Here is a 113614-nt window from a genome sequence, read left to right as displayed (position 1 = left end):
GAGTAGGAGAGCATGGCCACGAACGGGTCGATGCCGAAGAGCCGGGCGGTCTCCGCCGAGCTGAGGGCGATCTCCGCCAGTTGCCGGGCGTTGGGCTTGGGGTTGACCGCGCAGTCGCCGAAGCAGACCACGCGGTCTCCCATGCACATGAGGAACACGGAGGACACGATGGAGGCCTCCGGTTTGGTCTTGATGAATTCGAAGGCGGGCCGGATGGTCTGGGCCGTGGTGGTGACGGACCCGGAAACCATGCCGTCCGCATCCCCGGCGTGGACCATCATGGTCCCGAAATAGGTGGGGTCGAGCATCCGGTCGCGGGCGTCCTCCATGCGGATGCCCTTGTGTTTGCGGGCCTCGAAGTACCGCTCTGCGTAGGCCTCGAATAGGCCGGATTTGGCCGGGTCCACGCACTGGGCCCCGTTGAGCTGGACGCCGAGGCTGGAGGCCTGCGCCCGGATGGCCTCCGGGTCGCCGAGCAGGGTGACGTCCACGACCTTGCGGCGCTGGAGGATTTCCGTGGCCTGGATGATGCGGTCGCTGGTGCCCTCGGGCAGGACGATGTGCTGGGTCCGGCTCTTGGCCTTTTCGATCAGGTTGTATTCGAACATGACCGGGGTGGTCTTCTTGGACTCGGTGGTCACCAGCCGCTTGCGCAGCTCTTCCAGGTCCACGCAGGACTCGAACAATCCGATGGCCGTGGCGATCTTGGTCGGGTGATCGGGGTCGATGGTGCCGTGCAGGGACTGGAGCGCCTGGGTGGTCTTGAAGGTGTGGTCCCTGACGCTCAGGATGGGCAGGGGCACGCCCGTCCACCCCTCGATCAGGCGGTGGACCGATTCCGACGGCTGCAATCCGCCCGTGAGGACCATGCCCGCGATGTTGCCGTAGGAGGAAGACTGGCGCGAGGTGATGCTGGCCAGGATGATGTCCGATCGGTCCCCGGGGGTGATGATCAGGCTTCCTTCACGGATGTAGTTGAGAAAATTGGAGATGTGCATTGCGGCGGTGACGAAGTTGTCCACCTGGGTGTCCAGGCCGCCATGGCCGTAGAGCACGGTTGCGTCCAGCGCCCGGATCACGTCGTGCATGGTCGGGTCCCCCAGCCGCTTGTCGTCCGGGATGGCGTGGGTCAGCAGCGGGTAGCTCGACCGGGTGTTGGCCTTCAGGGTTTCAAGCGCGTCCGGGGACAGGTCGTCCTTGGCCCGGTTGACGATGAGCCCCATGACTTCGAGGCCCTTTTCCTCAAAGGTCTCGATGGTCCGCTGGGCCGAGTCGCAGATCTCTTCCTCGGCCCGGTCCTGGCCGTTGACCACCACCATGACGGGGCAGCCCAGGTTGGAGACGATGGAAACGTTGATCTCGTATTCCAGGGCCGCGTTGCCGCCGATATAGTCGGTGCCCTCGCAGAGCACGAAGTCGTATTCTTTTTCCAATTCCTTGAATTTGTTCAAGGTGTTTTCAAGGAGCAGGGCCTGTTGCCCGTTGTTGAGTATCCGCTGGGCTTCGCTCAGGGTGTACCCGTAGGTCTGCTCGTATTCCATGTCCAGGGCGAAGTGGCGCAGCATGAGGTCGATGTCGTGGTCGCGCTGCCCTTGCACATGGTCGTTGATGATGGGCCGGAAGATCGCCACCCGCTGCAGGTTGGCCCGCAACAGGTTCATGACGCCGAGCACGATGGCCGATTTGCCACTGCGCGCTTCCGTGGCCGCTATGTATAAACTCTTGGACATACCTTTCTCCTCGCTGCCTGGGGAGGATAGGGAGAAAGCGCGTGGGTTGCGCTTCCTCCCTTCGCATGCGTGCCGGTGATGTCTCATCAAGGGGTGAGGAGGGTCGGCTGCATGCATTCCTCCAGGGCAGGGTATGGTGTTCTTATGTGTTTGCGTTCTCTATCCGGTCCGTCGGCGCATCCGCATCCCGGTCGTAGCAGACCAGGCCGCATCGCAGGCAGCGGTCGGCTTCGGCCCGTGCTTCGGCCTCGCTCAGTGAGCCTTCGACCTCGTTGAAGGTGCAGTTGCGTTCGTCGCCGTGGCAGAGATGGGGCAGGACGGCCCGTTTCTTCCGTTCCACCTGACCGATTTCCTTGAACAATGTGTACGGGATCATGCCCTTCTGGGTGGTCTCGGGCACCGGGACGTGGTCCTGGGTCATGAAGTAGTGCATGGACCGGGCCGCCTTGCGCCCGTCGCCGATGGCCGAGATGACCAGGTCCGGGCCGGTGTAGACGTCGCCGGCGGTGAATACGCCGGGGATGGCCGTCTGGAAGGTGTCCGGATCGGCCACGATGGTCTGCCAGCGGGTGGTCTCCAGGGGGCACTCGCCTTCCCCGTCGTCGTACAGGCAGCCGAGGTCGGGCTTCTGGCCGATGGCCGGGATGATCAGGCTGGCCTCCATGCGCGCCTCGGAGCCTTCCTTCTTCACCGGGCGGCGGCGACCGGAATCGTCGGGCTCGCCCAGTTCCATCTCATAGTATTCCAGGTGGGTGGCCCTGCCGTTCTCGTCGCCGATGACGCGGGCAGGGGCGGCCAGGAACTTGAACTTGACGCCCTCGTCCTCGGCCCCGACGATCTCTTCCATGTCCGCAGGCATCTCGTTGCGGGTGCGGCGGTACATGAGGGTCACCTCCGCGCCCAGCCGGACGCAGGTCCGGGCCGCGTCGATGGCGGTGTTGCCGCCGCCGACCACGATGACCTTGTCCCCGGTCTCCGGTTTCTGGCCCAGGGCGTGGGCCGTGAGGAACTCGATGCCGCCCATGACGCCGTCCAGGTCCTCGCCCTCGGCGTACATGCCCGACGCCTGCCAGGCGCCGATGCCGAGGAAGATGGTCTCGAAGCCGTCCGCCTTGAGGGTCTCCAGGGTGAAGTCCTTGCCGAAACTGGTGTTGAGCCGGGCATCTATGCCCAGGTCCAGGATGCCCTGGATTTCCCAGTCGAGGTCCGCCTTGGGCAGCCGGTACTCCGGGATGCCGTAGCGGGTCTGGCCGCCCAGGGCGGGCATGGCGTCGAAAATGGTCGGGCTGTGTCCCAGCCGGCGCAGGAAATAGGCGCAGGACAACCCGGCGGGCCCGCCTCCGACGACGGCCACCTTTTTGCCGGTGTCCTTGGCGCAGGCCACGGGCAGGTGCGTCCCGGAGCGGAGCTCCCTGTCGGCCACGAACCGTTTCAGCATGTTGATGCCCACGGTCTCGTCCACGTATTGTCGGCGGCACTCGGTCTCGCAGGGGCGGGGGCAGACCCGGCCGCAGGTGACCAGAAGCGGGTTGCGCTCCTTGATGGTCATGACCGCGCCGTCATAGTCTCCCGCCTTGATCTGCTCGATATATTTGGGGATGTTGATTTGCGCCGGGCATTTCTGGCGGCACGGGGCCAAACAATCCGTGGTCTGATTGAGGTGGAGCAGCCGGGCGGACATGCCGGACACGGTGATGACGCCGCGCGGGCAGGCGTCCACGCAGTTGCCGCAGGCCTTGCACTCGTCGGGGTCGATGACCGGGAGCCCTGCCGGGCCCATGTGGATGGCGTTGAAGGGACAGGCGCGGACGCAGGAGCCAAGGCCCAGGCATCCTTCGGGGCAGGTTTTGGAGCCTCCGTAGAGCAGGTGGGCCGCCCGGCAGTCCAGTGCGCCCTCGTAGTGGAAGGCGTCTTCGGCCCGGGTGCCGCCGGAGCAGTCGCGTACGGCGAGCTCGGGTTCGCGCTCGATGACTTCCTGGCCCATGATGCCGGCCACCACGGCGGCGGTCTCGGCGTCGGAAACGATGCAGACCGAGGCCGGGGCCTTGCCCGCCACGATGGCCGCCGCCGCGCCCGAACAGCCGGGATAGCCGCAGCCGCCGCAGTTGGCGCCGGGCAGGCTGTCCTCGATCAGTCCGATGCGCGGGTCCTCCTTCACGTACAGGAGCTTGGAGGCCACGCCCAGTATGGCTGCGGCTCCGAGGCCGATGCTGAACAGTGTCAGTCCCGATGTCACTATCATGTCTCTGGTTCCCCGTAAGGTTTTATGCTTGGCGCTGCCTGGATTCGGGCAGTCGGGTTTCGTTGCGGTGTCCGGTCATTGCCTTGTCCCTAGATCATGCCCTTGAAGGCGAAGAAGGCCAGGGACATGAGTCCCGCCATGATCAGCCCGATGGGGGTGCCGCGCATGGCCATGGGCAGCCTGCGCACGGCCAGCCGCTCGCGCACGCCCGCCAGGAGCACCAGGGCGAGCATGAAGCCCAGGCCCGAGGCAAAGGCGAACATGGTCGACTCGAAGAGCCCGAATTCCTCGCGCTGGCAGATGAGGGCGATACCCATGACGGCGCAGTTGGTGGTGATGAGCGGCAGGAAGATGCCCAGCGACTTGTACAGCGGCGGGACCATCTTCTTGAGGAACATTTCCACGAACTGGACCAGGGAGGCGATGACCAGGATGAAGGCCAGGGTCTGGAGGTAGCCGAGACCGAAGGGCACCAGGACGTGCCGCTGGACCAGCCAGGTGATGGCGGTGGCCATGACGGCCACGAAGACCACGGCTCCGCCCATGCCCACGGCCACGGACGTCTCCTTGGAGGTGCCGATGAACGGGCAGTTGCCCAGGTACTGGGCCAGGACGATGTTGTTGACGAACATCGCGCCTATGAAGAGAAGAAAGTATTCCTGCATGATCGATTCCTCTCGGGATTAGCTTTGTGTTGCGTGGCCGCAGCCGCCGCAGGAGCCGCAGTCGTGGGTGGGGCCCTGGACCGCAGCCAGTCCCTTGCGCTTGCGCCGGACGTTTTCAACGAAGGTCATGATGGCCAGCAGGACGCCGAGGCTGATGAATGCGCCGGGGGCGTCGACCATGATCCCGAAGGGCTCGAAGCCGCTCCAGGCCAGGTTTTTGCCGAACAGCGCGCCGGTGCCGAGCAGTTCGCGCAACCCGCCGAGGAAGGTCAGGGACATGGTGAAGCCCACGCCCATGCCCAGGCCGTCGGCCATGGACAGCAGGGGGCCGTTCTTGGAGGCAAAGGCCTCGGCGCGGCCCAGGATGATGCAGTTGACCACGATCAGCGGCACGAAGATGCCCAGCTGCTGGTACAGGGGATAGGCATAGGCCTGCATGAGCAGCTCCACGGCCACCACCAGGGAGGCGGAAATGGCGATGAAGCAGGCGATGCGGACCTTGGCCGGGATGAATTTCCTGAGCAGCGAGACCATCAGGTTGGACAGGGCAAGGACGAAGATGACCGCCATGCCCATGCCCAGCCCGTTGTCGGCGGACTTGGTCACGGCCAGGACCGGGCACAGCCCGAGGACGAGTTTGAACGGGGGCAGGTCCTTCCAGAGGCCTTTGGAGAATTCCTTCCACAATCTGTTCATTGTCAGCTCCAGCCTTCCGCGAATTGGCTTTTCAGGGTGTTGAAGATGGCGATGGCGTCCTGCACGGCGCTGACCGTGCCGGTGGAGGAAATGGTCGCTCCGGCCACGGCTTCGATGTCGCCGCCGTTCTTCTTGAGATTCACTGATTCAATGGAGTGCCCCTTGAACTGGGTGGTGTAGCCGTGGCCGGCCACGCGCGTACCCAGACCGGGCGTTTCCTTCATGGTGGTGATGCCGATGCCGGACAGGGTCCGGGCCTGCACGTCGAAGCCGACCATGACGCCGATGCTGCCGCCGTACCCCTTGGCCGAGGTCTCGAAGGCCACGCCGGAGAGCGTGCCGCCCTTCATGGCCGGGAACACGGTCACGGTGCGGCCGTCCACGTCGAATTTCCTGCGGTCCTTGATCGGGTTGTTGTCGTGCTCTCCCAGGACCGATTCGATGGCCGGGGCCTGGACGAAGGTCAGCACCTGCTCTTCGATGATGGGCGCGGTCGTTTCCTTGAGCGCGGCCAGGGTGACCCCGGAGATGCCGCAGATCAGCGACAGGACGACCATCATTTTTATCATTTCTTTCATGGCTTACCTCACTCCGAACGGCTTGGGCCGGATGCGTTCCAGGACCGGGGTGAACAGGTTGGCGAGGAGGATGGCAAAGGGCACGCCGTCGGGATAGACGCCGTAGACCCGGATGATGACGATGAGCGTCCCGACCAGAAGGCCGAAGAGCAGCATGGGCATCTGCCGGTTGGGCGACGACGGCCCGTCCGTCGCCAGGAAGAACGCCCCGAACAGGGTGGAGCCGGTCAGCAGGTGGAAGCCGGGCCCGGCGTATATCGTCGGGTCGGCCATGTTGAACAGCATGGCCGAGACCGCGACGCCCGCCAGGACGCCCACCGGGATGATCGAGGAGATGTGCTTGCGCATCACCAGGAACATGCCGCCGAGCAGGATGCCCGCCATCTGGACGGCGCCCAGCCCGCCGAGCTGCTTGCCGAGAAAGAGCATCCTGGTGTCCGTGATCTGGACCGCGTTCAGGCCGAAGTTCTTGAGCTGGGCCAGGGGATAGGTCAGGTCCGTGGCCAGCATGGACGCATCGATGTCCATGAAGGCGGGCCATGAGATGCGGCAGATGGCCCAGCCCACCAGCGGGGCGCAGAAGGGGCTCCCGCCCAGGGGGCCGAAGGCCATTTTGCCGAGCGCGATGGACAGGGCGCTGCCGGACACGACCAGCCACCAGGGCGCGGAGGCGGGGAGCAGGAAGGCGAACCCGAGTCCCACGGTCAGGGCGTGGAGGTCGTGGACGTCGCTTTCCCTGTCCATGAAATAGTCGCATGCCAGTTCCGTGAGCACGGCGGCGGCCATGGACAGGGCCATGACCCGCGCGGCGGCCATTCCGAAGGTGCCGGTCGCCATGACCGCTGCGGGCAGCATGGCCAGGAGTATGTTGAGCATCCTGCTCCGCACGGTGACGCCGCAGTGGCGATGGGGCGGAACGGAGACGGTCAATGCAAAGGGATTGAGCGGTTTCACTGTTGGTTTTCCTCTCCGGTTTGGGCTGCGGCCCGGGCCAGTTCGTTTTTGGCGATCCGGATGTATTGGAGCATGGGGCGGCGGGCGATGCAGAAATAGCCGCACAGGCCGCATTCGAAACAGGCCGTGACGTGTTCCCTGGCCGCTTCGGCGTACATGCCGAATTCGGCGTAGCTGGTGATCATGGCGGGATCGAGGCGGGCCGGGCAGCGGCGCACGCATTCGCCGCACCCCACGCAGGCCGTGTCCATGGCCACCGGTGCCGGGCTGCTGACCACGGCCACCGCCAGGGTGGACCGGTCCACGCCCTGGTTGGGGGAAGAGGCTGCCGTGCCGCGCAGCGCGCCGCCGAGGACGATGCGGTCGCGGTCGAGGAGGACTTCGCCTTCCGCGTCGATGATCGTGCCCACCGGCGTGCCGAGGGGGATGACGCGGCCCGAGTCGCCCACCGTGACCATGGTCTCCATGGCCGGAAGCCCGGTCTCCATGATCCGGCCGACGTGGAAGACGGTTTCCAGTCCGACGACCACGGTATCCTGAGGCGCTTCGCTCCCGGTCACGGCCTTGGCCACCAGCGGGTCCAGCCCGGCGGGATAGTGCCCGGAAATGACCGTTGTTTCCGTTCCGTCCAGCGCATGCGCCGAACCGCCGGGGACGGCCAGTGCGGTGGACGCCGGATGGTATGCCTCGGCCAGGGCCTTGCACCCTGCCAGCAGGGTGTCGGCGTGTTTGTCCAGCAGCTCGCGGCGGCTGACCACGGTGGGCTCGGCGTCAACGGCATTGATGATCAGGGTGTCTGCGGTGGATACTGCCGGAAGATCGGCCCCCAGTTCCGCGAGACGGTTGCGCAGCTTGAGGCCGGACAGCCCGTCCAGGGAGACCGCGTCCACGGTTTCGCCCGCTTCCGGGGCGATGCGGATGCGGTAGGGGTCCACGTGCAGGACCCTGCCGGAGAACGGGGCGTGGATGTCGCCCCTGTCCGGGACGTTGGAAGTGGCGATGGTCTCGCCGCGTCGGACGTCCTGGCCGCATTTGACCAGCGGGCAGTGGAGGGTCAGGGTCATCTCCGCCTGCGCCGGGTTGTTTGTTGCTCGGGTGTTCATATTCAGCCTACCTGCTGATGTGGCATTGGTTGCAGTTGTCGGGGCCGTAGGGACCGGCGCCCATTTCCTCGTGGCAGGACATGCACTGGTCATGGAAGGCGTTCATGCGGGGCAGGACCAGCTCCCTGGGTTCGGCCTCGTGGCACGAGCCGCAGGAGGTGTAGTCGCCGTCGTATTCGGCCATGTCCACGGGGATGTGGCAGGAGTTGCAGCTCGAAAGGCCCTTGTCGAACATGTCTTCATGGCAGTTGGCGCAGCTTTCGTGCCCGGCCAGGCGCATGGAGATGAGGTCGCCCGAATCTTCGCCCTCGTGGCAGTTGGAGCACTTTTGGGGCTCGGGCTCGATCTCCTTGCCGTGGTGGCAGTCGTAGCAGTCGGACGCATAGTCCTTGTGCGCTTCGTGGTCGAAGATCACCTCGTCGAATTCGGTGTGGTGACAACGCACGCAATAGGATTCGTCAGGGAACGAATCTATATGGTTGTTGACGAAATCTTCATTGAATTCATTGGGATGGCATGAGTTGCAGGCCAGGGCCCTGTCGGAACTCACCATCGCCGGCTCACTCTTGTCGTGGTGACATTGCGCGCATTCGATCTGGTAGTCCCTGTGGTGGACCAGGTGGGAGAAAATGACCTTGCCGCCGTTGTTCTTGAACAGGATGCGGACGGGCATCGGCTGTGTCTGGCCAGATCGGATATAGCCGACAACAGCCACCGCCAGGAGCAGGATCGTTGTCAGGATTACCGGGAATATCTTCGATTTTGAGCGCATCTTTCCTCTCTACCGTGCCGGGACGGCAGCTCCGATTGTGTCTGAGTGTGATTGATTGTTGGGGCCTGCGGGCGGCAGAAGCCGCCCGCAGGGTGTTGTGTTTACTTGGGAATGACAGCCCAATCCGGAACCACGTTGAGGTCGATGCCCCACAGGGCGGGCAGGATGTAGACGACGAATGCCGTGATCAGGATGGAGCCGATGATGTTCAACCAGACACCGGCTTTGGCCATCTGCTTGATGGACACGCAACCCGAGCCGAAGACGACGGCGTTGGGCGGCGTGGCCACCGGGAGCATGAAGGCGAAGGAAGCGGCCACGCAGGCGCCGACGATGGTGGCGAACGGGTGGACGCCCATGGCGATGGCGGCCGAACCCATGATGGGCACGAGCAGGGTCGCGGTGGCGGTGTTGGAGGTGATTTCCGTCAGGAAGATGGTGATCAGGACCACCACGCCGACGAAGAGGAGCATGCTCGCGCCTTCAAGGCCGCCGAGCTGGCTGGCGATGTAGCCTGCCAGGCCGGTCTTTGCGAAGCCGTTGGCGATGGCCAGGCCGCCGCCGAAGAGCAGGATCACGTCCCAGGGGATCTTGACGGCGGTCTTCCAGTTCAGGAGGAACTCGCCCTTCTTGAAGTTGGTGGGGATGGCAAAGAGAATCAGTGCGCCCAGGATACCGATGGTAGCATCGCCGATGTACTTGAAGTGTGGCATCACGCTGAGAACGGTGGCGGATTTGGCCATGAAGCCGCGGGCCAGCCAGAAGGCGGCCATGAAACAGCCGACGATCACGATTTTCTTTTCTTCGCCGGACATGGGTCCGAGTTTCTTGACTTCGTCGTTGATGATCTTGGCGCCGCCGGCCAGTTCCATGTCGCCCATGGGGTACAGGAACCGGGTCAGCAGGATCCAGGCGAGGGCAAGGGTGATGGCGGCAAGGGGAACGCCGAACATCATCCACTGGCCGAAGCCGATCTGCACGCCGAACATTTTTTCGACCATGCCCGCCATGACGGTGTTGGGGGGCGTGCCGATGATGGTGGCCACGCCGCCGATGGAGGCGGCGTAGGCGATGCCGAGCATCAGGCCGCGACCGAAGTTGAATTCGGGGCCCACGCTGGCCCCGGCGTCACGCAGATGCTCGGAACTGAAGCCCGTGGCCTGCTGGATGACGGCCAGGCCGATGGGGACCATCATCATGGCGGTGGCGGTGTTGGAAACCCACATGGACAGGAATGCGGTGGCCACCATGAAGCCCATGATCATCCGGGCCGGGCTGGTGCCGATGGCCTTGATGGTGTAGAGCGCCACGCGGCGGTGCAGGTTCCACCTCTCCATGGTCACGGCCAGGAAGAAGCCGCCCATGAACAGGTAGATCAGATGGTTGGCATAGGGGGCGGTGGACGCGCTGGATTTCATGACACCCAGCAGCGGGAACAGGGCGATGGGCAGCAGCGACGTGGCCGGGATGGGGATCGCCTCGGTGATCCACCAGATGGCCATCAGGGCGGTTACCGCCGCCACGCGCCATGCTTCGAGCTTCATCCCCTCGGGAACCGGGAGGAGCAGCATTGCGATAAAGACAATGGGTCCGAGAAAGAACCCTACCATCTTACCTTTGTTGGATTCAGCCTGATCACTCATGATTCAATTCCTCATAAAATATTCAGTTAGACCTTTGTGCCTCGGAAAGGACCGCAACCCTCAGTTGAAACTAAGGAAATCGCGGGCGGCGACCCCATGCCGCCGCCCGCGATCATTTATATTCCGAGGTTGTATGTATCGACGAATGCACCGACCCGCTTGGAGGAGTCGGCGATGCGTTGCCTGAGTTCGCCCTTGTATGCGTCGAGGTCCAGGGGGTTGCGTGCGATGCCCGCGTCCATGGCGGCCTTGGCCACGGCAACGGACACGTACTCGATGAGCCGCAGGTCCAGCGCCTTGGGGATGACGTAGTCGGGGCCGAACTCGAGCTTGTCCACGCCGAACGCCTTGCACACGTATTCCGGGGCCTCGGTCTTGGCCAGGTCGGCCAGGGCCTGAGCCGCCGCCAGCTTCATCTCCTCGGTGATGGCGGTGGCGCCGCAATCGAGCGCGCCGCGGAAGATGAACGGGAAGCCGAGCACGTTGTTGACCTGGTTGGGGCAGTCGGAGCGGCCGGTGCCCATGATGCAGTCAGGGCGCGCTTCCTTGGCGTCGTCATAGGTGATCTCGGGATCGGGGTTCGCGCAGGCGAAGATGATCGGGCAGTTTTCGGACATGGACTTGACCATGTCCTTGGAGACCACGCCCGCAGCGGACAGGCCCAGGAAGCAGTCCGCGCCTTCCATGGCCTCGGCCAGGGAGCCGTAGGCCTTCTCGGTGGCGTACTGCTGCTTGAACTCGTTCAGGTCCGTGCGGCCCTTGTTGATGTGGCCGCGAGAGTCGAACATGGCGATGTTCTCGAACTTGACGCCCATGTTCCGGTACAGGTTGGTGCAGGCGATGGCCGCCGCGCCCGCGCCGGAGATGACCACGCGCATGTCCTCGGGCTTCTTGCCGGAGATCTCCAGCGCGTTCATCATGCCCGCTGCGGTGACGATGGCCGTGCCGTGCTGGTCGTCATGGAAGACCGGGATGTTCATTTCCTTTTTCAGCTTCTCTTCGATGTAGAAGCATTCCGGGGCCTTGATGTCCTCGAGGTTGATGCCGCCGAAGGTGGGCTCCAGGGCCTTGGTGATCTCGCACAGCTTGTCGGGATCGGTCACGTCGAGGTTGATGTCGAAGACGTCCACGTCGCCGAAGACCTTGAACAGCACGCCCTTGCCTTCCATGACCGGCTTGCCCGCGTGGGGGCCGATGTTGCCCAGGCCGAGCACGGCGGTGCCGTTGGACACGACGGCCACCAGGTTGCCGCGGGCGGTGTACTCATAGGACTTGGACTGGTCCTCCGCGATGGCCTTGCACGCCTCGGCCACGCCGGGGCTGTAGGCCATGGACAAATGCTTCTGGGTCACGCACGGCTTGACCGGGACGACCTCGATCTTCCCTTTTCTCCCCATGGAGTGGTAGCCGAGAGCTTCTTCTTTGGTGAATAAGGCCATTTTTATCTCCTTTGAATGGTTGGTTATTTTACGCCAGCCGCCTCAAGGTCGGGAACCGCGTACAGTTCGCCGCCGTGGGCGTCGTTGATGACCAGAAGCGGGAAGTCCTTGACCTTCATTTCGCGGATGGCCTCGGGGCCGAGTTCGTCAAAAGCGATGACGGTGGACTCCACGATGGAGTTGGAAAGCAGGGCTCCGGCTCCGCCGGTTGCGCCGAAGTACACGCCCTTGAAGTCCTGCATGGCTTTGCGGGTCTCTTCGTTGCGCTTGCCCTTGCCGATGGACGCCTTCATGCCGAGGGAGTGCAGGCGCGGGGCGTAGGAATCCATGCGGTAGCTGGTGGTGGGACCGGCTGCGCCGATGGGGCGGCCCGGGGGGGCCGGGGAGGGCCCGACGTAGTAGATGGCCGAGCCTTCCAGCTTGAAGGGGAGTTCCTTGCCCGCGTCCAGCAGGTCGATGAGCTTCTTGTGTGCCGCATCGCGTGCGGAGTAGATGAAGCCGGTCAGGAAGACCACGTCGCCGGCCTTGAGCTGCTCGATGTCTTCATCGGTCAGCGGTGTGTTCAGCTTGTATTCTGCCATTAGAGTTCAACCTCCTCGTGACGCTGGGAGTGGCACTGGACGTTGACCGCCAGCGGCAGGCTCGCCAGGTGGCACGGTTCCATGGTCATTTTGACGCCGAGCACGGTGGTCTTGCCGCCAAGGCCCATGGGGCCGATGCCGAGCGCGTTGATGGCCTCTTCGAGTTCCTTTTCCTTGGCCGCGATTTCCGGATCGGGATGGGTGTCGTCCAGCTTGCGCAGGAGCGATTTCTTGGCGATCTTGGCGGCGTGTTCGAAAGTGCCGCCGATGCCCACGCCGATGACGGTGGGGGGGCACGGGTTGGGGCCTGCCTCGGCCACGCGGTTGATCACGAACTGCTTGATGCCTTCCCAGCCCTGGGCCGGGGCGAGCATGGTCACGCGGGACATGTTCTCGGCTCCGCCGCCCTTGGCCATGTAGGCAATTTTGAGCTTGTCGCCGGGCACGAAGTCGAAGTGGATGATGGCCGGAGTGCCGTCGCCGGTGTTGGCGCGGGACAGGGGGTCGCATGCGGACTTGCGCAGGTAGCCGTCGGCGTAGCCCCGGCGGGTGCCTTCGTTGATGGCGTAGCGCAGGTTGCCGCCTTCAATGCGGACCTCGTCGCCCACTTCCACGAAGTACACGGCAAGGCCGCAGTCCTGGCACAGGGGCAGCTTGGTATCCATGGCCAGGTCGGCGTTCTCCAGGAGCTGGCGAATGACTTCCTTGGCGGACGGGGTTGTTTCCTCTGCCATGGCCTGTTCCAACTTGGCCCGGACGTCGCCCGGGAGTTCGGTGTTGGACTTGATGCACATGGCGGCCACAGCGTCGATGATTTCGCTTGTCTGTATGGTACGCATGCTATTTCTTCCTGAAGATGTGCTTCATTGCGGTGATGCCCATTTTGCGGCGCAGGAAGCCGAGCTGGTTCTGCAGGGGCAGCCCCTTGGGACAGACGTCTTCGCAGGCCAGCAGGCCCATGCAGCCGAAGATGCCGTTGTCGGTGCCGATGATCTCGAAGTACTGCTCGTCCGTGCGCTGGTCCCGGGGGTCGACCACGAAACGGGCGATGCGGTTCAGGGCCGCGGCTCCCATGAAGTCGTCACGCAGCCGGGCGGTGCCGCAGGCGGCCACGCAACAGCCGCACTCGATGCATCGTTCGAGCTCGTAGATCTGCTCGGCCACCGAGTTGTCCATGCGCTCCTCTTCCTTGGTGGGATCGAAGGTCTTGGTGGTGTGCACCCAGGACTCGGTCTTTGCGTACATTTCGCGGAACCAGACGCCCGTATCCACGGACAGGTCGCCCACCAGCTTGAAGACCGGCAGGGGATGCAGGGTGATCCGGGTGGGCTGGTCCTTGGTCTTGGTCTGGCAGGCCAGGCCGGGACGGCCGTTGATGACCATTGCGCATGCGCCGCAGATGCCGGCGCGGCAGCAGAAGTCGAAGATGAGACTCGGGTCCTGTTCCTCGCGCAGCCTGTTGAGGGCGATGAACAGGGTCATGTTCGGGGTTTCGTCCAGGGTGAATTCCTGCATGTGCGGAACATCACCCTCCCTTTCGGGATTATACCGGAATATTTCGAATTTTAATTGTCTACCCATGATGCATTCCTTTTTTGATCCGGGTTACTTCTTCTTGCCGATTTCCGTGACGGGGCTCTTGACGGTGCGCTCCTTCACGTACTTCTCGTCTGCCGGGATGATGCTGCCGCCGCCGTAGCCTCGGTCGCCCGGAGGCAATTCGAAGAGCGGGGTGGTGTCTTCATATTGCAGCTCGGGCATGTCCGCGCCTTCGCGCCAGTAGGCCAGGGTGCGGTTGAGCCATTTGGCGTCGTTGCGTTCGGGGTAGTCCTCACGGTTGTGGGAACCGCGGGATTCGGTGCGCATCAGGGCGGCCTGCGCGATGCATATGGCGAGCCTGACCTGGCCTTCGAGCTTCATGGCTGCGGCCAGCTCGTGGTTGGGGCCTGCGCCGTCGGAAACCAGGCCGACCTGGCGGGCCTTCTCCATGGTTCCCTGCAAGGTGGACACGCATTCCTCCAGCCCTTCCTTGTTGCGGAACACGAAGCAGCCCTTCATCAGGGCCTCCTGCATCTCGTTGCGCACTTCGTACACGTTGAGCTTGCCGTTGCGGCCGTGGGTGATGTCGTGGATGCGCTCTTTCTGGCGCTTGATCTCGAGGTTGATGGCCTTGGTGTCGAACTTGGTCTCGTAGCCCTTGAGGAATTCCACGATCTTGGCGCCGATGATGCCGCCCGCGACCACGGTCTCGGCCAGGGAGTTGCCGCCCAGCCTGTTGAAGCCGTGCATGTCCCAGCAGGCTGCTTCGCCCGCGGAATAGAGGCCCTTGAGCCCGTAGACCGCGCCGTCCTTGTTGGTGCGGATGCCGGCCATGGTGTAGTGCTGGGTCGGGCGCACCGGGATGAGTTCCGTGCGCGGGTTGACGCCCAGGAAGTGATGGCAGATCTCGTCCACTTCCCTGAGCTTGGTGGAGATGTGCTTGTCGCCCAGGTGGCGGATGTCCAGCCACAGGTGTTCGCCGTAGGCGGACTTGACGCCCTTTCCGGCGCGCATGTGCTCGGTCATCCGGCGGGAGACCACGTCGCGGGAGGCCAGCTCGGCCTTTTCCGGCTCGTAGATGTGCATGAACCGCTCTTCGTTGACGTCGAGCAGGGTTCCGCCGTCGCCGCGGCAGCCCTCGGTGACGAGGATGTCGGTGGGCACGATGCCGGTGGGGTGGAACTGGATGGACTCGGGGTTGCCGATGGGCACCACCCCGGTCTCGTGGGCCAGGATGTGGCCGCCGCCGTCGCAGATGACCGCGTTGGTGGTGGCCTTGTAGATGCGGCCAAAGCCGCCGGTGCAGATGGCCGTGGCCTTGGCCAGGTGGACTTCGAGCTCGCCGGTGCGCAGGCAGCGGACCACCGCGCCCATGCAGGTCTCGCCGTCATGGATGAGGGAGATGGCTTCCTTCTTGTCGAAGACGTCGATGCCCAGTTCGGCGCACCGGTTGTCCATGGTGCACATGACCGCGTGGCCGGTGCCGTCCGAGGTGTAGCAGGTGCGCCACTTGGCGGTGCCGCCGAAGGAGCGGGCCGTGATCAACCCTTCGTTTTCCTCTTTTTCGTACTTCTCGAATTTCTCGCCGCCCTTGAAGAAGAAGGACTTGCCGGGAACCACGCGGTTCCAGGGCACGCCCCAATGGGCCAGACGGCGCATCTCGATGGGAGCGGTGTCCGCGAAGAGGCGGGCGACTTCCTGGTCGCAGCCCCAGTCGGAGCCTTTGACGGTGTCGATGAAGTGGACGTCGGTGCAGTCGCCTTCTCCCTTGGCGCAGTTGCCCAGCGCCGCCTGCATGCCGCCCTGGGCGGCCGAGGAGTGGGAGCGTCGGGCGGGAACGATGGAGAGGCAGCTGGCCTTGAAACCGTTCTGTGCGGCTTCGCAGGCTACGCGCTCACCGGCCAGTCCGGCGCCGATGACGAGCAGGTCGGAATAATATGTTTGCATTGGATAATCCTCTCTAGCCTAACGTTACGAAGCGGATCAGGGTGATGACGCCGATGACCATGAAGATGGTGAACAGGGACGTCTCGAATAATTTGAACCCCTTACGCCCTTCGGATTTCACGAATCCCCATTTCACCGCGATGCGGTAGAAGCCGACGCTGACGTGAAGTTCGACGCAGGGCAGGAGGATCATGTAAAAGACGAACCACCAGAAGTGCTGCATGCGTGCGGCGGACTTGGCGGCGGTGATGGGCAGGTCGTTCAGGACGACCCACATGTGGATGGCACCCAGGATCAGGATGATCATGGCCGTTCCGGCCTGGACGATCCAGAGCCAGGTGTCGCGGTGCTTCAGCATCTTGGCGTGCTGCCAGATGGTGATCTGGCCCTCTGCGCGGAAGGGAATCTTGCGCGCGGCCAGGACGAAGTGCACCAGGAATGTGAGGAAAATAAGGGGACCGCCGACCTGGGCCATGTACGTGGCCTCGAAGAAGTTGGCGATGGCATTCATGATGCTCGGGGATATGACCACCGAAGACACGAGCAGCATGTGACACCACATGAACAGAATCAGGCCGGCTCCCGTCAGCATCTGCAGCCAGTCAAGACTGGCGTCTCTGCGGGACAAGCCTGGGACGGATGTCGTAAAGGTTTTCATCATTCTTCACCTGTTGTTCTTGATTGATATGAATGTGGACTGGGCCACTGCCTCATCGATCACTGTGCATTGAGAGCCGGATGTCCTTCGGAGCCCGGCCCGGGAAGGACTGCCCGCAACCGGTTCGGTTGCCATGGGCTTCTCATGCGCCTCCATTGCGAGAAAACGGACCGCAATGGCCCTATAAAGCAACAGGCGTGCCACGAGACCGTGATAAAAATATCACGTTATTTCAGTGTTATAATGGGTCGCGAGAATGGGAGTGAGCGGATTTTCGCCAGTAGCCGGAGCGACTGCGAGCGGAAATCCGCCGAAGGGTTATTCGGACCGTTTTAGTCCGTATTTGGTCATCTTTTCATTGAGGGTTCGGCGGGGGATGCCGAGGTCGGCGATGACGTCCTTGATGATCCCGCCGTTGCGGGCGAGGGACTCGTGGATGAGGTGCCGCTCGAAGAGCGAAACCTGTTCCCTGAGTGACACGGCGGAGGTGTGCGTGTCTTCCATGGCGCCGGACATGATCTTGCCGATCCGCTCCTTGGGAGGAAGGGGGGAGAGGACGTACCGCTCGGCCATGGTCTTGAGCTCGCGCACGTTGCCGGGCCAATCGTGGCCCATCATGATGGACAGGCTCTCCGGGCCGGGAGGGGTCACGGTCATGCCGTAGGTGTCCGCCGCCCTTTCCAGGAAAAAGGAAAACAGCAGCGGGATGTCGTCCGTGCGCTCCCGAAGCGGCGGGACGGCCAGTTCCACGGTGTTGATCCGGAAGTACAAATCCTCGCGGAGCCTTCCTTCCTCGATGGCCGTGCGGGGGTCCTCGTTCATGGCGGAGAGCAGCCGGAAGTTGACCGGGCGGGCCGAGTTGGCCCCCAGGGGGGTGATCTCGCGCATCTCCAGGGCGCGCAGGAGCTTGCCCTGCACGTCGAAGGGCATGGAGTTGAGTTCGTCCAGGAACAGCGTGCCGCCGTTGGCCGCCTCCAGTTTGCCGACCCGTTTGCCGGATGCGCCGGTGAAGGCTCCGGACACGTGGCCGAACAGCTCGCTCTCGGCCATGTTGACCGGGATGGTCGCGCAGTTCAGGGCCATGTACGGCCCCTTGGAAAGGGCGGAAAGGTTGTGGATGGCCCGGGCGATGACTTCCTTTCCCGTGCCGGTTTCGCCCAGGATCAGGACGTTGGCGATGGTCGGGGCTATGTGGGTGATCTCTTTTTTCAGTTCGCGCATGAGCGGGCTGGTGCCGACCAGCCGGGAGTCGATGCCCTCGCAGTCGGACAGGGCCATCTTGAGCTGCCGGTTCTCGATGATCAGGCGGCGTTTTTCCAGTGCCCGCTTGATGGTCTCCACGATCCGTTCCGGGTCGAAGGGCTTTTCCACGAAATCGTAGGCCCCGCCCCGGATGGCCTCCACGGCCATGGCGATGTCCCCGTGCCCGGTGAACAGGACCACCGGGATGTGGGGGTCGATGTCGGCGATCATCTTCTGGAAGGCGAGCCCGTCCAGCCCGGGCATCTTGACGTCGGTGAGCACGATGCCGGTGTAGTCGGGGGTGATCATCCTCAGCGCCAGCCTCGCATCGGCGAAGTCGGAGACCTGGAAATCAGAGAGTTCGAGCCATTGACGGGCGGAGTCCCGTACGGAACGTTCGTCGTCCACAAGAATGACCTGTTGCATGATTATCCTTCCTGCTGCTTGGTGGACAAGGGAATCTGGACAGAGAACTCGGCGCCGCTGGGAGCCCGGTTGGCCACCCGGAAATGGCCGCCCATGTCCTTGACGATCTTGTACGAAATGGAGAGGCCGAGGCCGACGCCGATGCCTTCCTTCTTGGTGGTGACAAAGGGTTCGAATATCTTGTTGCCGATCTCTTCGGGCACGCCCGGCCCGTTGTCCCAGACCCTGACCAGGGCCTGCCCGTTCTCCAGGCTCAGCTTGACGTTGATCTGCGGGGCGTCGGTCTCGTGCAGGGCGTCCAGGGCGTTGCGGAAGAGGTTGATCAGCACCTGCTCCAGCCGCATGCGGTCACCGATGATGAGAACGGGCTGGCCGGGCATGGACAGCTTCAGGTCGCAGTTCTCCACGTGGAACTGGTGCTTCATGAGGCTGACGGCTTCCTTGATGGCCTGGCGGAGGTCGAATTCCAGGTTTTTGTCCGAGGACCGGCGGGCGAATGATTTCAGGCTGCCCGTGACCTTGGCCATCCTGTCGCCGAGGTCCGAGACCTTGTCCAGGGTCGGGGCGAGTTCGTCCAGCTTGTTCCGCTTGAGCATGAGCTGGCAGCTGGCGATATAGGTCTTGGCCGCGGCGATGGGCTGGTTCAGTTCGTGGGCGATGGCCGTGGCCATCTCGCCCAGGGCGGCGAGCTTGCCCGCCTGGACCAGCTCCTCCTGGGCCGCGCGCAGCTCGTGTTCGGTCCGCTTGCGCTCCTCGACCTCCTGGGCCAGCTGGTGGTTGATGTCCCGGATGTGGTCGGCCTCAATCGCCTGTCGGCGGGAGAGCCTCTGCAGCCTCCGTTCCCGCAGGAAGAGCCGCGTCAGGATGGCCAGCCCGAGCAGGACGAAGGTGGTCAGCGAGACGCCCAGCGTCCGTTCCCACAGGGGGCCCTGGGGCGTGAGGTAGCTGATGCCCCAGTCCGTTCCCGGAATGCCGCGGGTCCTTTTGAGGAACCGTTCCTTGCCGATGGTGAACTCCTCGACGAAGCCGAGGCGGGTTCGGGTGTGGGACGGCAGGTGCTGCAGCTGGAATCCCGGGTACTGCTCCTGGTCGTGGATCTTCTTGAGCATGACCGTGTCCAGGGGCGTGAGGGTCTTGTATTTCCACGACGGGCGGCTGGTCAGGACGATGACGCCGTTCGAATCCGAGACGAACAGGGTTTCGCCGCCTTCCCGCCAGATGCGTTCCAGGGGCGACAGGGCGATTTTGGCCACGGCCACGCCGATGATGTCGCCCTTGTCCCTGATGGGGTGCGAGATGTAGAAGCCGGGCTCGCCCACGGTGATGCCCACGCCGAAGAACTGCCCTTCCTTTCCCCTCATCGCGTCCTTGAAGTACGGGCGGAAACTCAGGTCCAGGTCGATGAAGTTGTTCGGCTTGTCCCAGTTGCTCGCCGCGCTGACGATGCCGTCGGTGCCGATGATGTAGACGACGGAAGACCCGGCGATGTTGTTGACGCGGTACAGGAAGCGGTTGATGGGCAGGGCGTCGCCGCCCTTGGCGAGGAATTCCGACACCATGCCGTTTTCCGAGATGAGATAGGGCAGGTATTCGTATTTCTGCAACTCGGATTCGAGGGTCATTTCATACAGGGTCAACCGCTCGTCGGAGACGCGCTCCAGGTCCTGGATGTAGTTGTACTGCACCAGCAGCCCGATGAGGAACGGGATGCCCAGGAGTATGAGGAGGACCAGCATAAAGGCCGGAGCATTGAATTTGGTTTCGTTGAATCCTCGCATCTGTCGTGTCCCGGTTATCCCTTCGCGCTGTTGCTGCGTCCGTGTCCGTCAACCTGTCTGATAGGCGGAAAACCGCTCATTGACCAGCCCTGAAACAGGGGCTCTTTGTTCGCTGTTGCGTCAACTGACTGTAATAAAACGTTTTTGTTTCAAGGAATAGATTCCGTGTCATCTGTGGCCTAGCAAATAGGATACCGAAACAGGTGTTTTTCGGTCAGTGGGGAAAATTGTCCGTTATGGCTGCGGTGTGGTCGGGCAGGAACCAGATGGCCGCGCTGTCGGGCGAGTGCTCGGCGAGGAAGCCGGTTCCCTGCGTCGGGCCCATGATGAACAGGGTGGTGGCCAGCACGTCCGCCTTTTCCGCCGAGTCGGCGATGACCGTCACCCCGATGGATTCCTGGGCGGATTCCATGGTGGCGGGGTTGATGATGTGGTGGCGCTTGACGGGTTTCCCGTTTTCCTCGGTGGTCACGAACTGCTGGTAGTCCCCGGAGCCGCACACGCCCTTCTCCCTGACGGAGATGGTCTGGAGAGAGGCGGAGTTGCGCGGGTGGCGGATGCCCACGGTCCAATCCCTGTCCCCGAAACAGTAGAAATCGCCGCCCGCCTCGACAATGCCCGAGGGTATCCCCTGCTTGCGCAGGAAGGCGACGCCCGCGTCCACGATGGTGCCCTTGGCGATGCCGCCGAGGTCCAGGGCCATGCCCTTCTTTTTCAGCCGGACGCGTTTGCCGGGACGATCGACCAGGACCAGCCGGTAGTCCACCAGGCCCGACTTGGCGTGGGCCAGGGTCTTGTCCAGGGCATAGTACAGCGGCGATGTGGTCAGGGCCCCGATGGTCGGATCGAACACGCCCCCGCTCCGGTCGCTGTATTCGAGGGTCCGCTCCAGCAGGGCGAAGGCCCTCGGCGTGGGCTTGATCCAGGACAACCCGGCGTTGCGGTTGATGCGCCCGATGGACCCGTCCAGGTTGCGGTGGTCGAAATCCTGCTGCAGGGCCCGCATGGCCGACATGGTCTTCCTGGCGGCGACGGCGGCCGCTCCCCGGCTTTTCGCCTCAAGGGTCAGATTGACGATGGTGCCCATGGCCACGTCCGTGAATCGGTACAGGCCCTTGCCCGGCGATTCGATGTCGGTCCTGGGGGAGAGGCAGACGGCCATGATGACCAGGAGCGTGACCGAGCAGATGCCGGTGGCGCTTCTGGAGAGAGCCGTGCCCCAGTGAAAGTGTTCCCTGAGGGTTATGGTCACCAGCGGCAGGCAGGCCAACCCTCCCAGGGCTGCCGCCGTCTGCATGGCGGGCAGCGGGGAGTGGTAGTGTTGCACGATCAGTCCGCCCAGCAGGGGGCCCAGCAGAAAGCCGACGCCCGAGGCGAAGTTGGCCGCCCCGAAGACCGCGCCCTGCCGCCGGGCGTAGGAGGAGGCCAGGGCCATGGAGGCCGGTATGGACAGGGCGGCGCCGCCGCCCATGATGGCCCCGAAGGTGACGAACTGCCAGAGCTGGGTGCAGGAGCCCAGGACGAACAGGGAGCCCGCGCTGAGCAGCATGCCGAAGACCACCCGGTCCAGGTCCGGTTTCCTGGTGGAGAAGCGGCCTGACAGGGAGAGGCCCAGGAAGGTGGCCAGGCCCGGCACCGCATAGGTCGCGGCGACGGTCGGGCCGTGTCGGCCGAGGGTGTCGACGAGCAGGATGGGATAGAAAGCGGTCAGCAGGCCGATGCCCAGGGTCCGTCCCCCGATGGCCAGGAGCAGGGCGGTGGTCTTTTCCTTGGAGCAGTAGTCGGGCGCGGGCGGCTCGACAGTATCCCGGCGGTGGGTGACGGTTTTTCCGGGCAGCAGGAAGAGCGTTGCCAGCAGGGCCGCTCCCATGCATGCGGCGAGGCCGATGAGCACGGGGGCCATGGAACGGTTGAAGTACAGCAGGCTGCCCACGATGGGACCGGCGAACGCGGCCAGGCTGAACAGGGCGGACTGGGCGGCGAACCATCGGGTCAGGTTCGTCCCGGCGGCGGCGCTCCCCAGCGTGGCCATGCCCACCGGGCGGATGAGTCCCGAGACGAGCCCCATGGCGATCTGGATGGCGTAGAGGGTCTTGAGGCCGGGCAGGAGGAAATAGAGCGGCGGGATGAGGCAGCCCGCGCACATGCCGAGCAAAAGGACCGGGCGGGGTCCGAACCGGTCGGCGGCCATGCCGGACAGCGGCGAGACGATGAGCTTGGCCAGATAGTATGCCGCAAACGCGCTTCCGAGCCACGCGCCGCTGATCCGTTCGTCCATGCTGACCAGCGGTATGGTGAACGAGAACAGCCCGACGCCGAGCGCGGAGAACAGCCCGCCCGCCAGGATGGCTGCCAGGATGCGGAAATCCCCGGTTCGGGAACGAGTCGTTTCACGTGTCTGCATATCGGGATGTCTTGCGGGTCCTGTTTTCCGGAAGGGGGTATCAGTGAATGAACTGCTCGTTGAATATGCGCTCTTCGAGAGAGTGGTCGTGAGCAAAGAGCAGGTGTGCCGGATTGGAGAGGTCCTCCCGGATCAGGATGTGGACCACGTCGCGGATTTCGAGGAAGTCGGCCGATGCGTTGACGGGCCGCTTCTGGGGCGTGAGGACTTCGAATTCGACCACGGCCGAGTGCGGCAGCAGGGCGCCGTTCCACCTGCGGGGGCGGAACGGGCTGATCGGGGTCAGGGCGAGCACGTTGGACCCCAGGGGGATGATGGGCCCCCTGGCGGACAGGTTGTAGGCCGTGCTGCCCGCCGGGGTGGCGATCAGGATGCCGTCGCAGACGAGATTGTCCAACCGCTCCCTGCCGTTGACGAACACGCGGATGTTGGCCGACTGCTGGGAATGGCGGATCATGGAGACTTCGTTGTAGGCAAGGGCGGAAACCCGTTCGCCGTCGATGGTGGTCGCGGTCATGGCCAGGGGGTGCAGGATGTGGGTCTGGGCCGAATTGAGTTGCGCCAGAAGGTCTTCGGGATTGAACCGGTTGAGCAGGAATCCGATGGAGCCGCAGTTCATCCCGTAGATGGGGATGCCCGCTTTCCCGTGCTCGTGCACGGTCTGGAGCATGAACCCGTCGCCCCCGAGCGCCACCAGGGCGTCGGCCTGATGGATGTCTACCAGCGGGTAGCGGTCTTGTATGATGGCCAGCCGCTCCCGGGCTTTGGGAGTGTCGGCGGCCACGCAGGCGATGTTGCGAATCTCGGGTCCCATGGACGTCAATCCTGTTTGCGGAGTTCTTTGAAGGACCCCACTACACTGCATGCACCATCCCGTAAAGGGGTATGGAAACGCGGACCGGGCGGGAAGATGCCGTGGGAACCCCGGAAGGGGCAAAAAAGTCTGGGTGCCGGTTTACGCCCCAAATGATGTCTGCTATGTGACGGCCATGTTGCGGTACACTAACTTGTCATACAGCGTCCTGATATGGACAACGCCATGGGGCGCTGTGGTTGGAGGTAGACGTGAAAAAGTTATGTATTGCAACGATCCTGTGCCTTTCCATGCTCCTGTCCGGCGCGGCCCTGGCCGCCGATAAGGACCAGGCCGTCAAGGTCGTGGACGCTGTGGCCGCATTCTACGCGGCCAACGGAAAGGACGCCACCATCGCCGAACTCTGCAAGCCCGCGGATCAGAGCGCCTTCAAGGAATTCGCACCCCTGTATGCCTTTGCATACGACACCGGCTACAACATGGTCGCCCATTTCAAGACCAAGCTCATCGGCCGCAACTACGAGAAGCTTCCCGACGTGAAGGGCAAGCTCTTCCGCAAGGACATCGTGGATTCGGCGGTTGACGACGGCGCGGGTTGGACCGACTACTGGTACAAGAACCCCGCCACCGGAAAGCTGGCCGAGAAGACGACCTACGCCAAGAAGGTCGGCGATCTCATCGTCGCCTGCGGCGTGTACAAGTAGCTGAATCCTCACCATCATCGCCGGGCGCAGGCCGACCGCCTGCGCCCGGCTCATGCAACTCCTCACGAGCCGGAGGGAGCATAAATGTGGCATTTCTTCTGTAGCATGAAGATAGGCACCAAGCTGATGCTGTTCAGCCTGCTGACCATCGTATTGCTGTCGTTTCTTTCGATATCCGCTTTCATGGGGCTGGAAAAACAGGAAACCGTGATCGATTCGATCTTTTCCGAGAGCTTCCGGAGCTACCAGACCTCAACCAATCTCATCGATGACATCAAGTCCATCAACATCGACGCCTACAACGCCCTGAACATGGCCAATGTCGGGTTCCCGGACGAGGAGATCGAGGCGGCTGTCAATCCGCTCCCGCCGTTTCTCGATTCCATCGAGGACAACATACGGACCATCCTGTCCGGGCTTGAGGGCGACCCGCGCTACCCCCTGTATGAGACTATCCTCCGGGACTACGTCGAGTACAAGCAGCTCATGCTGCAGGTCATCACCGCCGTGACCTTCGACACCGATGTCGCCTTTGCCTCCCTGTCCACGGCGGAGCAGTATTACAAGCAGCTCAACAGCCGCCTGATCGAACTGAAGCAGCATGAAGTGGAGAGCATGACCGCCAGGCGGGCTCAGGCCCGCAGGCAGGGGGCGGCGGTCAGCCGCAACATGATTCTCTATTCGTCCATCATCGCCCTGGTCACGCTGGTCCTGAGCTTCGTCATGAGCCGGTCCATCATCTCCCCGGTGAAGCGGCTCGTGGAATTCGCGGGCGGCCTGTCCGGCGGGGATCTGTCCTTGCGTTTCGCGGTCAGGGGCCAGGACGAGATCGGCCGGTTGGGCGCCGCCATGAACGTCATGGCCGAGCAGGCCGAGGAGGCCATGGCCGAGGCCCGGCAGAAGGCCCTGGACGCCGAGAAGGAAGCCGAGGTGGCCCAGGAGGCGGAGCGGCTGGCCGAGGAAACGGCGGGCAAGGCCGAGGCGCAGCGGCAGAACATTCTGAACGCGGCGGAAAAGCTGGAGGAAATGGCCCAGGCCCTGAAAGAGGCCTCGGGCGAGCTGAGCAAGCGGATCATCCAGATTCACAAAGCCGTCGGCGAGCAGCGGGACCAGTTCGGGGAAACGGCCACGGCCATCACGCAGATGAGCGCCACGGCCATTTCCATTGCCGGCAACGCGGAAAACGCCTCCACCGAGGCGCACCAGGCCACCAAGGAGGCCGAGGCCGGCGTCAGCTCCCTGCAGGGGGTCATCGGGGGCATCAGGAAGGTCAAGGACAACAGCGAGGACCTGCAGCGCAACATGACCGAACTGGCCGGTTACACGAGTGAAATAGGCAACATCATGGAGATCATCACCGATATCGCCGACCAGACCAACCTGCTGGCCCTGAACGCCGCCATCGAGGCGGCCCGGGCGGGCGAGGCCGGGCGCGGCTTTGCCGTGGTCGCCGACGAGGTCCGCAAGCTGGCCGAGAAGACCATGCTTGCGACCAGGGACGTGGGCGGCAACATCTCCGCCATCCAGGAGAGCAGCAAGCGCAGTTCCCGGGCCACCGGGGAGGCCCTCGAGGCGATCGTGGCGGTCAGCGAAACGGCCGGCGGGTCGGGCGAGGTCCTGCAGGGCATCCTGCAGTCGGTCCACATGGCGTCTGACGGCATCCGGACCATTGCCGCCGCAGCGGAAGAACAGTCCGTGACCACGGAGGAGATCACGCGATCAACAGACAGCGTCAACTCGCTCACGGTGACGATTTCGGCGGAGATGGAAAAGACGGCCTCGGCCACGAGCCAGGTCGCGGATCTGGCCGATGAGCTCTACAGTTTCGTGGAGATGGTGCGGCGGTCGTGACCGCCCGGTGATACCGGGGAAAAGGAAAAGGGGACTGCCGGTAATTGCGGCAGTCCCCTTTTCAGGTGTTCGATTATTTGCCGGTGATGACGAATCCCTGCGGAGCCAGTCCCGTGGAAGAGGGGGTCCCGGCGATCCTTGAGAGATAGTTCTCGCCGAGATTTTCGATGTGGTCCTTGATGGCGTCGAAGTAGTTGAAGTGCTCCTGCTCGTCGTTGATGATTTCTTCGAAGAGCTTGACGCTGATGGAATCGCCGTTGTCGCGGCAGACCAGCAGGAACTGGTTGTAGGCGTCGATGGCGGTATCTTCCTCGTTGGCGTCAAAGGGGAAGATGGTCTTGATGTCCTGCCGCTTTTCGATGGGACCGGCCAGTTCCGTGGTGGGCTCGCCGCCCAGCTCCTTGACGCGTTCGGCAAAGGCCTCGGCGTGGCGCATCTCGTCGATGGCGATGAGCTTCATGGAGGCGGCCAGTTCGCCGTAGTCCATGTCGTCCAGATTGTAATGCTGGTTCATGTACTGATGGATCGCCTGCAGTTCCATGGACCGGGCCTTGTTCAGCACTTCAATGACTTTTTCCCGCCGTTCTTCCTTGGTCGCCATGATGGTTCTCCTTTAGGTGGTGTCTTTGATGATGCAGCGTTTCATGGGATTGTCCCCCTCTTCCGCTCCGGCGGAAGACCGGGAGGTCCCGACCAGTGCACGCCGTTGAAAATTCCGCTGCGGCGCCGCCGGTTCATTTCTTTCCCGACAGCCTCGCGGCCCGTCGCGGGACATATGCTATCCGTTTCCAATCCGGTCATCAAGTCGGTTCGGACACAATGTCGGCCTGGCCTCAACCTGTTTTCCCCGTAGCCCGGACAGGGAAGAGGCCTGGAAGGGGATACCTCCAGGCCTCTCGATCGGGTTTGTCGAACAGGGGAGCGGTGAACCTACATGGCAGCCTTGCGGGCCGCGTCGAGCCAGCCGTTCCAGGTGTCCTGATTGGCGGCGATCCATTCGTCCACATGTTTGGCGATGTCCTTGTCGGACTTCTCGCCTTCGTTCATGCGGGTGTTCTGGGCGCTGACGTCGCCGATGGTCAGCTTGAAGTTTTCCAGGAATTTGGCAGCTGCCGGGTTCTTTTCCAGGAATTTCCTGTTGGCCACAACGGTAATGTCGTAGACCACGAAGCCCGGGCGCAGGGGATCGGAGACTGCGCCTTCCACACCGGACACGGTGCCTTCGGTGTCACCCTCTTCGGGGACGTTGATCCACATCACGTCCTGGCCGGGCTTGAACTTGAACACGGTCCAGTTGGGCGTCCAGGTATAGAAGAAGGCCGGCTTGCCGGACTTGAAGGCGCCCAGGGTCGAGGCCATGCCCGCTTCGTAGGAAGCCTTGTTGGGCTTGATGTAGTCGTCGAGCTTGTAGGTTTCCATGTGTTTGGCGATGACCTTTTCACAACCCCAGCCCGGAGGGCAGGCGGTCAGATCGGCTTTGCCGTCGCCGTTGAGGTCGAAGGCCTTGACCACCTCGGGACGTTTGAAGTCGTCCAGGGACTTGATGTTGTACTTCTCCACTTCCTTCTTGGACACGAGGTAGCCCTGCATGCCGCCCGCCGTGATGATCGGGTCGAGGATCACGCCGTTTTTCTCGAAGTTCTTGGGAAGCTGGGGGTCGTGCAGCGGGAAGTTGCCGTTGCACCAGTAATCGATGTCGCCCAGGTAGATGGACTTGTAGGCGATGGGATTCTGCAGGTCCTTGGGTTTCTGGACGTCGTAGCCCAGTTCTTCCAGTCCGCGCCGGGCCAGGGCTTCCTGGAAGAAGCCGGTGTTCCAGGTTGCGCGTGCGGGCCGGACAGTGACGTCCTTGCCGGGTTTCATGTCCATTGCCATTGCGGACGCGGCGATGAGGACCGCGAACAGGGCGGTCAGGGTCAGTTTCATAAGTTTCATGTAACCTCCTAGGATTCTTGTTTATTTTCTTTTAGCCATGGACTGGGTGATGCGGTCCAGGACGATGGCCATGAGCACGATGCCCACGCCGCCGACGACCGCCCGCCCGATGTCCAGGGTGTTCAAGCCGAGGATGACGGGGGAGCCGAGTCCCCCCGCGCCGATGAGCGCGGCGATGACGACCATGGACAGGGCCATCATGATGGTCTGGTTGAGCCCGGCCAGGATGGTGGGCATGGCCAGGGGAATCTGGACCTTGGTCAGCACCTGCCAGCGGGTGGCCCCGAAGGCCTGGGCCGCTTCCACCAGTTCGGGATGCACTCCGCGTATGCCCAGGCTGGTCAGCCTGATGATGGGCGGCAGGGCGAAGATGATGGTCGCCAGCACGCCGGCCACGTTGCCCACGGAAAAAAGCATGACGATGGGCACGAGGTAGACGAAGGCCGGGGTGGTCTGCATGGCGTCGAGCACCGGTCGCAATCCCGCCTCGAAGCGGTCGCTGCGTCCGGCCATGATGCCGAGCGGAACCCCCAGCAGGGTGCAGATGATGACCGAGGACAGGACCATGGCCAGGGTGATCATGGTGTCCTCCCACAGGCCGAGCAAGCCGACCACGACGGTGGAGGCCAGGGAGAAAACGGCCAGCCGTTTGCCGGAGAATTTCCATGCGGCCAGGCAGATCACCGCGATGATGATGGCCGGGTGCACGGCGTTCAGCCCCTGCTCGAAGCCGTTGAGCATCTTTTCCACGGGCCACTTCATGGTCTGGAAGACCTCTCGGTGGTTATCCACCAGCCACTCGATAAAAACCGAAACCCATCGGTCGAGGGGGATAAGTACTTCGTCGAACATGGCTATATGTCTCCTTCGCCGTTTATGGTTTCTTCGGTGCGTTGGAGTGTGCGCAGGAACCGGTTTTTTGAGACCACGCCCTTGTAGACGCCGTTGGCGTCAACCACCGGCACGGGCCAGGGGCTGGATGCGACCATGGGCAGGATGTCCTGCATGGATTCGTCGAAATTCACGGGTTCGCCATCTTCGAGGAACACCTCGCTGAGCGTTTTGTCGGGCAGTCCTTCCTCGATGGCGTCCCGGACGCCCTCGGAAGAAATGATGCCCAGGAAGCGGTGCTTGGCGTCGAGGGCATATCCATGCTCCCGCTCGCTGCCGCTGAGGATCTCGTGGGCCGCGCGCAGGCTGCCTTTCTTGGTGACCACGATGGTCGGGTGGGAGTCGCGCACGATGTCTCCGGCGCTGATGACGTTGGTCGGGTCCACGCCTCGGAAAAAGGCCCGAACATAGTCGTTGGCCGGGTTCTGCAGGATTTCGTCGGGCGTGCCCACCTGGACCACGTTGCCGCCTTCCATGATGGCGATGCGGTCGCCGATTCGCAGGGCCTCGTCCAGGTCGTGGGAGATGAAGACGATGGTCCGCTGCTGCTCTTCCTGGAGTTTCAGCAGTTCATCCTGCATTTCTGTGCGGATGAGCGGGTCGAGTGCGGAGAACGCCTCGTCCATGAGCAGGATTTCCGGGTCCACGGCCAGGCCACGCGCCAGGCCGACGCGTTGCTGCATGCCGCCGCTGAGTTGGTCCGGATACTGGTCTTCCCATCCGGCAAGCCCGACCTGGGCCAGGGCCTCGCGCGCCCGCTCATGGCGCTTTTCCTTGTCTTCGCCGGCCAGTTCCAGCCCGAAGGCCGCGTTGTCCAGCACGGTCAGGTGGGGCATGAGGGCGAAAGACTGGAAGACCATGCTCATGTTGAACAGCCGGAACTTGACCAGCTCGTCGCTGCTCATGGCCGTGACGTCATGGCCGTCAACGATGACGCGGCCCGCCGTGGGCTCGATGAGACGGTTGAGCAGCCGGACGATGGTGGACTTGCCCGATCCGGACAGCCCCATGATGACGAAGATTTCGCCGGACTGGATGGTGAAGGACGCATTGTTGACGCCGACGGTCATGCCGGTGGAGTCGAGGACGGACTGCTTGTCATGTCCTTCCTTGAGCATTCCCAAGGCCTTCCGGGGTTTGTTCCCGAATATTTTGTACAGGTTTTCGACGCGGATGGTACCCATTATTTCTCCGATATATGTGACGACAGACTCCAATCCATTCACTGGAAGGGAGCGGTAAGAAACGAAATTGGTGAGAGAGGCGGGGGAGCTAGCGAAGGGGGACGCGATCACGCAGCCCACAGGGGCGGGTGACCCGCGGCTCGCCGTGGACGGGCGAGTTTTCGGATCGGATGTGGCACTTTGTGGGTAACTGCATTATTGTGTTGTTGTAAAACGTAAATTTAATGTAAAAAAATAATGTTACAATAGTAATTACAGTCTATTTTACTGTTATTAAATTGTAATCAATGTAACGAAAAGAAAGTAGTATCTTCTTTTGTTGACAGAAATATGCATTTGGAAAAAGTAACGTCGGATAGCTTTTTGATCGCCAAATCGAGATAAGACTAACGAAAGTTATTGCCCCTGTCAAAGAATGATCTAAATTAGTGTTCTTCAAGGCGCTTTTAGGCTTGATAAAAGAGAGCGTTTTTCGCGGTTCACTTCGCTGAAACAGTCGTATTCGGTGCTTCTTTTTCGGGCATGAGGAGGACATTTGAACGGCGGGAACAACCGCGCCCGGCGGGCGGCTCAATCCTTTGAACGCTTGCTGCACGTGTCATGGGTTCGAGCCCACAAGATTCCGCTTTTTTCGGGAGAAAAATAAAGAGAGATGATGAGAGCGGTTCTCAGGAGCTGGGCGTGGCCAATTCGTCCCGTATCCGTTTGAACAGCTCTGGCTTGCGGTCGTACTGGTGGACGAGGTGCGCCGGTTCCCCGGCCTCGTTGAGGATACGCCCCGCCGCATCCAGGCGGGGTTCGCCCCGGGTCTGGGCCAGGGTGAGGACCGGGCCCGTGTTGTCGTGCAGGGTGGCCTTGACCTTCCCGGTGTGGATGAGATGGTTGTGGATGCCCTGGTCGTACCCTGCCATGCGTTCGCCGGTGGTGGGCGGGTCGAGCAGGGCGGTCATCCGGTCCAGGTAGCGGAGCATGGATGCCTGGTCGGCCACGGTGGTGCCGGAGCAGGACACGGGCTTGTCGGCGATGGCCGCGAGTGCGTCGGCCCCAAGGTGTTCCCGGACCCAGTGGGCGTTGAACGGGCAGGAGCCCACGGTGGCCCCACGGTCTTCCAGCACGCAGTTCAGGCCGTCCGGCCACGGGAAGTCGAAGGGATCGCGTTGGAAGAGCACGTCGCGCACGTCGGTTATGAGGATGCGCGAAAAGGTGTGCGGGGCCGCGTTGAGATAATCCCGGTACAGGAAATAGCGCAGCCCGTTGTACGGGACGTCTTCGAGATGCGCGGGCCTGTGGAGGGGGATGATCCCGGCCCCTTGGGCGCGCATCCTGTCGAGGTCCCTGGTGGTGTCGGACACGAACAGGACGGTCCGGCCCGCGTACCCGGTGCGCTCAAGGGAAAGAAGAAACGGCCGCACGTCACCATGATGGTAACCTGCGGCCAATCCGAGAATCAGTGTGTTTGCGGCCACTGCCTAGCTGCCGGAGGGCTTCCTGCGCCGCCTGCGCCGCCTGGGGCGGGGCCTGGGCTTGTCGCCGTCCTGCTTGGCCTGCTCGTCGCGGGGCTCGCGGGCGAGCTTGGCTTCCGGCTTGGTTTCCGGCTTCGGCTCGCTGCGTCTGTCCCTCGGCTCCCTCGGCTCGCGAGGCTCACGGGGTTCCCTGGGGGGCTTGGCCGCGCGGGGTTCCCGGGGTTCGCGCGGTTCGCGTGCCGGTTTGGCCTCCCTGGGCTCACGCGGCTCACGAGGGGCCTTGGGCTCCCTGGGTTCGCGAGGTTCGCGCGCTGGCCTGGAGTCCCTGGGTTCGCGGGCCTTGCGGTCGGGCTTGCGGTCGCCGGAAGTGTGTTCCCGGCGTTTGGAGTCGGGCTTGGATTCGGGTTCGGCGGGCTTGCCGTGCAGGGTGGGCTGGTAAATCTCGTCCAGGAGCATGGCGACCAGGGCCAGGGTGTCCTGGTCCTCGCCGTATTTTCGGGCCAGGGGCAGGAACCGGGCCACGCGCTCCTTCTGGATGTTGGTCAGCTTGCGGAACTGTTTCTCCAGGATGGCGGTCATCCGTTCCTCGATGATGGCGGTCACGTCCTCGTCGGTCGGGTCCTTGATCTCCTCGAAGCTGATCTTGAACCGGGCGGCGATGCGTTCCAGTTCCATCTTCTGGATGACGTCCACCATGGTGATGGCCGTGCCGGAGGCTCCGGCGCGACCGGTGCGGCCCGCGCGGTGCACGTAGGACTCCGGGTCCTCGGGCGGTTCCATCATGAACACGTGGGAGAGTTCCGGGATATCGATGCCGCGTGCGGCGACGTCCGTGGCCACCAGGAAGCGGAGCTTGCCCTCCTTGGCCTGGGCCATGAGCTTTTCGCGCTTGTTCTGGTTGAGGTCCGAGGTCAGTCCCTCGGCGTCGAACCCGAACTGGGAGAGCAGGGCGGCGGTGAATTCCACGTTGCGTTTGGTGTTGCAGAAAATGAGGGCGGACGACGGGTTCTCCAACTCGATGAGCTTGATGAGCTTGCGCTCCTTGCCCATGGCCGGGACCTCCACGAACTGGTGGGCAATGGCCGAGATGTCGTTCTCGTCGGAGGAGAGGCTCAGGAATTTGGGCTGGTACATGAACTCTTCGGCCAGTCGCAGCACGCTCGGGGGGAAGGTGGCCGAGAACATGAACGAGCCGGCCAGTTTGCGCGGCAGGTACCGCTTCACTTCCACCATGTCCGGATAGAAGCCCACGGACAGCATGCGGTCCGCCTCGTCGAAGATGAGGACCTTGAGGTCGTCGAGCACCAGGTTGCGGCGCATGAGGTGGTCCAGGATGCGGCCGGGGGTGCCGACCACCAGCTGGACGCCGTCGCGGAAGGCGTCGAGCTGCTGCTTGTAGCCCACGCCGCCGTAGACGGAGACCACCTTGATGGAGTCGTCGCCTGCCAGGGTGAGGGCATCCTGCGCCACCTGCTGGGCGAGTTCCCGGGTGGGGACCATGACCAGGGCCTGGCACTTGGAGCTGCGCGGGTCGAGTTTTTCGATCAGCGGGAGCACGAAGGCGCCGGTCTTGCCGGAGCCGGTACGCGCCTGGACCATGACGTCCTGGCCCTTGAGCAGATACGGCATCGCCCGCTCCTGGACCGGCATGAGCTTGTCCCAACCGGCCCGTTCACATGCCTGGCGCATGCTGCCGGGCAGCGTGTCGATGGTGATCGCCGGCAGGCCGGTCTCGGCCTGGGTTTCCTCGTGTTCAGTGTTTTTGGTGTCGTTTTCCATGTCTACCTGTGATGAATGTGTGCATCCCGGCCGGATGAATGATTAAGTGGGGCCGGAATATGAAATTTGTGTTGAAATCGGGGCACAGTATACCTTTCTGCCCGAATTGTACAATGATTGCTTGGTCGCCCTAATGCACGAATTGCTCGTTGAATATCCGTTCCTCCAGGGAATGGTCGGGGTCGAACAGGATGTGTGCGGGCCTTGAGTGGTCCTCGACCACCCTGACGCGGCGGACGTCGCGGACCTCGAAGGAGTCGGCAGCCGCGCCCACGGGACGGCGGTCCGCGTCGAGGATTTCGAACTCGACCACCGCCGAGTGGGGCAGGAGCGCGCCCTGCCACCGCCGGGGGCGGAACGGGCTGACCGGAGTCAGGGCGAGGACGTTGGAGCCCATGGGGATGATCGGTCCCCGGGCGGACAGGTTGTAGGCCGTCGAACCCGCCGGGGTGGCCACCATGATGCCGTCGCAGATCAGCCGGTCCAGCCGCTGCCTGCCGTTGATGAGCACCCGGATGTTGGCGGACTGCTGGGAGTAGCGCAACAGCGCCACCTCGTTGAAGGCCAGGGCCGAGGAGGTCCGGCCGTCCACGTCGGTGGCGGTCATGACCAGCGGGTTCAGGGTGTGGCGCTGGGCCGCGTTGAGGCGTCGGAGCAGGTTGTCCGGATCGAACCGGTTGAGCAGGAAGCCGATGGTGCCCCGGTTCATGCCGTAAAAGGGCAGCCCGGCATCCATGTGGTCGTGCACGGCCTGGAGCATGAACCCGTCGCCGCCGAGCACCACCAGGGCGTCGGCCTCTTCGATGTCCGCAAGCGGATACCGTTCGGCGAGAAGGGCGAGCCCTTCCCGCGCCTGTTCCGTATCGGACGCCACGCAGGCGATTTGTTTTATTGCGCTGCTCATTCCGCGGCTTTGTCCAAGTAGGCGACGAGGTTCAGCGATACCCCCTGGGGATCGCGAACGACGCAGAAACGACCGACATTGGGAATGTCGGTGGGGGGAAGCTCCACCGTCCCGCCGAGTTCGGCCACTCGCCGGGCCGACTCGTCAATGTCGTCCACGGTGATATAGGGGTCCCAGCACAGAGGCGTGTCGTCGGGGACGTTTCCTTCCCTGGTCATGAGACCCGCGATCAGGGTTTCGTCTTTGAGGGCTACGAAATAGGGCTGACCGTGGATCGTTTGTGACTCCATGAAGGTCCAGCCGAGCAGGTTTCCATAGAACTCCCTGGCCGAATCCAGGTCGGAGGTGATCAACTCATTCCAACTGAATACGCCGTGCGTACGGGAATAGACGGGCATGGCGGTTCGGCCCGCCCTAGAGCCGCGAATCCAACGGGATGTACTTGCGCGGCTTGTTGCCGGTGTAGATCTGGCGCGGGCGGTGGATGCGGCCCGCCTCGTCCATGTTGGCTTCGTTCCAGTGGGCGATCCAGCCGGGCATGCGGCCGATGGCGAACATCACCGGGAACATGTTCACCGGGATGCCCAGCGCGCGCAGGATGATGCCGGAGTAGAAGTCCACGTTGGGATAGAGCTTGCGCTCAGTGAAGTATTCGTCGCTCATGGCCGCGTCGGCCAGCTCCAGGGCGATGTCCAGCAGGGGATCGTCGTTGCCCGTGGATGCGAGCATGTCGTGGGCGGCCTGGCGCAGTATCTTGGCGCGCGGGTCGAAGGATTTGTAGATGCGGTGGCCGAAGCCCATGAGACGGAATTCCTTCTTCTTGACCCGTTCGAGGCACTCCTGGATGGACAGGTCTCCGTCGTGGATGTTCTGCAGCATCTCGATGACGCCCGCGTTGGCGCCGCCATGCAGACGGCCCCACAGGGCGCAGATGCCGGCCGAAACCGAGGCGAACAGGTTGGCCTCAGTGGACTGCACCATGCGCACGGTGGAGCAGGAGCAGTTCTGCTCGTGGTCCGCGTGCAGCAGGAAAAAGAGCGACAGGGCGCGGACCTGGGCGTCGGTGGGCTCGAACTGCTTGTACGGGATGGAGTGCATCATGTGCAGGAAGTTGCGGCAGTAGGAGAGCTTCGGGTCCGGGTAGACGAAGGGCAACCCCTGGGCCTTGCGGAAGGCCCATGCCGCGATGGTGCGGACCTTGGAGATGATCTTGGCGGCCGCGCGCAGGAAGTCCTCCTTGGAGGTGATTTCCAGCAGGTCGGGATGATAGGGGCCCAGCGCGTTGACCACGGCGGACAGGATGGCCATGGGGTGGCCGTTGGACGGGAAGCCCTCGAAGTGGTGGCGCAGTCCTTCGTGGAGCAGCTCCTGCTCGCTCAGGATGTCGCGCAGTTCCTGGCGTTCGGCGCGGGTGGGCAGCTCCCCGAAGATGAGCAGGTAGGCGGTCTCGATGAAGGTCGCGTGGGCCGCCAGGTCCTCGATGGGGTAGCCTCGGTAGCGCAGGATGCCGTTTTCGCCGTCGACGAAGGTGATCGAACTGGAACAGGAGCCTGTGTTGGCGTAGCCCGGATCATAGGTGATGTATCCGGTTTCGTTGCGCAGGCAGGAGATGTCGACGGCGTGCTCGTTCTCCGAGCCGATGATGATGGGCAGCTCGAAGGTCTTGCCTTCAATGATGAGCTGGGCATTCTTGTCGGTGATGTATTTTTTGTCAATGGGCATAGCGTTCCTCGTTTGGAGTCAAATGCCAAGTCGCCCGCTCATGGCGGGTGCAGAATGAAATTCTGTCCGGGGCGTGGAGCCGGAGGCCGCCGGGTGACGGCCGGTCCATGCGGCAGATGCGGTCACCGAAGGGTGGACTCGGCAATTCAGAAGGCATATTTATACCGATATCGAGGCATATGTCAAACAGGCAGAATGCGTGTTGATGGTCAAGTTCATTTATTCCAACTGGTTAAGCCGCTATTTTCCGGTCGGTACAGGTTGTTTTCACTTCCCTTGTAATCCGGGTGCGTCGGCTTCGGCGGTCTTGACAACGCGAAATATACCCCTATAGGGTATGTTGGCGCGCCGGTGGGAAGGGCCGGACGCGGAAATCATTTTACAATGAGGTGGTCAGCCATCATGGGTAAAACGAAGAAGGGGTCCGGGAACGTCAGTCGGCGTGGTTTCCTCAAGGCCATGGGCGTGGGCGGGGCCGGGATGCTTATTCCCGCCTCGGCGGCGGCCGTTGGCGAGCCGCGCGTCCCCGGGCCTTCGGACGGCGAGCTGGCGACGCTGCTCGACCTTTCCAAATGTATCGGCTGCGGCGAGTGCGTCAGCGCCTGCCGCGAGTCCAACGCCGAAAAGCTTCCGGAGCCTGAAAAGCCGTTTGCGGCCATGTCTCCGGCCAAGCGCGCCAGGCCCGAGGACTGGTCAGACAAGCGCGACATCGACGACCGCCTGACCCCCTACAACTGGTTGTTCATCCAGAACGCCGAGGTGGAGTACAAGGGCGAATCCTTTGACATCAACATCCCCCGCCGCTGCATGCACTGCCAGAACCCGCCCTGCGCCAACATGTGCCCCTTCGGCGCGGCCGGCAAGGACTTGAACGGCATCACCCGCATTCACGACGACCTCTGCCTGGGCGGGGCCAAGTGCCGCACGGTCTGCCCGTGGAACATCCCGCAACGCCAATCGGGCGTGGGACTGTACAAGGACCTTTTGCCGCGATTCGCGGGCAACGGGGTCATGTACAAGTGCGACCGCTGCTACCAGAAGCTGGAAAAGGGCGAGCTGCCCGCCTGCATCGAGGTCTGCCCGGAGAACGTGCAGACCATCGGGCCGCGCCATGAGATCGTGGCCGAGGCCAGGCGGCTGGCCAAGGAGATGAACGGGTTCATCTACGGCCTGGACGAGAACGGCGGCACGAATACCCTCTATGTTTCGCCCGTGCCGTTTGATCGCATCAACGCGGTCATCGACAAGCACCCGCTGAACAAGCCGGTGGGCAAGGGGCTCGGACCCGGCAAGCCGCATATGGGCCCGGTCGAGGACGTCATGGCCGACGAGACCAACCTGGCCACGGCCACGCTGCTGGCCCCGATCGCGGGCATTGCCGCCGGGTTCCTCGGCCTGGGCGCGAAGCTGATGGGCAAGGAGGGCGACGATGAAAGCTAGACCGTATTCCCGCTGGATATCCCGGCTGTTCATCCTGCTGGTGGGTTCCCTGGCGTTCACCGGGCTGCTGCAGATGCCCCTGGCCCGGCGCTATTACCTGACCGATCTGCCCGGCATGGCCTGGACCGGTGATTTCTACTTCGTGCATCGGCTGCACTATGTCCTGGCCGCCCTGTTCCTGCTTTTGCTCGGCCTTGTGGCGGCCAACTGGTTCCTGGCATGGCGCGGCAAGCTCGCCCTGACCGGGCTGGGCATGGCCCGCGCTGTAGTGATCGCCGGGCTGGTTGTGTCCGGGGCATTCCGCGTCTATCGCAACCTGCCCGACGTGACCCTGCATCCGACAGCGGTCCTGGCCATCGACTGGGTCCACCTGACCCTGGTCTTTGTGCTGGGCATCCTGGCCCTGGCGGCGCTGGTCGGCAGACGGTCGGCCTATGCCGTGCGCAAATGAGGGAGGGAATGCCTCCGGCGGCCGGGGGAAGGGGAGGGAAAAACCTTTGAGAAGGTCTTTCCCTCCCCTTCCCCCGGACCCTCATCCCCTCCTTTTTCCAAACTTTTTATTTGCGCATTCGCGCGGGCCGGGGTGTCTGGCGGCGGGCCATGCTGTGAAGTTCATATTGTAAAAAGGATATGTGGGGTTACCCCGCCGAAGGCGCGATAAAAAGTTTTGAAGGGGAGTCCAGAGGGGAAACTTTTTCAAAAGTTTCCCCTCTGGCCGCCGGAGGCATTTCTTGGTAATTGGTCGTTACTCAAGGAGAACGGGCATGGAAACAATAGAGTGGAGTGAATTCGAGCGGGTGGAATTGCGCGTGGGCACCATTGTCCGGGCCGAGGAGTTTCCCGAGGCGCGCGTCCCGGCCTACAAGGTCTGGGTGGATTTCGGCGAGGAGATCGGGGAGCGCAAATCCAGCGCCCAGATCACCAAGCTCTACGAGCTCGACGAGTTGGTGGGCAGGCAGGTGGTCGCGGTGGTCAATTTCCCGCCCAAGCAGATCGGGCCGATGAGGTCCGAGTGCCTGGTCACCGGTTTCTATCGCGAGGACGGCGTGGTCCTGGCCGTGCCGGACAAGGCGTGCCCCAACGGCTTGAAGCTCGGGTAGTATCTAGGATAAAAAGGAAAAGGCCGGTTGGATTTCCAACCGGCCTTTTTTGTGTATCTTTCAGGTCGCCGTTTTTCAACGACCGCCTAATCCAGGATGATCTCATCCACGGACTGCCGCCACGCCTTGGGCGCGATCTCCGCACCCGGCTTGAGGTGGCCCACGGCGATGAGCATGGGTATCCAGTAGTTGTCCGGAATGTTGAACTCCCTGCGCACGCCTTCAAGGTCGAAGCCGTCCATGGGATGCGTGTGCAGCCCGTGGTTGGACGCGGCGTACATCAGCGACATGGCGAACAGCCCGGCGTTCTTGTTGGCAAAGGCCTGGATGAACTCCGGGCTTTGTCCGTAGAGCCCGGTCGTGGCGTTGATGAACCAGTCGCGCTGTTCGGGCACAAGGTTGTTCTTGAAGTGCTTCTCAAGGGTGTCGTTGCCTTCCTTCCAGCCTTCGCGGTCGGCCAGCACGATGAGCACCACCGGTGCCTCGGACACCTTGGGCTGGTCCCAGGCAACGGCCCGCAGGGCCGCCCTGCGTTCGGGGTTGCGCACCACCTTGAGCTTCCACGGCTGGAGGTTGAAGCTCGACGGGGCCTTGGCCGCGTCCTCGATGACCGCGCGCAGCAGGTCTTCCGGGACGTCGCGGTCGGGATCAAAGAAGTTGATGGCCCTCCGCTTTTCGAGAATTTCCTTGAAATCCATATGTGCATCCTCCGTGTAGATGGCGGTTTTCATTCAAATCACATGATAACCATTCTCACGAAAAAGAAAAGGCCTTCCACGAGGAAGGCCGTTATTTTTTTGTTTTGAATCCCGGAGACTGGCTGTTGAGCCAGTCAATCATCCAGGCTGTTCAAAAAAGGTGAGATGCAAGGCGCGAAAAAAGTTCAAGGCCGAAGCGTACTCCTCGTACGCAAGGGTTTGAACTTTTTGAAGCAACGCCGCAGATCGCCGTTTTTCAACAGCCTGGGCTAGGGCATGAGGGGAGCCATGGGCAGCCCCTCGTCAATGTCCAGGCCGCAGATGAGGTTGGCGTTCATGAGCGCCTGTCCGGACGCGCCCCGGCAGAGGTTGTCGATGGCGGACAGGATGATCAACCGTCCGGTCCGGGGGTCGACCACCAGGCCGATGTCGCAGAAGACCGTGCCGCGCACGTATCTCGTCTCCGGCAGCTGGCCCTTGGGCAGCACGCGCACCATGGGCTTGTCCGCGTAGAACTCGGTATAGGCCGCGTGGATCGCGTCGAGGTCCGCGTCCGCCTTGAGCTTGGTGTAGATGGTGGACAGGATGCCCCGGTCGATGGGCAGCAGGTGGGTGTTGAAGGACACGGTGACGTCCGCGCCCGCCAGCTTGGACACTTCCTGCTCGATCTCCGGGGTGTGCCGGTGGGTGGGCAACCCGTAGGCGCGGAAGTTGTCGGCCACCTCGCAGAACAGGGTGCCCACCTTGGCGCCGCGCCCTGCGCCGGATGCGCCGGACTTGGCGTCCACCACGATGTCGCCGGTCTCCACCAGGCTGCCGGACAGCGCCGGGGCCAGGCCGAGGATGGCCGAGGTCGGGTAGCAACCGGGGTTGGCGATGAGCCGCGCGCCCATGATCCGGTCGAGGTAGAGTTCGGGCAGCCCGTAGACCGCCTCGGAGAGCAGTTCGGACCGGGTGTGCTCCACGTCGTACCACTTCTCATAGGTGGCCTTGTCGTTGATGCGGAAGTCCGCGGACAGGTCCACCACCTTGACGCCTTCGTCCAGCAGCAGGGCGGCGATTTCCATGGCGGTCTTGTGCGGAACGGCCAGGAAGACCACGTCGCACTCGGCCAGGTCCGCCGGGTCGGGCCGGGTGATGACGAGATCGCCCAGCGGCAGCCGGTTCAGGAACGGGTAGATGTCGGCGAGTTTTTTGCCCGCCTCCTTTCTGGAGGTGACGCGCACCAGCTCCATGGAGGAGTGGTGGGTCATGAGCCGGGCCAGTTCCATGCCGGTGTAGCCGGTCACGCCGACCAGTCCGGCCTTGATGATGTGGGGCATTGGGTTTCCTTGTCTAAATTTATTAGGGCTGTTCAGAGTAGTTCGAGTGCCAGGCGGAAGGTAAAAACAACCGCAGGCGTAGTAAACGCTACGTTGAGGATTGTTTTTACCTTCCATACCTGAGGCATAAGATCTTGTATGCTCGTGCCTCGCTTACAATTCACTTAACGCCGCAATCGGGCTGCTATGAACAGCCCTATTTGGACTTGTTCACGTACGACATGCGCAGGTTATACACCACGTCGCACAGCAGTTTCTTTTCATCGTCTTCCAACCCCTTGTCGAACTTGTCCTTGAGCATGCCGAGCACGTCGATGGTGTGCTTGGCGAGCTGGGGCTGGAATTCGGTCTTCCCGGTGGTGGGATCGGCGGCCTCGCCCAGGGCGACCATGGCCGACGAGGACAGGGAGTAGACGAAGGTGGTGAAGTTGATACCCAGGGGCACCCCGGCCATGGGGTTTTCCCTGCATTTTTTATCGGACATCCCTTTTTCCTCCATAAGGTGCAGTTGTCACTGGCGGTAAATTACGGGTTGGGGGGCGCTCCGTCAACAGGGGCGTGAAGTTGTGTCCATACCCCGTTCAAATCATTGACAGGGCAATAGTGTGTGGTACTCTATAGTTATGGACAAATGCGTTTTCATGGCTTTCAGGCTTCGGGCGGCGGGACGGTTTCTCGCCGCATGTTTCCTGTGCGTCCTCCTGCTCTGCCAGCCGGCGAGCGGGGCGGGCGCGGTTCTGGTCATTGATTACCCGGACTATTGGCCGTTCTTTTCCCGTATGGAAACAGGCGAAATGACCGGGTTTTTTTATGACATCGTGACCGAGGCGCTGGGCAAGATGGGCGTGGAGACCCGCTGGCGGGAGTTCCCCTGGGGACGCTGCCAGTGCAATGTGGAGGCGGGCGAGACCGGGGCCATGATCACGGTGCCCACCCCGGATCGGCTGGAGTACGCGGCCACCCACCCGGACCCCTTTTACCTGAAGCAGTTGAACGTCTTCACCTACAAGGGCCACCCCAGGCTCGACTTTATCCGGAACATGAAGACGCTCGACGACATCAAGGCGGGCGGCCTGACCGTGGTCACGTATAACAGCAACAGTTGGAACGACCGGAACATCCGGTCGCGCGGTATCAAGATTTACGAGACCCCGCTTCTCAAGTCGGTGTGGCGGATGCTGGCCGTAAAGCGGGGTGATATTGTTATTGAGTGGCCGGTGGCTGCTTGGGCGGATATTAATGCCACTGATGTGGGGCGTGATGAGATTGTGGAAACGGATGTGACGTTTGATCCCATGCCGTTTCATCTGCTGATAAGCAAAAAATCCCCGCTGGTCGGGATTTTGTCGGAGTTTAATGAGATTATTCTTGAGATGAGGGAGTCTGGCAGGATCGCGGAGATTGTGGCGAAGTATACGCACCCTGCGCGGTAGTTTTTTTGAAGAGAAAAGGAAGGCCCCGTTATGCGGGGCTTTTTTTATGGGAGAGGGGAAGCCTGCGGCTTTTGGGAAGAGGGGGAAGAGCCGTCGCTGGCGCTCCTCCGCTTTTTTTGTTGCCCTCCCGGCGGGGTTCTTTTTTGGCTGGGCCGCCCCAAAAAAGAACCAAAAAAAATGCGGCTTTGGTAGCGCGGCCGCCTGTCCTCCCCGGCCCAAGAATCTGATCGGAGCGGCTGCGCTCCCGAAACAGTCGCTTCGCTCCGGGTTTCGAGAGAGCCGCTTCGCCGCCCCGTCAGCTTCTAAGGCTGGGGAGGGAAGATGGCTATATTGGTAACTGAATAAACAGAAACGGCATAGTGTGTTGCGGTGGCGACGAAAGTGTAATATTGATTATTCGCTATGCGTGAATGCTGTTAAAATAGGAGTTTGCATGGTGGCTATCCAATCTATTGATGGCTTCATTGATTCTGCCGTTGCCCTTCTAAATCAGGAAATTGAAATTGATGAAGTGGAAATTTCTGATGATTTTATCTGTACCATAACAATCAATGGTGATGAACATAAAGGTTATGTTGATTATGGTTTGGCAAAATTTATTGTATTGCTCCAGAAGAATGCGAGGTCAATAATACGTTCATGCACTCAAGACGTGCCAAGAAGTGAGCAGAAACGAATGATCTCGGATGTGAAAGTTAGAGTAAAAGTAAATGAAGGGTCAACTGTAGTTGATATTTTGCTCGATTATTTATTTGGAGGGGCAGTTCAAAATATGACTGGTGAACAAGCTATATACGCAATATTAATATTGTGCTCTACACTTTGTGGAATGAATGGGCTTTCAGTTATATCTGAAATAAAAAAGAAAGCTAAAGATGAGGAAACTAAACAAAGATTTGCCAACATAGCCGAAAAATTAATCGAAGAACTGCCAAAAATTAACGAGCCGATGCGGGCGTTGGCTAATTCGTTAACAAAGGATGATATCATTTCATTGCCAGCTATTGAGGCCCCATTGAATAAAGATGAAATGAAGGACTTATACAAAGATATTGATCTAAAGAGCGTTCAAACTATTTATATTGACGATGAGTACGAAATATTAGGAGTATCCCTAGATAAAGTTTTCGTTACTGTTAAGAAAGGGAAAGCAAAATTTTCTGCCTCGACCAAAATGCTTAATGGTGCAAGCAAGCAACAGCTATACTCGGCCGTTAAAGCGGCAGGTATCAAAGAAGTGACCACTCGGCTTCCTCTTCAAATAAATATGATTATCGAGGGATTAGATAAGGAATATTACGTCATGGGGATCGGCGATAAGCGTGAAGGAGCTATTGATGTCGAATCTGTAGTCCTGAAAGCTGTTGAAGATCTGTTGTCAGGGGGCTCTAAGCAAGGGACGTTATTTTGAATAATATCATTTAGTCAGTCAAAAGTGCCCAATCTTGAGATCGGGTACTTTTGACCTAGGGGATTGCCATCTAATGCGCCTCAGCCCAGTTCTTCCCAACCCCTAAATCCACCTTGAGCGGGACGTCCAGTTTCGCTACTTCCTGCATGATTTGTTTCAGCCTTGCTCCGGCGGCCTCGATGTTGGCTGCCGGGGCTTCTACTATGAGTTCATCGTGGACCTGGAGGATGAGTTGGGCGCCGAGTTCTTGGAGTTGTTTGTCCTTGTGGGCCGCGACCATGGCCATTTTTATTATGTCGGCGGCTGAGCCCTGGATGACCGTGTTTACGGCCTGGCGTTTTGCCTGGGAGGCGAGTTGGTTGTTGCGGGAGTGGAGCTCCGGGAGCAGGCGGCGGCGTCCGGCGAGGGTGGTGACGAAGCCGTGTTTTTGGGCGTCCTCCACGATGGTGTCGTAGTACGCCTTGAGGGTGGCCATCTTCTCGAAGTACTTGTCCGTGAAATCCTTGGCCTCGTTCTGGGTGATCTTGAGCTCGCGGGCCAGCTTCTGCACGCCCATGCCGTAGATCAGGCCGAAGTTGATGGTCTTGGCCCCGCGCCGTTCCTCGGTGGTGACCTCTTCCACGGCCTTGTCGTTGAGGAGCGCGGCCGTGCGCGCGTGGATGTCCTCGTCGTGGCGGAAGGCGTCGATGAGCGCCGGGTCCTTGGAGAAATGGGCCAGCACGCGCAGCTCAATTTGGGAATAGTCCGCCGCAGCCAGCAGGTTGTTGTCCGCCGCGTTGAAGCAGGCGCGCATCCTCGGGCCGTGCACCCCGCGAATGGGGATGTTCTGCAGATTGGGCTGGGAGCTTGAGAGCCGCCCGGTGGCCGTGGACAACTGGTTGAAATGGGTGTGCAGCCTCGAATCCTTGTCCACCAGCTTGGGCAGGGGTTCCAGGTAGGTGGAGCGCAGTTTTTCCAGCATCCGGTATTCCAGGACCGCCTCGACAATGGGGTGCTGGTCGCGGATTTTCTCCAGCACCTGGTTGGCCGTGGAGCGCAACCCCGTGCTGGTCTTGGAGCCCGCCTTGATGCCCAACTGATCGAACAGGACCACGGCCAGCTGCTGGCTGGACCGGATGTTGAACTCCTCGCCCGCCATCTCGATGATGGACCGGGTCAGCCCGGACAGCTGCTCGGACACGTCGTCGAGAAAGGCGCGGAATGCGTCGAGGTCCACCGAGATGCCCGCCTGTTCCATGGACACCAGCACCGGGATGAGCGGCAGCTCAAGGTCGCGCATGAGCGGGTTCAGTTCCGCGCCGCGCACCTGGCCCTCGATGCCGCGCATGTAGGCCAGGGCGGCCAGCCCCTCGGATTGCGGGTGCAGGTCGCGGGATACGTCCGCAAACTCGCTGCGCCCGTCCTGGAACATGGACTGCTTGAGCCGCGTCCAGGTGTAGTTGCGCGACTCCGGATCGAGCAGGTACGCGGCCAGGCTCAGGTCGAACCACTGGCTGGGCAGGATGTGGCCCCAGGCGTCGTCCGCCCGGAGCAGGTCCTGCACCGAGGGCGTGGCGATGATCGAGGCATGCTCCACCGCGCGCACCAGGTCCGCCGCCGGTCCTGTGTAGCGGTAGTCCGTGTCGTTCAGGCCGATGAAAAATGCGTCGTCCGCAAAGGTCAGGCCCACGTCCTCGCCGCCCAGGTTGGGCAGGGCCGCCGCGTCCCTGATCTCGGTCACGGCCATGGGTTCCTCGGCCTTCTCCTTCGCGGGCGCGTCGCCGAACAGGGAGAGCATGCCGCCGTCACCGGCCGGGGACGCGGGTTTCGCCGCTGCGGTCGGGGCCGACTTCTGCGGGCGGGGCATGCTGCGCTGCAACCCGCGCAGTTCATACTCCTCGAAGAACGCGGCCAGCGCGTCCGGGTCCATGTCCCTGACCGCGAAGTCCTCGACGGGGGTGTCGCAGGAGTCGAGCTTCATGCGCGTCAGCTCGCGGTAGGTGAACACATTGTCCAGTTCGGGCTCGACCTTCTCGCGCAGCTTGTCCGGGAGCTGGCCGATGTTGTCGCGCAGCTCCTCCAGCGTGGGGCCGGTGGCCGCGAAAATCTTGCGCGCCGTGACCGGGCCGATCTTGGGGATGCCGGGGATGTTGTCCGCCGAGTCGCCGATCACGGCCTGGAAATCCGGCCAGGTGTCGGGCTCCATGCCCTCGGCCTCGCGGAAGGACTCCAGGGTGTGGATGGTCTCCTTGCGCCCGTGCTGGCTGACCATGACCACGTTGTCGTCCAGGCACTGCTTGATGTCCTTGTCCGAGGCCAGGATGATCACCGGGCGGTCCGTCTTGTAGCGGTTGGCCAGGGCGCAGATGCAGTCGTCCGCCTCCACGCCGTCCGTGACCATCAGCGGCAGGCCGAGGAGCTCCACGCCCCGGCGCACCGGCTCCACCTGCTCGACCAGGGGCTCGGGCATGGCCGGGCGGTTGGCCTTGTAGTCGCCGTACACCTCGTTGCGGAAGGTCGGGCCCTTGCCGTCCATGAGAAAGGCCACGTGGCTGGGGCGCTCGTCCTTGAGCAGGTTCATGAGCACGCGCATGACCGTGTTGATGGCGTTGGTCGGGAAGCCGTCCGAGCGCGACAGGTCGGCGCGGGCGTAAAAGGCGCGGTAGAGCAGGGCGGTGCCGTCGATGAGGTAGACGGGTTCGGTATCGAGATTCAGACGTTCTTTGATGGACATGGGTGCTCTCTTTGGTTTCGGTCTTTCTACAGAAAAACGGCGGAACCTGCCAGTGCGGACGGGCGCGGTCCCGCATGAAAAATCGGGCCGGAGCGCAGGTGCGCCCAGGCCCGGGATGGTCTTGTCGTCAATTTCGTGAAGCGGCTAGATTCTTCTGATCTCGCCCTTCTTGCCGTGGCCGAGGCGCTTGAGCATGAAGATTTCCGGGTCCTTGTCCTCCAGCTCGCTGAGCGGCACCTCGGCCCGGGCCGCCTGGGAGTGGCCGCCTGCGGAGCCGAGCCCGTTCATGAGCTTCTGGGCCATGGTGCCCATGTTCCGCCGCTGGCCGTCGCCCCGGAAGATGGACACCAGCTTGTCGTCGGCCGTGCCGGACACCACCACCCACGGCACGTCGTGCACCCGGGTGAAGAAGTCGGCCACGATGACCAGGATGTCCGGGTTCTCCACGTTGCCGCAGTAGGCGAACAACCCCTTGCCGATGCGGCGCAGGTTGTAGAAGGCGCGGGAAATGTAGCGCATCCAGTCCAGGTGGAACTCGCTTCGGCTGATACGGTTCATGAGCTTGGAGTCCGCGAACTTGTTCAGGTACTTGAAGGCGGCCATGTCCGCGTCGATGAACTCGCGCTCAAAGGTCTTGGTGTCGCAGCGGATGCCGTACATGAGCGCCGTGGCCAGCAGTTTGGCCGGGCGGATGTTCATGTTGTACAGGTACTCGGTCATCATGGTGCAGACCGAGCCGTACTGCGGGCGGATGTCCACGAAATCCGCCGTGACCAGGTTCTCCTGGGACAGGGGATGGTGGTCGATGACCACGGAAAAATCGAGGCCCTTGAACTCGGGATTGTGATGGGGCTGGGAATCCACCAGCGCGAACTTGTCGAACTGGGCCGCCAGGTTCGGGATGAGTTTCTGCGTCGGGATGCGGCAGTAACGGATCATGGACAGGTTGTCAGGCCGCTGGATCTCATTGATCTGGGCGATGGCCGCGTTGTTCACGCGGCGGGTCATGATGCGTTTCAGCGCATAGGCCGAACCCAGCGCGTCCGGGTCGGCGTTGATGACAATCAGCCATCTGTCGTCCTTGTTGAGCAGGCCGAGCAGTTGGTCGACGTGGTCATCAAGTTGTCGAAACAGTGCCACAAGCTAATCCTGTTTCAGGGTTAACGGCAGTCCGGCCGCCACCAGGTAGACCCGGTCGGCGATCGCGGCGATGCGCTGGTTGAGCGCGCCGAGACTCCGTACGAACTCCCGGACCTCACTGCCTGCGGGCAGGGGGCCGAGCCCGGTCTCACAGGAGACCAGTATCAGGTCCGCGTCGTTCCAGCCGTCCAGAACGTCGAGAAATTCCTGAATTTTTTCCGTCTCGCTACCAGCCTCGCGGCAACTGAAGAGCCAGTAGTCCAGGCTGTCCACAATCAGCGACGGAAAGTGCAATTTAGCCTGTTGAAGCGTTTGAGGCAACCCTTGGGAAACCTCCATGACCTCAATGCCGGGGGCGCGATTTATGCGGTGTCGCCGGATTTGCTCCCGAAATTCGAGGTCGCGGGCCTTGCCAGTGGCGATAAACAGGGGCGGTTTGTCCCCTTTGGTCGGTAAACCGAGCGCAAAGTCGGACTTGCCGGATTTGTTGCCCCCCAGAATCAGGGTGATCATTTTTCGTCCCTCCACGATGCGAGCCACTGGCCGAGTTGGTCCAGGGACTGAAAAAGCCCTTTTTCGTTGAACACTTCCAGGGTCACTGTCGCGTCCGGAGCCTGGGCGAGCAGGGTGCGTAACAGTTTCCGCCCCGCCTTGTCCAATCGGGGCAGGGGGTGGTGTTGCATCCGTTTCTCCCCGCCGTAGACGTGCAGCATGCGCACGGTGGGCCACAATCCGGGCAGGTCGAGGATGTCGAACTGGTCGTAGGCCAGGATGTGGCCGATGTCCAGGCAGGTGGAGAAGCCGCCCTCCGCGATCTCCTCCCAGATGGGCGTCAGGCTGTACCCCCGGATGTTCTCGATGAGGAACAGGGCCGGGTCCACGCCCTTGTCCCGGAGCCGTGCGGCCAGCGGCAGGAGCATGTCCGGCGCGGTGGGCGGGTGCAAAACATGCCCACGGGGTGCAAGAAATGCCGCCTTGTCGACCAGGCCGTCGATTTTTCGCCACACCGGGTCCAGCCCCTCGTTCCAGTCCAGATCAAGGGGCATGTGCACGTGCCAGGAGCAGTCGAGGTCGGCCAGCGCGGGCGGCAGGTCGTCGTCCGTGTAGGCCAGGCAGGCGTCGGCCTCGAAAAAAAGCAGTGCGATTTCAGGGAAGTAATCCGCCAGGAACAGGCTGTTCTCCCCGACTCCGGCGGGCAGGACAAAGGACGGGGCCGCGATGGTAAAGGGGAAATCCGCGTTCCATTTTTCCCGGACAAATTCCACGGAAATCGGACGATCGCCGGTGTATTCCTGCCGGGCGTCCGGGGTGTTATTCGGCTTGTGGCCGGTTTTCGTTGAATTTGTCGAATCGGGCATGGCTATTGCAAAGTTTTGGTCAGAACGAAAATCTTGCTTTCCAGGAGACGGCCATGAAGACTTTCAGGCAATATTGCCAACATATTTTCAATCCGCTGCACGTGTTCTGCCGGTTGCGCCAGGCAGGCGTCCATTCCGGCGCCGCCATGAACGTGTGCCGGGTGTACGAGCGCAGCGTCTACCGTCTCTTCCGCTAGGTTCGCTTTCCCTGCGTCCGAACCGGGCGCGTCAATCCAGCAATCCGAGTTGTTTTTCCTTGGTCACCTTGCGTGCGGCCAGGGTCGATTTCGTGACCAGTTCTTCCGGGATTTCGCGTAGGTAGCGTGATTCAGGCAGGTTGAGGGTCTTGCCGTAGAGTTGCCGCGAGTCGGCACGGCTGATGTACAGGTTGCGCCTGGCCCTGGTCATGCCCACGTACATGAGGCGGCGTTCCTCGGCGAACTTCTGGCCCCGGCCCGGGGTCAGGGTGACCTTGGCCGTGAGCAGGTCCATGCCCGCGAACGGCAGGATGCCTTCTTCCAGGCAGGGCATGAACACGGCCTCGAACTCCAGCCCCTTGGCCGCGTGCAGGCTCATGATCTGCACCTTTTCTGCGGTGTTGCGGATCAACTCCAGCTCGGTCTGCAGGGACACCCAGTTGACCAGCGCCTGCCAGCCTCCCCGGTTGTCGAACTCCTTCTTGAGCTCCTTGAACTGGCGGCTGTCCCAGAAAAACTGGTCGAACGGCGGGGTCTCGCTCAGGTAGGCGGCCAGCCCCACCGGGCCCTTGGCGATGATGTGGTCCGGCACGTCGAGCACGTCTTCGGCCCCGGTCAGGGTCATGCCCAGGAACTGCTCTGCGGCCCGCAGGATGCCGGCCACGCGCGGCTCCTGCCAGAACCCCTCCATTTCCGGGACGGACACGGGCAGCCCGGCCCGCTTGAGGGCCTTTTCCAGCGGCGGGATGAGCGCCTTGAACCGGACCAGCACGGCGATGTCGCCGGGGGCCAGGTCGCCGGCCCCGTCCTGATCGGCCATGGAATGGCTGGTGGCCCCGATGAGCCGCTTGATCCTGTCGGAAATCCAGGTCGCCTCGCGCAGCCCGTCCGGGGCCTCGAACAGGTGGACCGAGGCCTTGATGTCGCGGTGGGCGGTGAGGCGCGGCGCGTCCGGGAACAATTTGCCCGCCGCGTCCAGGATGGTCTGCCCGGAGCGATAGTTCTCGGTCAGGGTGATCACGGAAAGGTCGGGCCAGAACGCCTTCAGGCGCGCCTCGGCGTCGTCCACCGCGCCCCGGAAGCCGTAGATGGACTGCTTGGGGTCGCCGATGCAGAACACGCCTTCTCCCGTTTCGCGGGAAATGCCTTTGATCACGGCCAGTTGCAGCGGGGTCAGGTCCTGGATTTCGTCCACGAGCACGTCGGTGTACGGCATGCGGAAGGTGGGCGCGCCCGATTGTTCCAGCATGAATTCCAGCAGGTCGGTGTAGTCCACCAGGTCCCAGTGGTTTTTCTGGTTGCCGTAATTGATGTGCGCCTCTTCCATGTCTGCGGGCAGGTCTTCCAGCTGTTCCCGGGCCATGATGTACTTGTTCCAGAAATGATCGAGATTCTTGCCCGTGAATTCGGGGTTGACCTCGGCGAACAGCTTCTTGGCCGAGGTCTCGGGCAGCACGATGGGCGTCTCGGAATAGGCGTGCTTCCAGTAGTCGAAGCACAGGGAGTGCAGGGTGCCCGCCTGGGGCATCTCCGCGCCCTCGCCGCGCAGGGACTTGAGCCGGTTGCGCAGTTCCTGGGCCGCCCGCCGGGTGAAGGTCAGGGCCAGGATGCGCTTGGGCCGCACCCCCTGGTCCATGAGTCGGCCCACGCGGCCCATGAGGGTCTGGGTCTTGCCCGTGCCGGGACCGGCCAGGACGAGCACCGGGCCGGGACCGGCGTCGATGGCTGCCTGCTGTGCCGCATTGTAGGAGATGGGCCCTTCTGCCTGCCGGGCTGTGGACAGCACGGGGCAGGGCGCGGCCCGTTCGCCCACGTCCGGGCGGGCGTCCGGGTGGCCTTCCGGCCGGGCCAGGGAGACGAGTGTGGACCCGTTCTTGATCTGGGCGCGCTCTTTTTCCGAGAACACGGTGATCACGCCGTACTCGCCGTCGAACCCGGCCTTGCGCAGGACCTGGCCGTCGCGCATGCGGGAGATGCCCTCGCCCAGGTGGCAGGAATAGCGGTTCAGGTCCTCGGCGGGCACGCGCTGGAGGATGTCCAACTCGTTGCCGAATTCGCGGATCAGCTGCATGTACAGCTTGTTGACCTTCTTGGAGGTCGGGCCCACGCCGACCACTTCGGACAGGATTTCCTTGAGCGGGATCAGGGACGTGAAGCCCGGCGCGCCCGTGGGCTGGACCGGTTCTTCGCGGTCGGCCAACTCCAGCACGCGGTTGTACACGCCCACGGTCACGGGCTTGCCGCAGACCGGGCAGATGCCGTCGCGGGCGATGGTCTCGTGCGGGTCCATGACCACGCCGCACTTGCGGTGGCCGTCCATGTGGTACTTGCCCTCTTCGGGGAAGAACTCCACGGTGCCCAGAAATTTGTGGCCCAGCCCTTCGCTGCGCAGGGCCCGGTAGATGCCCTCATAGGACATCTCGCCCCGGAACAGGTTGGCCTCGCGGCCCAGCTTTTCGCCGGAGTGGGCGTCGGAGTTGGAGATGAGCTTGATGCGGTCCAGCTCGGACCAGGTCCAGTTCATCTCCGGGTCCGAGGAGAGCCCCGTCTCCATGGCGAAGATCTCGTCCGCGTAGTCGCCGAAGCATTCGCGGATGGAGTCGAAGCCGGACTTGGACCCGAACAGGGAGAACCAGGGGGTCCAGATGTGGGCCGGGACCAGGAAGGCCATGGGGTGGGTCTCCAGCACCATGTCCATGAGGTCGCGGGAGTCCAGGCCGAGAATGGGGCGGCCGTCGGAGGCCAGGTTGCCCACCTGGCCGAGCTTCTCGTTGAACCGCCTGACCGCATCGAGGTCGGGCATGTAGACCAGGTTGTGGACCTTGCGCACCTTTCCGCCGCGCTTGTATATGGAACTGATCTCGGTCTGGAGCATGAACCGGGTGCGCCCGGGGACGTCGCCGCCGAACGTGGGAATCTCGGTTTCCAGGCCTCGGGGGTTCTTGAGGGTCAGCAGCCCCTTGCCGTTGTCCTCCAGGTGCTCCTCGATTTCGGCCAGCCATTCCGGGTGCGTGAAATCGCCCGTCCCGAGCACCGAGAGTCCCTTGAGGCTGCCCCAGGCGGCCAGGTTGCGGATGGTCAGGTTCTTGCTCGTTGCGCGGGAGAAACGGGAGTGGATGTGGAGGTCGGCGGTGAATCTTTCCATGGCCGGAACAGTATAACCATACTTTTTTTATTGCAACCCGGCAGTCCGGTAAAAATGGGTTGACCGGGGTGTTTGTTGCAGATACAACTTTCCCTTATGTTAGATAAGTTGAACCCCAGGGAGTCCCTCGGATTCCTGGCCTGGAAGGTTGCCCGGCTCAAGACCAACGATCTGGCCGCCCGATTCGTCGAGGCGGGCATCAGGATCACCGTGGAGCAGTGGCGCGTCCTGATTCCGTTGTACAAGATGGACGGACTGACGCAGGGAAGGCTGTGCGAAATGCTGTCCCAGGAGAAGACCGGGGTCAGCCGCCTGGTGGCGGCCCTGGAGAAGCGCGGCTACGTGCGCCGGGAACACGGCAAGGACGACCGGCGGGTGAAGTACATCCACATCACCGATGCCGGGCGCGACCTGATGGCGGCCACCATGGACATGGCCCTGGCCAACATGGGGAGCCGTGAGGGGCACGTGGACCCGGAGGAACTGGCCATCTGCAAGAAGGTCCTGTGGGAGATCGTCGAACCCACCATCGACGAGGGGTGTTTTCTTCAGGAGGAAGAGTGATGCGGCTGACTGCAGCGGGGCAGAAATGGCTCAAGGGGTTGCATCTCTTTGCCGTGGCCTGCTGGATCGGCGGGGGCGTTTCCCTGCTGGTGCTGTTTTTTCTCAAGCCAGGCGTGGGCGACGGCGGGGTGCTTTACGGCATCAACCAGGCCGCCCATCGCGTGGACATGGGCGTGGTCGTGATACCGGGCGCCTTCGGCTGCCTGCTCACGGGGCTGGCCTATTCGCTCCTGACCGGATGGGGTTTCTTCCGGCACGGTTGGCTGATCTTCAAATGGACGGTCACGGTGGCGGCAATAGTGTTCGGGACCGTCTGCCTCGGCCCGTGGGAAACGGCCATGACCGACATCTCCGGCCGGCTCGGCATGAAGGCGCTGGCGGACGCCGCCTATCTGTACAACGAGAATATGAATTTCATATGGGGATGCGTCCAGGTGGCCATCCTCGTTGCCACGGTCTTTGTCTCCATATTCAAGCCGTGGAAGAACATTTGGAAAAAGAGTGAGAGATGAAGAGATTTCTTGGCAGTCTGATCGTTGTGAGTCTGATCGCGGCACTGGCCGCGCCCGCCCTGGCCCAGCAGGACCGTCCCGCGACCCCCGTGGTGGTGGACAAGGTCACTTCCGGCGACATGGCCCCGCAGACCGAGTTCATCGGCACGGTGTATTTCACCGAGACCTCCGAGGTGGCCGCCGAGGTGGACGGCAAGCTCGTCTCCCTGGCCGTGCAGGAAGGCCAGCGCGTGCAAAAGGGCGATCCGCTGGTGATCCTGTCCTCCGACATCCTGGATCAGTCCATTGCCAACGCCCGCGCCCTCATGGACCAGGCCCAGGCCGATTACGAACTGGCCAAGCTGGAAAACGAGCGGACCACCAAGCTGTACCAGAGCCGCACCGTGGCCGAGGGCGAGTACGATTCCAAGCGGCTGGCCGCCATGTCCGCGCAGCAGCGGGTCGCGGCGGCCAAGGCCACCCTGAACCAGCTGCACATGGAGCGTTCCAAGAAGACCATCCGCGCCCCCTATGACGGCGTGGTCATCGAGCGCAAGGTCTTTCGCGGCGAATGGGTGTCCAAGGGCTCGGTGGTGGCAAGCGTGGCCCGCGACGACGAGGTCGACGTGGTGGTCAACGCCCCGCGTGAGGCCTTCGGCGTGGTCAAGCCGGGGCTTGCGGTCAACATCGCCGTGGCCGGCAAGGAGATGTCGGGTACGGTCTTTGCGGCCATCCCCAAAGGCGACGTGACCACCCGCACCTTCCCGGTGAAGATCCGCGTCCGGAATGACGGCTCCCTGGCCGAGGGCATGGAGGCCCGCGTGGTCCTGCCCAAGGGGTTGGGCGGCAAGACGCTCATCGTGCCCCGGGATGCGGTTATCTCCGCGCGCGGCCAGTTGGTCGTCTGGGCCGTCGTGGACGGCGCGGCCGTGCCCATGCCCGTGCGCGTCATCGGCTACCGGGGCATGGAGGCCGGGGTGCAGTCCGACGCCCTCAAGGAGGGCATGGACGTGGTGGTCAAGGGCAACGAACGGCTTCAGCCCAAGCAGCCCGTGGCCGCGCAGCCGGTCGGGAAGTAGGGGGACGCGATGGATATTGTCGGAACCGCCATACGCAAGCCCGTGGGCGTCCTTGTCGGGGTCATCCTGGTCGTCATGTTCGGCCTGGTGGCGCTCCTGGGGCTGCCGTACCAACTTTCGCCGAACGTGACCGAGCCGGTCATCACCGTGACCACCACCTGGGTGGGGGCCACGCCGTATGAAATGGAGCGCGACGTCGTCGAAGAGCAGGAGAAGGTGCTCAAGGGCATCCCCGGCCTGATCAAGATGGAGTCCTCCAACTACAACGCCCGGGCAGAGCTGACGCTCAAGTTCGAGATCGGCACCGAGATCGACAAGGCCCTGTTGCGCGTGTCCAACAAGCTCGACGAGGTGCCGGATTATCCCGACGACGTGGACCGGCCCATCATCTCCGCAACGGGCGCGTCCACTTCGCCGGTCATCTGGCTGATCCTGGAGACCCTGCCGGGCAACGAGCAGGACGTCACCACCTACCAGACCTATTTCGAGAACGAGATCAGGCAGTACATCGAGCGCGTGGAAGGCGTGGCCGACCTGTTCGTGGGCGGCGGCCGCGAGGACGAGATGCACATCGTGATCGACCCGGTCAAGCTGGCCTCGTACAACCTGACCGCCACCGAGCTGATCAACGTGCTGCAGGGCGAGAACGTGTCCGTTTCCGCAGGCACCCTGGGCGTGGGGCGGCGCGACTTCCGCATCCGCACTCCCGCCGAGTTCAAGACGCCCGAGGACATCGAGTCCGTGGTCATTTCCTCGTCCGGCCAGTACCGCGTGACCCTGGGCAACGTGGCCAAGGTATCCCGCGGCAACGAGAAGCACTCGGTCGCCATGCGCTACAACGGCGAGACAGGCATGGTCGTCGGCATCCGGCCCGAGCCGGGCACCAACGTCCTGACCATGACCGACAACGTGCACCAGGTCGTCGAGGACCTCAACGCGGGCCCCCTGGCCGAGCACGGCGTCCGCTTCAACTGGGTCTATGACCAGCGGCCGTACATCAACGGCGCCATCGACCTGGTGCGGCAGAACATCATCATCGGTTCGATCCTGGCCATCATCGTGCTCTTCGTCTTTCTCCAGTCGGTGAGCTCGACCATCATCGTGGCCGTGTCCATCCCGGTGTCCATCGTCGGCGCGTTCATCATGTTCGCGGCGGCCGGGCGAAGTCTGAACATCGTGTCCATGGCGGGCATCTCGTTCGCGGTCGGCATGCTGGTGGACAACGCCATCGTGGTCCTGGAAAACGTGGACCGGCACCGGCGGATGGGCAAGGGGCCGTTCGAGGCCGCCTACGACGGGGCCACCGAGGTCTGGGGCGCGGTGTTCGCCTCCACCCTGACCACCGTGGCCGTGTTCCTGCCCGTGGTCTTCATGGAGCAGGAGGCGGGGCAGTTGTTCAAGGACATCGCCATCGCCGTGACCTGCGCCATCCTCCTTTCCCTGTTCGTGTCGGTCCTGGTCATCCCCATGTTGGCCAACCAGTTCTACCGCATCGCCGAGAGGAAGAGCGAGAAGAAGGGCGACGGCCCGAGACAGCCCGCCGGATTGTCCCTGGTCAAGCGGGCCCTCAAGCCCTTGACCGCATTGGGCGGCAGGGTGGCGGATTTCGTCATGAAGCTGCTCTCCCTGGCCATCGACAACTGGAAGAGCCGGTTGATCACGGTGGTGGGCCTGGTGCTTGCCTCGGTGTTCATGGTCCTGACCATGTTCCCCAAGATGGAATACCTGCCCCAGGGCAACCGCAACCTGATCCTGAACATTCTCATCCCGCCGCCGGGGCTCTCCTTCGAGGAGCGCGACGACATCGGCAAATACGTCTTCGAGCAGGTCAAGCCGCACTTCCGCAAGAAGGTGGACGGCATGCCCGGCGTGCTGGACCTGTTCTACGTGTCCGCGCCGACCATCAACCTGTTCGGCGCCATGTCCGACGAGGAGCAGAACTCCCGTCCCCTGATCCCCATGTTCATGCGGGTCATGAATTCCATACCCGGCATGTTCGGCGTGTCGCTCCAGGCTTCCATCTTCGAGCAGGGAATCGGCGAGGGCCGCGTCATCAACGTGGATTTCTCGGGCGACGACCTGAACCAGCTGGTGGCCGTGGCCGGGACCATGTTCGGCATGACCATGCAGAACATCCAGGGCGCGCAGATCAGGCCCATCCCGTCACTCGAGCTGCTCTATCCCGAGGTCCGGTTCCATCCCTACCGCGACCGGGTGCGCGCGGCCGGGTTGACCGCCGAGGACCTCGGTGTGGCCGTGGACGTCATCCTCGACGGCCGCAAGATCGGCGACTACAAGGAAGAGGGCAAGAAGAAGGTCGACCTGGTGCTCAAGGCGGCCAGCGAGGACGTGGCCACGCCGGAAGAACTGTACTCCGAGCTGGTGGCGACCCCCAACGGCTGGGCCGTGCCCCTGTCCTCCCTGGCCGAGATGGAGAACACCTACGGCGTGACCCAGATCCGCCATCTGGAGCGGAAGCGGACCATCACCCTGCAGGTGACGCCGCCTAAGGACATGCCGCTTGAGCAGGCCATGGACACCATCGACCAGCAACTCCTTCCCGGCCTGGAGCAGACCGGCCTGATGCACGGCGTGACCGTGCAGCTGTCCGGTGCTGCCGACAAGCTGACCGTGACCAGGGACGCCCTCAAGTGGAACTTCCTGCTGGCGCTGATCATCACCTACCTGCTCATGTCCGCGCTGTTCGAGAACTTCATCTACCCGTTCATCATCCTGTTCACCGTGCCCCTGGCCGGTGCCGGAGGGTTCCTCGGCCTGAAGCTGGAGAACCTCCTCATCGCGCCCCAGGCACTGGACATCCTGACCATGCTCGGGTTCATCATCCTCATCGGCGTGGTCGTGAACAACGCCATTCTCATCGTGCACCAATCGCTGAACAACATCCGCGAGCACTCCATGGCCCACAAGGAGGCGGTGCTGGAGGCGACCCGGACGCGGCTGAGGCCCATCTACATGTCCGCCACCACGTCCATCTTCGGCATGCTCCCCCTGGCCGTTGCCCCGGGCCCCGGTTCGGAGCTGTACCGCGGGCTGGGCGCGGTGGTGCTCGGCGGCCTGGCCCTGTCCACCGTGTTCACGGTGTTCGTCATCCCGGCCCTGCTGATGTTCGTCATCGGCATGGAGAAGCCCGGCTCGAAGTCGGCCTAGGTCCGAAGCAATCAAAAAGGCGCACGCCCCCAAGGGAGCGTGCGCCTTTTTGCGTTTTGCCGGAGTCGGGCTATCTGTCCGCGCGGGTGGGGTTGTCCAGGACCCGTTCCGCTGCGGCGCGAATCTTTGCGCGGATTTCGTAATTCGACAGCCGGTTGGACAGGACGATGGAGCCGGGCTGCGCATAGCCGGCCGGTATGAGATTCAGGGCCAGGGCGTAAATGTCCTGAATGTCCAAATCCTCGAAGATGAAGTCCCCGAAGTATTCCTCCAGGATTTCAGGGATCAGTTCGGCGACGCGTTTCTCATTGCGGTTGACGATGTTGCTGACGTCGATGCCGTTTATGATCAGTGGATGCTGGCCCATGTAACTCACCTCGTGATGGTTTGGCGGTATCCGCCCGTTTATCCAAGCATACCCTTGTTTGGCGGGGTGTGCAACGCATCTGGTACGGTTCGTGCTTCACATTCTCGTGTGCCGGGGCGCGATGGGCGTCCGTGCGACCTGCGGAGGAAAGGAGTATGTCTACGCAACGTATTGAACATACTGTACAAGAGTACACGTATAAGCGGCCCAAACGGGCCCGCGAGGACGTGGAATTCCCCCTTGCCCCGGAGACGTCAAAAAGCCGTCAGGAAGACGGGACGGACTCCCGGGATGCAACGCGCGGGCGCATCCTGGCGCTGCTCAGGCAGGTGGAGGGGGAGGGGCAGGGCTCGCTCTCCTTCGCCGACGTGATCGCCCATCACGAGGCTGTCCAGTCCCGCTGGAACAGCGAGGTGGGCGAAGACCTGGCCGAACTCGGGGTGAACGTGGACGCTGTGTTCCGGCTCATGTACGACCCGGCGGGCGTGGTCACCGTGGCTGGCGGCCATTCGGACCAGGAGATGATCGACAGCTATTTCATCGCCAACCCGGGCAAGGTCCGCGAGCTCGGGGAGATTCTGCAATACGGCAGGCTCGCCTCCGCAGCCGGGACCGGGCTCAACAGGAACGAGCTGGAGCAGCCCCGGAGCGCCGAGGCCATGACCGAGTGGTATGCGTCCAACGTGAACCCTGCGTCCCTGTCCGGCGGGGGCGGGATGCTCTTCGGCGCGGGCGGCACGGTCTACCGGGGCCTGGACATCCGGGTCTGATTATCCTGCCTTTCTTGACACGATCCTTTTTTTTCGCCTAACCAGTTTCGGTAAATCCGAGTTCTCTGGAGGAATCGTCATGCTCAGAATGTCGGCTGTCCTGTCGCTTGTCCTGTGCCTGCCTCTGGCCGCGTTTGCCGGTGAGGCCGTGAATATCGATACCCTGGCCGGGCAATGGTCCTACGGCCAGACCGTGTCCAACGACGTGTACGTGGATGCGGTCGAGCTCGTCCCGGGCGAAAAGGGGCTTGGCGGGGTCATGACCTATATGGACGGGGAGGAGACCCGGCAGGACGTGTTTTCGAATTTTGCCGTGGACAAATGGGGGCGGATCACGTTCGTGACTACCCGGCCCAACGGCAGGGTGGCCAAGCACAGCGGTGAGCTGTGCAACAACGGCAACACCGTCCGGGGGAACTACAACCTCGGGTTCGGCGTGGGCGGGCGGTTCGTGCTCGATCGGTTTGTGGACGGCGCGCCGCCCTCGATGTGCGGCCGCTGGGAATACGGAATCATCAAGCCCGGAGACGGGAAAGCCGTTACCGGCGACGCCCTGCTGCTGGGTGATTCCAGCGGCCTGTTCGAAGGCTACCTGCATTACCGGACCATCGACACCTCGCCCAAGAAGATAGAGGGCAGGGTGGCCGATGACGGCACGCTCCTCTTCGAAATCTACGAGAAAAAGACCTACGTCCACCAGGGGCGGCTCGATGAAACCGGCACCGCCGTCGAGGGGACCTGGGCCGATTCCGGGCCCGGCAAGGGCCGCTTCACCATGCGGAAATTCACCGAATGACGACCGGCGCAGATCGCAAAAAAAGGGCATCCGTGGTTCGGATGCCCTTTTCCTTTTTCGCGGGAGCGGCTTACGCGTCGGCCTTGAGGTAGCCCTCCAGCCTGTTCATGCCTTCCTCGATGTTCTCCATGGAGGTGGCGTAGGAGAAGCGGATGAACCCTTCGGCGCCCTGGCCGAAATCGATGCCGGGAGTGACGGCGATCTTGGCCTTTTCCAGGATGTCATATGCCAGTTCAAGGGAACTGCCGCCGAATTTTTCGGCCAGGTGACGCATGTTGACCAGCGCGTAGAATGCACCCGTGGGCTCGTGTTTGATGGTGAACCCCATGTCCTTGAGCCGCTTGATCAGGTACACGCGCCGCTTGTTGTAGGTGTCGCGCATGCGCTCGACGTCCGGTTGCGCTTCGGTCAGGGCGGCCACGCCGCCCCACTGGGCCATGGTGTTGGCCGAGATGAAGAAGTTCTGGCAGAGGTTCTGCAGGGTGCGCATGAAGTGCGGGGGGGCGATGAGGTAGCCCAGCCGCCAGCCGGTCATGGCATAGGCCTTGGAAAAGCCGTTCAGGACGAACGCCTTGTCCGTGAACTCCAGGATGGAGTGCTCTGTTCCTTCGTACACCAGGCCGTGGTAGATTTCGTCCGAGACCACCCAGATGTCCCGTTCCTCGGCCAGTTCGGCGATGGCCTGCATGCGCTCTTTCGAGAGCAGGGTGCCGGTGGGGTTGGCCGGGGAGTTGATCAGGATGGCCTTGATGTCGCTGTTCTCGTCCAGGGCCTTGCGGATGGCCGACACCCGGTACTGGAACCCGTCGTCCTCGGAGACCGGGACCTTGACCGGCTCTCCCCCGGCGAAATTGATGAAGTTGTCGTAACAGGCGTAGCACGGGTCCGAGGTGATGACCTTGTCGCCCTGCTCCAGGATGGTGGAGAACAGGGACAGCATGGCCGGGCTGGTGCCCTGAGTCACGGCGATGTTGGCCGGGTCGACGGTCACGCCGTACCGGGTCCGGTAATCCTCGGCGATGGCCTCGCGCAGTTCCAGGATGCCCAGGGAGTGGGTGTAGTGGGTGCGGCCCGCCTCCAATGCCCGGCAGGAGGCGCGGTTGATGCAGGCGGGCGTGTCGAAGTCCGGTTCGCCCACGCACATGCGGATCACGGATTGCCCCGCCTTCTCCATGGCCTCGGCCTTTTCGTTGAGTTCCATGACCAGAAACGGGGTGATGTCGCGGCAGCGTTTGGAAATACTCATGGTGATGTCCTGATATGAACGGGAAACCCCGCCCCGCGCCGAGTCGGCATGAGGCGGGGTGTATTAATCGATATGCAGCTATTTAGGCTACTTCCACAACCTCGATATCAAACACGAGGGTCTGGCCTGCCAGGGGGTGGTTGCCGTCCAGGGTGACCAGTTCCTCATCGAATTCGGTGACGCGGACATAGGCGGGCTGGCCGTCCTCGGTGCGGATTTCCAGCATGATGCCCACTTCCAGTTCCACGTTGGGAGGGAGCTGTTCCTTGCGCACCTGGAAGACCAGCTGGTCGTTGGGTTCGCCGTAGCCTTCCTCGGGCGGAATCTCCGTGGTGACCGTATCCCCGACGGATTTGCCGAGGACGGCCTTCTCGAAACCGGCGATGACCATGCCTTCGCCCAGCTTGAATTCCAGGGGATCGCGTCCTTCGCTGGAGTCGAATTGGGAACCGTCGGCTTTCAGCGTTCCGGTATAGTGGACCTTGACCGTGCTGCCGTTCTGAGCAGTCATAGCGTCTCCTGTGATGTGCCTCCGCACGCCCAGCCTGAATCGTGGCGGCGCATTAGCGCCATTCGGCGGGAGCGGGATGTTTGCCGTCCAATGGAACGGTTGCCGGGGGCGTTGATTATTTCGATACTCTATCGCGTATTCGCGTTACTTACAAATGGGCGGCCTGCGGCAGGCCGTTTTAGAAGTCGAAGTTCAGGACCCGGCGGACTTCGTCCATGGTCCGGGCCGCGAATTCGCGCGCCTTTGCGTTGCCGGCGTTCAGGATGTCCCGGACCATGTCGTCGGAGCAGGCGGCGCGGCGTTCCTGAAGGGGCGTGAGGAACGCTTCCAGGGACTCCATGAGCACCTTCTTGCAGTCCACGCAGCCCCAGGTGGCGTTGCGGCAGCCTTCCTGAATCTCGGGCAGCCGGGCCGGATCGGTCATCAGCTTGTGGTACGGGTACAGGTTGCAGACGTTGGGGTCGCCCGGATCGGATTTCCGGAGACGGCTTTCATCGGTCTTCATGCCGCGCACCTTGGGCAAAATCTCCTCGAGGGGCTCGGAGAGCATGATGGAGTTGCCGTAGCTCTTGGACATTTTGCGACCGTCCAGGCCGTCCAGCTTGCATTCCTCGGTGAGCATGTCCGCCGGTTCCGGGAACAGCTCGGTGTTGTTCAGGTGGTTGAAGCGGCGGGCGATCTCGCGGGTCAGCTCCAGGTGCGGCAGCTGGTCCTTGCCCACGGGCACGGCGCACGGTTTGTACATGAGGATGTCCGCGCTCATGAGCACGGGATAGCCGAGGAACCCGAAGGAGTTCAGGTCCTTTTCCGCCAGCTGTTCCTTCTGGTCCTTGTAGGTGGGACACCGCTCAAGCCAGCCCAGCGGGGTGAACATGCCGAGCAGCAGGTTCAACTCGGCGTGTTCCTTGACCATGGACTGCTGGAAGATGCTGCACTTTTCCGGGTCCAGGCCCGAGGCGACCCAGTCCTTGACCAGCCCGGGCACGAAGCCCTTGGTGCGCGTGGGATCGGAATATTCGCTGGTCAGGGCGTGCCAGTCGGCCACGAAATAGAAACAGTCGTACTCTTCCTGAAGTTTGACCCAGTTGGCGATGACGCCGAAGTAGTGGCCGAGATGGAGGGGGCCGGTAGGCCGCATGCCTGAAACGATGCGTTGTCTTTCGCTCATGGTGATGCTGTGTGGCTAGAGGGTTACATGGGAATCCCGAGAAGGGATGCGAAGCCGGTGACAAAGGGCAGGATGATCTCGCCCACCAGGCTGAACCCGGTGAACCGTCCCAGCAGGATGACGCCGATGAGGATGATGAATCCGTACCGGCTCAGGCTCATGTACTTGTACGCGGCCCGGGGTGGAAGAAAGTACGCCACCACGTTGCTGCCGTCCAGCGGCGGAATGGGCAACAGGTTGAACGCGCCGAGGATCAGGTTCACGAACACCCCGAAGTAGGTGATGGCGTAGAGTGAACTGCGGCCGGTGACGCCGAAGGCCCCCAGCATGTGGAAGGCCAGCGCGAACAGCGCGGCCAGGGTGAAGTTGATGCCCGGCCCGGCCATGGCGGTGTACATCATGCCCTTGCGCGGGTCGCGGAAATAGCGGGCGTTGACCGGCACCGGCTTGGCCCAGCCGAACTGGACGAAGAAGAAGGCCAGGGTGCCGAGCGGGTCCAGGTGCTTCAGGGGATTGAGGGTCAGCCGCCCCTGGGACTTGGCCGTGGGGTCGCCGAGGAGATAGGCCACGTATCCGTGGGCCACCTCATGGAAGACCAGGGCCACGAGCAGGCCCGGCGCCATGACCGCGTAGCGTTGGATGTCGGCCGAAGTGAAATCGAACATGCGAAGCGGCTACCACGTAAGGGGGTGGCGCGGCAAGGGGAATATCCCGGGCGGGCTGACGGGCAGGTGCGTTCCGGGCGGTCAGACGATTTTCGCCCTGGACAGAAGTTTGATCAGCCGCTTGAGCATATCCGGCTCGGCCAGCCCCGGGGTGTCCATGATCCGCTTGAGGGCGTCGAAGGGAGCCATCGCCCGCCGGTAGGGAAGGGTCCGGGTGAAGTTGTCGTACACGTTGCACAGGGCCACGGCCTTGACCTCGAGGGGCAGGTCGTCCGGGGTCGCCTTGGTCGGGTAGCCCTTCCCGTCGGGGCGTTCATGGTGGAACAGGATGCAGTTGGAGGCGATGACCGGCAGGTTGAAGTACGAGCAGGCGCGGACGCCCAGCATGGGATGCAGGGCGAGGATGGCGTGGTCGTCCGGAGAAAGGGAGGCCGGGTTTGCGGCGGTGATGTCCCGGGGCAGCTCCGTCTTGCCGATGTCGTGGAGCAGGGCGCCCATGCCGCAGGCCAGGGTCTCGTAATCGCCCGATCGGTATTCCTGGAGCAGGTTGACCGTGTAGACCATGGTGCTGATGCCGTGGTGGTAGGTGTCGTATCCCTTGCCCATGAACTGGGATAGGTGGCGGAGCGAATCCGGGGACTGCATGAAGCCGGAGCTGTTCTGGAGGAGGCTTTCGAACCGCTTGTACCGATTGGCAAACGCCGGTCCGGGCAGATTCTTTTCGAACAGCTCCCGGCCCATGGCGATGGCCGTGTTGGTCCACGCCTTGGTGCGGTCATCCAGGGGGATAGACTCGTCTTCAAGAAGGGCGCGGATGTGCTCCGTGAGATATTGGCGATACAGCTCGATGTCGCGGGTGGCTATATAGAGCTTGGTGATGTTGTTGAGCAGTTCCTGCCGCTTGTCCCTGGACAGCTTTCTTCCCTGGCCGTTGAACAGCACGTAGCTGTTGTCGTGGCGGAGGTATATTTCGAAATTGCCCTGGAAATCGGGTCGGATGGTGAGGGGGGAAATGGGCGTGTAGTGCTGTTTGGTCTGGTTTGCCATTCCGGTCTCCTGTGTGCGGGCAGGGGGCGGGCCTTCATGCGACATGGGGCACGATACCATGCCGGATGGCCGAAATATACCCCCAAAAGGGAAGACGCCCCGCTGCACACACTCAGCGGGGCGTCGGTCCAAAGGGTTGAAGAAGGAGTATTGCCGAAAATCTAGACGCCGGCCTTGGTAAGGGCCATGCGGACCTTGTCCTTGAGTTCGGACAGGTCCACGGACTTGACCACGTAGTAGTCCGCCGCGATGGATTTCAGATCATGCTGAAAGGAGTCGTAGGCAGTGGAAAGGATGACCGGAATCTGCTGGTCCTTGGTACGGATTTCCTGAAGCAGGTCGAGCCCGGACCGGTTGACCCCGAGCTTGATGTCCAGAATGACGATGGTCGGTTTCTCCCGGCTGATGACATCGAGGATGTCCTCTTCGCCGTCCGAAGTGGCCACCGTGTATCCCTCGGCTTCCAGCTCTTCCCTGTAGAGCATGCGTATGTGCTTTTCGTCGTCGACTACGAGAATATTCGCTTGAGTCATGAGGATTCCTCCTTGGGGCGTTAGCCTCGCTTTCAACATAGGCGATAGATTACTTTTGGGTCAACATCGGTTTTGTTTTTTCTTGAAAGATTATCATCTGCCTCCCGCCGGAATCGATTTGGGCCCGCCATTTCCGCCATTACCCGCCAAAGAGGAGGGTTGAACTCCGGGGCCGACCTGCGTAGTGTCCCCCCACCTGTCGGCCGTCAAAGCGCCTGCGGGAAGGAGAAAACCATATGATTACCGTCAAACTGGAACCGGACGGAAAGGTCATCGAGATGTCCGACACGCGCTCGGTGCACGCTGTGCTCAACAAATTGCAGCTCCGTTCCACCATGGCCATCGTCGTCCGTGACGGCGAACTGCTCACCCCGGACCGCATGCTGAAAAACGGCGACGCGCTCATGGTCCGCAAAGTCACCTCGGCAGGCTAGGGGGAAGCGCCATGAAATGCATACGCTGCAAAGCGCCCGCCCACGTCGCCCTGCCCAGTCATCACTCCGGGTTCTGCAAGGATTGTTACCCGCTCTTCTTTACCAAGCAGGTGGAAACCGCCATCCGCCGCGAGAAGATGTTCACCTTTGACGACCGCGTCCTGGTCGCCCTGTCCGGCGGCAAGGATTCCCTGGCGCTGATGCTCGAGCTGCATCTGCAGGGTTACGACGTCACCGGCCTGCACATCGACCTCGGCATCCCCGACTCGTCCGAGAAGGCCCGCAAAAAGGTGGAAAACTTCTGCGACCTGCACGGCCTCACCCTCGAAGTCTTCGAGATGGCCAAATGGGGGTTGCCCATCCCGGACGTGAAGGCGCACGTCAAGCGCCCGGTCTGCGCCGTCTGCGGCAAGATGAAGCGCCACCACTTCAACCGCATCGCCGTGGAGGGCGGCTTCGACGTCCTGGCCACCGGCCACAACCTGGACGACGAGGTGGCCCGGCTGTTTGCCAACACCCTGCGTTGGGACACGGCGTACCTGTCCGATCAGGGGCCGGTCCTGCCCGCCGCCGAGGGGTTCGTGCGCAAGGTCAAGCCGCTGTTTCGCCTGAGCGAGTTCGAGACCGCCAACTACGCCTTCATGAAGGGCATCGAGATTCATTCCGATCCGTGCCCCTATGCCTCGGGCGCGAGCTTCACCGGCCACAAGGAACTGTGGGGCGAGCTTGAGCACCGCAGCCCCGGCCAGAAATTCCAATTCTATCAGTCGTTTCTCAAGACGGGGAAACCCGCCTTCGCCGCCATGGAGAAGGAGACCGGGGCCACGCTCGCGCCGTGCGCCGAGTGCGGTTCTCCCACCAGCGCCGAGACCTGCTCGGTCTGCCGCATCAAGGCGGCGGTCCGGGAAAGCAAGGCCAAGGACGCCGGGTAACCGATGGCCGCGCCCCGCGTTTCCGTGACCATGCCCTGCTACAACTGCGGGGACACCGTGGGCAGGGCGCTCGATTCCCTGCTGGCGCAGACCCTTGCGGATTTCGAGGTGGTGGCCGTGGACGACGGCTCCACGGACGACACCGGGGCGGTCCTGGCGGAATACGCCCGCCGGGACCGCCGCGTCCGTACCTTCGCCGTCAACCACGGAGGCGTGATCGCGGCGGCCAACGCGGCCATCGACGCGGCGCGGGGCGCCTACATAGCCCGTATGGACGCGGACGACGAATCCCTGCCCGGGCGGCTGGCGGCCCAGGCCCGGCTTCTGGACGACAACCCGGACATCGGCCTGGCCGGCTGCCGGGTGCGTTTCGGCGGTTGCCGGGAGAACTGCGCCGGGTACGCCCACTACGTGGACTGGACCAACACGCTCCTGACCCCGGACGCCATCAGCCTGAACCGGTTCGTGGAATTTCCGGTGCCCAACCCGTCCATCATGTTCCGGCGCGACTGTCTGGAGGCGCACGGCTCCTATCGGGACGGCGATTATCCCGAGGACTACGAGCTGCTCCTGCGCTGGTCGGAGGCAGGGGTGCGCATGGCCAAGGCGGACGCGGAGCTGCTCGTCTGGAACGATCCGCCCGACCGGCTGTCCCGCACCCATCCGCGCTACGACGTGGACGCCTTCTACCGCATCAAGACCGAGTACCTGGCCCGCTGGCTGGCCGACAACAACCCGCACCATCCCACCGTGCACATCCTCGGCTCGGGCCGCACCACGCGCAAGCGCGCGGACATGCTCCTGGCGCACGGCGTCGAGTTCGCGGCCTATTACGACGTGGACCCGCGCAAGATCGGGCATGTGGTCAACGGGGTGGAGGTCCGGGACCGCGCCGATGTGCCGGAGCCGGGCGGGGCGTTCTGCGTCCCCTACGTGGCCAGCCGCGGGGCGCGCGAGGATATCGCCGGGTTCCTCGAAGGGCGCGGATACGTCCTGGGCCGGGATTATATCCCCGCCGCCTAGCCATCGTTTCCGATCTCTGGCATTCTCTCACCGACCCCACAGAAACACGCGAGAGGCAGCCATGAGCGAACCGTCCCCCGATACCGTCGAATCCCGTCCCGTGAAACCCCGCAAGCCGTGGCTGGCCGGGCTGTCGTCCCTGCTCGCCACCGGCGTGGGCCAGGTCTACAACGGCCAGTGGAGGAAGGGAGTGGGCTTTTTGGCCGCAGAGCTGGTCTTCGGCCTGCTCATGATCCCGTTTTTCAAGGATTTCACCTCCATGCTCATCCTCCTGGCGTTCCTGCTGGGATTCAACCTGTTCGTGGCGGGCGAGGCCTATGCCACGGCCAGGGGCATGCGGGCCTTTGTCCCGGGGCGGTCCAACCGGTGGTGGATTTATGCGGCCTTTCTGGCGGGCGGGCTGGGCCTCGGCCTGGTGTTCGACCAGGTGGTCACGGGACGGTTCTACCGGACCTACAAGGTCCCGTCCCGATCCATGGTCCCGACAATTCTGGTGGACGACCATTTCATGGTCGAGATTCTGGGCGCGGACGATCCCGTGGAGCGCGGGGATATCGTCATTTTCCGTTCCCCGATCGGGGATGAGCGGGATTTCGTGAAGCGGGTGATCGGCCTGCCGGGCGAGACCGTAGAGATTCAGGGGCAGGCGGTGTTCATCGACGGGGTGGAGCTGGACGAGCCCTACGCCCTGCACGCCAAGCCGGGCGTTGTTCCCGGACCGGACGATTACGGGCCGGTCATCGTGCCGGAGGGGACCTGTTTCGTGCTTGGGGACAATCGGGCGGAGAGCTTCGATTCCCGCATGTTCGGGCCGGTGGACAGGAAGACGATCACGGGCCGCGCCCTGTATATCTATTTCCCCGGCAATGCTGGCGGCGAAGGGTGGGGCCGCCGGCTGGGCATGAAGTTCGAGTAGCCTACCAGAATTCCCGCGTGGTCAGGAGGCCGTGGGCCTGGTTGATCTTGAGGGGATGCACTTCGGTGATGCCCAGGGCATCCATGTAGCCGAGGACCAGGATCAGGTTGGTGAACCGGGTGGCTGCATATTCGCTGTCGAAATCCTCGTCCGGCCTTCCGGTCCATTTTTTCAGTGTCGCTTCCACTTCTTCGCGGGTGAAGGAGGGTTTGCGGTCGCCCATGACTTCGGGGATGGAGTAGTAATGGACTCCGCCGATGCCGGCCACGAGCATGTTGCCGCTGCGGATTTTCGCCTTGAGCACGGTGGGGACGGCCACCATGGCGTGGGCCTTGATGTAGGCCAGGGCCTGGTTGACTTCCCGGGAGCTGACCGGGTTGGGCGTGGTCGTGGTGTCCGGGTTCTTTTTCTGGATGATCTCGATGACCGCGTTCTTGAAGGTGACCGAGGCCATGGAGTCGAGATAGAAGAGCAGGCCGCCGTCGGTCCTCCGGGCGGTCATCTGCATGCTGCCGCCGCCGATGTCCCAGACCAGCAGTTCCCGTGAGGCGGTCCCGAGGGCCTGCTGCGCGGCATGGAAGCTCAGCATGGCCGCCTGCTGTTCGGATATGACCCGGCTCTGGATGCCGGTTTCATCCTCGATGCGCACGAAATATGCCCGGCCGTTTCTGGCCTGGCGGAATACGGACCCTCCGGCGGCCGAATATTCCATGGCCTTCAATTCGTCCGCTTGCCGCTTGATCCGGATCAGGGCGTCTATGCCCTTGTCCATGATGGCCGCACTCAGATTGGAGTCGTACGAGCGGTCGAGGTCCTCGGCGAAATCGATCTTTTCGGACAGGGTCTCGATGATTTCGACCACCCGGCCCGAGGCGATGTCCACATCGGCCACCGTGCACTTGATGGCTGCGGAACCGACGTCAAATGCAGCCCGCCGAACCACCGTGGCGTCCTGGGCCTGGCCGATGGCGGCAAACAAGAGGCAGGCGATGCAGCCCGCGAGGATCGTGATGCGTTTTATCAAGAGCGTGTCCTTCCCTGTGGAACATTCAATAATGTCGTATACCTAAAATTCATGAATTGCGCAATTCGACCGTTTCCCGGGGCTACTGCTTGGTGGACCTGTAGGTCTTTCGGTTGCGCCTGAGTTGATACTTGGCGACCGCCTCGTTGTGCTCGGCGAGTGTTTTGCTGAAATGGTGGGAGCCGTCGCCCATGGCCACGAAGTAGAGGAAAGCGTGCTTTTCAGGGTGCACGGCGGCCATGAGCGCGTCCAGGCCGGGCGAGCAGATGGGGCCGGGCGGCAGGCCGCGATGGACGTAGGTGTTGTACGGGTTGGCCTTGTCCAGGAGGTGGTTCTTCCTGATGTTGCCGTCGAACTCCGGTCCCAGTCCGTAGATGATGGTCGGGTCGCACTGGATGAGCATCCGCTTCCTGAGCCGGTTGTGGAACACGCCGGATATCCGCGCCCGTTCGGTCACGTCGCCGGTCTCCTTCTCGATGAGGGAGGCCAGGATCACGGCGCGGTGCAGCTCCTTGAATCCGGGCAGCCCCTCGGGCCAGACCTTGGTCGCGTTCTTGATGAATTCCTTGATCATGGTCTCGGCCATGTATCGGGACCGGTCGCCGCGCGGCGGGGTGAGCAGGTAGGTCTCGGGAAAGAGGTAGCCCTCGGCGTCCCCGGCCTCGATGCCGTAGCGGTCCAGCAGTTCCGGGTCGGTCACGGCCTGGGCAAAGGCGGCGTATGAGCCGAGTCCGGCCTCGTCGATCTCGCGGGCGGTCTGCCACCAGGTCAGGCCCTCGCGGACGGACACCTTTTTCATGATGCCTGCCGAGGTGGTCAGCTCGCTCAGCACCTTTTCCGGCACCCAGCCGGTTGAGAGCAGGAACTCCCCGGCGCGGATGGACGCGTCCCTGCCCGTGCGCCGGGCCAGCTTGAGGAAGCGGCGGGCGTCGGTGATGACGCCCCGGTCCTTGAGGTTGCGGGCGATGGTGGTGAAGATCTGGCCCGGCTCCACCCGGAAGATCACGTCATTGCCCGGCGTCTCGGGCGGCACCGTCAGGAACTGCTCCTCCTGCCACGCCTTGTGCCAGTGGTAGCCGCCCACGCCGATGCCCGCCAGCAGGGCCAGCGCAAGGAGTGTGATCAGGATTGTCCGCTTTCCAGCCATGATCTCAGGATGATGACGGCGGCCTGGCTGTCCAGGGCCATCTTTTTCTTTTTGCCGCGCAGTCCGGCGGCATTGAGTTCCTCTTCGGCCTCCGCCGAGGTCAGCCGCTCGTCCATGAGCCGGACGGGGACGTCTGTCCTGCGGGCGAGCGATTCGGCGAAATTCCGGGCCTGCCGCGTGGTCAGGGTGTCGTCGCCCTCAAGGGAGAGCGGCAGTCCTACCACCACGGTTTCGATGGATTCATTCTGAATGATTTCGATGAGTTCGTCAAAGAGTGCGTCGCGGGTCGTGCGCGTGAGGGTGGTCAGCGGCGAGACCAGCGTGCCCGTGGGGTCGCAGACCGCCAGGCCCACGCGCTTGAGGCCGAAGTCGATGCCGAGGGCGCGCACCTAGAGGTCCTCCAGGGACTTTTTCATCCGGTAGCCCATGGCCTGCACGTCGGCAATGAGCTGCCCGGCCCCGTCAATGACTTTCACGGCATAGGTCGCCATGTGCCCTCCGGCGGACAGCTCCTCTGCGGTGGCGGTGAGCACGCCGCCTGTGGCGGGATTGAGATAGGCGATGGACAGGTTCACGGCCAGGGCCACGTTTCCGCGGCTGTTGGCGGCGGCCCCGAAGGCGGTCTCGGCCAGGGTATAGATGGCCCCGGCATTGACGGTCCCGAATGGATTTCTGTGCTCGTCCCGGACTTCCATCCGGCAGACGGCCGACCCGGGCGCGACCTCCACGACCTCCACCCCGACCAGCCGCCCGAAGGCGTTCTTTTCCCCGAGCAATGCTTTCACGCCGTCAGCGTTCATGACTTTCTCCAGAAGTTTCCTCTAACAAACACGCAACCCGGCCAGGGTCAAGAGGCAGAGTCTCCCGCCGGAGTTCTTCCCCGAGACGATACCCGCGAATCGGCCCTGGATAAACGGCGCACCATGCATGGAACATGGTGCGCCGCACAGACTGTCTTTTGGGGCTCAAACGGAAAACGAAATCGATGTCCGGTGAGGCGGTCGAAGGCTTACGCCCCTTTCCTCTCGGCGTTTTTGAGCAATTCCTTGAGCTCGCGCTTCCACCGTTTGCCGCCCACGGTTTCGGCCAGGTATTCCACGGCGTGGATGACCCGGTTGTGCCGTTTCATCTGCAGCATGGAACGCTTGATGCCCACCTTGCAGGACGGGCAGCCGACCACCACGGGCTTGTGCCTGTCGGCGCCCAGGTCCTCGGCGAGCTGTTCCTTCTTGCGGTCGCGCAGCCTGTTGTAGATGGCCGGGCTGGTCATGGCCCCGAGGCCGGATTCGCCGCAGCAGCCGGGGGAGAGGTCCACCTCGGCGGCGGTCAGTTTGGCCAGTGCGGTCCGGTACATTTCCGGGGCCTTCAACTTGGCCACGCCGGTCCACTCCGTGTGGCAGGCCGCGTGGTAGAGCACGGGCTCGGCCCCGCGCATGGCGGGCAGTCGTTCCATGAGGAACTGGACCACGTCGAGGTGCTTGAGCGGGTCGGCCAGTTCCGAGGAGAAGTCGTAGGTCTCCAGGGACTCGCGGCAGGTGCCGCAGGCCGTGAGCAGGGTGGTGGCCTTGAGACCGGCCTTGCCGGTCTTGACCAGCAGGTCCAGGAAGGCCTGGACGTTGCGGTGGCGGTTGGTCTTGTAGGCTTCCTCGCAGCCGCTCGCCAGCAGCGGGTAGCCGCAGCACATGTGGTGGTCGGGCAGGACCACGTTCACGCCCGCCTTGAGCAGCAGGTAGACCGAGGCCTTGCCGATGGACCGGGAGAAGAGCGACGCGCCGCACCCCGGGAAGTAGAGCACGGTGTCGTCGCGGTCCGCGCCCGGGGACTTGAAGATGGAGCCCTTTTCCAGTTCCAGGCTCTGGGCGAGGTTGCGGAAGTCGATGGACGGGCTGCGGTGCTTGACCACGGGCGATTCGATCCGGGACAGCCAGCGGGCCGGGATCATGCCGATGGTCTTGTCCTGGAGGGATTGCCCCACGGACAGCACCTTGGCCGCAATGGGCAGGGTGGCGGCCGGGTCCTTGGCCAGGTTCCGCAGCACGATCTGCTTGATGGGGTGGCCGGACTTGCCCTTGGAGTCTAGGAAGGAGCGCATGGACAGGGCGGCCCCGGCGGAGTCGATCTTCACCGGGCAGGCGGCCTGGCATTTGCCGCAGGCCGTGCAGTGGTCCATGAGGTCGCGCAGCTCGGCCATCAGTTCATGGGCGGGCTCGCCGGTCTGGACCTGCGAATAGTAGATGCCCTCGATGAGCGCGCCGAGCGCGATGTTCTTGTTGCGCGGGTGGTACATCAGCCCCTTGGCCGGGTGGTACATGGGGCAGACCTGCTTGCACTTGCCGCAGCGGGTGCAGGTCTGGATATTCCTGAGCAGCCCCATGAGGGCTTCCTTGTCCTTGAGGGCCGTGGCGTTCAGGTCCTGAATGAGCCGGTTGAAGGAGAAGGTGAACGGCTTGCTCGGCAGTTGGCGCGAGGTCAGCTTGCCGGGGTTGAATATCCCGTTGGGGTCCACCTTCCTGCGGTAGGCCTTGAGCGCCTCGATCTTTTCCTCGGACAGGAAGGCGATCTTGGTGATGCCGATGCCGTGCTCTCCGGTCACCTGCCCGCCGATCTCCAGCACGCGGGCCATGACCGTGTCGGCGGCCTCGTGGGCCGAGGCGAGCATTTCCGCGTCGTTGGAGTTGACCGGCAGGTTGACGTGGCAGTTGCCGTCGCCCGCGTGCATGTGGTTGGCGATGACGATGCGCTTTAACTGCATCTCCTGCCACAGCGCCTTTATCTCGCGGTCGAGCTTGGGATAGGTGTCGCGCAGCTTGAGGAACAGGAACCGGCATTGCGCCTCCTGTTCGGTGTCGGAAAAATCGGTGGACGCAACCTTGCCCGACAGGATGTCGCCGATGCGCCTGCGCGCTTCCCTGACGTCCTCGTCGTGCTCGTTGACGCCTTCCAGGTCCATGACCTTGTCCAGGGTCTTGTCGTATATCTTGGCCAGGTAGATGAGGTTCAGGTCCTCCAGGAACTCGGAAAAGTCCGGGATGACCTGCATGGGGATGACAACGTCCTCGTTGATCTTGAAGCCGGAGGTGCGCCGGGCGATGGCGGACAGCTTGTGCCGGTCCTCCCAGAACAGTTCGGCCTCCTTTTCGTCCCGGGCCGCGAAGATGTCCACGCCGTCATAGGGCTTGGCGATGGCGAGCACGGTCTGGGTGGCCCCGTCCAGGGCCTCCTTGTCGTTGGAGTCGAGCTGGACGATGATCACCGAAATGGGGTCGCCCTCGTACTGGGTGGACTTGGTCTGGTACTCGATGGCCTGCACGTACTTGGGGCCGAATTCCTCCAGGGCCGAAATCTTGACCAGGTCGCCTTCCTCGCGGATGGTGTTGCGCATGCCGACGATATCCTTGATGACGAGCATGGCGTTGCGCATGTTGCGGCCGAAGAATTCCAGACAGAGCACGCGGGAGTGTGCGAGCTGCGGGTAGCAGACGAAGGAGCAGGTGGTGATGATGCCGTCCGTGCCTTCCTTCTGCACGCCGGGCAGGCCGCCCAGGTACTTGTTGGACACGTCTTTGCCCAGGCCCTTGCCCCGGATCTCGTCGCCCTTGAGGGTCACGGTGTCGATGTGCGCGCCCTGTTCGTCGGTGATGTCGAAGATCGCCTCGTCGAACTCGTAAATCTTGTGGCGCGGGTGGTCCCGGCGGGTCACGGTGATGAGCGAGCCGTCGGGCCGGACCATGCGGTAGGACAGGATGTTGTCGATGGTGGTGCCGTACTCGAAGGCGAAGGGGCCGCCCGCGTTTTCGGCGATGTTGCCGCCCAGGCTCGATCCCGCCTTGGAGGCCGGGTCCACGGTGAAGAGCAACCCCTTTTTGGCCGCGGCCTGGATGGCGTTTAATGTGATCACGCCGGACTGCGTGGTCAGGGTGCGCTCGTCAGGGTCGATGTCGATGATCTTCTTGAACCGGGAGAGCGACAGGATGACGCACCGCGCCTGGGCCGGGATGGCTCCGCCCGTTGCGCCGGTGCCGCCGCCGCGCGGGATGATGCCGAAGTCCATCTCGTTGGCCAGCCGGACAACGGACTGGATCTGCGCTTCGGTCTCGGGGAAGAGCACGAGCATGGGCAGTTCCATGCGCAGGTCGGTGGCGTCCGTGGCGGACTCCACGCGGCTGTGCGGTTCGTGGCCGATGGCGTCTTCGGGCATGAAGGCGCGCAGCCTGTCGATGATGGCGTCGCGGAAGGCGAGCTCGCGGTCGTGGCGTTCCCAGAACAGCTCGATGCCTTTTTCCAGGATTTTGGCGAATTCGCGGTCCAGCATGGGCTTGGACATGTTCAGCCGCCGTTCCACGGCCTTTTTGACCATTTCGGGATCAATGAAGGGATTGTATCGGACAAGAAAGAGTTCCGCCGCCAGGTTGGAGGCGAGTTTCTTCACTTTGTCCGGCCAGTTCTGGAAGCGCTCCATGTCCACCACGCCGAAGGCGCGGGTGATGAGCTGTTCGTCCGATATGGAAATATGGGGACCGAGTTGGGCCATTACTGATTACTCCATGAGTTGGTGAAGGAGTGAGAGTTAAGCCCTTTTTTTTGCATTGGCAAGTTTGACGGGGAGGGATATCCGCGTCGCTCAATGATCCGGCAACATATACCCGTCTCTCCTATTGACGGGGCGCAACTCCCATGCGATTTTTGCATTCAGTGCAGTTGCCCCGTGTCGGCCGTGACGTTTGTGGCCGGGGCAGCCCAAACGGCGACTTCGTTCCCGGAGATTTTTCATGCACATGGACCCACTGATTCCCGGCATAGTTGGCGCAGCGTTTTGCATCCTTGTCATCGGGTTTGTCATGGAGCGGTTCAGGCAGCCTTCGGTTATCGGTTATATCTTGGCCGGTATCGTTCTCGGACCGCAGGGTTTGGCATTGATCCAGGATCAGGCCGTGATCGCCCGGATGGGAGAGTTCGGGGTGATCCTGCTCCTGTTCTTTGTGGGGATGGAAGTGCCGCTGGCAACGCTGCTCAAGCATTGGCTCGTGTCGGGCCTCGGAACCCTGTTGCAGATAGTGTTGAGCCTGGGCTGCACGTGGGCGATCGGCACTTTCTTCGGGTGGCCCGTCGCCAGGATCGTTTTGCTCGGCTTTGTCGTCAGCCTGAGCAGTACGGCTGTGGTCCTCAAATATCTTGAACTCCGCGACCAACTCCATACCCGGTTGGGTTCCAATCTGATCGGCATTCTGCTGGTGCAGGACGTCGCCATCGTCTTCATGCTCATAGCCATGCAGTTCTTGAGGGGGCAAACTCCGTCTGCAGGGGAGTTGGTGCTTCAAGGCATCGGTTGCGTTGCAAGCCTGCTGCTCATCGCGTTTCTTGCCCGGAAAAAACATATCAATCTTCCATGCTACCAGAATTTTTGCGGAAAGGGGGACAAGGAGTACGAGGTTTTCATGGCGTTGATCCTGTGCTTCGGGCTTGCGTTGGTCTCCGGCCTTTTGGGCCTTTCGGCCGGTCTGGGAGCCTTCCTGGCGGGCCTTGTCGTGTCTTCGGCAAAGGAAACGCAATGGGTTCATGAGAATCTGAATCCGTTCAGGGTCGTGTTTCTGGCGCTGTTTTTCGTGTCTATCGGCACGCAGATCGACCTCGATTTCATCAGGCTCAACACTATGGCTTTGCTGATGCTTGTGCTGGTTTTGTTCGTCACGAACACGTTCATCAATGCGTCCATCCTGCATGTGCTGCGGACACCATGGCACGAAAGCCTTCTCGCCGGAGCATTGCTGTCCCAGATAGGCGAATTCAGTTTTGTCCTGGCCGCAGTGGGGCACGAAGCATCCATTATCAGCGATTACGCGTACCACATGACCATTTCCACGATCGTTTTTTCCCTTATCCTGACACCGGCGTGGGCCATGCTCATTGAGCGATCCACGGCTGCGTGGAGGCGACGGTCGCCAACGTCATGAAAGGTATCCGGCGTCCAGGGGCATTGCGGTTTGTCCGCTGTTCACGATCTGCCGCGAGATGATGGAATGCCGCCTTCCAGGGACGTGAAAAGGCCCTGATGGGTGGTGTCCATCAAGGCCTCGGCTGCTGAGCGTCGATTTTTTTGCGTGCTGTTCCGTATTACGCCACCTGAGACGTCCCCTCGTCTTCGCCGCCCCGGTTTCGCTTCAATTCCACGCCGCTGTGCTCGAGCGCGGCGAGCATGCCGCGTTTCTTCAACTCGGTGATCAGGCCGAGGTGTTCGGCGCGCTCGATGCCGTCCTCTGTCAGGGCGATGACCGGGTCGGCCATGAACAGGCCGGAGTCCAGCATCTCCTGTATCGCGCCCTTGCCGTAGAAGTGGGGGGAGTAGCGCTTCAGGCCGCCCTTGATGAATTTTTCGATGCACTGGTCAACCAGGGATATGCTCTTCATGGGAAGTCTCGGATACCGTTGGTGTTGTTTTCTAGATATTTACTTGAAAATGTCATGAAGGGCAACGGTCTGTGTGCGGTTTTCGGCGATGCGGGGAAAAAAGGAAGGGCGCGGCACCAATTGCCGCGCCCCAATACCGGAGGTAAGCCGGAACGGATCCGGCGAACTGTTATTTTAGAAGCGCTCGAATTCCTCTGACTGGTCATCCATGGCCAACTCCATGCCCGTTTCGGCTGCGGAGGGTTCCGCCGTGGGCAGGGCGGCGGGCGCGGTCCGGGCGACGCTCACCCTGGTTCCGGCGCTGTGGCCGCGCCCGTGCCCATTGATCTTGAAGAAGGCCATGGTCGATTGCAGCATCTGGCCCTGTGCGGACAGCTCCTCGCTGGTGGAGGCCATCTCCTCGGAAGCCGTGGCGTTCTGCTGGATGACCTGGTCGAGTTGGCTGATGGCCTGGTTGACCTGTATCGCGCCCGCGTTCTGCTCGTCGCTGGCCGCGGATATCTCCTGCACCAGGGCGGCGGTCTTTTCGATGTCCGGGACCAGTTGTTTCAGCATGGTGCCGGCCTTGTCGGCCACGGCCAGGCTGGAGCTGGACAGATCGCTGATCTCGGCGGCGGCGGTGCCGCTGCGCTCGGCCAGCTTGCGCACTTCCGCCGCCACCACGGCGAATCCCTTGCCGTGTTCACCGGCCCGGGCCGCTTCGATGGCCGCGTTCAGGGCCAGCAGGTTGGTCTGGCGGGCGATTTCCTCGATGATGGAAATCTTCTCGGCGATGGAGTTCATGGCATCCACGGTCTGGGTCACGGCCGAGCCGCTTTCGCGGGCGTCCGCCGCAGCCTTGTTGGCGAGGTCGTCCGTGAGCTTCGCGTTCTCGGCGTTTTGGCTGATGTTGGAGGCCATCTGCTCCATGGAGGAGGAAATCTCCTCGATGGCGGCGGCCTGTTCCGTGGCCCCCTGGGACAAGCCCTCGGCCGAGGCCGACAGTTGCTCGCTGCCTGCGGCCACGTTTTCCGTGGCCCCGCCGACTTCCTGGACAACCTTCCTGAGCTTGACGACCATGTTGTTGAGCGCGGCGGCCAGGACGCCGATTTCGTCTTTCTGGTTCACGTCCAGCGTCTTGGAGAAGTCGCCCTTCGACATGTCCTTGGCAAAGTTGACGCCCTTGGCGATGGGCCTGGTGATGGACAGGGTCAGGAACGTGGCTGCGGCCAGTCCGAGGAGCAGGGCCGCGACCGCTGAACTCATGCTCAGGACGTTGGCGCTGGTGATTTCGCTCATCATCTTCTGCTTCTGGTCGGCCCGGGCCGCGCGGCAGACCTCGTCGGCCTTGCGCGCCGCCGCGACCATAACATTCTCTGCTTCGACCTGCTTGTTCATGCAGGTGACGAAGCCATCGAATTCAGCCTGGTACCTGACCAATGCCTGGTTGACGTTGTTCAGGAGGTCGATGTTCGTTTTGGCGTTGAGCCGGTCTCCGAGGTCCTTGCCCAGGGTCTGGATCTTCTGCAGGCCCTCCCCGTGCTTGTCGAGGTAGGCCTGGTCGGAAGAGATGATGTATTCCTTCTCGTTCTTGCGGGCGTCCAGGAACCACTTGATCATCCGGTTGGCATCGTCCGCCTTGTCCAGCTTGTCCATGATATCCGCCGTGGAGGCGGTGCCGGAGGTGAGCAGGGCCTGGAATTGTTCCTTCTGCGCGGTGCGCAGGGCCTCGGTCTGCTCCAGGGCGATATTGGCCTCGACGCGCATGGCCTGCATGTCTTCATTCTTCTGTCTTTCCAGGTCGACGTATGAGGCAAAGGCCTTTTCGTATTCCCCGACCGAGGCGGTCACCTCGGCCATCTGGTCCTTGTTCAATTGCTGGTCGAACTTGTCGCTGGTCGTTTTGGCCTGGGCAAAGAGGGCCTTGAGGGACGACGCATGTCCGTCGAGAAGCTTGACGTCCTTTCGGAGCATGAAATTTTTCTCCTGCACCCGGCTTTCCAGGATGAAACGCACCAGCCGGTTGACGTCGTCGGCCTTGTCGACGCGGTCCTGAACATTGCTCATACCATTCAGGCCTATGGCGGCCATGGCCATCGTCAGGAACAGGACAACGCCGAATCCGATACCGAGTTTCACACGTAATCGTAAATTGTTCAGCATGACAGCTTTCCTTTTCTCCTGTGGTAAAGGTGGCTCAAGATAGTCGGCTAGAGCATAGGCGTGTTTGTGAATACGTGTAAATGTGTATTTGAAAATTATAACAACTCCGTAACGGTTTTTTATTGTGGACTTTTTAAGTCTGAAATCGGCGAAAGCCGTACCGGGTCCGTTTGCCTGATCGCGTACGGTTCCGGGTGGCGGCGTCTTCGCGTGCGCGGGATAAGGGCGGCGTCGTTTTTATGGCCATGACGGCCGGAATCGGTCTGATTTTTCGGTGTGTTCGTCCGCTATGTTCGGACTTGGCCGGGTGATGCCGAATAATCGTCCCGTCAGTATCCTGTCTTGCCTTCTCGCGGCTCCCGTTATACTGAACGTGAACATTTTTTTGTGTTCGGGAGATTCCCCCTTGTCGTTACATTCAGTGAAGGATTGAGATCATGAGCAAACCGAATTTTGCGCTTTTGAAGCTGTTTATCACCGGACCTACATATATCCGAGACGAGATCAAGGAAGCGGGGCGGCTCCCCGAGTTCGGGCATCGCGACGCGGAAAACGACCTCCGGTTCGCCCCCATCCGCGAAAACCTGCGCAAGCTGGCCGGGTGCGGCGATGACTATGAACCCATTCTCTGCCTGGGGTCGGGCTCCACGGCCATGGAAGCGTCCGTGCGCTCCCTGGTGGCCGAGGGCGAGACCATCCTGAACGTGTCCGTGGGCGCCTTCGGCGACATGTACTACAATCTGGCCGACCATAACGGGAAGAAGTCCGAGAACCTCAAGTTCGACTACGGGCAGGCCATCGACCTGAACGTGCTTGAGGACAAGCTCAAGGAACTCAAGCCCGATCTGGTCTCCTTCACCCACAACGAGACCTCCACCGGCGTGGTCAACGACATGAAGGCCACCTGCGAGCTGATCCGTGCGCACGGGGCCATGCCCATCGTGGACGGCGTGTCCATCTTCGGCGGCGCGGACCTCGACCTGTCCAATTCCGGGGCCGCCATGTACTCCACGGCCACCCAGAAGGCCCTGGCCCTGCCCGCCGGTTTCGGCATCGGCTTCGTTTCCGGGGAGGCCGAGGAAAAGGCCGCCAAGGTGACCAACAAGGGCCACCACCACGACATCACCAAGCACCTGGGCCGCGCCCGCAAGAACCAGACCCTGACCACTCCCAACTGCACCCTGGCCAACCAGATGTACGTGCAGCTCGATCACATCGTGAACGTGGAAGGCATCGAGAACCGGTTCAACCGGCACATCGAGATGCGGGGCATGGTCGAGAAATGGGTCGCGGGCCTGGACGGGTTCGAGATGTTCGCTCCCGAGGGCTACCGCTCGCCCACCGTGTCCACCGTGCTCTGCCCTGCGGGCGTGACCGTGACCCAGCTCAAGAAGGGCGTGAAGGAAGCGCTGCGCGGCGGGGGCTATCTCATGGACCCGGGCTACGGAAAGCTCAACGCCGCCCTGGAAGAGGCGGGCCGCCGCCTGGTCATCCGCGTGGGCCACATGGGCGACATCATGCCCGACATGCTGGGCGAATACCTCGGCAAGCTCGAAGTGGAACTGAAGAAATTGTAATAGCACAAGGGGAAGAGAGAGTATGAACAAACGCATCCTGGCCAACGACGGCCTGGTCGAAGAGGCCCAGAAATATCTGAAGCAGCAGGGCTTCATCATCGAGACGGAGAAGCGCGACGAGGAAGACCTCATGAGCGAGATCGGCTCCTTCGACGCCCTGCTCGTGCGCTCGGCCACCAAGGTCACCCGCGAACTGCTGGAAGCGGGCGTCCGAAACGGCGGCAAGCTCAAGATCGTCGGTCGCGGCGGCGTGGGCACCGACAACATCGACCTCGAAGCGGCCAAGGAACTCGGCGTCATCGTCAAGTTCGCGCCCAACGGCAACACCAACGCCACCGCCGAACACGCGCTGGGCCTGATGTTCGCCATCGCCCGCCGCGTGCCCTTTGCCCATCATACGCTGATGAACGGCACCTGGCACAAGAAGCGTTTCAAGGGCGTGGAGCTGTTCGGCAAGACGCTCGGCATCATAGGCTGCGGCCGCATCGGTCAGGCCCTGGCCGCCAAGGCGGGCGCCCTCGGCATGAAGGTCATCGGCTACGACATGTACCGGTCCATCGACGCGCCCCTGACCTACGTGGACTCCATTCCCGAGTTGCTGGCCCAGTCGGATTTCGTGTCCCTGCACTGCGGCGGCACCGAGCCGGTCATCAACACCGAGCAATTGGCGCAGATGAAGGATACCGCCTTCCTGATCAACGCCTCACGCGGCAAGAACGTGGCCGAGGACGCGCTTTACAACGCGCTCAAGACAGGCCAGATCGCGGGCGCGGCGCTCGACTGCTACGAGACCGAGCCCAAGCGTGAGGGGCTGCCCTTCGAGAACAAGCTCCAGGAGCTGGACAACATCGTCATGTCCGCTCACCTGGGCGCTTCCACCCGCAACGCGGGCGTGCGCACCGGCATGGAGATCGCCGAGGTGGTCACCGGCTACCTGCGGCGCGGCGAGTACGGCAACTCCGTCAACGTCGGCGAGACCGTTGAGGAAGAGGGCACCGAGGTCTACACCATCTTCATCACCCACGCTGACACGCCGGGCATGTTCGGCAAGTTCGGCACCGTCATGGGCGAGATGGGCGTCAACATCCGCGAGAACAACTCCCGCAAGCTCGGCGAGCAGGTCCAGACCGTGTACATGGTCCACGCCAAGCCCAGCGAGGAAGTGCGCGCCGCCCTGGCAGGCATCGACGGCGTCGCCCGCGTGACCATCTAGCCGTGGAACCAAGAATCAAAAAAGGGCCGGAGGATGATCCTCCGGCCCTTTTTTGCGTCTATTTCTTTCGGGTGAGCAACCAGATGACGTGGACCAGGCCCGGGAAGTAGCCGAGGATGGTCAGCAGCAGGTTGACCCAGAACTGGAGGCCCAGGCCGCCCACGGGACGGTCGCCGTCATGCCTAGAGCAGCAGTTTCCTCTGGCCCCAGACCGCCTGCCCGAGCGAGATGCAACCGTCGTTGGGCGGGAGTTGCTTGTGGACCAGGGGAATCAGGCCCGCGCCTTCCAGGGCCATGGGGAGTTCCGTGGCCAGGGTCAGGTTCTGCATGACCCCGCCGGACAGCCCCACGTGGTGGATATCCAGGAGCATGGAGAAGGAGAAGGCCATTTCGGTCAGCCCGTTGATCAGTCCCTTGTGGAACCGGCGGGCCACCACCGGCACGGGCACCTCGTTGTCCAGGTCTTCCAGGGCACCGGCCACCAGTTCGAGGGTGTTCAGGGCCACCGGGTCGGCCGAGGTGAGGGGGCAGGGATAGGCCCCCTTTTCGTTCATGTCCTGGACCTTTTCCAGCCGGATGGCGGCCTGTCCCTCGTAGGAGATGGTGTCGGCCAGGCCGCACAGCCCGGCCACGGCGTCGAACAGTCTGCCGCAACTGGACGTCAGGGGCGCGTTGATGCCTTTTTCGATGATCCGGGGCAGGAAGCGGCTTTCTTTCTCGAAGTCCTTGAGCCAGGGCCAGGCGTATTTGCCCGGTTCCCGGACACCCAGTTCCCACAGGGCGGCCTGGGCGATGCGCCAGGGTTCCCTGACCGCGGCCTCGCCGCCGGGCAGCCGGATGCGGGAGAAGTGGGCCAGCCGCTGGTGCTCGAGCATTTCCGGTATGACCATGAAACATTCGCCGCCCCAGATGGTGCCGTCCTCGCCGAAGCCGGTTCCGTCCAGGGCCAGCCCCAGGGCCGGTCCCGTGTGTCCGTTTTCGGCCAGGACCGAGTAGATGTGCGCCACGTGGTGCTGGAGGGCGGCCACGGGCACGCCCATTTTCCTGCCGATCTCCTCGGCCAGGGTGGAGGTCATGTAGTCGGGGTGCAGGTCGCGGACGATCAGCTCCGGCCGGACCTGGAGGATGTCCTGGAGGTGGGCCAGGATTTCCTTGAAGAATTCCATTGTTTCCAGGTTGGACATGTTGCCGATGTGCTGGCTGGGGAAGGCCTGGTCCTTCTTGGTCAGGGTCATGGTGCATTTCAGCTCCGGCCCCGTGCCGAGTACGGTGGGGCCTTCCTCGGGCAGGAAGACCGGGGCCGGGACGAAGCCGCGCGCCCTGCGCATGAACAGCGGGTCGCTGCTCACCGGGTTGACCCGGACCACGGAGTCGTCCGTGCGGATGAGGATGTCCCGGTTGTGGAAGAGCATCAGGTCAGCGATGTTCCCCAGGCGCTCCAGGGCCTCGTCGTTGTCGAGGCAGATGGGTTCGGAACTCATGTTGCCGGAGGTCATGACCAGGGCCGGGACCGGGTCGCAACAGTTCCTGAAGTCATTGAGCAGCACGTGGTGAAGCGGGGTGTAGGGCAGCATCAGCCCCACGAAATTCGTGTCCGGGGCCACGTGTCCGGACAGGATGAACGGCTCGCGCTTGGCCGCCAGGACGATGGGCCGGTGTATGCCGGTCAACCAGTCTTCCTCGGCGGGGCTGATGTCGGCCAGCATGTGGGCGGACTTCATGTCCGGGACCATTACCGCCAGGGGTTTGTCCGGTCGGAATTTGCGTTCGCGAAGCGTGGCGACGGCCAGATCCGAGGACGCGTCGCAGACCAGGTGGAATCCCCCGAGGCCTTTGACCGCCGCGATCTTGCCTTCCCCGAGTTCGGCTGCCAGTCGGCGCAGGGATTCGTCGCCCTGGGCGATGACGGCCCCCTGGTTGTCGGTCAGCCAGGTCTTGGGACCGCACCGGGGGCATGCGTTGGGCTGGGCGTGGAACCGCCGGTCCAGCGGGTCCTCGTACTCCTTGCGGCAGTCCGGACACAGCTCGAACCTGGACATGGAAGTCTGAGGGCGGTCATAGGGGATGGACCGGGTGATGGTGTAGCGCGGCCCGCAGTTGGTGCAGTTGGTGAACGGGTAGCGGTAGCGGCGGTTGTCCGGGTCGTCCATGTCCGACAGGCAGTCCGGGCAGGTGGCCACGTCGGGGGAGATGAGTACGGAATGGCCGACGCCGCCCGTTGACTCGAGTATGATGAATTCGGATTCGCCCTCGACCACGTCCAGGCTCTCGGACTGGAGGGTGACGACCTTTGCCAGGGGCGGGAGCTTGTCCGCCAGGTCCTCGGCAAACCCGTCGGCCTGTTTCTGGGTCCCCTGGATTTCGATGAGTACCCCGGCCGAGGAGTTGTTCACCGAACCGGTGACGCCCCTGTCCATGGCGATCCGATAGATGAAGGGTCTGAAGCCCACGCCCTGGACCTGACCGGTGATGGTAAACCGCTGCCGAACAAGAGTCATGGACGTTCCATACAACTCAAGTCAGGTAAGCGCAAGGGGTTGCTATTTTTCAAAGTGTTCCAGAAGACTGCGGACCCTCCCCCGGATCAGGCGCAGGGGGCGGAAGGCCAGTTCCCGTTCGGCGGACAGGATGAACCCGGTGGCGTCGAAGTTGTGGGGCTGCTCCATGGGGTAGGCTATGCGGCCGGGGTCGGAACCGGGCAATTGGCGCTGCACGGCCTCGCCCCAGAGAGGGACCCGCTCCGGGGTCAGGCCGACCGCAGTGTAGGCCGCCGTGTCCAGGGCCACGCCGTTGGCTGACGCGGCCAGCATGCCGAGCGCGAAGGGGTGGCCGTTGATGGGGCCGTCCCTGTGCAGGGGGTGGACGCCGTCCAGAAGGTGGTGGGTGCGCGGCAGGGCGGCATACACGTCCATGAGCATGGACCGGAACACCTCGTGGGAATGGCCCAGCGAATAGTGGGCCACGGCCTTGCGGAAGCCGACCACGCAGCCGAACAGGTTCTTGACCGCGCCGGACATGGTCATCTGGCAGTGCACCTTGAGCTTGGGCATGTTCAGGATGCGGTCCGCTTCCAGGGCGTCCTGGGACAGGCCGATGGTCCCCCCGCCCGTCAGTTCAAGCGGCGCGGCCCGCTTCAGGCTCTTTACCCCGATCCCCAGCCCGGCCAGTTCCCGGGCCAAATCGGAGGCGCGGGCCACGCGGGACGCCGGGCCGAAGGCGGGCGAGTCCGCCACCGTGACAGCGGCCCCCCGGTCCAGAAGCCATGCGCAGGCCGCCCGGACCACCTGCGGATGGGTGGTGCAATGGCGCGCATTGGACGAGTTGACCAGGTTGGGCTTGACCAGCACCCTGTCGCCGGGGCGCACGGCAAGCCCCGAGTTTTCCAGCACCTGGGCGGTGGCCGTGTCGAGCAGGGGGGAGTCGTATTCGGGGACGCGGGCAATGGCGACGGTTTCGGGCATGTGTCCAGCATAGGCCGGAGCGGGGAAACTGGCAACACTGCGGGTTGCCAACAGGCGAAAGAAAGGCGAGAATAAACAAATGCATCCACTGATTTCCCTGACCCACGCGACCGTGACCCGCAACGGCAGACGGCTTCTCGGCCCCCTTTCCTGCGCCATCGTCCGGGACCGCCATCTGGCCGTGACCGGCGTCAACGGATCGGGCAAGACCACCTTCCTCCGCCTGCTTCGGGGGGAGATCCTCCCGGATGCGGGCGGCGAGCGGGTCTATGATTTCGGCCAGGGACCGCAGCATTCCGTGGTCGGTCTGCGCCAACGCATCGGCATGGTCTCGGCGGACATGCAGGAATTTTATTATCTTCACGCCCGGCGCGTCACCGGGCGCAACGTGATCCTGGCCGGGTTCTTCGATACCCCGATGCTGTACGAGGAAACGACCCCGGAGCAGGAGGCGGCTGCGGACGAGGTCATCCACCGGCTGGGTGTCGGCGATTTGGCCGATCGCGAGTTGGGAACACTTTCCACAGGCCAGGTGCGCAGGCTGCTGGTGGTGCGCGGCCTGGCACCGGGCCCGGACGTCCTCCTGCTCGACGAATGCCTGGACGGGCTGGACAAGGGGAGCAGGGGCGAGGTCCTCGAACTGCTCGAACTGGCCGGGGAGCGCACCACTCTGGTCTGCGCCGCGCACCGTGCGGGCGACCTGCCGGACTGCATCCAAGAGGCCGTGGTCCTGGAAGGCGGCAGGATGGCGGCCCGGGGCCCGCGCGTTGAGGCCGAGGGCCTTTTGCGGGAGACCGCCCCGGACATGGTGGCCTGCGACGTGCCCGTGGCGGCCCCGCCCGCTGAATTCGAATTTCTGCTGCGCATGGAGAACGTGTCGGTGGTGGTGGACGGGACCCGGATTCTGGACACCGTCAACTGGCAGGTCCTGCCGGGCGAGCACTGGATCGTGCTCGGCGACAACGGGGCGGGCAAGTCCACGCTGCTCAAGCTGATCACCAGCGAGATGGCCCCGTACGCCGACGATGAACTCGGGGTGGGCGTCATCCACAGGCTGGGCGGGTTGACCATGGACGAGGCGAGGTCTCTCATCGGCGTCGTCTCCCCTGATCTGCAGGCGACCTACGGCCGGGAACTCGGCTGGGAAGTGACCGCCGAGGAGACGGTCATGTCCGGCTATCGCGGATCGGTGGGCATGCTGGACGAGCCCACCAGCGAGGAGCGGCTGGGCGCGGCCAGGTGGCTCAAGGCGGTGGGCCTGGACGGCCTCGGCCCGCGTCGGCTGCGGCATATGTCCTACGGCCAGCAGCGAAGGGTCTTCCTGGCCCGGGCCATGGCGCCGGGGCCGAAACTGCTGCTGCTCGACGAGCCGTTTTCCGGGCTGGACGCGGGCTCCCGCACGGTCATGCGCGACATGGTCGAGGGACTGGCCCGGGCCGGTACGCCGATCATCCTGGTCACGCATCACGGTGGGGACCGGATTTCGTCCGTCAACCGGGTCATGGCCCTTGATTCGGGGCGGCAATTGTTCTGCGGAAAACGCGAGAAATACGAGGCGGATTTTTTACCGCATGAAGGGTAAAGACGTTTCATTTTGGAATAATTTGCCTTTTTTTTTGCAAATACCCCTTGACTTTTCCGGATAAATGAGAATAATCCTGCCACTTAGTTACCAGCGGAGCCCACGGGGGCGCGGTCTGAATGTTGGCCCGGGCTGGTTTTAAGAGAGAACAGGTATATCGAGAAGCAGTGTGCATATCGTGTATACTGCTTCTTTTATATTTACATCGATGCATCTGCATCATATATCACTCGAGAGGAGTTATCCATGTCCAAGAACATCTATGTCGGCAATCTGCCCTGGTCCGCAACCGAAGATGAAGTCCGCGCCGCCTTCGAGGCTCACGGCCCGGTTTCTTCCGTTAAACTGATCGAAGATCGCGAGACCGGCCGCCCGCGCGGTTTCGGCTTTGTCGAGATGGACGATGATTCCGCTGCCCTGGACGCCATCGAGGCCCTGGACGGCAAGGATTTCGGCGGTCGCAACATCAAGGTCAACGAGGCCAAGCCCCGCGCCGAGCGTCCTCGCTGGTAATAACGCCTTTCCGGCGCGATCCGGCAATTCGGGCCCGCCTCACCTTAGGGGAGAGGCGGGCCTTTCTATTCGGTCTCGAAGACCGATCACCATAGTGAGGAGGATATCTTGGCCAAGCCCAATTACAAGTTTCAAAAACGTCAGAAAGAGATGGCAAAGAAGAAGAAAAAGGAAGAAAAGCGACAGCGCAAACTGGCCAAGCGTCTGGAGGACGGGCAGGAGTACGTTGAAGGCGTCGATGACGACGATGACGACGATGACGATGCCGGTGAAGGTGCTTCCGAAGAGGAATAGGGATGATGCGGCATGCGTCCGACGCATTGCCAATATCCGATGCAAAGGATATGATCCCGACCAGATGTCATTATTCAGGAGGCTGAAGTGCGTTTGGAAGGCGAAGTGAGTTGGTTCAACGAGCAGAAGGGTTTCGGTTTCATCACCGATGCGGACGGCAGGGACGTGTTCGTCCACTATACCGAGATCATCCGTGACGGATTCCAGACCCTGGAGGCGGGCGAGCAGGTCACCTTCGGCCTGGTCGATGAAGAGACCGGCCCAAAGGCCACTGAAGTCCGTCTCAAGGATGCGGGGGCGAGCGCCTCGCTCCTCTAGCAACGTTTGCGGCGCTGCTGCAAAAAGTTCAAGGCCGATGTGTGTGAGAACAACACATCGGCCTTGAACTTTTTGGGGCCTTCCCTTGCGGCCTGCCCTCACGGCTGTCAGCCGTTCAATCCCATTCCGGGTTCCATTTCCCGGCCGGTCAGGTCGGTTTCATATCCACCCTGATTTTTGATCTTGGCCTTGATGTCATCCGAGCGGATGACGTCGAGCAGGGTCGTGATGCGCGGGTCGTCCTGATGCCTGGCAGGGATGACCAGGTCATAGCGTTCGCGGGCCAGGGGCACGAAGTCGAGGTCCAGCGCTTTGGCCGCCGCAAAGATGCCCAGGCCGCAGGAAGCGGCTCCGGTGAGCACGTTCACGGCCACCGCCATATGGGTGAACTCCTCGTTTTCATATCCGTTCACCTCGCGCGCATCGATTCCGGCCGTCTTGAGGTGGTGGTCCAGGAGGATGCGTGTCCCGGCTCCCCGTTGGCGGTTGATGAAGGTCACGTCGTCGCGTTTGAGGTCGTCCACGCCGGTGATGCCGAGTGGGTTGCCCTTGGCCACGATGAGGCCCTGGTGGCGGATGGCCAGGTTGAACACGGCCACGTCCACCCCCTTGAGATAGCGGCCGATGAACGGGAAATTGAAGTCCCCGGAATCCGGATCGAAGAGGTGGGCTCCCGCGAACAGGGCGGACCCCGCCTTGAGCGCCGTCAGTCCTCCCATGGAGCCCGCGTGGCTGGATACGAGCCGCAGGGGCACGGGCAATCCCATGAGCTCGTTGGCCAGGAGGTCGAGGGTGTTGTCGTGGCTGCCCACGTGGACCAGGACCCGGTCCAGTTCCGCCTCGCCCACCAGCAGTTCGGCGTGGACCTTCTGGCCCTGTTCCGCGCCCTCCACGTCCTCGGAAATGTAGGTCACGGCCTGGGCCCGGGTCATGGTGGTGATCATGCCCGCGCCGCGGGCCAGCGGCGCGGCAATGATCTGATCGCCGATGCGTCCGGCAGCCAACCGGATGGCCTCGCGCATGCCCGGCCTGGAAGGGGTCTTGCGCGCCAGGATGACGTCCGCATGCGACCGCTCGGGCAGGGCCTTGCCCATCAGCCAGTGGACGATGGGGGCCAGGATTTTTTCGTGGCAGACCACGGCGGACACGGGATAGCCCGGCGCGCCCACCAGCAGCCGCCCGGGGAAGCCGCTGCGTTCGTCGGTCACGCCCAAAAGCGTGGGCTTGCCCGGCATGACCGAGATGCCGTGGACCAGCACCGTGCCGATGGATTCGAAGACTTTTTTCGAGTAGTCCTTGCTCCCCGCGCTGGAGCCCGCGCCGACCACCACCATGTGGCGACCGTCCTCGAGCGCCTTGAGCACCGCCTCGCGCAGGGTGTCCTCGTCGTCGGGCACGGGTTTCGACCAGGCGGCGTCGATGCCCCATGAGTCGGCGTAGCCCTTGAACACCTGGGAGTTGGATTCGATGACCTGCCCGGCCCTGGGTTCGGGCTTGTCCAGGAAGTTCAGCACCTCGTCGCCGGTCGGCAGAAAGACGGTGCGCACCCGCTCCCGGACCTCTATTTCATAGATGCCCGCCGAGATGAGCGCGCCGATGTCGCAGGGCGTCAGCTCCCTGTTCTGGGGGAGGAGCAGTTCCGTGGCCACGATGTCCTCGCCGATGCGGCGCACGTGCTGCCAGGGAAAGGCGGGCGCGTCGATGAGCGCCGTGACCTCGTCCTTCTGGACCACGTTCTCGATCATGATCACCGCGTTCATCCCCTCGGGCAGGGGGTTCCCGGTGTTGACGAACAGGAACTCGTCCCCGTGGTTCAGGGCCACGGGCGCGTCCTCGCGGGCGGCGAAGGTGGACTCCGCCTTGACCGCGATGCCGTCCATGGCCGCGGCGTGGAAGGTGGGCGAGGAGTATCTGGCGAAGATCGGACCGGCCGTCACCCGCCCGCACGATTCATGGGTGGGCACGGTCTCGGTCGAGAGCAGCGTGTCGCGATCCAGCGCCGCCTTGGCCCGCTCCACCGCCTCCTCGGGCGGCACGGTCTCCAAATAAATATTTCTCTTGGCCATTCTTCTTCTCCCAATGAACGTTTTCCGCCACACTATCATGCAAAAATAGTCTCCCCGCTTCCCCCAAACCGCGCGAATGCGCCCCCAAAAAGTTTGGGAAAAGGAGGGGATGGGGGTCCGGGGGAAGGGGAGGAAACAACCCTTTTCAAAGGGTTTTTCCTCCCCTTCCCCCGGCCGCCGGAGGCAATCCCTATTCGTACTGGAACTGGCCGTCCTTATAAATGATACGGTCCTCGCCGCCCTTGAGGGTGGCGGTGACGGTCTTGCGCTCGGTGTTGACCAGGTCCCAATGCAGGGCTGAGTCATTGAAGCCGAGTTCCTTTTTCTTTGCCGCATCCAGGGTGGACTGGTCGCCTGCATAGGTGTCCGCGTAGGACGCGCCCACGGCCACGTGGCAATTGCCCTGGTCGCCGCCGAAGTTCTCGTCGAACAGGGTGTTGGCCATGAAGGCGTTGATCTTGGAGAAGCGGCGGTCGGTCAGGGAGAATTCGCCCAGCCGGTTGGCCCCCTCGTCCAGGGTCAGCTGCTTCTGCACGAATTCCTCGCCCGTCTTGGCCTCGACCTTGGTCGCCACGCCCTTCTCGAAGGTCAGCCGCACGCCTTCCACGAAGTTTCCGGAGCGGAAGGAGGGCTGGTCGGCATAGTACACGCCTTCGGTGCCGCGCCAGTCCGGCGAGAGGAATATCTCGAACGACGGGATGTTGTGGCCGGACACGCCGAGCCAGCGGCGGTCCCGGCCGGGCACCACGACGAGGTCGGTGTTCTCGGTTTTGACGCGCACGTGCTCGATGGCCAGGCTGTTGAGCCATGCCTTGACCTTTTCGGCCTCCTCGAAGATGTCGGCCCAGCGCGCGGGCGGGTTGTCGTCGTCCAGGAAGCACGCCTTGACCACCTGGGCCTTGAACTCGTCCATGGACAACCCGGCTGCCTCGGCCAGGGCCGGGGTGGGGTAGACGCAGAGGGTCCAGCCGAAGTCGCCGGACTGCTCGCGTTTTTCCATGATGTCGCGCATGAACTTGCGGGCCACGGCGGCCTGTCCGATCTTGCGCGAGTCAACGGCCTGGAGGTGGGTCAGGGAGGACGGGGCGATGAGCGAGATCAGCCCGTTCAGCCCGCCCATGAGCTCCTTGTCGCCCGCCGGGATGTCCGTGAGCTGGGCGTCCGTGCCCTTGCCGTAGAAGGAGAGTTCCATGTTGGCGGTCAGGTTCTGGCGCGCCACCGGGTTGATGCCCTTTTCGATGAGCATGTCGAACACGGTCTCCGCCAGGGGCAGGGCGTCCGTGTCGAAACGCAGCAGCACGTAGTCGCCGGGCCGGAAAGATTCGGTCCGGGCGGTGGACAGTCCCCACCACAGGGTTTCGGCGTATTTTTTCAGTTCGTCCTTGGTAAACATATGGATGCCTCGATCGGGTTTGGGTTCGAATATGCTCCGGCAGGGTAAACGACTCGGGGCCGCACCTCAAGCCGTAACCCCTTGTCTACGTTTTTGTCCTTGTCCTGAAAAGGGATTTCATGTCTTGACACAGGGCTGGCTTGATTATATCAGCAAATTCGTGCCCGGCCTCTCCGGGCCGGTAGCGTACTTTGAAAATGTGTCGGCAATGTCTCGTGACAATCCGCCGGCGCGCGAAACAGGCCCGCTAATCGGGCATCCCAAATTCTTTTTTGGAGGGAAAAATGGGCTATACTATCACTATCGATCACGACAAGTGCACTGGCGACGGCGAATGTGTCGACGTCTGTCCGGTTGAAGTCTACGAGCTTCAGGACGGCAAAGCCGTTGCAGTGAACGAAGACGAGTGTCTCGGTTGTGAGTCCTGCGTTGAGGTTTGCGAATCTGACGCGATCACCGTCGAAGAGAACTAGTCTCCAGTTTTGATATGGTTTCGGGAGCGACGATTTTTCGTCGCTCCCGTTCCATTTCTGCATCGGGCGACTCCGGTTGCCCCCTGCCGTCGCCTACGGGCGTCTTTTTTTCTCCTCCGGGCCCATCTTCGCCCGATTTTCTCGGCCCCGACGGTTGACGGCCTCCATTCACGACTTAATTGATCTGAGCGAAACCCCATGGCGCGCGCTTGCCTGCGCGGGTCGGACCAGGAGTGAGATACATGGCCCTAGATTTTACCGAATACTTCGAAAAGTACGAGGCCGTCGTGGCCGAAGTGGAGTCGGTTTTCAAGCGTTTTGAAAACGACGTGCCCGACCTGGTCAAATGCGGCAAGGGCTGCAGCGATTGCTGCTACGCCCTGTTTGATGTCACCCTGGTGGAAGCCATGTACATCAATGCCAAGTTCAATGAAAAATTTTCCGGCCTCGAGCGGTCCTCCATCATGGATCGCGCAGACAAGGCCGACCGCCAGATTCACAAGCTCAAGCGCAAGGTCTACATGGCCACCCAGAAGGGCGCGCCCACCAGCGAAATCCTGATGGAAGTCGCCAAGGCGCGCGTCCGGTGTCCCATGCTGGACGACAATGACCTCTGCTCCATCTACGAGCACCGGCCCATCACCTGCCGGTTGTACGGCGTGCCCACCTCCATCGGCGGCGAACCCCACGTGTGCGGCAAGTCCGGTTTCAAGGGCGGCGAGAAATACCCCACCGTGAACATGGACATCATCCTGGACAAGCTGCTGAACATCGGGCGCGAGCTCAAGGAAGGCATCGGCTCCAAGTACAAGGAGCTGGGCGAAATCCTGCTGCCGGTCTCCATGGCCGTCGTCACCGAGTACGACGCGGAATATCTCGGCGTGGGCGGCGGCGCCAAGCTGACGGTGCCCAGGGAACACGCTGAACGGGAACTCGGCAAGGAGGCTGTGGAGGCCATGGCCGCCACGGCCCGGAAAGAGCCGGAAGCGCCCAAGTCCGAGGCATGCGCGAGCTGCACCCAGTCCAAGGCCGCCTGCGAGTCCTGCGGCGAATCCATCGTGCTCGGCGGCGGGAAAAAATAGCATGACGGACAATATCAACTATGAAGATCTCTCCGACGAGGAGATCGCCGACCGCAAGCGGTATATGTACGAGAAGATGTCCCCCCGGCGTCGCCGGTTCGTGGACCGCATGGGGTATGACAAGTGGGACCCGTTCGCGGCCCCGTTCGACCCCATCGACATCCGCAAGGACAAGACCGGTTACACCCAGGCGGAGCTGACCCAGCTGTTCATCCGGGAATCGGGCCGGAATACGAACCAGGAGTACATCGACCAGGTCAACGAGTTCAACGTCATGATGGTCATGAACTTCGAGAAGGTCCGTCCCGTATTCGATTTTTGCCTCTGGTACGCGGAACATTGCAAGAAACACGGCGTTGAGCCATAGATCAAGGATAGCGACATGGAACAATTCGACAATATCGACGAGTACATTGCCGATCTCAAGGGCAAGCTGGAAGTCAATCCCACCTGTGGCAACACCCACTACAATCTCGGCGTGGCCTACCTGACCCGCCGCGACTTCGTGGAAGCCGAGCGCGAGTTCCTGGACGCCGTGGCCCATTCCCCGCGCATGGCCGAGGGCTACGTGCAACTGGGCGGCATCGCCCTGCAGCGCGACGACATGGAGTCCTGCCTGAACTACAATGTCCAGGCCACCCAGCAGCGGCCTTTCTTTGCCGTGCCCTGGGGCAACATCGGCTTCGTCTACATGCAGCTCGGCGAGCATGACAAGGCGCACAAGGCGCTCAAGAAGGCGCTCAAGCTGGACCCGGAATTCGCTCAGGCACAGGCCACCATGTCCACTCTGCTCATCACCATGGGCGACTACGAGGAGGCGGACAAGATTCTCAAGGTGCTCCTGGAGAGGCAGCCCAACTTCGGCCCGGCCTGGAACAACAAGGCCATCATCGATGCCCACAACGGTGATTGGGCCGATGCCGCCGTGTGCATCCGGAAGGCCGAGGAGTCCGGCTTCGAGGTGCTCGAGGACTTCAAGAAGGAAGTCGAGGAAAACAATAAATAGGATTCGTTCCTGTTGCGAACGCGCAAATCGTGATTATTATGAGGGGGCCGTCAGCTGACGGCCCCCTTTTATTTGCCCAAGGAGCTACCATGTCCCGTTTCCGCAGAACGAAAAAACAGGTCCGCGAAATACTTTCCGCTTCCGACTGGCGGGACAGGCTCGACGAACTCGAGGCCTGTCGTCCCGGTGATCTGGTCGCGCCCCTGCTCAACCTCCGTCTGGACAAGGCCGAGGAGGTGCGTTGGCGTTCGGTCACGGCCTTTGGCCTGACCGCCGACCGTCTTGCCCGCGCGTCCATGGAAAAGGCGCGTGTGCTCATGCGCACGCTCATGTGGTACATGAACGAGGAGTCCGGCAACCTGGGCTGGGGAATTCCCCATTTCATGGCCGAGGCCATGGTGCGCAACGATCGCGTGGCCAAGGAATTCCACAAGATACTGTCTTCCTACATTTTCTGCGACGAGAAGTGCGACGGCAACTTCCTGGACCATCCGGAATTGCGCCGCGACGTCTACTGGGGCCTGGCCCGGTTGGCGGGCGCGCGCCCTGAACTGGTCGCCCCCAGCGAACGCTTCCTGATTGCAGGGCTGGACGACGAGGACGCGCACAACCGCGCCTACGCGGCCTGGACCCTGGGCCTGATCAAGGCGCGGGCGGCCAAGCCCGGGCTGGAGGCCCTCAGGGACGACGGGAACGAAATCCGCACCTTTCGGGACGGCGAAATCGTCGACCTGACGGTAGGGGATTTGGCGCGTGAAGCGTTGGAGCGGATGGGCTGAAGCCTTGATTCTCCGTATGGGAAGACAAGCCGCCTGAAGGGCGGCTTCTTTGTTGCATCGAAAAGTTGTTTAGTTGCTTGACTAATTGGTTTAGCTGCTATACTAATAGGTCATGAAAATTACACCGGAAATGCAACGCCTTTTCTCAAGTTTAGGGTTTGTTCTGGAAAAATATGTCCGAGTGAGCAAGTCCCCCCTGACGGTCGCCCCCGATGAAACGCTTTTCCCTGCTGAAATTCATGCCGTCAGTTGGGTGGCGAAAAACGGACCGGTCGGGGTCACGGAACTGGGCGATGCCTTCGGCACCACCAAGGGGGCCTCGTCTCAGATGGTGGGCAAACTGGCGGAGCGGGGATTTGTCCAAAAGGAGCCTGACCCGGAGAAACGTTCAAGAATGTTGGTGACGGTGACGGAAAAGGGGCGGATGGCCCATGAGAGGCACATGGAGTTCCACATGGATCATGACAGGGACTTTCTGCAATACCTGGCGGCCTTGGACACTGAGCGGTTTGGAGTGATTGAGGGATTCTGTAGGCAGATGCATGTCTGGATGGATTCCTATCTGGAATGACTCGAACAATCAGTACAAGGAGGTTGCAGATGCAAACCCCGAAAAGCGATTTTTCCTTTGTTGAGACGATGCTGATGCAGGGCGTGGGTTTCAGCGCCATTATGGACAGCGCCCGCATGGGGCTGTTCGATTCCCTGGAGCAGGGGCCGCTGACCGCTGCGGCGGTGGCCGGGAAACTCGGCCTTGAGGAAGAACCGACCGAGGCGCTGCTGGAGCTGCTCGCCGGTATGCAGTTGGTGGTGTCCGGTCCGACCGGTTACGCCAATTCACTGGTTGCCGGTGAACACCTGGTCTCCACGTCTCCCTTTTACCAGGGCAAGGCGCTGGAATTACAATCGCGGTTCAACGATTTTGTGACGCTGAATCTCGGGAGGTTGTTGCGGGGCGAGTCCGACATGCGCGAGGAAGTGGACGACGGATGGGGTTCCGAGGACTCCATGACCGGAACGCTCCAGCATGCGCGTCTGGGCGGGCTGCAGGACACCTTGGCCCTGGTTCGGACGCTGCCCGATCTGAATGAGTCCGGGATGTTGTGCGATATCGGCGGCAACCATGGTGAGCTCTCCATGTCCCTGCTGGAAAATTACCCGGGCATGACCGGGGAATTGCTGGACCTGCCCCACGTGGCCGAGGCCGTGGGCGGACGGATAGAGAAACGTGAACTGGGCGGACGTCTGAAGCCCGTGGGTATGGATTTGCGCCTTGAACGGTTGGGTGCGGATCGTTATGACCTTGCCCTGGCCTCCCATGTCCTCTACGGGTTTGTGGATGACCTGGAGGGAGTCGCTCGGATGTTGTACGAATCCCTGAAGCCGGGGGGCTGGTTCGTTTCCCATCACTTGAACGTTGCCGGGGACCTGGACCCGAACTATACCGCCGTGGTGCAGTTCATTACCCGGGTCAGCGGCTACAAGTCGCATTTCATAGGGAAGGATCACTTGGAGGGCGCATTGCTGAAAGCGGGCTTCACGGACATCCTGTCCTGCCCGGCGGGCAAGCGTCGCAAAGGACTGCTGATGGCCGGACGAAAGGCCTGATGCGCACAGGCAGAGAAGCATCCATGGCGGGGCCCTGCACGCGGCTTCGCAGGACGACCGGGAAGGACTGCGGCCATTGAGTCGTGGCTGGTGATGTCCGAAGAAGACGGCCCGATCCGCATGAGCGGGCCGGGCCGATTTTGCGATTCGCTGAGATTTATTCCTTTTTGCCTGCTTTCATTTTAAGTGTTTCCGCCACTGTGACGGCTTTTTTGCGGACAGTGGAGAAGGAACTGGGAACGATAGGGTGGGCGGCCAGGGCCGCTATGTCCGCCAGGAAGTTCGGCGTGTTCAGTCGGTAGGACTCAAGATAGCCACCCGCAGGCGTGGGGTCATAGTCCTCGGGGTCTCGGTCTTTTTCCAGCAGCAGCACGAAGGCGTGGGCCAGAAAGAGGTTGTAGATCGGCTTGATATCCACGGGCATGACGATGTCGATGGGCTGGTAGTTGGATTTCGTCTCCGGCGGTGGGAGGCGCAGTGTTTTGATTTCTTTTCGTTTTTCCAGATGGCTGAGGTCGGGGTTGCCTGCAATCTGCGGCAGCATGGAGATCACGTTGAATCCGGCGACGAAGCCGATGTCGATCCAGCTTTTGAGAGTGTACCATCGGATGTGGCTGTAATCCCAGGTTCCACCCGAAACGTAGGGGAAGTCGCCCGATAACAGACGGTAGATGGTTTCCCAGCATTGGACGTTGGGGGTCTGGACGACGAGCTTGCCGCCGGGGGCCAGATATTTGCTGAACTTCTTGAGCACATACCAGGGATCGTAGGTGTGCTCCATAGACATGGGGGCGAGGATGTAATTGAAGAATCCCTCGTATTCCTCCTCGAGCCAGGCGTCGTGTTTGTTGAGGTCGATGAGCCAGGTCTTGTCCAGCAGGTCATCAACCCTCTCTATGGCAGTAGGGTTGATCTCGACACCATATATGCCTTTGCATTGCTTGTCTCGGCGCAGGCCGAGCAGGAGGGATGCGTTCCCGAAGCCATATTAAAGTATATTGGTCGATCCGGGCTCAACGAACCGGGCTATTTCGTGACGATAGTTCCCACTGTTCAGCCGGGTGTCCACAATGGCGTCGATCCGTTGGGCTTTAGACAATTCGGGCATCGTTGAGAATCCTTATTGGCTGTGGTGAGAAATGATGAAGAAAATTAGCATGCTTCGATAAACAATGTCCGGATTGCCTGCCTGTTTTCATGGTGGGGACAGGCTGGAATCCTCTTTCGGGGATAGTCAGTTTGCCCGGCAGTGAAAAAAACTAAAAAACTCTCACCTCGTGCTTGACAACCAACCGGGGTCCATATAGTTATTCACTCCGCTTCGACGAGAAGGCGCGTAGCTCAGGGGGAGAGCATTTGCTTGACGTGCAAAGGGTCGTGGGTTCAAATCCCTCCGCGCCTACCAGAACATCCCCGGAAGGGAGGCCAAGTGGCCTCCCTTTCATTCTTTAGTGGTCCCGGCATGTTGGCGGGATGAAGGAGTAACAAAGTGCAGATCGAAGTCGCTGGCAACCAGGTTGAATTGGCCGACGGTGCAAGTTGCGCCGACGCCCTTCAAGAGGGCCTGTCCAAGAAGCAGTTCAAGAAGGCCGTGGCCGCCCGGTGCGGCGACACCGTCCTGGACCTGTCCGCAACCGTCACCGACACCTGCACTGCCATCGAGCCCGTCTTCGAGGATTCCGAAGAGGGGCTGGACATCATCCGTCACTCTGCGGCCCACCTCATGGCCGAGGCCGTCAAGAAGCTCTTTCCCACCGCCAGGGTGACCATCGGCCCGGCCATCAAGGACGGGTTCTACTACGATTTCGATTACGAGCGCCCGTTCACGCCCGAGGACCTGGAAGCCATCGAGAAGGAAATGCTCTCCTCGGTGGGCGCGAACAAGGAGTTCGCCCGTTCCGTCATGTGCAAGGCCGACGCCGTGAAGCTCTTCGAGTCCATGGGCGAGGACTACAAGCCCGAGATCATGGACGACCTGGGCGGCGACGATTTCTCCGTCTACACCCACGGCGAGTTCGCCGACCTGTGCCGCGGCCCGCACGTGGCCCGCACCGGTCAGATCAAGGCCTTCAAGCTCCTGTCCGTGGCCGGGGCCTACTGGCGCGGCGACGAGAAGAACAAGCAGCTCCAGCGCATCTACGGCACGGCCTGGAACGATCCCAAGGCGCTCAAGAAGCACCTGGCCCGTTTGGAAGAGGCCAAGAAGCGCGACCACCGCAAGCTCGGCAAGCAGCTCGACCTGTTCTCCTTCTCCGACGAGATCGGCCCGGGCATGTCTCTGTGGCACCCGCGCGGCATGCTGCTGCGGGCCATCCTCGAGGACTTCGAGCGCAAGGAACACCTCAAGCGCGGCTACAATCTCGTGCAGGGTCCGCTGATCCTCAAGCGCGAGCTGTGGGAGAAGTCCGGCCACTACGACAATTACCGCGAAAACATGTATTTCACGGAGATCGACGACCAGGCCTACGGCATCAAGCCCATGAACTGCCTGGCGCACATGATCATCTATAAAAGAAAGATCATGAGCTACCGCGACCTGCCTCAGCGCTACTTCGAGCTGGGCGTGGTCCACCGCCATGAGAAATCCGGCGTGCTGCACGGGTTGATGCGCGTGCGCACCTTCACCCAGGACGACGCGCACCTGATCTGCCGCCCCGACCAGGTGGAGGAGGAAATCCTCGACCTGATCAAGTTCTACCAGGACATCTACGCCCTGTTCGACTACGAGTTCGACGTGGAGCTGTCCACCCGCCCCGAGAAGTCCATCGGCTCCGACGAGGACTGGGAGGTGGCCACCGAGGGACTGCGCCAGGCGCTGGACAAATCCGGCATGGCCTATCAGATCAACGAGGGCGACGGAGCCTTCTACGGTCCCAAGATCGACTTCCACCTGCGCGATTCCATCGGCCGTTCCTGGCAGTGCGGCACGATCCAGGTGGATTTCACCTTGCCAGAGCGCTTTGACATAGTATATGTCGGCGAGGACGGTGAAAGGCACCGGCCGGTCATGATCCATCGCGCCATGCTCGGCTCCATCGAACGCTTCATCGGCGTCTTGACGGAGCACTGTGCAGGTGCGTATCCTGTTTGGCTGGCCCCGGTGCAGGCGCGTCTGCTGAACGTGACCGACGCGCAGCTTGATTTCATGAAGAAAGCCGAGGCTTTCTTCCTTGCCAGGGGCATCCGTATCGACGCGGATAACCGCAACGAGAAACTTGGATACAAGATACGGGAAGCTCAGGTTGAGAAAATTCCGTTTATGTTGGTAATCGGTGATAAAGAGGTTGATGCCGGGTGTGTCAATATCCGTTTTCGCGACGGAGATGACCCCGGGATGGTGACACTGGAAGAGGCCGCGCAGCTCATTTTGGATGCTGCAAGGGCTCCTTTCGAAGCAGGAGGAATGAGCTATAGCTTTTCGGGGTAACGATCGCCGGGGTCAGAGACGAGATGACGTCCGGCGTAACGAGAGGATTCGCATCCCCAAGGTGCGTGTAGTGGACGACGACGGCGAACAGCTGGGAGTCATGGTGACTCGTGACGCACTGGATCGTGCGCGCGAGAAGGGTCTCGATCTCGTGGAGGTCGCGCCCAACGCCGACCCGCCGGTTTGCAAGATCATGGATTATGGTAAGTTCAAGTACCAGCAGCAGAAGAAGCTGCAGGAAGCCAAGAAGAAACAGACCGTCATCAAGATCAAGGAAGTCAAGTTCCGGCCCAAAACCGATGAGCACGATTACCAGACCAAGCTCAAAAAGATAGTTAAATTCCTGGATGACGGTGACCGCTGCAAGGTGACCATCTTCTTCCGGGGTCGCGAGATCGTCCACAAGGACCGCGGGCTCATGATGCTCGATAGGGTCGTGGAGGATACGCAGGATATAGCAAAAGTCGAGAGCAAGCCCATGTCTGAGGGACGGACCATGACGATGATGCTTGCTCCGGTGAAAAAATAGCCGGTTGTCCGGCTTAAGGGGAACCATCCCCATATCCTAACAGGAGTAATTATGCCCAAGATCAAAACCCGTCGCGCAGCAGCCAAGCGGTTCTCCAAGACCGCGACCGGCAAGTTCAAGCGTCGCCGCAAAAACCTCCGTCACATTCTGACCAAGAAGAATGCGAAGAGGAAGCGTCGCCTGGGCCAGTCCACCACCGTGGACAGTGCCAACATGAAGGCTGTTCGTCGTCAGTTGCCCAACGGTTAGTTTGATCTGATACACGCCCGCCGGCAGCGTATGGAAAGCGGGGCAGCCCCCGCACGCTTGTCCGGCCTGGCTTCAGACCAAGGCCCGTTGATTGTTTCAGTAACCTATAGAATCTGCCTCGCTGGGGGAGTCCGTCCGGCCCGGGAGGTAACAAAGATGGAGGTTTAACCATGAGAGTTAAACGCGGTGTAGCCGCCAAGCGGCGTCACAAAAAGTATTTGAAGATGGCCAAGGGCTATCGCGGAGCGGGCTCCCGCCTGTACCGTACCGCGCGTGAGCGCGTCGAGAAGGCCCTTTGCAATGCATATCGCGATCGCAAGCGCAAGAAGCGCGAATTCCGCAAGCTGTGGATCATGCGCATCAACGCAGCCGCCCGTCTCAACGGCCTGTCCTACAGCCGTCTGATGAACGGCCTGAAGCTGGCCGGCATCGAGCTGAACCGCAAGGTTCTGGCCGACATGGCGGTCCGTGATCCTCAGGTGTTCGCTAAAATCGCAGAGGCCGCAAAAGCCAAAGTGAGCTAAATTGTGAGTAATGAATTGAAGTCCTTCCTGGAAGGACTCGACAGCCTGGCCCAGGATTGCGCATCGCGCAAGGGCCAGGCTTGTTCGTTGAAGGAGCTGGAGGAACTGCGCATCGAGTTCCTGGGCCGCAAGGGCAAGCTGGCCGGTCTCATGGGCCAGCTCGGCAGGCTCGACAACAGCGACAAGCCCGCGGGCGGCAAGAAGGCCAACGAGGTCAAGCAGCGGATCACCGCGCTCATCGACTCCTGGGAGGCCGAGCTCAACGCCGCCGAGGCGAGCCAGGCGCTTTCCAAGTTCGATCCCTCCATGCCGGGCCGCAGGCCCTGGGCAGGTTCCCTGCACCCCGTGACCCTGGTCATGGAGGAAGTCTGCAACGTTCTCACCGGCCTGGGCTTCGAGCACGCGGCCGGACCGGAAGTGGAGAACGACTGGCACAACTTCGAGGCGCTGAACATTCCCCAGGAGCATCCGGCCCGCGACATGCAGGACACCCTGTACGTCTCGGACAACATCGTGCTCAGGACCCACACCTCGGGCATGCAGATCAGGTCCATGCTCAAGCAGCAGCCTCCCGTGGCCGTCATCGCGCCCGGCAAGGTCTACCGCCGCGACTCCGACCTGACCCACACCCCCATGTTCCACCAGATCGAGGGATTGTTGGTCGATCACCACGTGTCCATGGCCGACCTGCGCGGCACCCTGACCATATTCGTGCGCAAGATATTCGGGGCCAAGACCGACGTGCGTTTTCGCCCGAGCTTCTTCCCCTTTACCGAGCCTTCCGCCGAAGTGGACATCTCCTGCGTCATGTGCGGCGGCAAGGGCGAGACCGGCGGCACGACCTGCCGCGTCTGCAAGGGCACGGGCTGGGTCGAGATCTTGGGCTGCGGCATGGTCGATCCCAACGTCTTCAAGTCCGTGGGCTACGACCCGGAAGTCTACACGGGCTTCGCCTTCGGGCTGGGCATCGAGCGCGTTGCCATGCTCAAGTACGGCATCGGCGACCTGCGCATGTTCTTTGAGAACGACGTCCGGTTCCTGGAACAGTTTGCTTAAGATTACTCACGGCCCGGCCTGCTCCGCCGGAGTGCGCCGGGCCGTTTTTCATAACTTTTCACCGATTACGGTAGTGCAATGTTAGTTAGCTTGAATTGGTTGCGGGAGTTCGTTCCCTACGAGGGAGACATTCAGGTGTTGGGCGACAAGCTCACCATGCTCGGTCTCGAACTCGAAGGCATCGACGATCCCTTCGAGGGCATCAAGGATATCGTGGTCGGTTATGTGGTCGAGTGCGAAACGCACCCCGAGTCGGACCATCTTTCGGTCTGCACCGTGGACGTGAACGGTCCCGAGACGTTGACCATCGTGTGCGGCGCTCCCAACGTGGCCAAGGGTCAGAAGGTCCCGGTGGCGCAGGTCGGCACGACCATGCCCGACGGCATGAAGATCAAGAAGGCCAAGCTGCGGGGCGTCAAGTCTTTCGGCATGATCTGCTCCGAGCGCGAGCTGGGCTTCTCCGACGACCACGAGGGCATCTGGGTCCTGGACGACTCCTTCAAGCCCGGCGACAAGCTGGCGGACGTCCTGGGGCTGGAGCGCGTGGTCTTCGACTTCGACATCACGCCCAACCGTGCGGACTGTCTGTCCATCCTCGGTTTCGCCCGCGAGACCGCGCTGGCCTTCGACCTGCCCCTGACCATGCCCGAGCTGAACCTTGTGGAAGCGGGCGGGAATGCGGCCGACGAGATCAAGATTCTTATTGACGACCCCGAACTGTGCCCGCTTTTCAACGGCCGCGTCATCAAGGGAGTGGAGACCCGCAAGGCCCCGGACTGGATGCGTTTCAAGCTCTTGTCCCTGGGCCAGCGTCCCATTTCCAACATCGTCGACGTGACCAACTACGTGATGTTCGAACTGGGCCAGCCCATGCACTCGTATGACCTCGACCTCGTCGAGGACGCGACCCTCCGCGTGGCCCCGGCTCAGGACGGCATGAAGTTCACCACCCTGGACAACGCGGAGCGCGTGCTCACCGCCAACGACCTGCTCATCTGGGACGGCAAGCGGCCCGTGGGGCTGGCCGGCGTCATGGGCGGCGCCAACACCGAGATGCACGCCGGGTCCACGAACGTTCTCCTGGAGGCCGCAGTCTTCCGCCCGGGCACCATCCGAAAGACCGCGCGCCGACTGGCTCTGCCGTCCGACGCATCCTACCGCTTCGAACGAGGCGTGGACCAGCAGCTCAACCGTTTCTGCATAGATCGCGCGGCCCAGCTCATGGCCGAGACCTCGGGCGGCACCGTTTCCAGGGGCGTGGTCACCAACGAGCCCAAGCCGTGGCAGGACCGTTCCCACGGTTACCGCCATGACCGCTGCATGCGGCTGCTCGGCCTTGACCTGGAACCGGATTTCGCCAGGAAGGTCTTTGAGGGCGAGGGATGCACCGTGGACGATTCCGATGCGGCCAACTGGACCGTGAAGTCCCCGTCCCATCGGCTGGACCTGGAGCGCGAGGTGGACCTCTATGAAGAGGTTGGCCGCGTCTACGGCCTGGATCGAATCCCGGCTGTGCTGCCCAAGGTGGCCAAGTCGCTGGAAACCGTGTCCGGCGGCTCCGAGTACGCCTTTCTCCAACGCATCAAGACCTGGGGCGCAGGCGTGGGCCTGAACGAGGCCATCAATTATTCCTTTGTCGGCTCCGACGATCTGGACCGGCTGAACCTGCCCGCAGAGGGGCGCGTGTTCATCGCCAATCCCCTGTCCGCCGACCAGAACGTCATGCGCACCGACCTGGCCCCGGGCCTGCTCAACACGCTCAAGCACAACCTGGCCCAGGGCAACAATCATATCCGCGTCTTCGAGGTGGCCAAGCGGTTCGTGGCCGACAGCGAGTCCGAAACCGAGACCCGCGAGTTCAACCGCCTCGGCATCCTGCTGTACGGCCCGCGCCACGCGCAGGAATGGCCGTGGGGCGATGATGACGCGGACTACCTGGACATCAAGGGGCACGTGGAAAACCTCATCGAGGACAGCCTCAAGCTGGAAATCCCGTCCTTCACCCTGGCCGGGGAGCACGCCTATTGCGAGCCCTGCGTGCAGGTGGCGGTGGGTGAGACCGCGGTCGGATTCATAGGCCGGGTCAAGGCGGATATCGGCGATTATTACCACGCCCGCAAGGATGTCTGGCTGGCCGACCTCGACCTGGACGTTCTTCGCGAACTGGTCGCCGCGCACCGAATCGAGTTTGCGCCGCTGCCGGTCTTCCCGCCCAGTCGTCGCGACGTGACGGTCATCGGGCCCATGACCCTGTCCGCCGCCGCCATCCGCAAGGCCATCCTGGACACCGGGATCGGCATCCTGGAGTCCGTGGAGCTGGTGGCCGAGTTCGTGCCCGAAGGGCAGGAACAGGAGCGCAACCTCTCCTTCCGCCTGACCTACCGTTCGCCCACCAAGACCCTCAAGGACAAGCAGGTGGACAAGGAACACAAGAGGGTCCTCGAAGCACTGGAAAAGAACCTGCCGGTTCATTTCTAGATCGCGTGGACAAACGAATTGGAAGGCCCCGCTCCGACAGGAGCGGGGCCTTTTTTGTTCGAAGACCGGGTTTTCAGGTAAACGTGTTGAAGGCGCTTACTCGATTTGGTAAGCATTCGGGATGGGTGAACTTCAGGATTTCAAAACATACCGCATCGGCGAGGCCGCGCGCCTGCTCGGCGTCAAGACCTACGTGCTCCGGTTCTGGGAAGGGGAATTCGACGAGATCGAGCCCTACCGCACCGAGAGCGGGCAGCGGCTGTATACCGAGGAGAATCTTGAGGTCATCCGCGAGATAAAGCGGCTTCTCTATGACGAGGGGCTGACCATCGAAGGCGCAAAGCGGAAGATGCACTCCAGCGAGAACAGCGACATCCTGCTCGAGATTCGCGACGAACTGCTGGCCATGAAGAAGCTCCTCTCCCGGTAGGGAGGCGGGGCGGCATCCGGCGCGGGCCGTTTAACCCACTTTCATTTTCAGATCGGCTGGGGATTTGGCCATGGTCGGCCCTTTCCTGGGTGCGGCCTGTTGCGGCTGCTGCGGCGACTGCGGCTGCTCGGCTTCCTCTCCCACCAGTTCATGCATGGCGTCGAACGCGCCCTGCAGGGATTCCTGTTCCGATACCAGCTGGCGCAGGAAGCGGTTGATGGGCCCGACCATCTTGATGGCCTTGTCCACCTCGGGGTTGGCGCCCTTCTGGTATGCGCCGATGTTGACCATGTCTTCCACCCGCTTGAAGGTGGCCATGTGCCGGAGCAGGGCGCGGCCGTCGGTCTGGACCTGTTTCGAGGTGATGTCCGAGCGCAGTCGGCTGATGGACTTGAGCACGTCGATGGCCGGGTAGTGGCCGAGGTCGGCCAGCTCGCGGGTGAGCACGATGTGGCCGTCCAGGATGGACCGGGTGGAGTCGGCGATGGGTTCGGTGAAGTCGTCGCCGTCCACGAGCACGGTGTAGATGCCGGTGATGGTCCCCTTGCGGCTCTTGCCCGCCCGTTCCAGGAGCTGGGGCAGGTGGGCGAACACCGATGGGGTGTAGCCGCCGCGGGTGGGCGGTTCCCCTGCGGCCAACCCGACTTCGCGCCCGGCCATGGCGAATCGGGTGACCGAGTCCATCATGAGCAGCACGTCCTTGCCCTGGTCGCGGAAAAATTCGGCTACGGCGGTGGCTGCGTAGGCGGCGCGCATGCGGATGAGCGGACTCTTGTCCGAGGTGGCCACCACCAGCACGCTGCGGGCCATGCCCTCGGGACCGAGGTCCCGTTCCATGAATTCCACCACCTCGCGACCGCGCTCGCCCACCAGGGCGATGACGTTGACGTCCGCCTTGGTGTAACGGGCCATCATGCCCAGGGTCGTGGATTTGCCCACGCCGGAACCGGCCATGATGCCCACGCGCTGGCCCTTGCCCAGGGTGAGCAGGGAGTTGACCGAACGGATGCCCACGTCCAGCGGTTCGTTGATGCGGGGACGTTCCAGCGGGTTGGGCGGTTCCCGGTGCAGGGGGGCGAAGGCTTCCGTGTGGATGGGCCCCTTGCCGTCCAGGGGGTCGCCGAAGGCGTCCACGGCCCGGCCGAGCAGGGCTGAGCCGACCGGCATGTGGGGCGGGGTGGCCGCGTTCTGGATGAGCGAGCCGGGGCCGATGCCGCGCATGTCGGAGTAGGGCATGAACAGGCAGGCGCCGTCGCGGAAGCCGACCACCTCGGCGGGGATGGGGTCTCCGCCCGGAGGCAGCAGATAGCAGACCGATCCGAGCGGGGCCTTGATGCCGTTCCCCTCGGCGATGAGGCCCACCACCTTGGTGACCTTGCCGAAAGTCTGGCAGGGATCGAGCTCTTCGAGCAGGCCGAGCTTCAGGTTGAGAGCCATGAATTACCCCTCTTCGCCGGTGGTGACCTGGTCTGCCAGTTGGTCGAAGATGGGTTCCACGCCTTCCCAGCGGGTGTCGATGGTGTTGTCCACCCGGCAGCCCGCGCCCTCGACGATCACGCCGCCCGTCTGGATGTCGGGGTCCGCCTTGACGGTCCAGTACTTGAGGGACGGGTCGCGTTCCTGGATGGTCGTGAGAAATTCTTCCAGGCTCTGCACGTCTTCAGGGTGGCACTTCACGGTCAGCTCCCGTTTGGAGTCGAGCCGGTCAAGGGCCTCGCGCATGAGGGCCTCAAGGGATTCGGTCCGTTTTTCGGACAATTCCACCTTGAGGGTCTTGCGCACGGCGAGCTTGATCAGGGCGATGATGTCCTCCCGCCGTTCTTCGTAGATGTTCGTTCCCTGGGCACCGAGTTGCCGGAACAGGTTCTCGCCCTTGGCCGAGATGTCCTGGAGGTGCTTGTCCACGAATTCCTGGGCCTTGGCCAGCCCCTCGTTGTACCCGTCGTGGGCGCTGGTGGCCCTGAGCGCCTCGGCTTCCAACTCGGCCAGGAGCTTGATCTCCTTGGCCGCCTGCCGGGCCTTTTCGCGCACGCGGTTGAGGTACTCCTCGTTGGTGGCGTCGTCCCAGGTGAGCTGGCGCTTGCCTTCGATCTCCTGGATGGTCATCTCGTCCGGGCCGGGCGTGTTCACGCCCATGAGCACCTTGCCCGAGAGGTTGACCTTCCGGCCGGCCTTGCCCTTAGATAAAGACATCGCTGCCGCCTCGGCTGATGACGATCTTGCCCTCGTCCTCCAGACGGCGAACCGTCTTGACGATGGACTGCTGGGCCGCCTCGACCTCGGAGAGCTTCTTGGGCGGCATGATTTCCAGGTCTTCCTTGATCATTGCGGAAGCGCGCTCCGACAGGTTCTTGAAGAACTTGTCGCGCAGGTCTTCGGAAGCGCCCTTGAGAGCCACGGTGAGGTCCTCGTTGGAAACCTCCTTGAGCAGCTCGCGGATGGCCACGTCGTCGATGGCCTTGACGTCCTCGAACACGAACATGAGGTTCCGGATGTCCTCGGCCATCTGTGCGGATTCCTCCTCGATCTCGGACAAAACCTCTTCCTCGGTGTTCCGGTCCACGGCGTTGAGAATTTCGGCCACGGAATTGACGCCGCCGACCTTCTTGCCTTCCTTGCCGCCCATGGCGATGAGCTGGCTCTGCAAAACCTTGTCGACTTCCATGAGCATCTCCTCGGCAACGGCCTCCAGCTTGGCCAGGCGCATGAGCACCTCGGCGCGGACGCCCGCCGGCAGGTTCTGGATGAGTTCGGCGGCCTGGTCCGGGTGCAGGTGTCCGAGGATGAGCGCCAGGGTCTGCGGGTGCTCGTTGCGGAGTATCTGCGCCAGGATGCGCGGGCTGACGTTTTCCAGTTCCTGGAAGGGCGTGGGGCCGGTATCCAGTTCCAGGGAGTCCATGATGTACTTGGCCGTTTCCGCGTCCAGGGACTTGGTCAGCAAACGCTTGACCTGATCCGGGCCGCCGACCAGCAGTTCCGCACCGTAGGCCAGGGATTCATTGTATTCCTTGAGCACGGCGAGGACGTCTTCCTTGGGCACGGAGTCGGTTTCGAGCATGGCCTTGGATACGGCGGCGATCTCGTTGCGTTCCATGCGCTTGAACACTTCCGCAGTGAATTTTTCGCCGAGCGCGAGGAGCACGATGGCCGTTTTCTGGGGTCCGGAGAAGTCTGCCATGGTCTAGGCCTCCTGAGTCAGCCAGGTCTTGAGCAGGTGCACGGCCTGGTCGATATTGTCGTCGGAGAGCTGAATAGCGTGATTCTTGGCGTTTTCAAGCCGCCTGGTGGCGTCCAGAAGCTCTTCGTCCACTTCCTCCTCTTCCAGGGCGAGGCGGGCGGAGCCGGGCAGGCCCGCCATCTCCTCGATTTCCTGTTCGGCCACGCGGGGTCGGATCAGGGCCATGACCACGGGACGGACGACCAGGATGAGGAAGAGGAAGATGAGAAGTCCGTTGAGGAACGGCTTGCCCAGCCGTTGGGCGTATTCCAGCATGGTCCGCATGAGAGAGTCGGCATCGTACATTTCCGGCTCGCCGAAGGAGATGTTGCTGACCTCGATGGTGTCGCCGCGCGCCTGGTCGAAGCCGACGGCGTTTTCGATGAGCACGCGGATGCGGTCCAGTTCCTGCGCGGTGCGGGGCGTGTACGTCATCTCACCCGTGTCCGGGTTGGTCTCCCATGTGCCATCCACGATAACCGCAACCGTGAGACGTTTCAACTCCCCGACCGGGGTGACGATGGATTCTTCCTGCTTGTTGATTTCGAAGTTGGTGGTCCGGGATTCACGGGTGGAGTCCTGGGTGGTGCGGGTGCCGGAGAAGCCGTCGCCGCGGAAGTTGGCGTCGGGTTCGCCTCCGGCCAGGGAGGCCGCGCCCGCGGTGGTTTCCTCGTTGCGGGTTTCGGAGCGGACTACCGCGCCCTCGGGGTCGAAAATTTCCTTGCGCACCGTGCGCTGGCTGAAGTCGAGGTCCGCGTTGACGCGGGCGATGACCTTGTCCGGGCCGACCGCCGGTCCGAGCAGTTCGATAATCTGGCGCTGGATCTTGCCTTCCACGCCCGCCTTGTGCAGCTGCTGGGCGTTGGACATGGACAGGCCGTTGGTTTCGTCGTCAGGGGTGTACAGGGGGCGTCCCTTCATGTCCGTGACGGTGATGAGGCTGGGGTCCAGCCCTTCCACGGCCATGGACACCAGGTTGACGATGCCCTGGGTCTCGTCCGGGCCGAGCTTGCCCTCGTCCTTGAGCTGCAGGACGATGGAGGCGCTGGGCTTGATCTGGTCCTCGATGAACAGTGATTTCTGCGGGATGACCAGGTGGACTCTGGCTTTGTCGATCATGGGAAATTCGCTGATCGTGCGGGCCAGCTCACCCTGCAGGGCTCGCTGGTAGTTGACGTGCTGCACGAAGTCGGTCTGGCCGATCTGCACCTCGTCGAATATCTCGAACCCGATGCCCTGGCCGTGCAGGTTGCCTTCACCGGCCACCTTGAGCCTCAGCTCGTACACCCGGTCGGCCGGGACCATGACGGTCGTTCCGTTGTTCTCGAGGACATAGTTCTCCTTGGAGGCCTGGAGCATGGCCACGATCCTGGACGCATCCTCGGGATAGAGGTTGGTCATCAGGATTCTGTAGTCCGGCCTGTTCATCCAGAAGATCATCAGGGCGAACGAAATGATCACGGCAACGGTCATGCCGCCGATGATGAGGCGTTGGGACATGGAGCTGTCGGTCCAGAATCCCTGTGCTTTTTCCAGATATTTGGTAACGAACGGAGGCATGTCTTCTCTCCCGCGACGAGTGCGTTTGGCTTGTTATCGTATGGATGCTGCGCGTCCTAGAAGGACATCTGCATGATTTCTTTGTACGACTGCATGATCTTGCTGCGCACGGCCCCGGTCATCTGCATGGCCATGCCGGCCTTCTGCATGGAGATCATCAACTCGTGCACGTTCTGGGTCTTGCCGCTGGCGAACTCCTCGATCAGGACTCTTTTCTCCGTCTGCATGTCGTTGACGCTCTTGAGCGAATCCTTCAGGGTGTCGCCGAATCCTCCGGCGGATTCCTGGGGCTTTCTCAGCCGGTCGGCGACGGTGTCCCTGATCTCGCGGCCACGCGTCTGCATGGCGTCCTGGTACGCATTGATCGCAATACTTTTGACAACCATCTTCATTACTCCTTTTCTAGCCCATGCCTATCAGGAGGGCTTTCTGGAACATTCGCTTTGCGGCCTGGATGGTCTGCACGTTGGCCTCGTAGCCGCGCATGGCCTGCATCATGTTGGTCATTTCCTCGACCACGTTGATGTCGGGGTAGGTGACGTATCCCTGCTCGTTGGCGTCCGGGTGATGCGGCTCGTAGACCTGCTTGAACGGCCGCTGGTCGGCGGTGACGCCCAGCACCTTGACGCCGTGCAGTTCCCGGTTGAGATGGTCGTGCATCTCCTTGTCGAAGGGGGAGTAGACCGGCGTGGATTCGAAAGACACGGACTTGCGCTGATAGGGGCCGCCGTCCACGGTCTTGGTGGTCCGGATGTTCGCCATGTTCATCGATATGACATTCAGGTTCGCCCGCTGGGCTCTGAGCCCGGATGAACTGATGTCCATTGCTGTCATGAAATCCATTTACTTGGCTCCTTCCTGCACGACTTTCTGCATGCCCTGGAAATTCTTTTTGATGACCATGGCGAGCGCGTTGTACATCATGGTGTTCTTGGCATTCTCTGTCATTTCCTTGTCCAGGTTCACCGAGTCCTTGCCGATGACCTCGCGGCCTTTGAACTCCGAGAAGCCTTCACCCTTGAATCCGTCCGGGGAGAACGTGGCGGGCAGGTGCGCTTCGGAGGTGCGGGTCATCTTGCCGAGGTCGTCCTGATTCAGGGCGCTTTGCAGCTTTTCCTCGAATTCGAGCCTGCGCGCCTTGTATCCCGGCGTGTTGACGTTGGCGATGTTTCCCCCGACGATATTTTGACGTTGAAGACGCAGGTCCATGACCTTGCCCGTCAATTGAATGTGTCGTTCGAAAAGCCCTCGCATACCTTGTTCCTCCTGCATTCCTGGGTGTTCCGGCTACTTGGCTGGCAGTTTTTTCCTCCAGGCCCGCAAAGGAGTTAGCAACTCCCGTTCCAAACATATAACACGTCGATTAAATTGAATAATTATCAATGAGGTCTTCGGGACGCTTCGGAGCGTCGTTTTCCGGGCGCGGACCGGATCGCTTTCATATGGAATGAAACGAGGGGGCAGAATATTCCCCTTGTGGGGCTTAAGTGGAACGGGGAAGGTGGGGCGCTTGCCTTAATTTTTCAGATAAAGTCTTTTATTCCAGTTTATTAAGTCTTTCTTGCGGAGTGGAAGAAGCAAGGGGGTAGGGGGTTTGGCACGTTCGTTGCTGAATCCATGTCGGCCAAGTGTGGCCAGGATTTATTTTCTGCCCGGCCTGCGGGCAAAGGAGACATGGAGGGGAATACCATGAGTGGTCATCTGGATTATGAAATCAACAAGGAACTTGGTGAATGCTACCTGTTCATGGGTGAGCTGGACAAGGCCGAAGAATACTACAAGAAGGCCGTCAGCTCCAATGGCATCCACCCTGATCCGTATATCGGCCTGGCCACGGTCGCCATTCAGCGCGGCGACCTGGAAAACGCCATGGCCATGTACGAAAAGGCTCACAATATCGAGCCCACCGACAAAAGTCTTTCCGGCATCGGACTCATCAAGATGGAAAACGGCGACAAGGAAGGGGCTTTCCCCCTGTTCATGGAAGCCGCCCGGATGAATCCGGAGAATATGGTCGCCCTGTTCAGCATCATCAGGCTCGGCCATGAACTGGATCGCGTGATCGAGATCATTCCCAGCCTCGTATCGGCGCTGGAAGTGAATCCCGGCAAGCATGAGGTGCGCTACTCGCTCGCGGGTTGCCACGTCTGCGCAGGCGACAATGAAGCGGCCCGCGTCGAGCTTGAGAAGATTCTCGAAGCCGACCCCGAGCATGAAGCCGCCAAGGAAATGCTCGCCCAGATCCAGTCCTAACGTTGGTCTCCCCTCCCCGTTGGTTTCCCGTCCCTGATCCGTCAGGTGACGGGGCGGGAAACCAGCCTTTGAGTGAAGGCCGCCGGAAATCCAGGCCATGGAACACACGGTTCAATCCCGCGCGAGGAAGCACTTCGCGTCGGGCCTGATCTTTTTTGGCGTCGTGCGTCCGCCTGCTCCCGGCCCCCCTCTGATCCCTCTTCCCGACTTGCCTTCCCGGCCCAAATCTGGCACCACCTCCAAAACATCAAGTGAGGTGGTGTATGGACCTTTTGCCTGTCAGAAAAGCGATTCTTTCCGTTACCGATAAATCCGGTCTTGCCGAGTTCGGGAAATTCCTGGTCGACAACGGCTGTGAACTGGTGTCCACCGGCGGCACTAAGAAGATGCTCGCCGAGTCGGGACTGCCCGTCACATCGGTGTCCGACATCACGGATTTCCCTGAAATCCTCGGTGGCCGGGTCAAGACCCTGCATCCGAACATCCACGGCGGCATCCTTGCTGACAAGGACGATGAGGCCCATATGGAGACCCTGCGCGATTTCGGCATCGAGCCCTTTGATCTGGTCTGCGTGAACCTGTACAATTTCGCCGACGCCGTGGCCAAGGGGCTGGACCTCAAGGCCGCAGTGGAGCAGATCGACATCGGCGGACCGACCATGCTGCGTGCCACGGCCAAGAATTTCCACTCCATCTGCGTGGTGCCCGACCCGAAGTATTACGAGGTCGTGCGCAAGGAGATCGAGGAAAAGGGCGGCATCTCGCTCGAATTCCGCAAGGAAATGGCAACGCTCACCTTCAGGTTGACGAGTGAATACGACGCCATGATCACCAAATATCTGTCCGAAAACGAAGCATAGCCTCGTTTTCGAAAGTCTCACGGCTCGGGGGTGGAAGAGGCGCGGCCGCTTCGCTTCCGCGCTAAAGAGGCAGCCCGGCGTAGGGTTGGAAAAATCATTTGAAAGGCAAGTGCTGACGCGGTAGTACTTGCCTTTCTTTATTGCTAAAGGAGAATCGTCATCGCCCAGAAACCGAAGGGGAACCTTCAGGGGTTGAAACCCAGCCAGGTGAAGCGGCTGTCGCGGTTGTACCAGCGGCAGTATCCCACGGATGCATGCTACACCACCGAGCAGGCGCGTGAGCTGGCCGAGCTGTCCACGGACACGGGCCGCCAGCTCGGGTTGCTCATCGACCGCCAGGGCAAGGTGGCCATGGTGCTGGTGGGCGACAACCGGTCCATCTACATCCCCGAGCTGCCGCGTTCCCGCATGGCCACGGGCCGTCTGCGCGGCTTGCGCCTGGTCCACACCCATCTTTCCGACGAGTCGCTTTCCCAGGAAGACCTCATGGACATGGTCTTCCTGCGCCTGGATTCCGTGGCAGCCCTGAACGTGCGCGACGGGTTCCCTGAGACGGTCCAGGGCGCGCACCTGCTGCCGCCCAACCCGGACGAGAAGAGCTACGAAGTGCTCGAACCCGTGCGCTGGGACCGGTTCGACCTCGACCTGGGGGGTGTCGTGGACGCCCTGGAGGACGAGTTCCGCCGCCAGATGGACGGTCAGGGCATCGATTCCGACGAGAACCGGGTGCTCCTGGTCAGCGTGGACAAGACGCCGCGCCCGGTGCAGGAGCTTTCCCTGGAGGAGTTGGCGGAACTGGCCGACACCGCCGGGCTGACGGCCGCCGGGACCATGATCCAGCGGGTGCGCAAGCACAATCCCAAGTTCATCATGGGCAAGGGCAAGCTGGCCGAACTGGAAGTCCGCGCGCTCCAGGCCAACGCCTCGGTCATCATCTTCGACCAGGAGCTGTCCCCCACCCAGATCCGTAACCTGGCCCGGGTCACGGAGCGCAAGATCCTGGACCGCACCCAGCTCATCCTCGATATTTTCGCCCAGCACGCCACCAGCCGGTCGGGCAAGCTCCAGGTGGAGATGGCCCAGCTTAAGTACACCCTGCCGCGCCTGGTGGGGAAGAACAGGGCCATGTCCCGGCTCATGGGCGGCATAGGCGGGCGCGGTCCCGGCGAGACCAAGCTGGAGATCGACCGCCGCCGGGCCAACGACCGGCTGACGAGGCTCAAGAAGGAACTTGCGGACGTGCGCAAGCGGCGTACACAGACCCGCGAGCGGAGGGCCAAGGCCGGGCTGCCCATCGTTTCGCTGGTGGGCTACACCAACGCGGGCAAGTCCACGCTGCTCAACACCCTGACCCAATCCGAGGTCATCGCCGAGGACAAGCTCTTCGCCACCCTCGACCCCACCAGCCGCCGCATCCGCTTCCCCCAGGAACGGGAGGTGGTGCTGACCGACACCGTGGGCTTCATCCGCCGGTTGCCGCCGGACCTGAAGGAGGCCTTCCGGGCCACGCTGGAGGAACTGGAGTCCGCCGACCTGCTGGTCCTGGTCTGCGATGCCTCCCACCCCGAAGTGGAGGATCAGGTGGACGCGGTGCGCACCATCCTGGCCGAGATGGACCTGGAAGAGATTCCGTCCAT

General features: G+C 62.3%; 105 protein-coding genes and 1 tRNA gene (2 of these 106 running past the window's edge). 43 read left to right on the top strand and 63 right to left on the bottom strand.

Translation table 11 applies throughout. The annotated features are described in order from the left end of the window. From pta to OO730_RS04645, 19 genes are all read right to left on the bottom strand, one after another. Positions 1-1730, bottom strand: the 5' portion of a protein-coding gene (gene pta, locus OO730_RS04735) for a phosphate acetyltransferase (RefSeq protein ID WP_264983432.1). Its footprint begins 394 nt before the window's first position; the window shows 1730 of its 2124 coding nt (coding positions 1-1730); the start codon lies at positions 1728-1730; its stop codon lies off the left edge, out of view. A 142-nt stretch (positions 1731-1872) separates the two neighbouring features. After that, entirely contained in the window at positions 1873-3972 is a 2100-nt protein-coding gene (locus OO730_RS04730; RefSeq protein WP_264983431.1) for an FAD-dependent oxidoreductase, read from the bottom strand. A gap of 89 nt (positions 3973-4061) precedes the next feature. Further along, on the bottom strand, positions 4062-4637 hold the full coding sequence (locus OO730_RS04725; RefSeq protein WP_264983430.1) for an electron transport complex protein RnfA: 576 nt from the start codon (positions 4635-4637) through the stop codon (positions 4062-4064). Between the two features lie 18 nt (positions 4638-4655). Further along, positions 4656-5333 carry an electron transport complex subunit RsxE gene (gene rsxE, locus OO730_RS04720; protein ID WP_264983429.1) on the bottom strand — a complete coding sequence of 226 codons (678 nt, stop codon included), beginning with the start codon at positions 5331-5333 and terminating at the stop codon, positions 4656-4658. A 2-nt stretch (positions 5334-5335) separates the two neighbouring features. Continuing rightward, positions 5336-5911, bottom strand: a complete 576-nt coding sequence (rnfG, locus tag OO730_RS04715) for an RnfABCDGE type electron transport complex subunit G (RefSeq protein ID WP_264983428.1) — start codon at positions 5909-5911, stop codon at positions 5336-5338. Positions 5912-5914: 3 nt separating this feature from the next. Beyond that, positions 5915-6865, bottom strand: coding sequence for an RnfABCDGE type electron transport complex subunit D (locus tag OO730_RS04710; protein ID WP_264983427.1), 951 nt, complete (start codon positions 6863-6865; stop codon positions 5915-5917). Next, positions 6862-7968, bottom strand: a complete 1107-nt coding sequence (locus OO730_RS04705; protein WP_264983426.1) for a 4Fe-4S dicluster domain-containing protein — start codon at positions 7966-7968, stop codon at positions 6862-6864. Before OO730_RS04705 ends, OO730_RS04710 begins: the two co-directional genes overlap by 4 nt. A 7-nt stretch (positions 7969-7975) precedes the next feature. After that, complete coding sequence (locus OO730_RS04700; protein WP_264983425.1) at positions 7976-8740, bottom strand: cytochrome c3 family protein; 765 nt, start codon at positions 8738-8740, stop codon at positions 7976-7978. A gap of 101 nt (positions 8741-8841) precedes the next feature. Further along, complete coding sequence (locus tag OO730_RS04695; protein ID WP_264983424.1) at positions 8842-10383, bottom strand: SLC13 family permease; 1542 nt, start codon at positions 10381-10383, stop codon at positions 8842-8844. Positions 10384-10499: 116 nt separating this feature from the next. Next, positions 10500-11822 (bottom strand): malic enzyme-like NAD(P)-binding protein, encoded by a 1323-nt coding sequence (locus OO730_RS04690; RefSeq protein WP_264983423.1) that lies wholly within the window; start codon positions 11820-11822, stop codon positions 10500-10502. 23 nt (positions 11823-11845) lie between these two features. Beyond that, positions 11846-12403 carry a Fe-S-containing hydro-lyase gene (locus OO730_RS04685; RefSeq protein WP_264983422.1) on the bottom strand — a complete coding sequence of 186 codons (558 nt, stop codon included), beginning with the start codon at positions 12401-12403 and terminating at the stop codon, positions 11846-11848. Then, on the bottom strand, positions 12403-13242 hold the full coding sequence (locus OO730_RS04680) for a fumarate hydratase (protein WP_264983421.1): 840 nt from the start codon (positions 13240-13242) through the stop codon (positions 12403-12405). Before OO730_RS04680 ends, OO730_RS04685 begins: the two co-directional genes overlap by 1 nt. Position 13243: 1 nt before the next feature. Continuing rightward, on the bottom strand, positions 13244-13984 hold the full coding sequence (locus tag OO730_RS04675; RefSeq protein WP_264983420.1) for a fumarate reductase iron-sulfur subunit: 741 nt from the start codon (positions 13982-13984) through the stop codon (positions 13244-13246). A 24-nt stretch (positions 13985-14008) separates the two neighbouring features. Next, positions 14009-15889 (bottom strand): fumarate reductase flavoprotein subunit, encoded by a 1881-nt coding sequence (locus tag OO730_RS04670; RefSeq protein WP_264983419.1) that lies wholly within the window; start codon positions 15887-15889, stop codon positions 14009-14011. 13 nt (positions 15890-15902) lie between these two features. After that, positions 15903-16547, bottom strand: a complete 645-nt coding sequence (locus OO730_RS04665; RefSeq protein WP_264983418.1) for a succinate dehydrogenase/fumarate reductase cytochrome b subunit — start codon at positions 16545-16547, stop codon at positions 15903-15905. Between the two features lie 318 nt (positions 16548-16865). Further along, positions 16866-18215, bottom strand: coding sequence for a sigma-54-dependent transcriptional regulator (locus OO730_RS04660; RefSeq protein WP_264983417.1), 1350 nt, complete (start codon positions 18213-18215; stop codon positions 16866-16868). A 2-nt stretch (positions 18216-18217) separates the two neighbouring features. Continuing rightward, the gene (locus OO730_RS04655) at positions 18218-19993 is read right to left on the bottom strand and encodes a sensor histidine kinase (protein ID WP_264983416.1); all 1776 of its coding nucleotides are present in this window, start codon (positions 19991-19993) and stop codon (positions 18218-18220) included. A gap of 214 nt (positions 19994-20207) precedes the next feature. Beyond that, on the bottom strand, positions 20208-22397 hold the full coding sequence (locus OO730_RS04650; protein WP_264983415.1) for an MFS transporter: 2190 nt from the start codon (positions 22395-22397) through the stop codon (positions 20208-20210). Between the two features lie 40 nt (positions 22398-22437). Further along, positions 22438-23211 carry an NAD kinase gene (locus OO730_RS04645; protein WP_264983414.1) on the bottom strand — a complete coding sequence of 258 codons (774 nt, stop codon included), beginning with the start codon at positions 23209-23211 and terminating at the stop codon, positions 22438-22440. Between the two features lie 251 nt (positions 23212-23462). Here OO730_RS04645 and OO730_RS04640 point away from each other — a divergent pair, with 251 nt between their 5' ends. Further along, a complete protein-coding gene (locus tag OO730_RS04640; RefSeq protein WP_264983413.1) occupies positions 23463-23915 on the top strand; it encodes a cache domain-containing protein in 453 nt (150 codons plus the stop codon). An 84-nt stretch (positions 23916-23999) separates the two neighbouring features. Further along, the gene (locus OO730_RS04635; RefSeq protein WP_264983412.1) at positions 24000-25766 is read left to right on the top strand and encodes a methyl-accepting chemotaxis protein; all 1767 of its coding nucleotides are present in this window, start codon (positions 24000-24002) and stop codon (positions 25764-25766) included. A 73-nt stretch (positions 25767-25839) separates the two neighbouring features. Here OO730_RS04635 and OO730_RS04630 read toward each other — a convergent pair whose 3' ends face one another. The 9 genes from OO730_RS04630 to OO730_RS04590 form a co-directional block, all read right to left on the bottom strand. Next, positions 25840-26367, bottom strand: coding sequence for a bacterioferritin (locus OO730_RS04630; protein WP_264983411.1), 528 nt, complete (start codon positions 26365-26367; stop codon positions 25840-25842). A 329-nt stretch (positions 26368-26696) separates the two neighbouring features. After that, the gene (proX, locus tag OO730_RS04625) at positions 26697-27701 is read right to left on the bottom strand and encodes a glycine betaine/L-proline ABC transporter substrate-binding protein ProX (protein ID WP_264983410.1); all 1005 of its coding nucleotides are present in this window, start codon (positions 27699-27701) and stop codon (positions 26697-26699) included. A 21-nt stretch (positions 27702-27722) separates the two neighbouring features. After that, positions 27723-28553, bottom strand: a complete 831-nt coding sequence (locus tag OO730_RS04620; protein WP_264983409.1) for an ABC transporter permease — start codon at positions 28551-28553, stop codon at positions 27723-27725. A gap of 2 nt (positions 28554-28555) precedes the next feature. Beyond that, positions 28556-29776: a glycine betaine/L-proline ABC transporter ATP-binding protein ProV gene (gene proV, locus OO730_RS04615; RefSeq protein ID WP_264983408.1), complete on the bottom strand. Its 1221-nt coding sequence runs from the start codon at positions 29774-29776 to the stop codon at positions 28556-28558. 668 nt (positions 29777-30444) lie between these two features. Continuing rightward, positions 30445-31242, bottom strand: a complete 798-nt coding sequence (locus OO730_RS04610; RefSeq protein WP_264983407.1) for a hypothetical protein — start codon at positions 31240-31242, stop codon at positions 30445-30447. A gap of 3 nt (positions 31243-31245) precedes the next feature. Further along, entirely contained in the window at positions 31246-33018 is a 1773-nt protein-coding gene (locus tag OO730_RS04605; RefSeq protein WP_264983406.1) for a DEAD/DEAH box helicase, read from the bottom strand. A 130-nt stretch (positions 33019-33148) separates the two neighbouring features. Then, positions 33149-33922 (bottom strand): NAD kinase, encoded by a 774-nt coding sequence (locus OO730_RS04600; protein WP_264983405.1) that lies wholly within the window; start codon positions 33920-33922, stop codon positions 33149-33151. Then, positions 33919-34320 carry a VOC family protein gene (locus OO730_RS04595; RefSeq protein ID WP_264983404.1) on the bottom strand — a complete coding sequence of 134 codons (402 nt, stop codon included), beginning with the start codon at positions 34318-34320 and terminating at the stop codon, positions 33919-33921. Before OO730_RS04595 ends, OO730_RS04600 begins: the two co-directional genes overlap by 4 nt. A gap of 16 nt (positions 34321-34336) precedes the next feature. Next, the gene (locus OO730_RS04590; protein WP_264983403.1) at positions 34337-35644 is read right to left on the bottom strand and encodes a citrate synthase; all 1308 of its coding nucleotides are present in this window, start codon (positions 35642-35644) and stop codon (positions 34337-34339) included. A 402-nt stretch (positions 35645-36046) separates the two neighbouring features. Between OO730_RS04590 and OO730_RS04585 the strand changes: the two genes are divergently transcribed. The 3 genes from OO730_RS04585 (at position 36047) to OO730_RS04575 (ending at position 38184) form a co-directional block, all read left to right on the top strand. After that, positions 36047-37084, top strand: coding sequence for a 4Fe-4S dicluster domain-containing protein (locus OO730_RS04585; protein ID WP_264983402.1), 1038 nt, complete (start codon positions 36047-36049; stop codon positions 37082-37084). After that, positions 37074-37535 (top strand): 4Fe-4S ferredoxin, encoded by a 462-nt coding sequence (locus tag OO730_RS04580; RefSeq protein WP_264983401.1) that lies wholly within the window; start codon positions 37074-37076, stop codon positions 37533-37535. The genes OO730_RS04585 and OO730_RS04580 overlap by 11 nt, the downstream gene beginning before the upstream one ends. Positions 37536-37848: 313 nt before the next feature. Then, the gene (locus OO730_RS04575) at positions 37849-38184 is read left to right on the top strand and encodes a tRNA-binding protein (protein ID WP_264983400.1); all 336 of its coding nucleotides are present in this window, start codon (positions 37849-37851) and stop codon (positions 38182-38184) included. 86 nt (positions 38185-38270) lie between these two features. On the opposite strand, the gene OO730_RS04570 is transcribed toward OO730_RS04575, so the two are convergent. The 3 genes from OO730_RS04570 to OO730_RS04560 all read right to left on the bottom strand — a co-directional run bounded on the left by OO730_RS04570 (position 38271) and on the right by OO730_RS04560 (position 40688). After that, the gene (locus tag OO730_RS04570) at positions 38271-38882 is read right to left on the bottom strand and encodes a nitroreductase family protein (RefSeq protein ID WP_264983399.1); all 612 of its coding nucleotides are present in this window, start codon (positions 38880-38882) and stop codon (positions 38271-38273) included. 269 nt (positions 38883-39151) lie between these two features. Further along, positions 39152-40204 (bottom strand): N-acetyl-gamma-glutamyl-phosphate reductase, encoded by a 1053-nt coding sequence (gene argC, locus OO730_RS04565; protein WP_264983398.1) that lies wholly within the window; start codon positions 40202-40204, stop codon positions 39152-39154. A gap of 196 nt (positions 40205-40400) precedes the next feature. Next, positions 40401-40688 carry a DUF1844 domain-containing protein gene (locus OO730_RS04560; protein ID WP_264983397.1) on the bottom strand — a complete coding sequence of 96 codons (288 nt, stop codon included), beginning with the start codon at positions 40686-40688 and terminating at the stop codon, positions 40401-40403. Positions 40689-40845: 157 nt separating this feature from the next. Between OO730_RS04560 and OO730_RS04555 the strand changes: the two genes are divergently transcribed. After that, the gene (locus OO730_RS04555) at positions 40846-41637 is read left to right on the top strand and encodes a substrate-binding periplasmic protein (RefSeq protein ID WP_264983396.1); all 792 of its coding nucleotides are present in this window, start codon (positions 40846-40848) and stop codon (positions 41635-41637) included. 433 nt (positions 41638-42070) lie between these two features. Continuing rightward, a complete protein-coding gene (locus OO730_RS04550; protein WP_264983395.1) occupies positions 42071-43048 on the top strand; it encodes a hypothetical protein in 978 nt (325 codons plus the stop codon). Positions 43049-43118: 70 nt separating this feature from the next. Here the strand turns inward: OO730_RS04550 and polA are convergent, their stop codons facing one another. The 4 genes from polA to cbiR form a co-directional block, all read right to left on the bottom strand. After that, complete coding sequence (gene polA, locus OO730_RS04545; RefSeq protein ID WP_264983394.1) at positions 43119-45761, bottom strand: DNA polymerase I; 2643 nt, start codon at positions 45759-45761, stop codon at positions 43119-43121. 144 nt (positions 45762-45905) lie between these two features. Then, positions 45906-46901 carry a DHH family phosphoesterase gene (locus tag OO730_RS04540; protein ID WP_264983393.1) on the bottom strand — a complete coding sequence of 332 codons (996 nt, stop codon included), beginning with the start codon at positions 46899-46901 and terminating at the stop codon, positions 45906-45908. A gap of 3 nt (positions 46902-46904) precedes the next feature. Further along, positions 46905-47414, bottom strand: coding sequence for a bifunctional adenosylcobinamide kinase/adenosylcobinamide-phosphate guanylyltransferase (locus OO730_RS04535; RefSeq protein ID WP_264983392.1), 510 nt, complete (start codon positions 47412-47414; stop codon positions 46905-46907). Next, positions 47411-48259, bottom strand: a complete 849-nt coding sequence (cbiR, locus tag OO730_RS04530) for a cobamide remodeling phosphodiesterase CbiR (protein WP_264983391.1) — start codon at positions 48257-48259, stop codon at positions 47411-47413. Before cbiR ends, OO730_RS04535 begins: the two co-directional genes overlap by 4 nt. Before the next feature lie 53 nt (positions 48260-48312). Between cbiR and OO730_RS04525 the strand changes: the two genes are divergently transcribed. Continuing rightward, positions 48313-48456 carry a hypothetical protein gene (locus OO730_RS04525; RefSeq protein WP_264983390.1) on the top strand — a complete coding sequence of 48 codons (144 nt, stop codon included), beginning with the start codon at positions 48313-48315 and terminating at the stop codon, positions 48454-48456. Between the two features lie 31 nt (positions 48457-48487). On the opposite strand, the gene OO730_RS04520 is transcribed toward OO730_RS04525, so the two are convergent. Further along, positions 48488-51601 carry a UvrD-helicase domain-containing protein gene (locus tag OO730_RS04520; protein ID WP_264983389.1) on the bottom strand — a complete coding sequence of 1038 codons (3114 nt, stop codon included), beginning with the start codon at positions 51599-51601 and terminating at the stop codon, positions 48488-48490. Positions 51602-51697: 96 nt separating this feature from the next. Here OO730_RS04520 and OO730_RS04515 point away from each other — a divergent pair, with 96 nt between their 5' ends. From OO730_RS04515 to OO730_RS04500, 4 genes are read left to right on the top strand one after another with little or no spacing between them, the layout of a single operon-like run. Further along, the gene (locus tag OO730_RS04515; RefSeq protein WP_264983388.1) at positions 51698-52165 is read left to right on the top strand and encodes a MarR family winged helix-turn-helix transcriptional regulator; all 468 of its coding nucleotides are present in this window, start codon (positions 51698-51700) and stop codon (positions 52163-52165) included. Beyond that, positions 52165-52677 (top strand): hypothetical protein, encoded by a 513-nt coding sequence (locus OO730_RS04510; protein ID WP_264983387.1) that lies wholly within the window; start codon positions 52165-52167, stop codon positions 52675-52677. The genes OO730_RS04515 and OO730_RS04510 overlap by 1 nt, the downstream gene beginning before the upstream one ends. Next, positions 52674-53735: an efflux RND transporter periplasmic adaptor subunit gene (locus tag OO730_RS04505; protein ID WP_264983386.1), complete on the top strand. Its 1062-nt coding sequence runs from the start codon at positions 52674-52676 to the stop codon at positions 53733-53735. Before OO730_RS04510 ends, OO730_RS04505 begins: the two co-directional genes overlap by 4 nt. A gap of 9 nt (positions 53736-53744) precedes the next feature. Then, positions 53745-56903, top strand: coding sequence for an efflux RND transporter permease subunit (locus tag OO730_RS04500; RefSeq protein WP_264983385.1), 3159 nt, complete (start codon positions 53745-53747; stop codon positions 56901-56903). A 70-nt stretch (positions 56904-56973) separates the two neighbouring features. On the opposite strand, the gene OO730_RS04495 is transcribed toward OO730_RS04500, so the two are convergent. After that, entirely contained in the window at positions 56974-57270 is a 297-nt protein-coding gene (locus OO730_RS04495; protein WP_264983384.1) for a late competence development ComFB family protein, read from the bottom strand. Between the two features lie 155 nt (positions 57271-57425). On the opposite strand from OO730_RS04495, the gene OO730_RS04490 reads away from it, so the two are divergent. Both OO730_RS04490 and OO730_RS04485 read left to right on the top strand, forming a co-directional pair. Next, the gene (locus OO730_RS04490; protein WP_264983382.1) at positions 57426-58040 is read left to right on the top strand and encodes a hypothetical protein; all 615 of its coding nucleotides are present in this window, start codon (positions 57426-57428) and stop codon (positions 58038-58040) included. 79 nt (positions 58041-58119) lie between these two features. Continuing rightward, positions 58120-58836 (top strand): hypothetical protein, encoded by a 717-nt coding sequence (locus tag OO730_RS04485; RefSeq protein WP_264983380.1) that lies wholly within the window; start codon positions 58120-58122, stop codon positions 58834-58836. Between the two features lie 70 nt (positions 58837-58906). Here OO730_RS04485 and OO730_RS04480 read toward each other — a convergent pair whose 3' ends face one another. The 6 genes from OO730_RS04480 to OO730_RS04455 all read right to left on the bottom strand — a co-directional run bounded on the left by OO730_RS04480 (position 58907) and on the right by OO730_RS04455 (position 64006). Then, on the bottom strand, positions 58907-60082 hold the full coding sequence (locus tag OO730_RS04480) for a pyridoxal phosphate-dependent aminotransferase (protein WP_264983379.1): 1176 nt from the start codon (positions 60080-60082) through the stop codon (positions 58907-58909). A gap of 82 nt (positions 60083-60164) precedes the next feature. Beyond that, positions 60165-60593: an FKBP-type peptidyl-prolyl cis-trans isomerase gene (locus OO730_RS04475; protein WP_264983378.1), complete on the bottom strand. Its 429-nt coding sequence runs from the start codon at positions 60591-60593 to the stop codon at positions 60165-60167. Between the two features lie 178 nt (positions 60594-60771). Further along, positions 60772-61761, bottom strand: a complete 990-nt coding sequence (gene trpS / locus OO730_RS04470; RefSeq protein WP_264983377.1) for a tryptophan--tRNA ligase — start codon at positions 61759-61761, stop codon at positions 60772-60774. A 23-nt stretch (positions 61762-61784) separates the two neighbouring features. Then, entirely contained in the window at positions 61785-62426 is a 642-nt protein-coding gene (locus tag OO730_RS04465) for a site-2 protease family protein (RefSeq protein WP_264983376.1), read from the bottom strand. Positions 62427-62507: 81 nt separating this feature from the next. After that, the gene (locus tag OO730_RS04460; RefSeq protein WP_264983375.1) at positions 62508-63473 is read right to left on the bottom strand and encodes an HD-GYP domain-containing protein; all 966 of its coding nucleotides are present in this window, start codon (positions 63471-63473) and stop codon (positions 62508-62510) included. A gap of 161 nt (positions 63474-63634) precedes the next feature. Next, positions 63635-64006 (bottom strand): response regulator, encoded by a 372-nt coding sequence (locus tag OO730_RS04455; RefSeq protein ID WP_264983374.1) that lies wholly within the window; start codon positions 64004-64006, stop codon positions 63635-63637. Positions 64007-64242: 236 nt separating this feature from the next. Here OO730_RS04455 and OO730_RS04450 point away from each other — a divergent pair, with 236 nt between their 5' ends. The 4 genes from OO730_RS04450 (at position 64243) to lepB (ending at position 67311) form a co-directional block, all read left to right on the top strand. Then, a complete protein-coding gene (locus OO730_RS04450) occupies positions 64243-64440 on the top strand; it encodes a ubiquitin family protein (RefSeq protein ID WP_264983373.1) in 198 nt (65 codons plus the stop codon). A gap of 11 nt (positions 64441-64451) precedes the next feature. Then, positions 64452-65372, top strand: a complete 921-nt coding sequence (locus tag OO730_RS04445) for an adenine nucleotide alpha hydrolase family protein (protein ID WP_264983372.1) — start codon at positions 64452-64454, stop codon at positions 65370-65372. A 3-nt stretch (positions 65373-65375) separates the two neighbouring features. Next, on the top strand, positions 65376-66395 hold the full coding sequence (locus OO730_RS04440; RefSeq protein ID WP_264983371.1) for a glycosyltransferase family 2 protein: 1020 nt from the start codon (positions 65376-65378) through the stop codon (positions 66393-66395). A 61-nt stretch (positions 66396-66456) separates the two neighbouring features. After that, complete coding sequence (lepB, locus tag OO730_RS04435) at positions 66457-67311, top strand: signal peptidase I (RefSeq protein ID WP_264983370.1); 855 nt, start codon at positions 66457-66459, stop codon at positions 67309-67311. A 1-nt stretch (position 67312) separates the two neighbouring features. Here the strand turns inward: lepB and OO730_RS04430 are convergent, their stop codons facing one another. From OO730_RS04430 to OO730_RS04410, 5 genes are all read right to left on the bottom strand, one after another. Next, positions 67313-68335: a Ppx/GppA phosphatase family protein gene (locus OO730_RS04430; protein ID WP_264983369.1), complete on the bottom strand. Its 1023-nt coding sequence runs from the start codon at positions 68333-68335 to the stop codon at positions 67313-67315. Between the two features lie 82 nt (positions 68336-68417). Beyond that, positions 68418-69482 carry an endolytic transglycosylase MltG gene (gene mltG, locus OO730_RS04425; RefSeq protein ID WP_264983368.1) on the bottom strand — a complete coding sequence of 355 codons (1065 nt, stop codon included), beginning with the start codon at positions 69480-69482 and terminating at the stop codon, positions 68418-68420. Continuing rightward, positions 69458-69871 (bottom strand): Holliday junction resolvase RuvX, encoded by a 414-nt coding sequence (gene ruvX, locus OO730_RS04420; protein WP_264983367.1) that lies wholly within the window; start codon positions 69869-69871, stop codon positions 69458-69460. The genes mltG and ruvX overlap by 25 nt, the downstream gene beginning before the upstream one ends. Continuing rightward, entirely contained in the window at positions 69872-70282 is a 411-nt protein-coding gene (locus OO730_RS04415) for a PaaI family thioesterase (protein ID WP_264983366.1), read from the bottom strand. A 209-nt stretch (positions 70283-70491) separates the two neighbouring features. Beyond that, a complete protein-coding gene (locus OO730_RS04410; RefSeq protein ID WP_264983365.1) occupies positions 70492-74013 on the bottom strand; it encodes an FAD-binding and (Fe-S)-binding domain-containing protein in 3522 nt (1173 codons plus the stop codon). A 244-nt stretch (positions 74014-74257) separates the two neighbouring features. Here OO730_RS04410 and OO730_RS04405 point away from each other — a divergent pair, with 244 nt between their 5' ends. Then, positions 74258-75433, top strand: coding sequence for a cation:proton antiporter (locus OO730_RS04405; RefSeq protein WP_264983364.1), 1176 nt, complete (start codon positions 74258-74260; stop codon positions 75431-75433). Between the two features lie 160 nt (positions 75434-75593). On the opposite strand, the gene OO730_RS04400 is transcribed toward OO730_RS04405, so the two are convergent. Together OO730_RS04400 and OO730_RS04395 are read right to left on the bottom strand one after the other, a co-directional pair. Next, positions 75594-75887, bottom strand: a complete 294-nt coding sequence (locus OO730_RS04400; RefSeq protein ID WP_264983363.1) for a hypothetical protein — start codon at positions 75885-75887, stop codon at positions 75594-75596. A gap of 174 nt (positions 75888-76061) precedes the next feature. Beyond that, a complete protein-coding gene (locus OO730_RS04395; RefSeq protein WP_407681908.1) occupies positions 76062-78029 on the bottom strand; it encodes a methyl-accepting chemotaxis protein in 1968 nt (655 codons plus the stop codon). 437 nt (positions 78030-78466) lie between these two features. Between OO730_RS04395 and OO730_RS04390 the strand changes: the two genes are divergently transcribed. Together OO730_RS04390 and OO730_RS04385 are read left to right on the top strand one after the other, a co-directional pair. Further along, on the top strand, positions 78467-79606 hold the full coding sequence (locus OO730_RS04390; RefSeq protein ID WP_264983361.1) for a pyridoxal-phosphate-dependent aminotransferase family protein: 1140 nt from the start codon (positions 78467-78469) through the stop codon (positions 79604-79606). 22 nt (positions 79607-79628) lie between these two features. Then, positions 79629-80819, top strand: a complete 1191-nt coding sequence (locus tag OO730_RS04385; RefSeq protein WP_264983360.1) for a phosphoglycerate dehydrogenase — start codon at positions 79629-79631, stop codon at positions 80817-80819. 58 nt (positions 80820-80877) lie between these two features. On the opposite strand, the gene OO730_RS04380 is transcribed toward OO730_RS04385, so the two are convergent. From OO730_RS04380 to OO730_RS04370, 3 genes are read right to left on the bottom strand one after another with little or no spacing between them, the layout of a single operon-like run. Beyond that, entirely contained in the window at positions 80878-80982 is a 105-nt protein-coding gene (locus OO730_RS04380; RefSeq protein WP_264983359.1) for a YqaE/Pmp3 family membrane protein, read from the bottom strand. Between the two features lie 19 nt (positions 80983-81001). Next, positions 81002-83317: a carbamoyltransferase HypF gene (gene hypF, locus OO730_RS04375; RefSeq protein ID WP_264983358.1), complete on the bottom strand. Its 2316-nt coding sequence runs from the start codon at positions 83315-83317 to the stop codon at positions 81002-81004. A gap of 42 nt (positions 83318-83359) precedes the next feature. Then, positions 83360-84280: a DUF362 domain-containing protein gene (locus OO730_RS04370; protein ID WP_264983357.1), complete on the bottom strand. Its 921-nt coding sequence runs from the start codon at positions 84278-84280 to the stop codon at positions 83360-83362. A 79-nt stretch (positions 84281-84359) separates the two neighbouring features. On the opposite strand from OO730_RS04370, the gene OO730_RS04365 reads away from it, so the two are divergent. The 4 genes from OO730_RS04365 to OO730_RS04350 all read left to right on the top strand — a co-directional run bounded on the left by OO730_RS04365 (position 84360) and on the right by OO730_RS04350 (position 86987). Next, positions 84360-85862, top strand: a complete 1503-nt coding sequence (locus OO730_RS04365; RefSeq protein WP_264983356.1) for an ATP-binding cassette domain-containing protein — start codon at positions 84360-84362, stop codon at positions 85860-85862. A gap of 246 nt (positions 85863-86108) precedes the next feature. Further along, a complete protein-coding gene (locus OO730_RS04360; RefSeq protein WP_264983355.1) occupies positions 86109-86375 on the top strand; it encodes an RNA recognition motif domain-containing protein in 267 nt (88 codons plus the stop codon). 108 nt (positions 86376-86483) lie between these two features. Continuing rightward, a complete protein-coding gene (locus OO730_RS04355) occupies positions 86484-86669 on the top strand; it encodes a hypothetical protein (RefSeq protein WP_264983354.1) in 186 nt (61 codons plus the stop codon). 87 nt (positions 86670-86756) lie between these two features. Beyond that, on the top strand, positions 86757-86987 hold the full coding sequence (locus OO730_RS04350; RefSeq protein ID WP_264983353.1) for a cold shock domain-containing protein: 231 nt from the start codon (positions 86757-86759) through the stop codon (positions 86985-86987). Positions 86988-87094: 107 nt separating this feature from the next. Here OO730_RS04350 and OO730_RS04345 read toward each other — a convergent pair whose 3' ends face one another. Both OO730_RS04345 and OO730_RS04340 read right to left on the bottom strand, forming a co-directional pair. Next, the gene (locus tag OO730_RS04345) at positions 87095-89053 is read right to left on the bottom strand and encodes a molybdopterin biosynthesis protein (protein WP_264983352.1); all 1959 of its coding nucleotides are present in this window, start codon (positions 89051-89053) and stop codon (positions 87095-87097) included. A gap of 190 nt (positions 89054-89243) precedes the next feature. After that, a complete protein-coding gene (locus tag OO730_RS04340; protein ID WP_264983351.1) occupies positions 89244-90446 on the bottom strand; it encodes an aminopeptidase in 1203 nt (400 codons plus the stop codon). A gap of 284 nt (positions 90447-90730) precedes the next feature. Between OO730_RS04340 and OO730_RS04335 the strand changes: the two genes are divergently transcribed. From OO730_RS04335 to OO730_RS04305, 7 genes are all read left to right on the top strand, one after another. Continuing rightward, positions 90731-90919, top strand: a complete 189-nt coding sequence (locus tag OO730_RS04335; protein WP_264983350.1) for a ferredoxin — start codon at positions 90731-90733, stop codon at positions 90917-90919. Between the two features lie 242 nt (positions 90920-91161). Continuing rightward, the gene (locus OO730_RS04330; RefSeq protein ID WP_264983349.1) at positions 91162-92001 is read left to right on the top strand and encodes a YkgJ family cysteine cluster protein; all 840 of its coding nucleotides are present in this window, start codon (positions 91162-91164) and stop codon (positions 91999-92001) included. Position 92002: 1 nt separating this feature from the next. Then, positions 92003-92368, top strand: a complete 366-nt coding sequence (locus OO730_RS04325) for a hypothetical protein (RefSeq protein WP_264983348.1) — start codon at positions 92003-92005, stop codon at positions 92366-92368. 15 nt (positions 92369-92383) lie between these two features. Further along, complete coding sequence (locus tag OO730_RS04320) at positions 92384-93007, top strand: tetratricopeptide repeat protein (RefSeq protein ID WP_264983347.1); 624 nt, start codon at positions 92384-92386, stop codon at positions 93005-93007. Between the two features lie 89 nt (positions 93008-93096). Further along, positions 93097-93786: a DVU0298 family protein gene (locus OO730_RS04315; protein WP_264983346.1), complete on the top strand. Its 690-nt coding sequence runs from the start codon at positions 93097-93099 to the stop codon at positions 93784-93786. 112 nt (positions 93787-93898) lie between these two features. Next, positions 93899-94357, top strand: a complete 459-nt coding sequence (locus OO730_RS04310) for a MarR family winged helix-turn-helix transcriptional regulator (RefSeq protein ID WP_264983345.1) — start codon at positions 93899-93901, stop codon at positions 94355-94357. A 29-nt stretch (positions 94358-94386) separates the two neighbouring features. Then, positions 94387-95394, top strand: coding sequence for a methyltransferase domain-containing protein (locus OO730_RS04305; protein WP_264983343.1), 1008 nt, complete (start codon positions 94387-94389; stop codon positions 95392-95394). A gap of 157 nt (positions 95395-95551) precedes the next feature. On the opposite strand, the gene OO730_RS04300 is transcribed toward OO730_RS04305, so the two are convergent. Continuing rightward, complete coding sequence (locus tag OO730_RS04300) at positions 95552-96322, bottom strand: methyltransferase domain-containing protein (RefSeq protein ID WP_323373378.1); 771 nt, start codon at positions 96320-96322, stop codon at positions 95552-95554. A 402-nt stretch (positions 96323-96724) separates the two neighbouring features. Between OO730_RS04300 and OO730_RS04295 the strand changes: the two genes are divergently transcribed. The 8 genes from OO730_RS04295 (at position 96725) to OO730_RS04260 (ending at position 104087) form a co-directional block, all read left to right on the top strand. Then, positions 96725-96799, top strand: a tRNA-Val gene (locus tag OO730_RS04295). An 84-nt stretch (positions 96800-96883) separates the two neighbouring features. Beyond that, positions 96884-98821, top strand: a complete 1938-nt coding sequence (gene thrS, locus OO730_RS04290; RefSeq protein WP_264983342.1) for a threonine--tRNA ligase — start codon at positions 96884-96886, stop codon at positions 98819-98821. Then, a complete protein-coding gene (gene infC, locus OO730_RS04285; RefSeq protein WP_264984121.1) occupies positions 98805-99350 on the top strand; it encodes a translation initiation factor IF-3 in 546 nt (181 codons plus the stop codon). The genes thrS and infC overlap by 17 nt, the downstream gene beginning before the upstream one ends. A 51-nt stretch (positions 99351-99401) precedes the next feature. Then, on the top strand, positions 99402-99599 hold the full coding sequence (gene rpmI, locus OO730_RS04280; RefSeq protein WP_229594756.1) for a 50S ribosomal protein L35: 198 nt from the start codon (positions 99402-99404) through the stop codon (positions 99597-99599). Positions 99600-99769: 170 nt separating this feature from the next. After that, positions 99770-100123 carry a 50S ribosomal protein L20 gene (gene rplT, locus OO730_RS04275; RefSeq protein ID WP_264983341.1) on the top strand — a complete coding sequence of 118 codons (354 nt, stop codon included), beginning with the start codon at positions 99770-99772 and terminating at the stop codon, positions 100121-100123. 3 nt (positions 100124-100126) lie between these two features. Continuing rightward, the gene (pheS, locus tag OO730_RS04270; RefSeq protein ID WP_407681907.1) at positions 100127-101179 is read left to right on the top strand and encodes a phenylalanine--tRNA ligase subunit alpha; all 1053 of its coding nucleotides are present in this window, start codon (positions 100127-100129) and stop codon (positions 101177-101179) included. A 78-nt stretch (positions 101180-101257) separates the two neighbouring features. Beyond that, entirely contained in the window at positions 101258-103657 is a 2400-nt protein-coding gene (gene pheT, locus OO730_RS04265; protein WP_264983340.1) for a phenylalanine--tRNA ligase subunit beta, read from the top strand. 121 nt (positions 103658-103778) lie between these two features. Next, a complete protein-coding gene (locus tag OO730_RS04260) occupies positions 103779-104087 on the top strand; it encodes a MerR family transcriptional regulator (protein WP_264983339.1) in 309 nt (102 codons plus the stop codon). Positions 104088-104117: 30 nt separating this feature from the next. Here the strand turns inward: OO730_RS04260 and OO730_RS04255 are convergent, their stop codons facing one another. Genes OO730_RS04255 through flgB form a run of 7 tightly spaced genes read right to left on the bottom strand, consistent with a single transcriptional unit; the run spans position 104118 to position 110118 of the window. Then, on the bottom strand, positions 104118-105524 hold the full coding sequence (locus OO730_RS04255) for a FliI/YscN family ATPase (RefSeq protein ID WP_264983338.1): 1407 nt from the start codon (positions 105522-105524) through the stop codon (positions 104118-104120). Between the two features lie 3 nt (positions 105525-105527). Then, the gene (locus OO730_RS04250) at positions 105528-106280 is read right to left on the bottom strand and encodes a FliH/SctL family protein (protein WP_264983337.1); all 753 of its coding nucleotides are present in this window, start codon (positions 106278-106280) and stop codon (positions 105528-105530) included. Further along, on the bottom strand, positions 106267-107265 hold the full coding sequence (fliG, locus tag OO730_RS04245; protein WP_264983336.1) for a flagellar motor switch protein FliG: 999 nt from the start codon (positions 107263-107265) through the stop codon (positions 106267-106269). The genes OO730_RS04250 and fliG overlap by 14 nt, the downstream gene beginning before the upstream one ends. Before the next feature lie 3 nt (positions 107266-107268). Next, positions 107269-108864, bottom strand: a complete 1596-nt coding sequence (gene fliF / locus OO730_RS04240) for a flagellar basal-body MS-ring/collar protein FliF (protein ID WP_264983335.1) — start codon at positions 108862-108864, stop codon at positions 107269-107271. A 56-nt stretch (positions 108865-108920) separates the two neighbouring features. After that, positions 108921-109250 carry a flagellar hook-basal body complex protein FliE gene (gene fliE / locus OO730_RS04235; protein ID WP_264983334.1) on the bottom strand — a complete coding sequence of 110 codons (330 nt, stop codon included), beginning with the start codon at positions 109248-109250 and terminating at the stop codon, positions 108921-108923. 16 nt (positions 109251-109266) lie between these two features. Continuing rightward, the gene (gene flgC, locus OO730_RS04230) at positions 109267-109707 is read right to left on the bottom strand and encodes a flagellar basal body rod protein FlgC (protein WP_264983333.1); all 441 of its coding nucleotides are present in this window, start codon (positions 109705-109707) and stop codon (positions 109267-109269) included. Then, positions 109708-110118 carry a flagellar basal body rod protein FlgB gene (gene flgB, locus OO730_RS04225; protein ID WP_264983332.1) on the bottom strand — a complete coding sequence of 137 codons (411 nt, stop codon included), beginning with the start codon at positions 110116-110118 and terminating at the stop codon, positions 109708-109710. A 435-nt stretch (positions 110119-110553) separates the two neighbouring features. Between flgB and OO730_RS04220 the strand changes: the two genes are divergently transcribed. The 3 genes from OO730_RS04220 to hflX form a co-directional block, all read left to right on the top strand. After that, on the top strand, positions 110554-111117 hold the full coding sequence (locus tag OO730_RS04220; protein ID WP_264983331.1) for a tetratricopeptide repeat protein: 564 nt from the start codon (positions 110554-110556) through the stop codon (positions 111115-111117). 263 nt (positions 111118-111380) lie between these two features. Next, the gene (locus tag OO730_RS04215) at positions 111381-111977 is read left to right on the top strand and encodes an IMP cyclohydrolase (protein ID WP_264983330.1); all 597 of its coding nucleotides are present in this window, start codon (positions 111381-111383) and stop codon (positions 111975-111977) included. A 192-nt stretch (positions 111978-112169) separates the two neighbouring features. Continuing rightward, positions 112170-113614, top strand: the 5' portion of a protein-coding gene (hflX, locus tag OO730_RS04210) for a GTPase HflX (RefSeq protein WP_264983329.1). 163 nt of this gene lie beyond the right edge of the window; 1445 of the gene's 1608 nt are visible here — the first part of the coding sequence; its start codon is at positions 112170-112172; its stop codon lies beyond the right edge, outside the window.

This window comes from Pseudodesulfovibrio portus (genome assembly GCF_026000375.1).
Classification (GTDB): Bacteria; Desulfobacterota; Desulfovibrionia; order Desulfovibrionales; family Desulfovibrionaceae; genus Pseudodesulfovibrio; species Pseudodesulfovibrio portus.
The sequence above is the reverse complement of the archived record's forward strand: the minus strand, read 5'-3'. Positions and strand labels throughout refer to the sequence as shown.

Excerpts from the sequence above, each read along its gene's own strand:
- OO730_RS04730 (WP_264983431.1), bottom strand. The coding sequence starts at position 3,972 with ATGATAGTGACATCGGGACTGACACTGTTCAGCATCGGCCTCGGAGCC.
- OO730_RS04725 (WP_264983430.1), bottom strand. The coding sequence starts at position 4,637 with ATGCAGGAATACTTTCTTCTCTTCATAGGCGCGATGTTCGTCAACAAC.
- rsxE (WP_264983429.1), bottom strand. The coding sequence starts at position 5,333 with ATGAACAGATTGTGGAAGGAATTCTCCAAAGGCCTCTGGAAGGACCTG.
- rnfG (WP_264983428.1), bottom strand. The coding sequence starts at position 5,911 with ATGAAAGAAATGATAAAAATGATGGTCGTCCTGTCGCTGATCTGCGGC.
- OO730_RS04705 (WP_264983426.1), bottom strand. The coding sequence starts at position 7,968 with ATGAACACCCGAGCAACAAACAACCCGGCGCAGGCGGAGATGACCCTG.
- OO730_RS04700 (WP_264983425.1), bottom strand. The coding sequence starts at position 8,740 with ATGCGCTCAAAATCGAAGATATTCCCGGTAATCCTGACAACGATCCTG.
- OO730_RS04695 (WP_264983424.1), bottom strand. The coding sequence starts at position 10,383 with ATGAGTGATCAGGCTGAATCCAACAAAGGTAAGATGGTAGGGTTCTTT.
- OO730_RS04690 (WP_264983423.1), bottom strand. The coding sequence starts at position 11,822 with ATGGCCTTATTCACCAAAGAAGAAGCTCTCGGCTACCACTCCATGGGG.
- OO730_RS04685 (WP_264983422.1), bottom strand. The coding sequence starts at position 12,403 with ATGGCAGAATACAAGCTGAACACACCGCTGACCGATGAAGACATCGAG.
- OO730_RS04680 (WP_264983421.1), bottom strand. The coding sequence starts at position 13,242 with ATGCGTACCATACAGACAAGCGAAATCATCGACGCTGTGGCCGCCATG.
- OO730_RS04675 (WP_264983420.1), bottom strand. The coding sequence starts at position 13,984 with ATGGGTAGACAATTAAAATTCGAAATATTCCGGTATAATCCCGAAAGG.
- OO730_RS04670 (WP_264983419.1), bottom strand. The coding sequence starts at position 15,889 with ATGCAAACATATTATTCCGACCTGCTCGTCATCGGCGCCGGACTGGCC.
- OO730_RS04665 (WP_264983418.1), bottom strand. The coding sequence starts at position 16,547 with ATGAAAACCTTTACGACATCCGTCCCAGGCTTGTCCCGCAGAGACGCC.
- OO730_RS04660 (WP_264983417.1), bottom strand. The coding sequence starts at position 18,215 with ATGCAACAGGTCATTCTTGTGGACGACGAACGTTCCGTACGGGACTCC.
- OO730_RS04655 (WP_264983416.1), bottom strand. The coding sequence starts at position 19,993 with ATGCGAGGATTCAACGAAACCAAATTCAATGCTCCGGCCTTTATGCTG.
- OO730_RS04650 (WP_264983415.1), bottom strand. The coding sequence starts at position 22,397 with ATGCAGACACGTGAAACGACTCGTTCCCGAACCGGGGATTTCCGCATC.
- OO730_RS04645 (WP_264983414.1), bottom strand. The coding sequence starts at position 23,211 with ATGGGACCCGAGATTCGCAACATCGCCTGCGTGGCCGCCGACACTCCC.
- OO730_RS04635 (WP_264983412.1), top strand. The coding sequence starts at position 24,000 with ATGTGGCATTTCTTCTGTAGCATGAAGATAGGCACCAAGCTGATGCTG.
- OO730_RS04630 (WP_264983411.1), bottom strand. The coding sequence starts at position 26,367 with ATGGCGACCAAGGAAGAACGGCGGGAAAAAGTCATTGAAGTGCTGAAC.
- proX (WP_264983410.1), bottom strand. The coding sequence starts at position 27,701 with ATGAAACTTATGAAACTGACCCTGACCGCCCTGTTCGCGGTCCTCATC.
- OO730_RS04620 (WP_264983409.1), bottom strand. The coding sequence starts at position 28,553 with ATGTTCGACGAAGTACTTATCCCCCTCGACCGATGGGTTTCGGTTTTT.
- proV (WP_264983408.1), bottom strand. The coding sequence starts at position 29,776 with ATGGGTACCATCCGCGTCGAAAACCTGTACAAAATATTCGGGAACAAA.
- OO730_RS04605 (WP_264983406.1), bottom strand. The coding sequence starts at position 33,018 with ATGGAAAACGACACCAAAAACACTGAACACGAGGAAACCCAGGCCGAG.
- OO730_RS04600 (WP_264983405.1), bottom strand. The coding sequence starts at position 33,922 with ATGAGCAGCGCAATAAAACAAATCGCCTGCGTGGCGTCCGATACGGAA.
- OO730_RS04595 (WP_264983404.1), bottom strand. The coding sequence starts at position 34,320 with ATGCCCGTCTATTCCCGTACGCACGGCGTATTCAGTTGGAATGAGTTG.
- OO730_RS04590 (WP_264983403.1), bottom strand. The coding sequence starts at position 35,644 with ATGCCCATTGACAAAAAATACATCACCGACAAGAATGCCCAGCTCATC.
- OO730_RS04585 (WP_264983402.1), top strand. The coding sequence starts at position 36,047 with ATGGGTAAAACGAAGAAGGGGTCCGGGAACGTCAGTCGGCGTGGTTTC.
- OO730_RS04580 (WP_264983401.1), top strand. The coding sequence starts at position 37,074 with ATGAAAGCTAGACCGTATTCCCGCTGGATATCCCGGCTGTTCATCCTG.
- OO730_RS04575 (WP_264983400.1), top strand. The coding sequence starts at position 37,849 with ATGGAAACAATAGAGTGGAGTGAATTCGAGCGGGTGGAATTGCGCGTG.
- OO730_RS04570 (WP_264983399.1), bottom strand. The coding sequence starts at position 38,882 with ATGGATTTCAAGGAAATTCTCGAAAAGCGGAGGGCCATCAACTTCTTT.
- argC (WP_264983398.1), bottom strand. The coding sequence starts at position 40,204 with ATGCCCCACATCATCAAGGCCGGACTGGTCGGCGTGACCGGCTACACC.
- OO730_RS04560 (WP_264983397.1), bottom strand. The coding sequence starts at position 40,688 with ATGTCCGATAAAAAATGCAGGGAAAACCCCATGGCCGGGGTGCCCCTG.
- OO730_RS04555 (WP_264983396.1), top strand. The coding sequence starts at position 40,846 with ATGGCTTTCAGGCTTCGGGCGGCGGGACGGTTTCTCGCCGCATGTTTC.
- OO730_RS04550 (WP_264983395.1), top strand. The coding sequence starts at position 42,071 with ATGGTGGCTATCCAATCTATTGATGGCTTCATTGATTCTGCCGTTGCC.
- polA (WP_264983394.1), bottom strand. The coding sequence starts at position 45,761 with ATGTCCATCAAAGAACGTCTGAATCTCGATACCGAACCCGTCTACCTC.
- OO730_RS04535 (WP_264983392.1), bottom strand. The coding sequence starts at position 47,414 with ATGATCACCCTGATTCTGGGGGGCAACAAATCCGGCAAGTCCGACTTT.
- cbiR (WP_264983391.1), bottom strand. The coding sequence starts at position 48,259 with ATGCCCGATTCGACAAATTCAACGAAAACCGGCCACAAGCCGAATAAC.
- OO730_RS04525 (WP_264983390.1), top strand. The coding sequence starts at position 48,313 with ATGAAGACTTTCAGGCAATATTGCCAACATATTTTCAATCCGCTGCAC.
- OO730_RS04520 (WP_264983389.1), bottom strand. The coding sequence starts at position 51,601 with ATGGAAAGATTCACCGCCGACCTCCACATCCACTCCCGTTTCTCCCGC.
- OO730_RS04515 (WP_264983388.1), top strand. The coding sequence starts at position 51,698 with ATGTTAGATAAGTTGAACCCCAGGGAGTCCCTCGGATTCCTGGCCTGG.
- OO730_RS04510 (WP_264983387.1), top strand. The coding sequence starts at position 52,165 with ATGCGGCTGACTGCAGCGGGGCAGAAATGGCTCAAGGGGTTGCATCTC.
- OO730_RS04505 (WP_264983386.1), top strand. The coding sequence starts at position 52,674 with ATGAAGAGATTTCTTGGCAGTCTGATCGTTGTGAGTCTGATCGCGGCA.
- OO730_RS04500 (WP_264983385.1), top strand. The coding sequence starts at position 53,745 with ATGGATATTGTCGGAACCGCCATACGCAAGCCCGTGGGCGTCCTTGTC.
- OO730_RS04495 (WP_264983384.1), bottom strand. The coding sequence starts at position 57,270 with ATGGGCCAGCATCCACTGATCATAAACGGCATCGACGTCAGCAACATC.
- OO730_RS04490 (WP_264983382.1), top strand. The coding sequence starts at position 57,426 with ATGTCTACGCAACGTATTGAACATACTGTACAAGAGTACACGTATAAG.
- OO730_RS04485 (WP_264983380.1), top strand. The coding sequence starts at position 58,120 with ATGCTCAGAATGTCGGCTGTCCTGTCGCTTGTCCTGTGCCTGCCTCTG.
- OO730_RS04480 (WP_264983379.1), bottom strand. The coding sequence starts at position 60,082 with ATGAGTATTTCCAAACGCTGCCGCGACATCACCCCGTTTCTGGTCATG.
- OO730_RS04475 (WP_264983378.1), bottom strand. The coding sequence starts at position 60,593 with ATGACTGCTCAGAACGGCAGCACGGTCAAGGTCCACTATACCGGAACG.
- trpS (WP_264983377.1), bottom strand. The coding sequence starts at position 61,761 with ATGAGCGAAAGACAACGCATCGTTTCAGGCATGCGGCCTACCGGCCCC.
- OO730_RS04465 (WP_264983376.1), bottom strand. The coding sequence starts at position 62,426 with ATGTTCGATTTCACTTCGGCCGACATCCAACGCTACGCGGTCATGGCG.
- OO730_RS04460 (WP_264983375.1), bottom strand. The coding sequence starts at position 63,473 with ATGGCAAACCAGACCAAACAGCACTACACGCCCATTTCCCCCCTCACC.
- OO730_RS04455 (WP_264983374.1), bottom strand. The coding sequence starts at position 64,006 with ATGACTCAAGCGAATATTCTCGTAGTCGACGACGAAAAGCACATACGC.
- OO730_RS04450 (WP_264983373.1), top strand. The coding sequence starts at position 64,243 with ATGATTACCGTCAAACTGGAACCGGACGGAAAGGTCATCGAGATGTCC.
- OO730_RS04445 (WP_264983372.1), top strand. The coding sequence starts at position 64,452 with ATGAAATGCATACGCTGCAAAGCGCCCGCCCACGTCGCCCTGCCCAGT.
- OO730_RS04440 (WP_264983371.1), top strand. The coding sequence starts at position 65,376 with ATGGCCGCGCCCCGCGTTTCCGTGACCATGCCCTGCTACAACTGCGGG.
- lepB (WP_264983370.1), top strand. The coding sequence starts at position 66,457 with ATGAGCGAACCGTCCCCCGATACCGTCGAATCCCGTCCCGTGAAACCC.
- mltG (WP_264983368.1), bottom strand. The coding sequence starts at position 69,482 with ATGGCTGGAAAGCGGACAATCCTGATCACACTCCTTGCGCTGGCCCTG.
- OO730_RS04415 (WP_264983366.1), bottom strand. The coding sequence starts at position 70,282 with ATGAACGCTGACGGCGTGAAAGCATTGCTCGGGGAAAAGAACGCCTTC.
- OO730_RS04410 (WP_264983365.1), bottom strand. The coding sequence starts at position 74,013 with ATGGCCCAACTCGGTCCCCATATTTCCATATCGGACGAACAGCTCATC.
- OO730_RS04405 (WP_264983364.1), top strand. The coding sequence starts at position 74,258 with ATGGACCCACTGATTCCCGGCATAGTTGGCGCAGCGTTTTGCATCCTT.
- OO730_RS04400 (WP_264983363.1), bottom strand. The coding sequence starts at position 75,887 with ATGAAGAGCATATCCCTGGTTGACCAGTGCATCGAAAAATTCATCAAG.
- OO730_RS04395 (WP_407681908.1), bottom strand. The coding sequence starts at position 78,029 with ATGCTGAACAATTTACGATTACGTGTGAAACTCGGTATCGGATTCGGC.
- OO730_RS04390 (WP_264983361.1), top strand. The coding sequence starts at position 78,467 with ATGAGCAAACCGAATTTTGCGCTTTTGAAGCTGTTTATCACCGGACCT.
- OO730_RS04385 (WP_264983360.1), top strand. The coding sequence starts at position 79,629 with ATGAACAAACGCATCCTGGCCAACGACGGCCTGGTCGAAGAGGCCCAG.
- hypF (WP_264983358.1), bottom strand. The coding sequence starts at position 83,317 with ATGACTCTTGTTCGGCAGCGGTTTACCATCACCGGTCAGGTCCAGGGC.
- OO730_RS04370 (WP_264983357.1), bottom strand. The coding sequence starts at position 84,280 with ATGCCCGAAACCGTCGCCATTGCCCGCGTCCCCGAATACGACTCCCCC.
- OO730_RS04365 (WP_264983356.1), top strand. The coding sequence starts at position 84,360 with ATGCATCCACTGATTTCCCTGACCCACGCGACCGTGACCCGCAACGGC.
- OO730_RS04360 (WP_264983355.1), top strand. The coding sequence starts at position 86,109 with ATGTCCAAGAACATCTATGTCGGCAATCTGCCCTGGTCCGCAACCGAA.
- OO730_RS04345 (WP_264983352.1), bottom strand. The coding sequence starts at position 89,053 with ATGGCCAAGAGAAATATTTATTTGGAGACCGTGCCGCCCGAGGAGGCG.
- OO730_RS04340 (WP_264983351.1), bottom strand. The coding sequence starts at position 90,446 with ATGTTTACCAAGGACGAACTGAAAAAATACGCCGAAACCCTGTGGTGG.
- OO730_RS04335 (WP_264983350.1), top strand. The coding sequence starts at position 90,731 with ATGGGCTATACTATCACTATCGATCACGACAAGTGCACTGGCGACGGC.
- OO730_RS04330 (WP_264983349.1), top strand. The coding sequence starts at position 91,162 with ATGGCCCTAGATTTTACCGAATACTTCGAAAAGTACGAGGCCGTCGTG.
- OO730_RS04325 (WP_264983348.1), top strand. The coding sequence starts at position 92,003 with ATGACGGACAATATCAACTATGAAGATCTCTCCGACGAGGAGATCGCC.
- OO730_RS04320 (WP_264983347.1), top strand. The coding sequence starts at position 92,384 with ATGGAACAATTCGACAATATCGACGAGTACATTGCCGATCTCAAGGGC.
- OO730_RS04315 (WP_264983346.1), top strand. The coding sequence starts at position 93,097 with ATGTCCCGTTTCCGCAGAACGAAAAAACAGGTCCGCGAAATACTTTCC.
- OO730_RS04310 (WP_264983345.1), top strand. The coding sequence starts at position 93,899 with ATGAAAATTACACCGGAAATGCAACGCCTTTTCTCAAGTTTAGGGTTT.
- OO730_RS04305 (WP_264983343.1), top strand. The coding sequence starts at position 94,387 with ATGCAAACCCCGAAAAGCGATTTTTCCTTTGTTGAGACGATGCTGATG.
- rpmI (WP_229594756.1), top strand. The coding sequence starts at position 99,402 with ATGCCCAAGATCAAAACCCGTCGCGCAGCAGCCAAGCGGTTCTCCAAG.
- rplT (WP_264983341.1), top strand. The coding sequence starts at position 99,770 with ATGAGAGTTAAACGCGGTGTAGCCGCCAAGCGGCGTCACAAAAAGTAT.
- pheT (WP_264983340.1), top strand. The coding sequence starts at position 101,258 with ATGTTAGTTAGCTTGAATTGGTTGCGGGAGTTCGTTCCCTACGAGGGA.
- OO730_RS04260 (WP_264983339.1), top strand. The coding sequence starts at position 103,779 with ATGGGTGAACTTCAGGATTTCAAAACATACCGCATCGGCGAGGCCGCG.
- OO730_RS04255 (WP_264983338.1), bottom strand. The coding sequence starts at position 105,524 with ATGGCTCTCAACCTGAAGCTCGGCCTGCTCGAAGAGCTCGATCCCTGC.
- OO730_RS04250 (WP_264983337.1), bottom strand. The coding sequence starts at position 106,280 with ATGTCTTTATCTAAGGGCAAGGCCGGCCGGAAGGTCAACCTCTCGGGC.
- fliG (WP_264983336.1), bottom strand. The coding sequence starts at position 107,265 with ATGGCAGACTTCTCCGGACCCCAGAAAACGGCCATCGTGCTCCTCGCG.
- fliF (WP_264983335.1), bottom strand. The coding sequence starts at position 108,864 with ATGCCTCCGTTCGTTACCAAATATCTGGAAAAAGCACAGGGATTCTGG.
- fliE (WP_264983334.1), bottom strand. The coding sequence starts at position 109,250 with ATGGTTGTCAAAAGTATTGCGATCAATGCGTACCAGGACGCCATGCAG.
- flgC (WP_264983333.1), bottom strand. The coding sequence starts at position 109,707 with ATGGATTTCATGACAGCAATGGACATCAGTTCATCCGGGCTCAGAGCC.
- flgB (WP_264983332.1), bottom strand. The coding sequence starts at position 110,118 with ATGCGAGGGCTTTTCGAACGACACATTCAATTGACGGGCAAGGTCATG.
- OO730_RS04220 (WP_264983331.1), top strand. The coding sequence starts at position 110,554 with ATGAGTGGTCATCTGGATTATGAAATCAACAAGGAACTTGGTGAATGC.
- OO730_RS04215 (WP_264983330.1), top strand. The coding sequence starts at position 111,381 with ATGGACCTTTTGCCTGTCAGAAAAGCGATTCTTTCCGTTACCGATAAA.